This window comes from Niallia sp. MER 6, assembly GCF_023714395.1.
Lineage (GTDB): Bacteria > Bacillota > Bacilli > Bacillales > Cytobacillaceae > Niallia.
Genome location: NZ_JAMAUK010000018.1, coordinates 1 through 92,188, shown reverse-complemented (window position 1 = coordinate 92,188; position 92,188 = coordinate 1). Strand labels below are relative to the sequence as shown.

Annotated in this window: 106 protein-coding genes and 2 pseudogenes; 38 read left to right on the top strand and 70 right to left on the bottom strand. The window is 33.9% G+C overall.

Annotation, left to right across the window (positions count from 1 at the left end; all coding sequences use genetic code 11):
• Nucleotides 1-705: 705 nt before the first annotated feature.
• From M3600_RS19160 to M3600_RS19150, 3 genes are all read left to right on the top strand, one after another.
• A complete protein-coding gene (locus M3600_RS19160; RefSeq protein WP_251647097.1) occupies nucleotides 706-975 on the top strand; it encodes a hypothetical protein in 270 nt (89 codons plus the stop codon).
• Nucleotides 972-1,574: a hypothetical protein gene (locus M3600_RS19155; protein ID WP_251647095.1), complete on the top strand. Its 603-nt coding sequence runs from the start codon at nucleotides 972-974 to the stop codon at nucleotides 1,572-1,574. The genes M3600_RS19160 and M3600_RS19155 overlap by 4 nt, the downstream gene beginning before the upstream one ends.
• Before the next feature lie 181 nt (nucleotides 1,575-1,755).
• Nucleotides 1,756-2,112 (top strand): site-specific integrase, encoded by a 357-nt coding sequence (locus tag M3600_RS19150; protein WP_251647093.1) that lies wholly within the window; start codon nucleotides 1,756-1,758, stop codon nucleotides 2,110-2,112.
• A gap of 53 nt (nucleotides 2,113-2,165) precedes the next feature.
• Here M3600_RS19150 and M3600_RS19145 read toward each other — a convergent pair whose 3' ends face one another.
• The 7 genes from M3600_RS19145 to M3600_RS19115 all read right to left on the bottom strand — a co-directional run bounded on the left by M3600_RS19145 (nucleotide 2,166) and on the right by M3600_RS19115 (nucleotide 12,043).
• Nucleotides 2,166-5,114: a Tn3 family transposase gene (locus M3600_RS19145; RefSeq protein WP_066194381.1), complete on the bottom strand. Its 2,949-nt coding sequence runs from the start codon at nucleotides 5,112-5,114 to the stop codon at nucleotides 2,166-2,168.
• Between the two features lie 89 nt (nucleotides 5,115-5,203).
• Nucleotides 5,204-5,770: a recombinase family protein gene (locus M3600_RS19140; protein ID WP_066154495.1), complete on the bottom strand. Its 567-nt coding sequence runs from the start codon at nucleotides 5,768-5,770 to the stop codon at nucleotides 5,204-5,206.
• A gap of 204 nt (nucleotides 5,771-5,974) precedes the next feature.
• Nucleotides 5,975-7,312 (bottom strand): glucose-6-phosphate isomerase, encoded by a 1,338-nt coding sequence (locus M3600_RS19135; RefSeq protein WP_066154493.1) that lies wholly within the window; start codon nucleotides 7,310-7,312, stop codon nucleotides 5,975-5,977.
• Between the two features lie 240 nt (nucleotides 7,313-7,552).
• Nucleotides 7,553-8,044 (bottom strand): hypothetical protein, encoded by a 492-nt coding sequence (locus tag M3600_RS19130; protein WP_031538332.1) that lies wholly within the window; start codon nucleotides 8,042-8,044, stop codon nucleotides 7,553-7,555.
• Nucleotides 8,045-8,390: 346 nt separating this feature from the next.
• The gene (gnd, locus tag M3600_RS19125; protein ID WP_031538333.1) at nucleotides 8,391-9,284 is read right to left on the bottom strand and encodes a phosphogluconate dehydrogenase (NAD(+)-dependent, decarboxylating); all 894 of its coding nucleotides are present in this window, start codon (nucleotides 9,282-9,284) and stop codon (nucleotides 8,391-8,393) included.
• A 198-nt stretch (nucleotides 9,285-9,482) separates the two neighbouring features.
• Entirely contained in the window at nucleotides 9,483-10,955 is a 1,473-nt protein-coding gene (gene zwf, locus M3600_RS19120; RefSeq protein WP_066194379.1) for a glucose-6-phosphate dehydrogenase, read from the bottom strand.
• Nucleotides 10,956-11,677: 722 nt separating this feature from the next.
• Complete coding sequence (locus M3600_RS19115) at nucleotides 11,678-12,043, bottom strand: winged helix-turn-helix transcriptional regulator (protein WP_066194376.1); 366 nt, start codon at nucleotides 12,041-12,043, stop codon at nucleotides 11,678-11,680.
• Between the two features lie 204 nt (nucleotides 12,044-12,247).
• On the opposite strand from M3600_RS19115, the gene hxlA reads away from it, so the two are divergent.
• The 4 genes and pseudogenes from hxlA to M3600_RS19095 all read left to right on the top strand — a co-directional run bounded on the left by hxlA (nucleotide 12,248) and on the right by M3600_RS19095 (nucleotide 15,818).
• Nucleotides 12,248-12,880 (top strand): 3-hexulose-6-phosphate synthase, encoded by a 633-nt coding sequence (gene hxlA, locus M3600_RS19110; RefSeq protein ID WP_031538336.1) that lies wholly within the window; start codon nucleotides 12,248-12,250, stop codon nucleotides 12,878-12,880.
• Nucleotides 12,881-12,888: 8 nt separating this feature from the next.
• Nucleotides 12,889-13,446, top strand: coding sequence for a 6-phospho-3-hexuloisomerase (hxlB, locus tag M3600_RS19105; protein ID WP_031538337.1), 558 nt, complete (start codon nucleotides 12,889-12,891; stop codon nucleotides 13,444-13,446).
• Nucleotides 13,447-13,804: 358 nt separating this feature from the next.
• Nucleotides 13,805-14,792 (top strand): annotated as a pseudogene (locus tag M3600_RS19100) (Gfo/Idh/MocA family protein).
• Nucleotides 14,793-15,221: 429 nt separating this feature from the next.
• Nucleotides 15,222-15,818 carry a hypothetical protein gene (locus M3600_RS19095; protein WP_251647091.1) on the top strand — a complete coding sequence of 199 codons (597 nt, stop codon included), beginning with the start codon at nucleotides 15,222-15,224 and terminating at the stop codon, nucleotides 15,816-15,818.
• 624 nt (nucleotides 15,819-16,442) lie between these two features.
• On the opposite strand, the gene qacH is transcribed toward M3600_RS19095, so the two are convergent.
• The 4 genes from qacH to M3600_RS19075 all read right to left on the bottom strand — a co-directional run bounded on the left by qacH (nucleotide 16,443) and on the right by M3600_RS19075 (nucleotide 18,955).
• A complete protein-coding gene (qacH, locus tag M3600_RS19090) occupies nucleotides 16,443-16,820 on the bottom strand; it encodes a quaternary ammonium compound efflux SMR transporter QacH (protein WP_000121134.1) in 378 nt (125 codons plus the stop codon).
• Nucleotides 16,820-17,371: a TetR/AcrR family transcriptional regulator gene (locus tag M3600_RS19085; RefSeq protein ID WP_061691482.1), complete on the bottom strand. Its 552-nt coding sequence runs from the start codon at nucleotides 17,369-17,371 to the stop codon at nucleotides 16,820-16,822. The genes qacH and M3600_RS19085 overlap by 1 nt, the downstream gene beginning before the upstream one ends.
• 233 nt (nucleotides 17,372-17,604) lie before the next feature.
• On the bottom strand, nucleotides 17,605-17,799 hold the full coding sequence (locus M3600_RS19080) for a YolD-like family protein (RefSeq protein ID WP_251647089.1): 195 nt from the start codon (nucleotides 17,797-17,799) through the stop codon (nucleotides 17,605-17,607).
• A gap of 172 nt (nucleotides 17,800-17,971) precedes the next feature.
• The gene (locus M3600_RS19075) at nucleotides 17,972-18,955 is read right to left on the bottom strand and encodes a coiled-coil domain-containing protein (protein WP_251647087.1); all 984 of its coding nucleotides are present in this window, start codon (nucleotides 18,953-18,955) and stop codon (nucleotides 17,972-17,974) included.
• Between the two features lie 214 nt (nucleotides 18,956-19,169).
• Here M3600_RS19075 and M3600_RS19070 point away from each other — a divergent pair, with 214 nt between their 5' ends.
• Together M3600_RS19070 and M3600_RS19065 are read left to right on the top strand one after the other, a co-directional pair.
• Nucleotides 19,170-19,454 carry a hypothetical protein gene (locus tag M3600_RS19070; protein WP_251647086.1) on the top strand — a complete coding sequence of 95 codons (285 nt, stop codon included), beginning with the start codon at nucleotides 19,170-19,172 and terminating at the stop codon, nucleotides 19,452-19,454.
• Nucleotides 19,432-19,605, top strand: coding sequence for an aspartyl-phosphate phosphatase Spo0E family protein (locus M3600_RS19065; protein ID WP_251647085.1), 174 nt, complete (start codon nucleotides 19,432-19,434; stop codon nucleotides 19,603-19,605). The genes M3600_RS19070 and M3600_RS19065 overlap by 23 nt, the downstream gene beginning before the upstream one ends.
• On the opposite strand, the gene M3600_RS19060 is transcribed toward M3600_RS19065, so the two are convergent.
• Nucleotides 19,602-20,198 (bottom strand): recombinase family protein, encoded by a 597-nt coding sequence (locus tag M3600_RS19060; RefSeq protein WP_251647084.1) that lies wholly within the window; start codon nucleotides 20,196-20,198, stop codon nucleotides 19,602-19,604. The two genes, M3600_RS19065 and M3600_RS19060, sit on opposite strands and share 4 nt — an antisense overlap.
• A gap of 301 nt (nucleotides 20,199-20,499) precedes the next feature.
• On the opposite strand from M3600_RS19060, the gene M3600_RS19055 reads away from it, so the two are divergent.
• From M3600_RS19055 to M3600_RS18995, 13 genes are all read left to right on the top strand, one after another.
• Nucleotides 20,500-20,742 (top strand): hypothetical protein, encoded by a 243-nt coding sequence (locus M3600_RS19055; protein ID WP_251647083.1) that lies wholly within the window; start codon nucleotides 20,500-20,502, stop codon nucleotides 20,740-20,742.
• A 28-nt stretch (nucleotides 20,743-20,770) separates the two neighbouring features.
• Nucleotides 20,771-21,007 carry a hypothetical protein gene (locus M3600_RS19050; RefSeq protein WP_251647082.1) on the top strand — a complete coding sequence of 79 codons (237 nt, stop codon included), beginning with the start codon at nucleotides 20,771-20,773 and terminating at the stop codon, nucleotides 21,005-21,007.
• A 48-nt stretch (nucleotides 21,008-21,055) separates the two neighbouring features.
• Nucleotides 21,056-21,298, top strand: coding sequence for a hypothetical protein (locus M3600_RS19045; protein ID WP_251647081.1), 243 nt, complete (start codon nucleotides 21,056-21,058; stop codon nucleotides 21,296-21,298).
• Between the two features lie 280 nt (nucleotides 21,299-21,578).
• Entirely contained in the window at nucleotides 21,579-22,040 is a 462-nt protein-coding gene (locus M3600_RS19040; RefSeq protein WP_251647080.1) for a JAB domain-containing protein, read from the top strand.
• A gap of 117 nt (nucleotides 22,041-22,157) precedes the next feature.
• Complete coding sequence (locus M3600_RS19035; RefSeq protein WP_251647079.1) at nucleotides 22,158-22,520, top strand: Cas9 inhibitor AcrIIA9 family protein; 363 nt, start codon at nucleotides 22,158-22,160, stop codon at nucleotides 22,518-22,520.
• A 15-nt stretch (nucleotides 22,521-22,535) separates the two neighbouring features.
• On the top strand, nucleotides 22,536-24,107 hold the full coding sequence (locus M3600_RS19030; protein ID WP_251647077.1) for a PcfJ domain-containing protein: 1,572 nt from the start codon (nucleotides 22,536-22,538) through the stop codon (nucleotides 24,105-24,107).
• Nucleotides 24,104-25,036: a DUF3102 domain-containing protein gene (locus M3600_RS19025; RefSeq protein ID WP_251647075.1), complete on the top strand. Its 933-nt coding sequence runs from the start codon at nucleotides 24,104-24,106 to the stop codon at nucleotides 25,034-25,036. The genes M3600_RS19030 and M3600_RS19025 overlap by 4 nt, the downstream gene beginning before the upstream one ends.
• Before the next feature lie 179 nt (nucleotides 25,037-25,215).
• Entirely contained in the window at nucleotides 25,216-25,395 is a 180-nt protein-coding gene (locus M3600_RS19020; protein ID WP_251647073.1) for a hypothetical protein, read from the top strand.
• 262 nt (nucleotides 25,396-25,657) lie between these two features.
• The gene (locus M3600_RS19015; protein ID WP_251647071.1) at nucleotides 25,658-26,050 is read left to right on the top strand and encodes a hypothetical protein; all 393 of its coding nucleotides are present in this window, start codon (nucleotides 25,658-25,660) and stop codon (nucleotides 26,048-26,050) included.
• Between the two features lie 15 nt (nucleotides 26,051-26,065).
• Nucleotides 26,066-26,797, top strand: coding sequence for a hypothetical protein (locus M3600_RS19010; protein WP_251647069.1), 732 nt, complete (start codon nucleotides 26,066-26,068; stop codon nucleotides 26,795-26,797).
• 61 nt (nucleotides 26,798-26,858) lie between these two features.
• Nucleotides 26,859-27,065: a hypothetical protein gene (locus M3600_RS19005; protein ID WP_251647067.1), complete on the top strand. Its 207-nt coding sequence runs from the start codon at nucleotides 26,859-26,861 to the stop codon at nucleotides 27,063-27,065.
• A 103-nt stretch (nucleotides 27,066-27,168) separates the two neighbouring features.
• Complete coding sequence (locus M3600_RS19000) at nucleotides 27,169-27,357, top strand: hypothetical protein (protein ID WP_251647065.1); 189 nt, start codon at nucleotides 27,169-27,171, stop codon at nucleotides 27,355-27,357.
• On the top strand, nucleotides 27,350-27,754 hold the full coding sequence (locus M3600_RS18995; protein WP_251647064.1) for a hypothetical protein: 405 nt from the start codon (nucleotides 27,350-27,352) through the stop codon (nucleotides 27,752-27,754). The genes M3600_RS19000 and M3600_RS18995 overlap by 8 nt, the downstream gene beginning before the upstream one ends.
• A 12-nt stretch (nucleotides 27,755-27,766) precedes the next feature.
• On the opposite strand, the gene M3600_RS18990 is transcribed toward M3600_RS18995, so the two are convergent.
• Nucleotides 27,767-27,955 carry a hypothetical protein gene (locus M3600_RS18990; protein ID WP_251647063.1) on the bottom strand — a complete coding sequence of 63 codons (189 nt, stop codon included), beginning with the start codon at nucleotides 27,953-27,955 and terminating at the stop codon, nucleotides 27,767-27,769.
• A gap of 60 nt (nucleotides 27,956-28,015) precedes the next feature.
• Between M3600_RS18990 and M3600_RS29390 the strand changes: the two genes are divergently transcribed.
• Nucleotides 28,016-28,687, top strand: coding sequence for a TraX family protein (locus M3600_RS29390; protein WP_367275868.1), 672 nt, complete (start codon nucleotides 28,016-28,018; stop codon nucleotides 28,685-28,687).
• A gap of 54 nt (nucleotides 28,688-28,741) precedes the next feature.
• Here the strand turns inward: M3600_RS29390 and M3600_RS18985 are convergent, their stop codons facing one another.
• Nucleotides 28,742-29,011 carry a hypothetical protein gene (locus M3600_RS18985; RefSeq protein ID WP_251647062.1) on the bottom strand — a complete coding sequence of 90 codons (270 nt, stop codon included), beginning with the start codon at nucleotides 29,009-29,011 and terminating at the stop codon, nucleotides 28,742-28,744.
• A gap of 17 nt (nucleotides 29,012-29,028) precedes the next feature.
• The gene (locus M3600_RS18980; protein ID WP_251647061.1) at nucleotides 29,029-29,628 is read right to left on the bottom strand and encodes a DNA topoisomerase; all 600 of its coding nucleotides are present in this window, start codon (nucleotides 29,626-29,628) and stop codon (nucleotides 29,029-29,031) included.
• 311 nt (nucleotides 29,629-29,939) lie between these two features.
• Here M3600_RS18980 and M3600_RS18975 point away from each other — a divergent pair, with 311 nt between their 5' ends.
• Genes M3600_RS18975 through M3600_RS18965 form a run of 3 tightly spaced genes read left to right on the top strand, consistent with a single transcriptional unit; the run spans nucleotide 29,940 to nucleotide 34,813 of the window.
• Entirely contained in the window at nucleotides 29,940-31,289 is a 1,350-nt protein-coding gene (locus M3600_RS18975; RefSeq protein WP_191777320.1) for a site-specific integrase, read from the top strand.
• Complete coding sequence (locus M3600_RS18970; RefSeq protein WP_191777322.1) at nucleotides 31,270-34,020, top strand: hypothetical protein; 2,751 nt, start codon at nucleotides 31,270-31,272, stop codon at nucleotides 34,018-34,020. Before M3600_RS18975 ends, M3600_RS18970 begins: the two co-directional genes overlap by 20 nt.
• Before the next feature lie 4 nt (nucleotides 34,021-34,024).
• Entirely contained in the window at nucleotides 34,025-34,813 is a 789-nt protein-coding gene (locus M3600_RS18965) for a hypothetical protein (protein ID WP_251647060.1), read from the top strand.
• A 25-nt stretch (nucleotides 34,814-34,838) separates the two neighbouring features.
• Here M3600_RS18965 and M3600_RS18960 read toward each other — a convergent pair whose 3' ends face one another.
• The 4 genes and pseudogenes from M3600_RS18960 to M3600_RS18945 form a co-directional block, all read right to left on the bottom strand.
• Nucleotides 34,839-35,042 (bottom strand): thioredoxin domain-containing protein, encoded by a 204-nt coding sequence (locus M3600_RS18960; RefSeq protein ID WP_098797283.1) that lies wholly within the window; start codon nucleotides 35,040-35,042, stop codon nucleotides 34,839-34,841.
• A gap of 18 nt (nucleotides 35,043-35,060) precedes the next feature.
• Nucleotides 35,061-35,579, bottom strand: coding sequence for a YkgB family protein (locus M3600_RS18955; RefSeq protein ID WP_098797284.1), 519 nt, complete (start codon nucleotides 35,577-35,579; stop codon nucleotides 35,061-35,063).
• A 212-nt stretch (nucleotides 35,580-35,791) separates the two neighbouring features.
• Nucleotides 35,792-36,106, bottom strand: coding sequence for a thioredoxin (gene trxA / locus M3600_RS18950; RefSeq protein WP_098797285.1), 315 nt, complete (start codon nucleotides 36,104-36,106; stop codon nucleotides 35,792-35,794).
• A 186-nt stretch (nucleotides 36,107-36,292) separates the two neighbouring features.
• Nucleotides 36,293-36,824, bottom strand: a pseudogene (locus tag M3600_RS18945) (FAD-dependent oxidoreductase); the annotation flags it as partial.
• Between the two features lie 386 nt (nucleotides 36,825-37,210).
• On the opposite strand from M3600_RS18945, the gene M3600_RS18940 reads away from it, so the two are divergent.
• Nucleotides 37,211-37,633 carry an OsmC family protein gene (locus tag M3600_RS18940; protein WP_098797286.1) on the top strand — a complete coding sequence of 141 codons (423 nt, stop codon included), beginning with the start codon at nucleotides 37,211-37,213 and terminating at the stop codon, nucleotides 37,631-37,633.
• A 283-nt stretch (nucleotides 37,634-37,916) separates the two neighbouring features.
• On the opposite strand, the gene M3600_RS18935 is transcribed toward M3600_RS18940, so the two are convergent.
• From M3600_RS18935 to M3600_RS29385, 6 genes are all read right to left on the bottom strand, one after another.
• Complete coding sequence (locus M3600_RS18935) at nucleotides 37,917-38,174, bottom strand: hypothetical protein (protein WP_098797287.1); 258 nt, start codon at nucleotides 38,172-38,174, stop codon at nucleotides 37,917-37,919.
• A gap of 69 nt (nucleotides 38,175-38,243) precedes the next feature.
• Nucleotides 38,244-38,519 carry a hypothetical protein gene (locus M3600_RS18930; RefSeq protein WP_098797288.1) on the bottom strand — a complete coding sequence of 92 codons (276 nt, stop codon included), beginning with the start codon at nucleotides 38,517-38,519 and terminating at the stop codon, nucleotides 38,244-38,246.
• Between the two features lie 1,031 nt (nucleotides 38,520-39,550).
• Nucleotides 39,551-39,640 carry a putative holin-like toxin gene (locus M3600_RS29230; protein WP_220182010.1) on the bottom strand — a complete coding sequence of 30 codons (90 nt, stop codon included), beginning with the start codon at nucleotides 39,638-39,640 and terminating at the stop codon, nucleotides 39,551-39,553.
• A 40-nt stretch (nucleotides 39,641-39,680) separates the two neighbouring features.
• Entirely contained in the window at nucleotides 39,681-39,932 is a 252-nt protein-coding gene (locus M3600_RS18920; RefSeq protein WP_251647059.1) for a hypothetical protein, read from the bottom strand.
• The gene (locus M3600_RS18915) at nucleotides 39,933-40,616 is read right to left on the bottom strand and encodes a Crp/Fnr family transcriptional regulator (protein ID WP_098797290.1); all 684 of its coding nucleotides are present in this window, start codon (nucleotides 40,614-40,616) and stop codon (nucleotides 39,933-39,935) included. It lies immediately after the preceding gene.
• Nucleotides 40,617-40,618: 2 nt separating this feature from the next.
• On the bottom strand, nucleotides 40,619-40,831 hold the full coding sequence (locus tag M3600_RS29385) for a glutaredoxin domain-containing protein (protein WP_098797291.1): 213 nt from the start codon (nucleotides 40,829-40,831) through the stop codon (nucleotides 40,619-40,621).
• Nucleotides 40,832-41,420: 589 nt separating this feature from the next.
• Between M3600_RS29385 and M3600_RS18910 the strand changes: the two genes are divergently transcribed.
• A complete protein-coding gene (locus M3600_RS18910; RefSeq protein ID WP_098797292.1) occupies nucleotides 41,421-41,600 on the top strand; it encodes a hypothetical protein in 180 nt (59 codons plus the stop codon).
• Nucleotides 41,601-41,674: 74 nt separating this feature from the next.
• Here the strand turns inward: M3600_RS18910 and M3600_RS18905 are convergent, their stop codons facing one another.
• The 7 genes from M3600_RS18905 to M3600_RS18875 all read right to left on the bottom strand — a co-directional run bounded on the left by M3600_RS18905 (nucleotide 41,675) and on the right by M3600_RS18875 (nucleotide 47,507).
• Nucleotides 41,675-42,310, bottom strand: a complete 636-nt coding sequence (locus tag M3600_RS18905) for a peptide-methionine (S)-S-oxide reductase MsrA (protein ID WP_243856316.1) — start codon at nucleotides 42,308-42,310, stop codon at nucleotides 41,675-41,677.
• A gap of 77 nt (nucleotides 42,311-42,387) precedes the next feature.
• Nucleotides 42,388-42,705, bottom strand: a complete 318-nt coding sequence (locus tag M3600_RS18900; protein ID WP_098797294.1) for an iron-sulfur cluster biosynthesis family protein — start codon at nucleotides 42,703-42,705, stop codon at nucleotides 42,388-42,390.
• 24 nt (nucleotides 42,706-42,729) lie between these two features.
• Nucleotides 42,730-42,969 carry a DUF2553 family protein gene (locus tag M3600_RS18895; RefSeq protein ID WP_176551072.1) on the bottom strand — a complete coding sequence of 80 codons (240 nt, stop codon included), beginning with the start codon at nucleotides 42,967-42,969 and terminating at the stop codon, nucleotides 42,730-42,732.
• A gap of 137 nt (nucleotides 42,970-43,106) precedes the next feature.
• Nucleotides 43,107-43,403: a thioredoxin gene (gene trxA / locus M3600_RS18890; RefSeq protein WP_098797296.1), complete on the bottom strand. Its 297-nt coding sequence runs from the start codon at nucleotides 43,401-43,403 to the stop codon at nucleotides 43,107-43,109.
• Nucleotides 43,404-44,026: 623 nt separating this feature from the next.
• Nucleotides 44,027-45,484: a sodium/proline symporter gene (locus M3600_RS18885; RefSeq protein WP_098797297.1), complete on the bottom strand. Its 1,458-nt coding sequence runs from the start codon at nucleotides 45,482-45,484 to the stop codon at nucleotides 44,027-44,029.
• A gap of 110 nt (nucleotides 45,485-45,594) precedes the next feature.
• Nucleotides 45,595-46,842: a Zn-dependent hydrolase gene (locus M3600_RS18880; RefSeq protein WP_251647058.1), complete on the bottom strand. Its 1,248-nt coding sequence runs from the start codon at nucleotides 46,840-46,842 to the stop codon at nucleotides 45,595-45,597.
• Nucleotides 46,812-47,507, bottom strand: a complete 696-nt coding sequence (locus M3600_RS18875) for an L-2-amino-thiazoline-4-carboxylic acid hydrolase (RefSeq protein ID WP_098797298.1) — start codon at nucleotides 47,505-47,507, stop codon at nucleotides 46,812-46,814. The genes M3600_RS18880 and M3600_RS18875 overlap by 31 nt, the downstream gene beginning before the upstream one ends.
• A gap of 130 nt (nucleotides 47,508-47,637) precedes the next feature.
• Between M3600_RS18875 and M3600_RS18870 the strand changes: the two genes are divergently transcribed.
• Complete coding sequence (locus M3600_RS18870) at nucleotides 47,638-48,531, top strand: LysR family transcriptional regulator (protein ID WP_098797299.1); 894 nt, start codon at nucleotides 47,638-47,640, stop codon at nucleotides 48,529-48,531.
• Nucleotides 48,532-48,883: 352 nt separating this feature from the next.
• On the opposite strand, the gene msrA is transcribed toward M3600_RS18870, so the two are convergent.
• The 3 genes from msrA to M3600_RS18855 form a co-directional block, all read right to left on the bottom strand.
• Nucleotides 48,884-49,837, bottom strand: coding sequence for a peptide-methionine (S)-S-oxide reductase MsrA (gene msrA / locus M3600_RS18865; RefSeq protein WP_098797300.1), 954 nt, complete (start codon nucleotides 49,835-49,837; stop codon nucleotides 48,884-48,886).
• Between the two features lie 110 nt (nucleotides 49,838-49,947).
• Nucleotides 49,948-50,391 carry an OsmC family protein gene (locus tag M3600_RS18860; RefSeq protein ID WP_098797301.1) on the bottom strand — a complete coding sequence of 148 codons (444 nt, stop codon included), beginning with the start codon at nucleotides 50,389-50,391 and terminating at the stop codon, nucleotides 49,948-49,950.
• 414 nt (nucleotides 50,392-50,805) lie between these two features.
• On the bottom strand, nucleotides 50,806-51,318 hold the full coding sequence (locus M3600_RS18855) for a GNAT family N-acetyltransferase (RefSeq protein ID WP_098797303.1): 513 nt from the start codon (nucleotides 51,316-51,318) through the stop codon (nucleotides 50,806-50,808).
• 393 nt (nucleotides 51,319-51,711) lie between these two features.
• Between M3600_RS18855 and M3600_RS18850 the strand changes: the two genes are divergently transcribed.
• Nucleotides 51,712-52,095, top strand: coding sequence for a hypothetical protein (locus tag M3600_RS18850; protein ID WP_098799329.1), 384 nt, complete (start codon nucleotides 51,712-51,714; stop codon nucleotides 52,093-52,095).
• 68 nt (nucleotides 52,096-52,163) lie between these two features.
• Nucleotides 52,164-52,427, top strand: coding sequence for a hypothetical protein (locus M3600_RS18845; RefSeq protein WP_098799328.1), 264 nt, complete (start codon nucleotides 52,164-52,166; stop codon nucleotides 52,425-52,427).
• A gap of 220 nt (nucleotides 52,428-52,647) precedes the next feature.
• On the opposite strand, the gene M3600_RS18840 is transcribed toward M3600_RS18845, so the two are convergent.
• From M3600_RS18840 to M3600_RS18715, 27 genes are all read right to left on the bottom strand, one after another.
• Nucleotides 52,648-53,067 carry an NUDIX hydrolase gene (locus M3600_RS18840; RefSeq protein ID WP_098799151.1) on the bottom strand — a complete coding sequence of 140 codons (420 nt, stop codon included), beginning with the start codon at nucleotides 53,065-53,067 and terminating at the stop codon, nucleotides 52,648-52,650.
• Nucleotides 53,068-53,126: 59 nt separating this feature from the next.
• The gene (locus M3600_RS18835) at nucleotides 53,127-54,548 is read right to left on the bottom strand and encodes an IS110 family transposase (protein WP_098799150.1); all 1,422 of its coding nucleotides are present in this window, start codon (nucleotides 54,546-54,548) and stop codon (nucleotides 53,127-53,129) included.
• 684 nt (nucleotides 54,549-55,232) lie between these two features.
• Nucleotides 55,233-56,273 carry a DUF3991 domain-containing protein gene (locus M3600_RS18830; RefSeq protein WP_098798501.1) on the bottom strand — a complete coding sequence of 347 codons (1,041 nt, stop codon included), beginning with the start codon at nucleotides 56,271-56,273 and terminating at the stop codon, nucleotides 55,233-55,235.
• Between the two features lie 46 nt (nucleotides 56,274-56,319).
• Nucleotides 56,320-57,780: a hypothetical protein gene (locus tag M3600_RS18825; RefSeq protein WP_098798500.1), complete on the bottom strand. Its 1,461-nt coding sequence runs from the start codon at nucleotides 57,778-57,780 to the stop codon at nucleotides 56,320-56,322.
• Nucleotides 57,781-57,792: 12 nt separating this feature from the next.
• The gene (locus M3600_RS18820) at nucleotides 57,793-58,656 is read right to left on the bottom strand and encodes a conjugal transfer protein TrbL family protein (RefSeq protein ID WP_251647057.1); all 864 of its coding nucleotides are present in this window, start codon (nucleotides 58,654-58,656) and stop codon (nucleotides 57,793-57,795) included.
• 9 nt (nucleotides 58,657-58,665) lie between these two features.
• Nucleotides 58,666-60,267, bottom strand: a complete 1,602-nt coding sequence (locus tag M3600_RS18815) for a VirD4-like conjugal transfer protein, CD1115 family (protein WP_098798498.1) — start codon at nucleotides 60,265-60,267, stop codon at nucleotides 58,666-58,668.
• On the bottom strand, nucleotides 60,267-60,737 hold the full coding sequence (locus tag M3600_RS18810) for a hypothetical protein (RefSeq protein ID WP_098798497.1): 471 nt from the start codon (nucleotides 60,735-60,737) through the stop codon (nucleotides 60,267-60,269). Before M3600_RS18810 ends, M3600_RS18815 begins: the two co-directional genes overlap by 1 nt.
• 15 nt (nucleotides 60,738-60,752) lie before the next feature.
• Nucleotides 60,753-61,172 carry a hypothetical protein gene (locus M3600_RS18805; protein WP_098798496.1) on the bottom strand — a complete coding sequence of 140 codons (420 nt, stop codon included), beginning with the start codon at nucleotides 61,170-61,172 and terminating at the stop codon, nucleotides 60,753-60,755.
• The gene (locus M3600_RS29020) at nucleotides 61,169-61,294 is read right to left on the bottom strand and encodes a hypothetical protein (RefSeq protein WP_255301646.1); all 126 of its coding nucleotides are present in this window, start codon (nucleotides 61,292-61,294) and stop codon (nucleotides 61,169-61,171) included. The genes M3600_RS18805 and M3600_RS29020 overlap by 4 nt, the downstream gene beginning before the upstream one ends.
• A 28-nt stretch (nucleotides 61,295-61,322) precedes the next feature.
• Nucleotides 61,323-61,907: a hypothetical protein gene (locus tag M3600_RS18800; RefSeq protein WP_251647056.1), complete on the bottom strand. Its 585-nt coding sequence runs from the start codon at nucleotides 61,905-61,907 to the stop codon at nucleotides 61,323-61,325.
• 12 nt (nucleotides 61,908-61,919) lie between these two features.
• Entirely contained in the window at nucleotides 61,920-62,981 is a 1,062-nt protein-coding gene (locus M3600_RS18795; RefSeq protein WP_098798494.1) for a bifunctional lytic transglycosylase/C40 family peptidase, read from the bottom strand.
• Nucleotides 62,981-64,393, bottom strand: a complete 1,413-nt coding sequence (locus M3600_RS18790; RefSeq protein WP_098798493.1) for a hypothetical protein — start codon at nucleotides 64,391-64,393, stop codon at nucleotides 62,981-62,983. The genes M3600_RS18795 and M3600_RS18790 overlap by 1 nt, the downstream gene beginning before the upstream one ends.
• Entirely contained in the window at nucleotides 64,394-66,373 is a 1,980-nt protein-coding gene (locus tag M3600_RS18785; RefSeq protein ID WP_098798492.1) for a VirB4 family type IV secretion system protein, read from the bottom strand.
• Nucleotides 66,374-66,388: 15 nt separating this feature from the next.
• Nucleotides 66,389-66,982 carry a hypothetical protein gene (locus M3600_RS18780; RefSeq protein ID WP_098798491.1) on the bottom strand — a complete coding sequence of 198 codons (594 nt, stop codon included), beginning with the start codon at nucleotides 66,980-66,982 and terminating at the stop codon, nucleotides 66,389-66,391.
• Nucleotides 66,983-67,012: 30 nt separating this feature from the next.
• Nucleotides 67,013-67,402 (bottom strand): hypothetical protein, encoded by a 390-nt coding sequence (locus M3600_RS18775; protein ID WP_098798490.1) that lies wholly within the window; start codon nucleotides 67,400-67,402, stop codon nucleotides 67,013-67,015.
• A gap of 51 nt (nucleotides 67,403-67,453) precedes the next feature.
• Nucleotides 67,454-67,804: a CagC family type IV secretion system protein gene (locus M3600_RS18770; protein WP_098798489.1), complete on the bottom strand. Its 351-nt coding sequence runs from the start codon at nucleotides 67,802-67,804 to the stop codon at nucleotides 67,454-67,456.
• Nucleotides 67,805-67,860: 56 nt separating this feature from the next.
• Nucleotides 67,861-69,012 carry a hypothetical protein gene (locus M3600_RS18765; protein ID WP_098798488.1) on the bottom strand — a complete coding sequence of 384 codons (1,152 nt, stop codon included), beginning with the start codon at nucleotides 69,010-69,012 and terminating at the stop codon, nucleotides 67,861-67,863.
• A 79-nt stretch (nucleotides 69,013-69,091) separates the two neighbouring features.
• Nucleotides 69,092-69,652, bottom strand: coding sequence for a hypothetical protein (locus M3600_RS18760; protein ID WP_251647055.1), 561 nt, complete (start codon nucleotides 69,650-69,652; stop codon nucleotides 69,092-69,094).
• A gap of 240 nt (nucleotides 69,653-69,892) precedes the next feature.
• Complete coding sequence (locus tag M3600_RS18755) at nucleotides 69,893-70,081, bottom strand: hypothetical protein (RefSeq protein ID WP_098797394.1); 189 nt, start codon at nucleotides 70,079-70,081, stop codon at nucleotides 69,893-69,895.
• Between the two features lie 67 nt (nucleotides 70,082-70,148).
• Entirely contained in the window at nucleotides 70,149-70,511 is a 363-nt protein-coding gene (locus tag M3600_RS18750; RefSeq protein ID WP_098797393.1) for a hypothetical protein, read from the bottom strand.
• A 16-nt stretch (nucleotides 70,512-70,527) separates the two neighbouring features.
• Nucleotides 70,528-71,262, bottom strand: coding sequence for a hypothetical protein (locus M3600_RS18745; RefSeq protein WP_098797392.1), 735 nt, complete (start codon nucleotides 71,260-71,262; stop codon nucleotides 70,528-70,530).
• Complete coding sequence (locus M3600_RS18740) at nucleotides 71,259-72,065, bottom strand: hypothetical protein (RefSeq protein WP_098797391.1); 807 nt, start codon at nucleotides 72,063-72,065, stop codon at nucleotides 71,259-71,261. Before M3600_RS18740 ends, M3600_RS18745 begins: the two co-directional genes overlap by 4 nt.
• Complete coding sequence (locus M3600_RS18735) at nucleotides 72,037-73,278, bottom strand: CpaF/VirB11 family protein (protein WP_098797390.1); 1,242 nt, start codon at nucleotides 73,276-73,278, stop codon at nucleotides 72,037-72,039. The genes M3600_RS18740 and M3600_RS18735 overlap by 29 nt, the downstream gene beginning before the upstream one ends.
• 11 nt (nucleotides 73,279-73,289) lie before the next feature.
• On the bottom strand, nucleotides 73,290-73,673 hold the full coding sequence (locus M3600_RS18730; RefSeq protein WP_098797389.1) for a hypothetical protein: 384 nt from the start codon (nucleotides 73,671-73,673) through the stop codon (nucleotides 73,290-73,292).
• Nucleotides 73,674-73,727: 54 nt separating this feature from the next.
• Nucleotides 73,728-76,043: a thioester domain-containing protein gene (locus tag M3600_RS18725; protein WP_251647054.1), complete on the bottom strand. Its 2,316-nt coding sequence runs from the start codon at nucleotides 76,041-76,043 to the stop codon at nucleotides 73,728-73,730.
• Nucleotides 76,044-76,117: 74 nt separating this feature from the next.
• Complete coding sequence (locus tag M3600_RS18720; RefSeq protein ID WP_251647053.1) at nucleotides 76,118-77,203, bottom strand: V-type ATP synthase subunit I domain-containing protein; 1,086 nt, start codon at nucleotides 77,201-77,203, stop codon at nucleotides 76,118-76,120.
• Between the two features lie 767 nt (nucleotides 77,204-77,970).
• A complete protein-coding gene (locus M3600_RS18715) occupies nucleotides 77,971-78,237 on the bottom strand; it encodes a helix-turn-helix domain-containing protein (RefSeq protein ID WP_396953827.1) in 267 nt (88 codons plus the stop codon).
• 241 nt (nucleotides 78,238-78,478) lie between these two features.
• On the opposite strand from M3600_RS18715, the gene M3600_RS18710 reads away from it, so the two are divergent.
• Nucleotides 78,479-78,910: a helix-turn-helix domain-containing protein gene (locus M3600_RS18710; RefSeq protein ID WP_251647052.1), complete on the top strand. Its 432-nt coding sequence runs from the start codon at nucleotides 78,479-78,481 to the stop codon at nucleotides 78,908-78,910.
• A gap of 81 nt (nucleotides 78,911-78,991) precedes the next feature.
• Here M3600_RS18710 and M3600_RS18705 read toward each other — a convergent pair whose 3' ends face one another.
• From M3600_RS18705 to M3600_RS18685, 5 genes are all read right to left on the bottom strand, one after another.
• Complete coding sequence (locus M3600_RS18705) at nucleotides 78,992-79,567, bottom strand: response regulator transcription factor (protein ID WP_251647051.1); 576 nt, start codon at nucleotides 79,565-79,567, stop codon at nucleotides 78,992-78,994.
• Complete coding sequence (locus M3600_RS18700) at nucleotides 79,560-80,960, bottom strand: sensor histidine kinase (protein ID WP_251647050.1); 1,401 nt, start codon at nucleotides 80,958-80,960, stop codon at nucleotides 79,560-79,562. The genes M3600_RS18705 and M3600_RS18700 overlap by 8 nt, the downstream gene beginning before the upstream one ends.
• A gap of 29 nt (nucleotides 80,961-80,989) precedes the next feature.
• A complete protein-coding gene (locus M3600_RS18695) occupies nucleotides 80,990-81,904 on the bottom strand; it encodes an alpha/beta hydrolase (protein WP_251647048.1) in 915 nt (304 codons plus the stop codon).
• A gap of 921 nt (nucleotides 81,905-82,825) precedes the next feature.
• Nucleotides 82,826-84,010, bottom strand: coding sequence for a hypothetical protein (locus M3600_RS18690; RefSeq protein WP_251647047.1), 1,185 nt, complete (start codon nucleotides 84,008-84,010; stop codon nucleotides 82,826-82,828).
• A gap of 385 nt (nucleotides 84,011-84,395) precedes the next feature.
• Complete coding sequence (locus tag M3600_RS18685; RefSeq protein ID WP_251647045.1) at nucleotides 84,396-84,929, bottom strand: DNA-binding protein; 534 nt, start codon at nucleotides 84,927-84,929, stop codon at nucleotides 84,396-84,398.
• A 361-nt stretch (nucleotides 84,930-85,290) separates the two neighbouring features.
• Here M3600_RS18685 and M3600_RS18680 point away from each other — a divergent pair, with 361 nt between their 5' ends.
• From M3600_RS18680 to M3600_RS18670, 3 genes are all read left to right on the top strand, one after another.
• Nucleotides 85,291-86,448: a ParM/StbA family protein gene (locus tag M3600_RS18680; protein WP_251647043.1), complete on the top strand. Its 1,158-nt coding sequence runs from the start codon at nucleotides 85,291-85,293 to the stop codon at nucleotides 86,446-86,448.
• A gap of 53 nt (nucleotides 86,449-86,501) precedes the next feature.
• Nucleotides 86,502-86,942, top strand: coding sequence for a hypothetical protein (locus tag M3600_RS18675; protein WP_251647041.1), 441 nt, complete (start codon nucleotides 86,502-86,504; stop codon nucleotides 86,940-86,942).
• 237 nt (nucleotides 86,943-87,179) lie between these two features.
• Entirely contained in the window at nucleotides 87,180-87,443 is a 264-nt protein-coding gene (locus M3600_RS18670; protein ID WP_251647039.1) for a hypothetical protein, read from the top strand.
• 20 nt (nucleotides 87,444-87,463) lie between these two features.
• Here M3600_RS18670 and M3600_RS18665 read toward each other — a convergent pair whose 3' ends face one another.
• On the bottom strand, nucleotides 87,464-87,712 hold the full coding sequence (locus tag M3600_RS18665; RefSeq protein WP_251647037.1) for a DUF3847 domain-containing protein: 249 nt from the start codon (nucleotides 87,710-87,712) through the stop codon (nucleotides 87,464-87,466).
• Nucleotides 87,690-87,938: a hypothetical protein gene (locus tag M3600_RS18660; RefSeq protein ID WP_251647035.1), complete on the bottom strand. Its 249-nt coding sequence runs from the start codon at nucleotides 87,936-87,938 to the stop codon at nucleotides 87,690-87,692. The genes M3600_RS18665 and M3600_RS18660 overlap by 23 nt, the downstream gene beginning before the upstream one ends.
• 264 nt (nucleotides 87,939-88,202) lie before the next feature.
• On the opposite strand from M3600_RS18660, the gene mobQ reads away from it, so the two are divergent.
• The 3 genes from mobQ (at nucleotide 88,203) to M3600_RS18645 (ending at nucleotide 92,022) form a co-directional block, all read left to right on the top strand.
• The gene (mobQ, locus tag M3600_RS18655; RefSeq protein ID WP_251647033.1) at nucleotides 88,203-90,266 is read left to right on the top strand and encodes a MobQ family relaxase; all 2,064 of its coding nucleotides are present in this window, start codon (nucleotides 88,203-88,205) and stop codon (nucleotides 90,264-90,266) included.
• 148 nt (nucleotides 90,267-90,414) lie between these two features.
• Complete coding sequence (locus M3600_RS18650; RefSeq protein WP_285854816.1) at nucleotides 90,415-91,812, top strand: ArdC-like ssDNA-binding domain-containing protein; 1,398 nt, start codon at nucleotides 90,415-90,417, stop codon at nucleotides 91,810-91,812.
• A gap of 24 nt (nucleotides 91,813-91,836) precedes the next feature.
• Nucleotides 91,837-92,022 (top strand): hypothetical protein, encoded by a 186-nt coding sequence (locus tag M3600_RS18645; RefSeq protein ID WP_251647029.1) that lies wholly within the window; start codon nucleotides 91,837-91,839, stop codon nucleotides 92,020-92,022.
• 79 nt (nucleotides 92,023-92,101) lie between these two features.
• On the opposite strand, the gene M3600_RS18640 is transcribed toward M3600_RS18645, so the two are convergent.
• On the bottom strand, nucleotides 92,102-92,188 hold an 87-nt coding region (locus M3600_RS18640; RefSeq protein WP_164849711.1), incomplete at its 5' end, for an IS3 family transposase.

Below are 92,188 nucleotides of genomic sequence, written 5' to 3'. Positions count from 1 at the left end.
CTGTGAAAATCTTTTTACTCATTATTTTCTCCGTCTCCATGTTTCTCTAGTTGTGTTACATAATTATACAAAAAAATACCCTATAGGTAGACTTTTTTTAAGTGTCTACTCTATAGGGTACATTTTAAAATAGGACCGGTTTTTTATTTTCCTTCAATGATTTATATTAATTGGATGCTAAGCATTTTAAAATATATCGAAAAAGCAAAAGGCCGATTCCAAAAAAATGGATCGGTCTTTAACTATGGCTAATTGATTTTATCTTTACTTTACTATTCTTGACTGCCTTTTTGAGAAGCTTTTTAACTTCCTTTTTTTCTTTTTTTGCCATACATTTCACCTTTCCCGGATAAATATATTCGTATTTTCATTATTTCCGGTAAATGCGACTTTTATACATCATATCGCCTTGACCTCCCTCATATATATTAACCAAATAACCTTTTAACCTTTTATCCCTGACATAAAGTAGGGGGGGGAGGCTGAAAAGAGGGGGAGAAGAAGATGGAGTCACCAAGGATTTTATTTAATAACAAGAAAGTAAATAAAAAAAATGATTCAATAATTTCTACCAATGTTCGGAACGCACCTCAAAAAAATCAAACTCCAAAAAAACAGAGACAGACGAGATCAGATAAAAAACATGATATTAAAATAAATTTGACAATGACTCAACGGCAGCTGCTTAAAAGGATTACAAAAAAAGTGAAAGATAATGCTACTAAAAACCAAGAAGAGATAACACCGACTTTTGTTTGTACTCAATTATTAAAAAAAGCATTGCTGATGGAAAAAGCAGATTTTCCTGAAGTGCCATATCCTAAAAGTGATTCAAAAAAGGGAAGGGCTAAGCTCGAAGAAAAATATTATAACATGCTTTTTGAGTATACCGTAAAGTGGGATTGTTCTTATGCAAAAGCAGCACACAGAATATTTGTCTATGTTCTTGAAATGGAGGCGAGAGGGATAAGATGACCAGGGTAAAATTCAGCCGTCATGATTTAATCGGAATAGAATTAGAAAAAGGACAATTTCAAAATAAGGAATCACTTTTTATGCGAATCCTGGATCGAATCCTCCCTGAATCAACAACATGTGATTTTGAAGTGAGAATGCCTACGTACCTTTATCTTAAAGCTACAGCATTAGTCGATTTTATTTCTGAAGAGTATGAATTAGACTTTGATCTAGGGACGTTTATATGGATCTTATATCGAGATTTTATTGGCCGAGCCTATAAATATAATAATCAGGATGATTTATACAATTTTATATTTTCAATGGATAGTAGAGAAATAGAAATCAATGATTATCAGAGTAAAAAATCCATTATAAACAAGAGTAAAGAACCGGAAGGAGAAACTAAGATCATTTTTACTCTTACAAAGAAAGAAGCCTTAAAGGGTGAATTAGTGTTAGTTGACCTATACGAAGCTTTTTCTTTTCATATAACCTTGGAAAAGGTTATTGAAATGCACTTGATCCATTTTATTAGAGAGTATAAAAAGGGGAATTTACCCAATGCGGTTGCAGATATAGTAAAGTATTGCAGAAAGATTTTCCCAAATGATTAAGACAATAGTCTTTTTCATGCAGCTGAATATAATTTTACGCACTCAAAAACAACCAAAATATCATTCTATGGTAATTAGACTGGTTTTAATGGAAAATCCAAGGCAAAGCCTTCCCTTACTAACGAGCTATAGCTTATTATATAAATAGTTGGGTGCGTAAAATTATTTAAGGGGTGCGAAAATGCAACGGTTTCCTGATTATGTGGAGAATTACATTGAATTTTTAGTGGGGAAAGGGCGTAAAAGGTCAACCCTGAAGCAATACTCTTCTGATTTAGAAAAATTTTTTGACTGGATGAACGATTTTAAAGGAGCAATAGATTTAAATACTCTTCGCTCACTATCGAGTCAAGATTTAGAGGCTTATGTTGACCATTTATTAAATATGAAGTTATCGGATGCTACTTTTAGACGTCTTATTTCAGTCCTCAATCGCTTTTTAAAGTATTTGGACATAAATACAGGAGCAATTCTCGATAAACCAAAGGAACGCCCTTTAAGGGGGTACGACCGAGATACATGTAAAAAAGGGTCATAGTATGGTATTGTTTACCATTTATAACCCTTTCTTGCTCTTTACTTTCTTATATACTATACAGGAATATCTCCCTCGATTGGTTGTGGAATATTTTCTAAATCGATCATATAGTCTCCGAAACGTTTTATATGCCTAGTCAGATAAGGGCTAAGCATGACAATATCTTCTTTTGAAAATACATAGCCTTCTTTAGAAAGTTCCCACAAAATAAGTGTTATATCACATACATTTTGGAATATTACTGCGTTGGCAACTAAATCATTATATTTAATTCGCTTTTCTTGTTCTTCTGGATCATTTTCTGAAATGATCCCATCGCCACCAAAAAATAGCCATTTGGAAAAGCCGTTATATGCTTCGACTTTGTTTGTACTAGCACCAATTTGCTCTCTTAGTTTTATATCAGAAATATATTTAAGCAAAAATACAGTTCTTACAATCCTTCCTAATTCCCTAAAAGCTTGATATAATCGGTTTTTTCTACTATAGTTACTTAGTTTTCTAAGTAGTGTAGAGGGTAATATTTTACCAGCTTTTATAGAAAGAACCACTTGGAGCAGATCTTGCCAGTGTGTTTCAATTAGGTCCCAGTCAACGGTATCACTAAACAACTGATCAATGTGGTGATATTTTGTGTCCTTATCAGCCCTGTAAAATTTTAAATCCTTCCAATTTCGAATACGAGGCATTAAATTAATCCCCAATAAATGTGCAAGTGCAAAAACAGGCGTTGATTGACCTTGCGTATCAGCATGTAACGTATCGGGCTGAATGTCTGATTTATTTTTCAGCAAACCATCAATAATATAAACTGCTTCCCAAACTCCACATGGAATGAAGTGACTAAAGAGTGCAATATAAGTATCTGAAACATGATGATATGCAATCCCCCCATAACCTCCGTATCGAATGTGGTATTCAGAGATTAAGTTTTCTTCGTAGAGATCAAATTTTGTTCCATCTGCAGCAGCCGTTTTTCCATCACCCCATAGTCTAGGCAAACTAAATTGATTGTATTGATTTAAAATATTACGAATAGCTTCGTCTATTTTAGATGCATTAATATGTCGCCGATTTACAAATGAAATCATGTGTGGGGTTACTGCTTTTTTCATGTGCTTAGAAGTCTGTGTTGGTCCTAAATTACATCCGTATCCAAAAGAAGTAATGATATAACGTTCCATTGCATTTTCAAGCTTAGGATCTGAACCAGATAATGGTCCAAAATGCCGTGTCCAATTTGTCCAATGTTCTACATTACAAAGAATATCTAAGACATTTCGTTCAGGTAACCGTTGAGAAATAACTACCTCTAACGCCTTACTTGTCTGAGGTTGTTCTTTTCTCATTATTTTTCTCAACGTTGGTTCTCCATTTTCATTAATGATTACCTGGCCGTTATCAGGGTAGTTTAAATCTACTTTTTGTGCAGTATCTCCTAGCCAGAGCTTTAATTGTTGAACAAAATCCCCTGAATTTGAAGAAAAGCCAAGTTCCTTACAGTATTCATCTACCATAGGTTTACACTCATCCCAAGAAAGGAGCTGTTCACGGTAATCAGCAAAATTCTCTGATCCTTTTACACAAAGGTCTCCCGTTTTTAAATCGCTTGCAAGATAGGAAAAAATACAGATTTCAAGGTGTTTACGATGGATTAAGTTATTTTCTTTAGGTACATAAATCGTTTTTTTCCACTGTTCACTAGCAAATGAAAGATCCAAATCTATTTGTAGATTTTCAATTTTTCGGTTCTCATTATCACGTAAAAATTGTAAAGCTTCTAAAAGTGATTGATCCTGTGTGGTTGAATTAATTTCAATCATACTAATCAATCTAAAAAGAGTTTTCCTGTGGCTTTTATAGAACTTCCATAAAAGAGGAAGGTAGTTATTGCCATTATATGATGAAATTGATTCACAATCTTCTTTTAATGCGTCGATACCACCTCTTCTCCCTAATAACTCCCTTATTTTCTGACCAGTCAAGGTATCGTTCTCATTTATACTTGTGGCATTTAAGACTTCCGCCAAAACAGATATAAGATTTTCAGTTTTTGATCTATGTTTTTCTCGAAGAAGTTCTAGCTCCTCTTTGCCTTTGTTATGTATTGTTCTGACTCTTTTGAGAAACATCTCTACCAAACTATCTATAGCTGAAATTTTTGAGCGATAAATCATACAAAGTAGCAGCATATATCTTTTAGCTAAATTAAAGTCTTTTAATTCTGATGCATCAAGCGCTTTTGCTTCTAAAGCGAAGTGTTTAATTTTTAAATTTGGAATATCCTCTAGTAAGCTATCAATTTCTTCTATAAAATCAGTTAACAGAAGTAACCTATTTTGTATTTCTTTCATATGCGAAAGTGTTGCGCTTTTTGGAATTTCTTTTAATAAGTTATATTCAGAAGTCCGATTATCATTTTTAGTAACTAGTAATTGATCTAATTTTCGCTCAATTTCAGGAGTCAATTTTGAAAATACTGAATTAAATAACTGGTGATTCACTAATGTTCTTATACGACGAGCCAATCGATCTAATGTACTAAAAGCAGGTAATTCACACCTTTCTTTTATTAATATTTCAATGGATACGTTGATAAGATCGGCTGGATTGTCCATTACCTGTGTAGCCTTATAAATTGAAGTAGTTGCAATATGTAAGGCTTCTTTTCCATAAGGACGTACATTGAGGTAATCTCTAATTGCTTTTTGATGTCGGTAAATTGATTTACTATTGTAATTCGGTTCAACACTAGCAGAGAGATTCAAACAGGTCCGAATATGAATCATGATCTCTACAGGAATATCTTTCGGTCGAGGAAAGTAACCAAGTCGTTGGAAAGACTTTAACATAACTAATAGACTTAGAACTGAAACAGGTCCTCTAGCAACTTTATGCGCAAATTGGTTTTCTTCAGGTGTAGGGGAGTAAACATCACGAAGTTCTTTTGAAGTAGGACGTTTTTTAAATCTTGGATAAGCCGTACGTTCTATAGATGCCAAATTACCAACTCCATTCAAATTAAGTTGGGGGTGGTGACAGAGTAGCTGCCCTAGTCCGTCACATAATTCCCTAAAAATATAAGAGATTATTAATTTGCTTCTACTAGTTTTCTTTTATTAATCGCTCGATATAATGATCCCTGTGAAAGTCCTGTACCTTCTACAATTTCTTTTACCGAGTATTCTTTACTGTCATACATCCTCAAGGCTATTTCAATTTTCCCTTGATCCACTTTAGGCCTTCCTAGTTTTTTTCCTCTTCTTTTACTCGCTTCTAACCCTTCTTTAACTCTTTCTACAATTAAATTTCTTTCTAACTCTGCGATGACACACATCATTTGAAACATGGCTTTTCCCGTTGATGTTCTTGTATCCATGTTCTCCTTAATAGAAACGAACTTTACACCAGTATCCTCGAATTGCTGAATAATAGAAAGAATATCAAGTGTTTTTCTCCCTAAGCGTGAAATACTTTCTACTACAACGGTATCACCTTTCCTTATTACATCTAGCAATGAGTTAAGTCCATCTCTATCCTTTGTAGTCCCAGTAAATTTCTCTTGAACCATTTTTTCACAGCCGTACTCAGAAAGTAATATAATTTGTCGGTCTAAATTTTGGTCAACTGTCGAAACTCGAGCATAACCGATTATCATAAAGAAGCCTCCTGCACAATTTAATAATCTAATTGTACAAGAGACATCATTTTTGTAAAAGTATTTGGTAAAACTTTTGGTAATTATTTTTGGTAACCTATAAAATTAGTAAAATCAAGCATCAGTATTTCTCATAAATATTGTTACAAAAAATATGGTTTTTGGTAACAATCTTTTTATTAATACAAAACCAATCAGATATAATTATTTTGATAAACGCTCCATGAGAGTAGCTTTTTCTGCTTCAAAACCAGGTTTGTCAAGTAAAGCAAACATATTCTTCTTGTATGCTTCGACTCCAGGCTGGTCAAATGGGTTAACTCCTAATAGATGGCCACTAATCCCACATGCCTTCTCAAAAAAGTAAACCATCTCACCGTAAGTGTATTCATTCATTTCATCCAGTTCAATCACGAGATTAGGTACTTCTCCATCTATATGGGCCATAAGGGTACCCTGAAATGCACTTTTGTTGACTTCATCCATCGTCTTACCTGCCAGGAAGTTTAATCCATCAATATTTTCTGGATCCTCCTGAATAGTCACTTCAATTCGAGGTTTCTTAATCTGTAAAACCGTTTCTAAAAGGTTTCGTCGACCTTCTTGTACATATTGCCCCATGGAATGCAAATCCGTTGAAAAATCAACGGAAGCAGGGAATAGCCCCTTTTGATCTTTTCCTTCACTTTCCCCAAACAGCTGCTTCCACCATTCCGATACGTAGTGAAGGGAGGGCTCATAGTTAACAAGCACTTCAATTGCTTTTCCCTTATTGTAGAGTACATTTCGGACCGCAGCATACTGATAGCTCTCATTTGTCAATAAATCAGGATTGTTGTATTTACGGGCTGCTGCTGCTGCCCCTTCCATCATATGATCAATATCAAGTCCTGCTACGGCAATTGGTAAGAGACCAACTGCTGTTAGCACAGAATACCTTCCACCTACATCATCCGGAATAACAAACGTTTCATATCCTTCTTTGTCCGCGAGCTTTTTTAATACGCCTTTTTCCTGATCAGTAGTGGCAAAAATACGTTTTCTCGCCTCTTCTTTTCCGTATTTTTTCTCCATATAGTCACGAAAAATACGGAAAGCAAGGGCTGGCTCTGTCGTTGTTCCTGATTTGGAAATGACGTTAACAGAGATATCTTTCCCCTCTAATAGTTCAAATAAATGAGATATATAAGTAGAACTGATATTGTGACCGGCAAAATACACTTTTGTCTTATCGTTCATTTGGTTATGAAAGCTATGGGACAAAGCTTCTATAGCTGATCTTGCACCCAAATACGAACCACCAATACCAATTACAACCATTGCGTCTGAATGTTTCTTGATTCTTTCAGCAGCTTGTTTAATTCTTTCAAATTCACTCTTATCATAGTTTAGTGGCAAATCGACCCAACCAAGATAATCAGAGCCGGGGCCTGTTTTTTCATGTAGCATTTTATGAGCCACTTTTACAAATTCACTTAGATTATCTACTTCACTCTTTTTCATAAATGCTAATGCATTGGAGTAATCAAACGAAATAGTCATACATTACTTCCCCTTTCAATCAAATTTAGCTTAGCTGCTTCAATCGGAGATCCTTCTCCGTAAAAAAGATCTCTCGGCATAGTAAAACGTTTCATGTTAGTGCATTCTCCTTTTCTACAGTATATAAGGGAAGTTTTTAAAAACACATTTAAACTCCCCCTTTTCAATTTTGAAAAATCCTTAGTGGGACCGTGTAATTATCAATAGCGTACATTAAAAGACAGTTAGTATTAAGAAAACTCAATGGTCCCTCTCTACATCGGCACTTAGTATGTCTTCTGTTTTGATTTCAAGTAATATTTCCAAGAATCTTATCGTTCCTAATACTTTTCGAGTGTCTCCCTCATTTTGAACATTCTCCATTTTCTTTTGTTGGATCAGTTCACTTATTACTTGCTTGAAAGCATTGGTTTTTATAAGCCATTCTCCAACCAGTAGCTTAGTTGAGTCTCTCTCGTGTTCGGTTTTGACAGCAAATAAACTTTCGGTATCTGTCTCTCTTAACGTGATTGAATTAAAATCTTCGCTCATTTGAATCCGAAAATAATTCCTTTCACTATCATAATATTTTCCGTCCCTTAGAAGAAAATACTCTATCCCTAATACTATTTCATAAAAGGGCTCATTATCTGATGGAGAATGGAGTTCTTTTACTTCGATATTCTTCACCATGTCTAAATAGGTTTCTAAACCATATTGTGTGTTAATGATTTTTGCATCCAATACGTTCATGATGTCACACCTCAATATTGTTTTATTTTTTTGGCTCTGTTAAACTTGTCTGTTGGCTCCAGGTGCTCGCTTTCCGCGGGCGAGCCGGGAGCCTCCTCGGCGCTGTGCGGCTGCGGGGTCTCCCTTGTCATGTTTTTCCCGCAGGACGTTGAATCATCATCCGTGAATAGGCACCGCACGAGAAAATGTGAATGCATTTTCGAGGAGTCTCGCTCCTTCCGCTTCAATCAACATAGTTAGCACTATCAACGACTTAAGTAAATCTACCAATTTTTGGGATATACCAAACTAAAAATCCAATGAATTTCCGGCTCATTTTAACGAAAGACATATACAGCAGATGACTTTATGATTTTTCCACAGCATGTCCGCCAAATTCATTACGAAGGGAAGCTACCACTTTACCTGTAAATGTATCATTGTCTAATGAACGGTAACGCATTAGTAAAGACATAGCGATAACAGGGGTAGCTGTTTGAAGATCCAAAGCGGTTTCAACTGTCCATTTCCCTTCCCCAGAAGAATGCATAATGCCCTTAATTTCATCTAATTTTGCATCTTTAGAAAATGCGCGTTCTGTCAATTCCATGAGCCATGAGCGGATGACAGAACCGTTATTCCACACCCGTGCCACTTTTTCATAGTCAAAATCGAAATCGCTTTTTTCCAGGACTTCGAATCCTTCACCAATGGCGGCCATCATTCCGTATTCTATTCCATTGTGGACCATTTTTAAGAAGTGGCCACTACCAGATTTCCCAGCATATAAATACCCATTATCTACAGCTGTATCTCTAAAAATCGGCTCGACAATGCTCCATGCTTCAGGATCTCCACCAATCATATAACAAGCACCATAGCGAGCACCTTCCATCCCCCCAGAAGTACCGGCATCCATAAAGCTCACTCCAACTTTCTTCAACTGTTCGTAACGACGAATGGATTCCTTATAATGCGAATTACCAGCTTCAATGACGATATCTCCTTCACTTAGAAATGGTGTGATTTCACTAATAACTGAATCAACGACGGAGTGTGGGACCATTATCCAAACAACTCGTGGCTTTTCTAATGATTGAACAAGATCTTGTAAACTGGATGCTCCTTCAACTCCGTATTTTTTAATTTCTTCAATAGTATTTGTATTTAGATCAAACGCCATTACACGGTGTTTATTGTCAATTAAGTTTTTTCCTAAGTTCATACCCATTTTCCCTAATCCAATTAATCCTACTTTCACTTGAGTTTCCTCCTTTAAATTACAAAAAATAGCCTGTATTATTATGCTACCCATTTGTTGTTCTTCATGGTCTCCTTATGGAACCATAAGGATTCAACAAATACTTTAAGTTCCTTGGGTAAATCGCGTAACAATTATCTGTCAAATCCAACCTCGGTTTGCTCTCTTCATACCAATAGCCTTCCAGGGAGGTGCGGATTAAACTCCCCCCCTAGTTTCCCACCATTTAAAACCATCCTCCTCCAATAATTGCGAAGCAGCTTGTGGCCCCATCGAACCGGCTTGATATAGGTGGAGTGGAAGGGCATTTTCCTCAAACGCCTCTAAAACGGGCTGTACCCATTTCCAAGATAATTCAACTTCGTCCCAATGAGCAAAGAAGGTAGAGTCCCCACGCAGAGCATCAAATATTAAGAGTTCATATGCTTCGGGCACGTCTTTTTTACTCGCTGAAAAATCAACAACAATAGGTTCTAATTTTCCATTTATCGGGTTTTTACTATTTAACTGCAACGAAACACCTTCATTAGGACTTACATTAATAACTAATAGATTGGGTTCAGCATTTTGGATTTCATTGGTATACAAATTCTTTAATGGGTTTTTGAATTCAATCACAATCCGCGTTAATTTTTCCGTCATTCTTTTTCCTGTCCGGATATAGAATGGGACCCCGTCCCAGAAGGAATTATCAATCCATAGACGAGCAGCGACGAATGTATCGTTTTTAGAAGAAGCATCAACGCCAGGTTCTTCTAAGTATCTGACTACTGGTGTACCGTTTATTTCACCTGATCCATATTGGCCACGAACGACGTGGATACCTACAGTATTTTTCTGTAATGGTCGCAGAGATTCCATAACTTTTCTTTTCTCATTACGGATATCTTTTGCACTAATCTGTTTTGGGAGATGCATGGCTGTCATCATCAACAGCTGTAGCATATGATTTTGAACCATATCACGAATAGCGCCTGCTTGGTCATAATAACCAGCCCTCTCTTCTACACCAACCGTTTCACTAGCCGTAATTTGCACATTGGCAATAAACCGATTGTTCCAAAGTGATTGCAGCACAGGATTGGCAAATTCCAAGGCTTCAAGGTTTTGAACCATTGGTTTTCCGAGATAATGGTCAATCCGGAAAATTTCATCTTCTTCAAAAGCTTTGCTTAATTTTTCGTTTAAATCTTCAGCAGATTTTAAGTCATACCCAAATGGTTTTTCGATAATCAATCGTTTCCATCCCTTTGTCGAACCTAAGCCACTCTCCTTTATGTTTAAAGCAATTACATCAAAGAATTCAGGAGCAACAGAAAGATAAAACATTCGATTCTCTTCAATACTCTGGTCTTTTTCATTTTGTTGAACGACTTCAACTAACTTCTTATACCCTTCAGCATTCGTGAAATCTAACTGGCAATAACGAAATGCCTTTACAAACTCTTGTTTTTCGGATTTATCATTTATCAAGTGTCTAGAAAAAGTGTATAGCGAGTCTGTTACATGGTTTTGAAAATCAACATCAGACATTTCGTCTATTCCTACACCAATGATCAAAAAAGAATCTGGTAATTTTTGATTCAAATATAAATTAAACAAGGCAGGGTAGATTTTTCGCTTAGCTAAATCCCCAGTTGCCCCAAATAAGACAAACGTCATAGAATCCACTTTTCATTCCTCCACTTTTTCAAAGCATTTTCAAATAGAAAAATGTCTGATTTTCTTCGTTTCCCCTACAAAACAACAAGGATTTTCGCTATTGCGTTATCCTACTTTTGGATGTAAGTTTCGTTTATTTCTCCCAGCTTGTCCGGTAATAATGATATCTCTTAATTGAGAATGTCCACATTTTGGACAGGTTTCATTATTTATGGTGATGATTAGACATCTTTCACAAACTTTTCGCTGCTTAGTTTTGAACCTTTCCATGCGGATCTCTCCTTTCGTAAAAAGCAACAACATGTATAAATTATTAAATGAAGTTTCACTTCATCTCACCATGCTTGTAGCAGTATTCCCTTAAGGTTTGGTAGTATTCTTTAAGCTCGCTATTACTTGAGCAAAATCAGTATATTACGTATGTTATACTTTTGAAAGTACGCACTTTATTAACATATAGATACATTGGTATAACATAGTGTTAAAAATAATACTATAAACTTGAATCCAATACCAAGAGTGAAAAGCCAAGGACAGCGATTATACAAGATTCGCTGCCCTTGGCTTTTTAGTAACTGATTCTTTTATTAAATGTTGTGTTTTTTCAACCTTTTAAATACGTAGAGATATAAAAAAACACGGACAGCATCTTTATTAAGATAGCTAACCGTGGTTTGTTAGTATATGAACTTTTTTACACTTTTTCGAACCCCTAGGAGAAACTCTTTTTTCTACTGAATAGACGATTTGTTTTCTGTTTCTTTTTCCAATACATTCTCAATATAATCTTTACCCCAGTCATACATAGCTTCCAGAATAGGCATCAGACTTCTTCCATACTCAGTGAGTGAGTATTCAACTTTTGGTGGAACGACAGGATAGACTTCACGATGAACAATCAAATGGTCTTCAAGTTCGCGCAATTGATTAACAAGCATTCTTTGAGTGATACCCGGCATGAGGGCCTTTAGTTCACCAAAACGTTTGGTTCCTTCTTTTCCTAGATGCCACAATACCAACATTTTCCATTTTCCACCAATAATCGAAAGAGTCAATTCTTTTTCACAATTAAACACTTTTTCCCCAAGATTCGGCATTCATTTCACCTCCAACCCTTATTATGTCCCATAGTATACTTTTTGTTACTATATGATAAAAAAGTGCATACTTTTAATTTAGTAACATACCCAGTATACTGAGTATCATACCGTTAGTAAATAGCTATCAATTGGATACAATAACACTGTGCAAAAGAAAGCTATACGGCACAATTATACTATTATATAAGGAGCGAGTAATAAATGAAATTACAATTAGCATTAGATCTTGTAGATATTCCAGGAGCCATTGAATTGGTGAAAGAAGTAGAAAATCATATAGATGTTGTAGAAATCGGCACGCCGGTTGTGATTAATGAAGGCCTTAAAGCAGTAAAGGAAGTGAAAGCTGCCTTCCCTAACTTAACTGTATTAGCTGACCTTAAAATCATGGATGCAGCTGGATATGAAGTTAGCCAAGCATCTGCAGCAGGCGCTGACATCATCACCATTCTTGGTACAGCTGAAGACGAGTCCATTAAAGGTGCTGTAGAAGAAGCAAAAAAACAAGGTAAACAAATCCTTGCTGATATGATCGCAGTTAAAGACATTGAAGGTCGTGCGAAAGAACTGGATGAACTAGGAGTAGATTATATCTGCGTTCACACAGGTTATGACCTTCAAGCTGTAGGAAAAAATTCTTTCGAAGACCTTGCAACCATTAAGAGCGTTGTAAAAAATGCGAAAACTGCTATTGCAGGCGGAATCAAATTAGAAACACTTCCAGATGTGATTAAAGTACAACCAGATCTTGTCATCGTAGGTGGCGGTATCACAAGCAAAGACGATAAAAAAGCAGTTGCAGCTAAAATGCAAGAATTAATTAAACAAGGTTAATTATAACTATGAAAACTACTCAATATTTAGCTGAAGTCGTTCAAGAATTAAGTCGGACAGTCGACTTAATCTCTGACGAAGAAGCAGAGAAGTTGGTTAATAAGATTCTGGAATCCAAAAAAATCTTTGTTGCAGGTGCGGGCAGATCTGGATTTATGGGCAAATCTTTCGTGATGAGAATGATGCACATGGGGATCGATGCTTATGTAGTCGGTGAAACTGTAACAGCAAATTTAGAAAAAGGTGATTTGTTGATCATCGGTTCAGGTTCAGGTGAAACGAAAACCTTGGTTTCAATCGCTGAAAAAGCAAAAAGTTTAGGTGGGACGGTCGCAGCTGTAACGATTTCCCCTGACTCCACGATTGGAAAATTAGCTGATATTATCATTAAATTGCCTGGATCACCGAAAGATCAATCTGAAAGTGAATATAAGACCATACAACCAATGGGGTCACTTTTTGAGCAAACGATGTTATTATTTTATGATGCATTGATCTTGCGTTTTATGGAAAAAAAAGGCTTAGACTCTACTAAAATGTACGGCAAACATGCCAATCTCGAATAGAGTACACTTTAAAAAATATGGAAACATCGTAAAGACCGCATTTATTTCTTTTATGAATTGCGGTCTTTACTGCATATTACAAATAACACAGTCCATACAGGAAAGAAAAAATAGCCTCTGATTCAGTCCCTTCTATGGCCGGATCAGAGATCATTATTGGGTGGGGCACAGCCAAGAATTTAGCCATCACTCACAGTATGAGCCCTATTTGGGTTATCACCAATATTTCACTGGTAGGCCCCATGTCTATATAAGTTTTTTTATGGGAAAATAAAATCCTATTGGCGATGAAAAACGCTTCATAAGTGTAGTAAACAAAACTCTTCGTTTTATAAAACAAAGGAATGAGGTTGAATAAATGGTTCGATTCGGCGTAATCGGTACTAATTGGATTACAGAAAGATTACTTGAAGCAGCAAATGATGTAGAAGATTTTAAACTAACTGCTGTTTATTCTCGCACGATTAGTAGAGCAGAAGAATTTGCAAGTAAATATGGAGTAACAAAAATATTTACAAACCTAAAAGAAATGGCAGTTAGTCAAGAAATTGACGCGGTGTACATTGGCTACTCCCAATTCATATCACGCAGAACAAGCTATTTTATTTTTGCAAAATGGCAAACATGTGTTATGTGAAAAGCCACTGGCTGTTAATGCAACCGAAGTAGCGAGGATGATTCAAGCCGCAAAAGATCATAACGCCCTATTAATGGAAGCAATGAAATCAACCTTACTTCCAAACTTCAAGGTCATTCAAGATAATTTACATAAAATTGGTCCTATCCGTAGATACTTTGCAAGCTATTGTCAGTATTCATCTCGTTATGATAAATACAAAGAAGGAATTGTCCTTAATGCCTTCAATCCAGAGTTTGCGAACGGTTCATTAATGGACCTTGGTGTCTATTGTTTGTATCCACTTATTACATTATTTGGTGAACCAAAAGAAGTGAAGGCAACTGGCATTATGCTTGATTCGGGTGTGGATGGTGAAGGTAGCGTCATCTTAAAATATGATGATAAAGATGCGATTGTGATGTATTCCAAAATAACGAACTCTTATTTACCAAGCGAAATTCAAGGCGAAAAAGGAAGTATCATGATTGATAAGATTCATACGGCTGAAAAAGTAGAAATTCACTACACTGACGGCACGGTTGAACAATTAACAGTCGACCAATCTCATCCAGCTATGTATTACGAAGTGAAAGAATTTATTGAATTAATCAACCGAGGAAAAACAGAGTCTGATACTAACTCATATAAAAATTCATACACCACGATACAAGTGTTGGATAAAGTGAGAGATGAAATAGGTCTTGTATATCAAAGTAATCATAAGTGAAAAAACACAAAAACCCCTACAGCGACTTGTATTATTCTCTTGAGAAATTACGAATCTGGCCTGTTTGTCGAAGAATAAAAGAAATCGTTTTAGAACTTACCTAAACTATTTTGCATCCATTCTTTTTTATAAGAGCATTATAGCATTTTCTACCCGGCTAACAAATTTTAAAGGACTTTTGCTTATTATGCAAAGGTTCAATGCTCATTTTTTAAGATGTGTTTCTTCTTATTAATTTGTGATTTAGTTTAAGTATTCCTTAATAGGAGTAGCGACAATGACACTACCCCTATTAGGATCCTACCAACAACCGCACTTTTCTGACCCCACCCTACCCTACAGAGTAAAAAGGGTTGTAAATGTAAAAAAAATCCATGCTATGACCCTTTTTTACAAGTACCTCGGTCGTACCCCTTAAGAAGCCTGAATTTGGATGATTTTATTTCTGATGATGAAATGGAACAGTTGTTAACTTCCATGAAGAAGTCTAATGGTTCTGTAGCCAGAGATTACTTGATAGATCGAAATCTAGGCATTGTTTGCTTGGCGAGATACTACGGTCTTACTCCAAAGGATATTTCTCTTATCACAATGGAAAAAGTGAATTTGGCTCAAAGTACAATTGAAATTAAGACAAGTGGATCTCCCTTGATGATTGAAATCGAAGATGAACATCTTCAGTATATTCGAGATTACCGGAACTCTATTGAAGAGAGTCTTAGACCACGTTTAAGAACTAAGGACCCTTTATTTGTAGCATTCTTTAACCCTACCTGCAGATTCCATTTCGATTACGCTGCTGGGATGCCAAAGGCGCTTTCTATACGTGGTATTCAGGAAATGATAAAAGATGAGGTAAGGCTTGCTGGCTTACGCAAAATATCTGCAAAAAATTTAAGAAACAGCTGCATCATAGAACATTTATCAAATAATTTATCTAACGAGTCTGTAGTATCATATTTCCGTCTTTCTGATTCATTTTCCATTCGTCGTTATAGTGAATATTTAAAGACAAAAAATGATTAAGAGAAAAATTATCTTCGATATTATTCAAAATTAATTCCTACTGGCCATACTCGGAATTAATTAAAAATACGGCTCTTGATTGTGTCTTACAGCTGCTATATTTTGCATCAATAAGGTGTTTATCCGTAAAACAAAAGATAATTCGCTTGTAGACCTTCTCAAAAACATAAAGTTGGTCTACTTTTATAAAAATAATCTAAATTAGGCCATTCCTCTTCTTTCTTCTATGAAATGACCTTTACACCAACTATTCTAAAAAAGTCGATATTAATTATCTGATCAAGCTCATCTTTAATTTGGATTGTTTTTGATGTAGAGTTTACCCTTGTAACGATTCCGACTCTTGTAGTAAAAAAACCATTCTTCCAAGTTTTGATCTCCAATAGGGGTAGCGTCAGGGAAATGCGGATTTACAACGGTAAGCATTTGATACAAGTCTTATGAGACAGTCAGAAGTCATTTAAAACGCTAATTTCATTATGTCTCAATAAACTCTACTCTATTGGAATTGTGAAGTGATACACTTAAACTAACGTACGCAGGTTTGTTGAATAAGGACTTCAAAAAATACCCTTAATTAAGCTAAAAAGTCCTTCTCTTTATTAAGAAGGACTTTTTTATGTGTTATTCCATTGTCTCATTCATTGTAATAGTTTCGCTTGCTTCATGACCAGATTCTCCATGTCCTGGTCCAAACAAATTCAATATTACAACTCCTACAAGAATCAGTGTTATTCCTGCAATGCTAGCCATGTTAAGTTTTTCCTTCCAAACTAAAACTGAAATTACTGTAGTCAAAACAAGTCCTAAACCTGCCCATAATGCATATGCAGTGTTTAAGGGGATTGTTTTTAGCGACAAGGATAAAAAGAAAAAACAACCAACGAAAGCTATTATTACCCCTATTGTAGGATAGAGTTTTGAAAAGCCTTCAGATGCTTTTAATAGGGAAGAGCCAATAATCTCCCCCACTATTGCAAGTGCTAAATATAGATATGACATTATTCGTCCTCCTGAATCATGTTTATTAGTTCATCAAAAACTTGTGTTTTTAGTTCTTCATTTAATGGTGCCATTCCAAATATTTCTGAAAACCAAAGACCATCTATGGATAATCTTGTAATTGTTATTTTGACAGGATCAATTCCATCAGTTATTAACTTTGTATGCAAAATATCGTATCTCTGCCGGAATTCATCTAATAAATCTGGATTAATAAACATAGCAGCCATTAGTGCGGAATTTAGATTATTGTTTTCTAAATCGGAAAATGTAGATTTAAGATAAGCCCTATTCCATTTTCCTATTGCGTTATCATCGTCGTTATTAACTAACGTATTAATGCATTCGAAATAATTATTTATCCAATCTTCCACCATTCCTTTAATTAATGCTTCCTTGCTAGGAAAATGGTATAATAATCCACCTTTACTCACGCCAGCTCTTTGGGCGACTGCCTCTAATGTGAGTTTGACAACTCCTTCTTCTTTTACAATTTCAGATGCAGCAATCAATATATTTTTTTTCTTATTAGCATGCTTTGAAATAGACATAATAACCTCCATAACTTAGATACATATAATATACCGTCTGGACGGTTTTTTTGTCAATCGAATTAAAGCTCTTATTTAATATCACTCTTTCACATAAAAATAATCCAATAAATTAATCTAAAGATTGTGAAGAAATGTACTTAAAGTAAAGGGAGCTTTAGTTCAACAGTCGATTTCTTAAAATCGGCTTTATTTATGGGTGAAAATTACATTACCGTTGTAAATCCGCATTTTCAGGACTCTACCCCCAATAGATGATTACTCTGTAAGCTGCTTATAATGAATTGCTCAATTTCTTCTATTTGATCTTCAGTGAGTTCGGGCCTAGGTACTTTATAATAATCCTCTTCTGCTTTTTTTAACATAGCAATATGCTCCGGCATAAAAAAACCTCGCCACTTTTTTGATTTACCTCGATCGTTTAACATAAGCAAAACCTACCTTTACTAATAAAAAACGCCATCTATAAGATGGCTAAAAAGGGGGAAATTTTGAGAACATATGTTCTATTTATATTCTATTTGATAATGAAATGTAAGTCAAGTATTGTATAAAACTCCTGGTATATCATAAAATTAATCCCCCTTTTAACATAGAGGGTTATTTTTTCTTTGATGCAGCTTCCATTTCCTTAATTTTTTTCTCTAATTCTTCAATCCTTTTATCTTTTGAAACAATCACAGAGGCTTTCCTTTCATTTTCGCTGCTCTCACGATCCAATGTAGCTTTTAATTCATAATTAGCACTCCGTAATTTCTCTTTCTCTTCGAGAACCTTTTCATATTTATCTTGGTAGCGTTTTGTTTCTTTTGATAATTCACCCTGAATATGTTTAATTTCTTTTTCTTTTTCTTTATTCAATTCTTGTTCACGAGCAAAAAGACGTTTTTGACATTCAAATTCTAAGCTCTCTTTTTGTTTTTTTAATTCTTCTATTTTTGATGTAATATTTTGTTCTAATCCAGCGATTTCACTTTTTAATGAAGAAATTTGTTTGTTTAATTCATCATTAAGGGCTATATCCTCTTTCATTGCTGCAATAGCTTCCTCTTTTAAAGAAATTAACTCATTCTTATTAGCAATCTTCTCATCTTTTTCCTCAATGATTGTTTTTTGCTCTTCGATTCGCTCAACATAACCGTTTAAAACCTCTTCTAATTCCTTTTGTCTTTCTTGGTTAACCCTTGTTACATCGGTTAACTCATTAATTTTATTATTTTTTTCGGTTAATTCATCTTGAAGTGCCTTTTTCTTTTCCTTTAATTCAAGAATTTCCTCTTTCAGTCCCGAAGCTATCATTTCATGTTGAGAATTTAAATTGTTTAAATTCGTTTCATTTCGTTCAGCTAGATTCACAAATATATCATTTATTCTCCTGGTGATCTGATTCAGCTCTTTTAAGTCAGCTCCATATTCCATCTTCTTAGTTAATTCGTCATGTTGAAACCTTTCAACGAAGAGATCAAAAATATCGCCATTAAATTCAATCATTCCTGCTGCCTTCGCCTGTTCGGTTAACACAGCTATACGATCCTTTGTGTCCGACTTCACTTTAACGCCCAATAGCTCAGTGTTTTTACTCACTCCAAAAACCTCCCTTATGTAAAATGCAGTTATTCTTATTCACAGTATAACCAAGAATCCCTAATATAACAAAGGTTAACCGAATTTTTTTAGTTAACCATTATAAAATGAACGTTTTAAAGTTAACTAATTGAAAAAAGAAGAAAATAAAAGTTGACCCAATTATATAATTTTTATATAATATTTATATAAATATTATAAAGGGGTTGTTTAGTTGAGATTTAACTTGTTTCGATATGAAGTTGTGAAAAGAGGTCTGCAAGATCATGTCATTGAGTTTACGCTTAACCAAAAGCCTTACTTTATGACAATGAGGAAACTAACCGAAATTGTTGAACAGGAATCAAAAGAAGAAAAAGATTTTATTAACCAAACCATTAGCCACATAAAACTTTTTAATCTCGATATTTTAGAGTTTGCAGGATTTCTTGCAAAATCTCATGTTATGAAACTCACAAATACTAGGAGGCGAAACTATGAATCTATCAACAACCATTGAACAAAAAAGGGATGAAATGATAAGAGTTGGCATGTCTAAAGGTTTATGCGATGAGGAAACTATTAAGATAAGCCAGGAATTAGATGAGTTAGTATATCAATCGTTGCAAAAAAATAGAGAGTCCAAAAATGACTCCCTAATTAAAAACTAAGATTCTTTTAACTCCTTTACTTTTCTATAAAAAGTAGTTTTAGACATATTGGCTATTTTCATAGCTTCAACAGCCGAAATCTCTTTGTTAGTCCATTGTTTATAGGCCTGCTCAAACTCTTTGGTAATTACAGCTTTAGGCCGTCCTAAATGCTTTCCTTTAGCTTTCGCAGCTTGAATGCCTTCAGCTTGTCTAATTTTGCTGTCAATACGTTCTTTTTCAGCAAAGGCTGCTAACACTGTAAGAATGACTTTTTGGATCGCTTGCTTAATAATATCTTCTTGTTCAGTCGATGTATTAATCATAGGCTCTTTAATAAATTTTAACTGGATGCCATTATCGACAAACCATTCATATTCCTTTAATGTTTCGTTCATGGTCCGACCCATGCGTGTAATGGAATCAAAAACGATTTCATCACCTTCACGTACCAGCTGCTTTAATAATTGATACTTAGGTCTTTCAAAATTTTTACCACTCATTTTTTCGATAAATACATCTCGATCGTCAATACCTTCCTTCTTCATTGTTTCAACTTGTCGATCTTCATTCTGATCCTTATCAGAAACACGTATGTAAGCAAATCGTTTCAAATCACTTTCCCACCTTTACCTTAATTGCTGTTATTATATCTGAAAACGTCCCTAAAGGTAACTAAATGTTTAGAGACGTTCCTAAATAAGTTTTATAACCTTTTGAAACGATGGGAAACCTAGTATTTTAAAAGAATTATTAAAGGAAAAAAAGGTACACCTTTTGGAACGCTGTGAAACTTCCAAAATATAGGTTTTGTAAATGAATCTATGAGTTTGGTAATTAGTTGTGTTAATCAGTTGAATTTATGATGTATAAATGTTATAATTATATCATAAATAGAAACGGAGGTTGGTAATAATGGCTAAGTGTACTTTTTGCGGAGACTCTAAAGAAAATGTAAATACAAGAAAGGTTGGTGGTTATCAAATATTAGAAACGTGCGAGGAATGCTCTGAAGAGATTCTAAAAGAGTTCATCACAAGTTGCGACCATTGCCAGCAGGAACTTAATCAAATGAAAGGAGAGGATATTTACATAGAAAAATTAAAACTGGTGTTATGTGAGGATTGCTTCCGAACTAGTGGATATAAAATAGCATAATCAAAAATAAAAAAAGTGGGGTTTGAAAATGAAGCATACTGTATTCGTTGGATATGACATACCTTTAGCGTTAGATATTAAACATGATATGGTAATCCCTTTGCTAGATAAGGTGTTTAAACGGATAGAATTAGATGGTGACATTGTACATGTAATTGAAGGTGATTCGAGTATAAAATTCATCGAGAATATGATTAATTCTTTCAATGCCTATTATGATATAGGGTTGACGTTAGATATTGAGCCATATTGTATGGTGAGTTAGGGTAGAGCTTCATGCTCTATCCTTTAAAAAATGAGGGAGGAATTGATATTGGCTACTTTTTTTAGAAAGATGATAGAAGAAAAGGAATTATTAAATGAAGTTATTTCCGTTGAACATGATGGGATTCAGCATTTTGTTGAGGTTTCTATTTTGCTTGAAGTAATTGAAAATGCTAGTGAAAAAGAAAAGGAGCAAATTAAAAATACTTTTAGCATAATAGATTTCAAGAACGGGAATCTGATGCACTATTTAAAGTTTTTAGCTGAGGCTTACATATCAAATAATTATTAAAACATATTAAAGGAAAATTAGGTTTTGGGTTTTATATCTTGAATCGATCTACGCTCATTATGAATGGTTCGCATGAGTTTCGGAAGTGGTTCCGAAATGAATCTACTAAAAAAAAATGTAATTTTATTCGTATTTTCCTTATTTAATAGTTGTTTTTATGATGTATAGATGTTATAATAGTATCATAAGGAGGTGAGGGAGAGAGGTTAAAAAAATAGAAAAAAGCAAATCTCAAATGCTTACATTAAACAATCACTCAAAAGAAAAAGGAGAGTTTTGAATGGCGAAAAAAGAAAATTTAGAAATGGTGAAAGAAATCGTGAGAATTAAGCAAGTGGTAATGAAGGGTGAAATTGCAAGAGAAAAAATCACTTCTCCACAAGATGCGGTGGAAATCGCTACAAAATATATCGGAGACGAGGATAGAGAAGTTTTTCTTGTGATGGTGCTGAACACAAAAAATCAAGTGAACGCTGTTCACAGATGCCATGTAGGAAGCATTAACTCTTCGATAGTTCATCCGAGGGAGGTCATGAAAGCCGCAATATTGAATAATGGTGCTTCAATTATCGTGGCGCACAATCACCCATCTTACAATCCGGAGCCTTCGAGAGAGGATATTGCGGTAACAGAAAGACTCAAAGAAGTGGGTTCCTTGCTAGGGGTTGAACTTCTCGATAGTCTAATCGTCACAGATAACCCTAAAAAATATATCTCTTTGAAAGAGAAAGGTTATCTTTAAAAACTAGCTTGCAGGAGGAAGGAAAACCCTTCTTCCTCCCTCCTGCCTTTAATATTCGCCGACCATTCAAAACAAAATCTTCTATTAAATTAATCGGTATTAAAAGGTGGTTTGAAAATGGAACAAAACCCGAAACAAAAAGCAGCGATTGAAAAACTACAAAATGAAATGAATGAACATAAGGATGATGCCTATATCCAAGCGATCGGCCAGTTTTTGATTCAACAAATTGAAAAAATCGAAAGTGCAGCTGAAGCTATTCTCACTACTGATAAAACGGTAAAAAAAAGTTTGGAAGTAATGAAAAATGAAGCGAAAAAAAAAGCCGTAAACGGATTCGCTATGTTCACACCGGATGAAGGTTTTGCCCTGGTATTAAAATACTTTGATATTAAATCAGAAAAAATTGAAGTTCCTGAAGTGAATTTGTCAGTAAAAAAAGCTTCTCGTTTTGATGTTAAATTAGATGATTTCTTGTAAAGGAGTGCTTAATGAATGAATACTGAATTAGAGTTTGAAGCTCATTTTTCTTCAGAAGTCAGCGAAGATTTAAAGGCTTATATCATTGATGAAGCGTTACTTCATAGTAGATATTTCTACGTTAAAAGAATGACATCAAGCTTGCAGAGAGGTTGTTGCACCCATTGTAAATCTAATCATGTTGTAAGTTCAAATACACTTTTGAAGCATAATGAGGTTTGGAAATGTGAAAAATGCCAATCTCATGTTTTAGTAAAATCGATTGGCCGAGGAAGAGGGAAAATGATTGATAAAGTATATGTTGTTTGGTACGAAAAATCAATTGTTGATTCCCAAGTAATTACAGCAACCGGATACTATGTTTCGATGGATTACAGAGAAAATATGATGGGGGAAACTTCTATTATTCCAGTGGCTCGGTATCTATTTGAAAATGGCAAAGCCACAATGAAGCATAGAAGCCATTATATTTCCGGAACCATCATAGATGGAGTTATAAATTACGAAAACGGATGGAATTTGGCAAGCAAACCATTCTCCATGCTAGGTAAAAATTCCTTTACCCTCAATTCTGAACAATCAGTTGAAAGCTTAAAAAAAGCTATTGAGGGAACAATTTTCACCTATAGCCAATGGGAATACTATTACAGACAAAATATAGACCTTGTTAAATTCTTTGCTGTTTTCTCTAAATATCCATTTGTTGAGTATCTACTGAAAATGGGAATGACGAGAATTGTCACTTCTATGGTGGATAATTGGAATTTATATAGATGCATTAACTTCCGAGGAAAAACAATGGAAAAGATTCTTGGTTTAACCAAGAAAGAAATTAAGGACTGGAAAGCTTCTCAAATTGAAATGACCCCAGCTCTTCTAAGCACCTACAAATGGTTCAAAAGAAGGAACGTGAAAATTTCATGGCAAACAGCTGAATCTTGCGATTCTTTAGTTACAGGAAGCTATTACATGGATCGCTTCGCACGTTTACAAAAGCATTTATCGAATGAGCGTATTATACGATATGCGGAAAATCAGATGAAGAAAGAACCTAAGCGAAATCGATCTATTCTAAATGTCATTACATCATGGACAGATTATTTAAATGAATGTGAAGAGTTAGGGATTGATATAACCCAAGAAAAAGCATTGCTTCCAAATAGTCTATATAAAGCGCACCGGAAAACTTCACGTTCAATTAAATTAAAAAAAGATGAAATTGTTAATCAAAAAATTGAAAAGCTTCAACCGAGATTGAAACAGTATCATTTTGAAAATAAAGACCTTTTCATTAGCCCGGCTGTTTCTACTGAAGAGCTATTTGAGGAAGGGAAAAAATTAGCTCATTGTGTAGGTGGATATGCTAATAGGTATGCTGAAGGACAAATTGCTATCTTGTTCATTCGTAAGAAAAAAGAGCCTGATACACCCTTTTATACTGTTGAGATCGACTTACAAACAAATAGAATCACTCAATGCAGAGGATACGACAATAAGGCTGCTACTAAAGAAATAGGAGCGTTTGTTGAGGCGTTCAAGCTGGCTAAATTAGCGAAGAAACAAAGAGAAAGGAAAATGGCTATATGAATGAGTTAAGCACGAGAGATACTAATCTGATAGCTTTAGAAATTAATAATATCAAAGAGCAAACACAAAAGATATTCTTGTTGAGTTCAATTGAAATAGGAAAAAGGCTTGTTGAAGCTAAGCAACTGGTTCCCCATGGTGAATGGGGAAACTGGTTAGAGGATTCAGTTGATTACTCCCAACGAACAGCTAATAATTTGATGAAAATATATGAGGAATACGGACAAGATACACTAGCTTTAAAAGGAGGGTTCGACGAATCGCAAGCGATTGCGAAATTAAATTACACGCAAGCTGTTGCACTTCTTAGTATACCTTCAGATGAAAGGGAAGAGTTTATAAATCAACATGACCTTGAAAGTATGTCTACTAGAGAATTACAGCAAGCTATTAAGGAAAAGAAAGAGCTAGAAAAACAGCTGAAAATTAGTGAAGAAAATGCAAAACGTGAAAAAGAAGAAAAGGAAAGATTTCAAAAGAAGTTTGAAGAATTAGAAGAACAATCAGGCAAACATGAGGATGAAATTAACGAATTGAAGGAACAGCTTAGTGCTGCTGAAAATGCAGGAGACGAGGAAGAAATAGAGCGACTTACTTCTTCCCTCCAATCCGCAGAAACATCCTTGAAAGAGTCCAAAATGAAGATTGATAAGTTAGAACGTCAGCTGAAGGAAAAACCAATTGAAGTTCCGGCCGTAGTAGAAAAAATACCTGAAGAAGTTCAGAAAGAGTTGGAGACTTTACGTAAGCAAGCATCAACAAAAATGAATGAAGAAAATGTTGCTAAATTTAAGTATTGCTTTGATTCCTTGGTAAAGGGGTTTGATGAGATCCTAGCTACTTTAAGTGATATAAAAGACCAAGAATCTTCTGACAAGCTAAAAAGGGCTGTGAAGGGCCTTTTAGATAAAATGCAAGAAGCTTTATAAGGGGGTGCTAAACATGTATGAAGTTAACAATGAAGATTTAATATTAGTTGGTTATGAACGTGAGGAAGAATATAAAGTGAACAAATAAGCTCAGAAATTTTCCTTTAATAGTTTTTGTTAGATGAGATCCTCTTTCGAGGATCTTGTCTTAAATCTTTTGATAAAGGAGCATATTGGAATTGTTGAAGAATTTTTTATTGGTAACAAAAAATAATAGAAGGGTTGTGGTTCGTGCCAAGTCGGATGAAGCAGCAAAGTATATTCTTGAAAATCACTCCAATGAAAAGTTAAAAAGCATAAGAAAATTAAAGCTAACAGATTTAATTGATTCTGATGAAGTATTTTTTTTAGAGGACTGATGAACGGATTTTTAATAAGTGTTTTCGTGTGGATTTCTTTCTTCGGGTGGGTGCGGATGTTATTTAATTTAATCTGAAGGAGTAGTTCATGGTTAATATATAGGATTTTATGTTATAATAATTATAACTGAAAAGATTTTTCTTTTGATTGATTGTTTAACTGTAACTCCTGGGAATCCCGGGAGCTTTTTTTATGTTTCCACTTGTCTATATGATGTATCAATGTTATAATTAGATTAATAAATACATTAATGGAGGTAGGATGATGAAATTTTTAGATATGGAACAACACAAAAGTTTTTGGAAAATAAAAGAACAAATTCCTGAGAATCTTAAAGGGGACAGAGAGTTACTTTCGGTTGCTTATATTATGGCCAGTAACGATGAACTTAAAAAGAAAATGACCCCTTATATCAACTGGATTGATGGTTTTGATTATGAAAAAATGTTTGCGAATGAAACCTTTACGACAGCCGAAAAGGTTTTAGCGAAAGTTGCCGTTGCTCTTTATGATAACGGGGTTGATCTTCAGTTTAACGAAGTCTTCACTGAATTAAATCAAGAGCAAATGGAAGTAGCCTTAAATGTTGCAAATTATAGACATGATAAAAAGAATATTTATGATCCTGCCGATGGAAATTTCTATATTAACTAAGAAAAGGTGTTTTTGATGAAACAATATTCCTTTAGTTTTAATCCTGATGTATTGGAAGACTTTAAAAAAACTCTTCCGGTTAATAAGAGCAAAAAAATGCTTAAAAACTACTTACTCAAAGAGTATGAATTACCGGAATCATTAGATGAGCTGCTAAAAGTAGTAAGCAATCCTGCTATTCAACCTTACTGGATGACAGAAGAAGAAATAAATAAGATTGATCGTTTAATTAAACAAGCGCAAATAAAAGGTTATACCCTTAATCGATCTTCTATAATGCGTGACGTAATGAAGAAACTTCTTATAAAGTATCGAGATACACCTATGCAAAAAAGCGAGCAATACAGACAGAGATTTAAAGTTCCTGCCGGGTCGAAAAATCGATTATCGCAGCTAATTAAAGAAGGAGAATTAACATATGAGCTTTCCTCATTTATTATGGATGGCTATGTTCCTTCCAATGATTTCACATCGATGCGAAATCAAGAACAAGAAGATATAAATTTTAAATCAGATATTGAGGTATTTGAAAAGTTAGATGAAATTTCTTCTGAATATGGGTTTAAAAAAGGCGGAAGAGCTAAAATTTTCAGAGACGCTTTGGTCCAGTTTGAAGCTTTGCTGCAATCGAATCCACCTAAAAAAGCAGCGTTAAAACAGGAACTTAAATATATCCTTGATGAATATAAAAATGTAGAAGATGTGCCGGTTATTCAAGAAGAAATTCGCAAGTACTTAAAAGAATAAATTTGTAATACATTTTTCTTGAAAATTTGTACTACAAATTTTCCTGAATGGGTGGGGTATTATGAGTGAAAGAAATAGATCGTCCAAGGTGCAATGCAGATTGAACACTACAGAAAAAGCAAGATTTGAAGAAATTCGGCAAATTATAGTGTTCGAAAGTCAAACAGGGAACCGTCTAACACCATATCATGCTTTTGCTAAAGAAGATAAAGTCACCGATGCTGATGTTATTCGATACCTAATTAACAATTTTAGGTATGAAGATTAATCCCTGAGCCCAGGAGGATTCAAAATAATAAAAGGGAAATAATATGAAAAACTGAACATTTTATATAATTTTTATATAAATAATTTAAAGGGGTTGTCTTCGAATGGGGAATAAAGTGGATAGAGAAAAAATGTATGAGAAGCTGCGTAAATTGGATAAAAAGGTGAAAGCTCAACCTAAAACTTTAAAATCAGAAAACGGAACTTTCATTCTTGATCCAAAGGATAAGCATCAAAAAGAATGGTTTGAGAATGATGAGGATTTTGGTGGTTTCGGAGGCAAAGATGAGTGAGAAATCTCAATTTGAAACTGGCCAATGTTACATAATGCATGTGGAATTTAGGGATAACAACGGTGAGTTCATTGAACCACGAAAAGGAAAGCTTCGCCCGGTAGTGATATTTAAAGATCCGTCAGATGATACTATTTTCGCTTGCCAAACTACTACCAAAATAGATAAACCACGCTATAGAAGAAATGGTGTACTCATACAAGATATTCAGGAAGCTGGGATGAATAAAGAGACTATTATACGTCTTGAATATCACAGTCGTTATAACATTGAAAACCCTGAAGACTTAAAGGGTCCAATAGGTAAATTATCCGAACGTGATATTGATAGTTTCCTTGAAAAACTTGTTAAAGTCCGTCAAAGAGAATATAAAATCGAAAACTCATTAGAACTTTGATAAGGAGGCATATTAACGTTTGCTTGTTCTGAAAATCCTTCGTATGAATCTATAGATAATCAATACAATCAATACTACAAAAAGCCAAAACATCGGCATAAAATTGTCTTTCGCCATTTCGGTATTAACATGATTATAGGCAAACAAAAAGAAAACAGTCGCAAACATTGCTAAAATTGTTTTTTTAACAAATCGTTTCATAATTTTATTCATCCTTTCTATCTAATATTATACTACAGACCATTAGGAGGGGTATTTTGCTTGTTTTCTCCACAAAAAATCCCAGGGAAACAACATAATGAAATTCTAAAATTAATCGCGATAATCTCAATGCTCATCGATCATATAGGACTTATATTTTTTCCGGAATCAACTTTCATGAGAATATTGGGCCGTATAGCCTTCCCTATTTTTGCTTTTCATATAGCCAAAGGATATGTGCATACCTCTAGTAAAATGAATTACATATCTCGCTTATTAATATTCGCTGCAATATCTCAAATACCGTATATGTTTCTTTTAAAGACATATAATTTAAATATTCTATTCACGTTAACTTTATCAGTAATATTAATCAGTTGTATTCAGTACAAAAAATGGTACTGGATAATTTTGATCGGATTCATCGTTATAATACCTAAATATCTGCAACTACTTAGCTTTGAATACACATGGTATGGACTGATTATGCCTGTAATCTTTTATTTGTATGCAGATTCAAAAAATAAACTAGTTATCTATCAATCAATTTTAACTATTTTATTTATAATTTTGGAATCTGAAAAAATTATACAATTCTTTGCTATTTTTGGAGTTTTGTTATGCTTATACTTCCCGACAAACAAATTCAAGATTTACTTAAATAAATTTTTCTTTTATTGGTTTTATCCAGTGCATTTAACAATACTTTTTATAATATTTTTGTATTTCTAAGGAAGCCACTACCTAATATCATGTGGCTTCCTTATTTGCAAATTGAATTAAGGCTTAATTTTCACTTGTTATCTTCTCGATCTTTTTTAAATAATTTATAATAGGTGAAATTTTATTATCATAATCCCTTTTTGTACAACAATCCCCATTACTTCCGATCCCAAATTGGCCAAAAGTATTATCTCTAATTGCAACAAAAATATCTTCTATGGCCCACATCACTTTACTTATTCCATCATCCCTAAATTCAACGGTATTTCCATCTTCATTTTTGTGCTCTACTATTTGAATCTCGTCCAATATTTCCTTCAATGATTTTTTCATAACTAACTCCTTCCTCTTTATTTATTAGCAAATTCGATCCAATTTTTCTCTAAATTAAATACTACATCTGCTTTATAGGCCTTCCCTTGCTTCGATTTCAGATTAACCTTGATTGTTTTACCAGCTAATAGTTTGCTAGCTTCAGTTTTTGTTACATTTTTTTTGCCTAGTTTTTCTAAGGCATTTTTCCAAATAGTTGTTTTACAACCGTCTTTAAATCCGGAACAAGAATATGCTTTGCTATTTTCATGGATTTCTTTTTTACATTTTGGACAAAGCGCAATAGTTTCTTTTCCCGGGTTAGCTGCTACAGAAAGGGTTTTAACATTCCCTCTAATTTCTTCAGCTGTTCGCTTCACTAAGCCTTCAAGCTCTTCATAAAAGGTTTTTTCCTTTAATTCTCCATGTTCAACTTGGGACAACATCGTTTCAAAAAAGGCCGTCAATTTAACACTATATAAGGAAAAGTCTTCAGGCATCATTTCAATTAATTCTCGGCCAAGGGGGGTTGAGATAATTTGATTTTTCTTCTTTTCAATGAAACCACGTTCAACTAATTTTTCAATAATAGCTGCCCTTGTGGCTACAGTTCCAATTCCCTCTACAGATTTCATCATCTTTTTGTCTGCTGCTTCATTAAGAAACTTAGCTGCATTATAGGTACGATTTTGGGTTATTATCCATTTATATGATAAGAATACAGTAAAATAAAGGGGGTTCACACTTAATTTTGCCCATTTAAAATAATTATGGCTTAATATAGATAGACAATCAGATGTAGGGATTTTGGGTGTTTGTGTGTCTTGCCCCGGGGAGGGGCAAGACACACAAACACCCTGCGCCCGACTAGTCTCCCTTTGGGTTATGCTTTTAAAACCAGAAAAGAACATCTTATATATAATACCAAATCAAAAAGGATGTATATTACATGGAAAATCTGATTAAATTTAAATTTGTCGTCAAAGAAAATGAGATAGAAGAATTTATCGATAATAAAGTTGTGAAAAAAAGGGTTGTTAATATTGGGTTATATAACAAGATTAACAACGTAACTATTCCTCACCCCATTACAGACTTTATTCGTAGTAGATATGAGTATCAAGGCGTAAGTATAAACACAGTAAAAGCTCCTGCTCATGTTTTATGCCGTTTCTTAAATTATATAATAGACCGCATTAGTGCAGAGGATGAAGACTTTATTCAGTTAGTTCACGAAGGAATAGGTGGATTAAAATTAATACATGGTAGCCGATATATAACCTATTTAACTAATACAGGCTTAAAGAGAAGTACCGTTTTTTATTATGAAAACTACATAAAGGAATTTTATTTATTTTTAAAAGAACAATCATTGTTAAACGAAGATATTGATTTTAACTATTATCAAGACCAGAAAGGAAATTGGCTGAAATACTCCCCCTTTCAATCATCATCTTTAGGGACAAAATATCCATCTAGAACTCATAATAACAATAAATTTATGAAACTCAAAGACTTCGGGCCTAATAGAAATAAACTGGTTATCGAATTTTTAGAAGAAGCCAAAGATGTGGCTCCGGAAATAGCTTTTGCGCTGTGCTTACAATTCTTTGGAGGACTTAGACGTGGAGAAGTGGTAAATATCACACGTGCTGACTTAGATGTTAAATTCAGAAAATCACTTTCAGTACAAATTAGAGATAATCGTTCCATTCTCTTTTCTCATCTAAAAGATACCAGCGCTGAGAACCCTAAACGGTTGAATTACTTAGAAACACATTTAGCTAAACAAATGATATTAGATAGCGATTTACTATGGGATTACTATGAAGCCCACATGAAAGATTTAGATATAAAATTAAAAACTGGCTTTTTAAAGAATCCAATGGTCGTATTTTACGACAAAAATGGTATGGCTATGTCTGGAAGGGTCTATGAAAAAAGATTTAAGAAAGTAAAAAGGTCCTTTTTATCCAAATTAGCTAAATCTGCCGGCAGAGAGGATGACTATATGTTTTTAAAAGATTCTTACTGGTCCACGCATATTGGTAGAGGTATTTTTACGAGTTTCCTATTGGATATGGATTTAAGCATTTTACAGATTGCTATTGCAAGAGGTGATACTAACATTGAATCTGCTTTAGATTACGTTGATGGAAAAACAACAATACATTATATCGATGGGCTTCAAAATGAATTGCATAATGCTCCAATAGAGGATTTTGGATCCATCGATCAAACGATCTACAAAAATAAATGGTTAAATGGGGTGGCTACAGGTGTCCGAAAAACTCGTTAGTTTTACTCGAATATATAATAACCCTACGTATGCACACGTCAAAACCTCACCTAATAAGTTGAAGAGGTTAAAAAGAGAAGGTCTTATAGAAGTCATTACCGATTCAGACGGAAAGGACAAAGTTGTTTTGAGCTCACTTGAAAAATATGTACAAGAAGAAAAAAGGGTCTTTGAGCAAAGTTTCACCATTGGACAAGCAGCCCGAAAACTAATCAGTCATAAATATCGATTCAAAGGTGAATTTAAATTGGAAACGTATAAAAATAATATATTTAACTTAATGAATCTTGGGATTTTAAAATCCATAACATTTGCAAATGAATCATACATCACAAAAGAGTCGGTTAATCAATTCCTGATAGATTATATTAGTCGTGAAGAAGCACTTGAAAAGCTAAATTCCGGAAATGTGGTTCTTTGGAAAATACTTAAAAACAACAATGTAAAAAACATTTACATATCTCAACATCATATTTTCCACCCAAGACAAATAGTAGAATCTTTGATTGAAGAATATAATCTAAACGTTTTGCCTGATAGTACCATGGATACAGGAACACTCATTAGAGGAAAAGTTTACAACACTGAACGATATTATTCATGTGGTGAAGCAAGGAAACTTTTGAATTTAACTAAAGGACAGTGGAATATTCTAAGAAAGGAAGAAAACATAACCGACACTATTTTAGGAGGTATTCGTCATTGCCTAAAAGAACCCATAGATCAGTTAAGGGCTCAGCAGCAGAAACTTAAAGCTGAATACTATATTTCAGATGAGGTACAAGAACTATTGGGACTTCAATATCATAGTTCACATTCAAAAATAATCGATGCTAGGAAGAAGGTTCCGACTGTTTTTCGAGGTATTTATCCACAAAAAAGAATAGAATACATCTACCCAAAATCAATTGTTAATGAAATTGTTCAAGAAAATGAACTCAAAGAAGCTGTCACAACAATATCAGACAATATAGATGCGTACGAATACGTGCTTAGAAGTTTGGAGATTAATTTTCATAATAGTGATTTATTTACCTGTTTAGAATGGAAGAAATTTGTACATCGTGTTTTACGAAATAATAGTGAAAGCATCGAGACTAAACATTACACAATATTTAGATATGCCAAGTGTACAGGAATAATAATTGACTTTCTTGCGGAAAAAGAGATATACGAAATGACCTCAAATCATATAAATCTTACATTGTTTAATGAAAATATTCCGTTTTTGTATCAGAAAATATTTTATAGTTTCATTAATTCAATTTATAACAAACTTATTGAAAAAAATAAAAAGAAACTGTTTAAATTGGAACGTATCATAAATCCGTATGAAAAGGAAGTTATCCCCAAAGATAAATCCATTTATGATTACGAAGATTATAAATCATTATTTAGTTTTGCCACTAATTTACCTTTACACAAAAGGAAGGCTATTGAAGATGTTAAAAAACAAATGAACCAAACAGTTCTTACTAAAAATGGTTCTGGCAAAATAAAAAGACAAAGGACTTTCAACTATGACTCTTCTTGGCTCTATGTGCTTATACATCTTAACAACGCTTGGCGACATAAGGATGTTATAAGGTTTCCCAAAATTGACCTAAACGATCTTTCTGTTTCAAATATTAATTTGGATTGGTTAGAACAAAACGATTTAAGCTACGAAGATGCCCGCCGTATCATTCATCAAGTAATGCGAAAAGATTTAAGAACAACTAAAACGAATGCTACTAACCATTTTTTTTGTTCAAAAGATGTAACCCTATCTTTAGCAACTGCAGCAGTTATTTGTGAATTACGCAGGGCTGCCACTACACCGAATTATGAGTACCTGATAAATTTTTATACAATAAGAAACGAGTTTACATCAAGGTGTAAGTCTACTTTTTTCAAAGGCTTTAATGCCGAAATCGTATTTGAAAACAGGAAAATGAATCGTTCTTTATTATCCTTTACATATTACTTGCTTGTAAAAAAGGGACATTCACAGGCTGCATTAGAAGTAGCCCAGCGTCTACGTGCACACTTTGACTTTGAAACTACTAATATTTATATTTTTATCCCTGAAGAAGAGTTAAATAATTTAACACACCAATTGTTTATCAGAGAACACTTCGGATACATCCCTGATCTGTTTGCTGAGATACTATTTGGAAATAAAGATGATCGTGAAAAAAGAACCGAAGAGATCGTAACGGTTAAACAAATGTTTGGGGATATCTACAATATTGAAAGCACTGCTGGCTTTTTAAATACTTTACAGGCTGAAAAGAACAAGGTTTCAAATATGATTTTAAGTATGGGATTTGAGGAAGCAACTGATTATATGTTTAAGCTGGATGCACAATTGTTACCTAGTAAAGAAGACCATGTGCAGTGCCTTATAGGTATAGAAAATTGCATTAAACATAATATTGCATGCAGAAATTGCCCAATGTCGGTCTCTAACTTTTACTCTCTTTCTTCCCTTGCTGAAAGTTTGACTAATAGGGTCCAACAACTTACAAGTCTAGAAAAAGAAGAATGCAAAACCGAAAAGACAAAAATAGCTAATATCTTTTCCATCGAAATGGATCAGTGGATAAGAGCTACTGAAAAATTCGGTAAAGAGGTCATTTATCAATTTGTAGAAGGTGGGAGTCAAGCTCTCAAGGAAAAAATGAAGCAAATTTCCGTTGCAGAATTAAATAAATACAAGACATATAACATGAATAAAAGTGAGGTATAGACGGATGAATATAGAACAAACTAGCCTTCATTCAACAATAGTTGAGGAAATTGAATCACTTTCTGATACGTCATTTTTAACCACTGAGAGTATTAATGAGGCAGTAAATATACTAAAAAATGAACCCTTGCATTATAGTGGCGATTTTGATGATGATGAATGGATATTTCACATAAACAATTTAAATACTGGCTTAAAGAGAAAATTGAAATTTAAAGAACTAAAAGCATATGAATCAGTTAATCACATTCCAAATAACTTTCAAGTAATTGTAAAATGCTGGGTAGCTGACTTGATTCCGAAATACCATATTACTACAGTTGCCGGATATTATTTAAAATTGCTAAAATTTTTAGAGTATACCGATGGATTTGACCAAGAGAAAGATGATGAATTTGTATTGTGGTTTACATCAACACAAACTATTTCAAATAAGGATAAACAGTATACAATTTATGTCATCTTAAATTTCTTAGATTACGCTGATATTGAAGCCGGAGAAGTCTACATAAAACCACTCCTTAATTTAAAGAAAAAAGTCATAAGAAAAAAGGCTAATCGTACTTTACCTCCTTCTAAGGATATATTAGCCTTTTCACAAAGTATTGATTTTTATTATCAAGAAATTAAATCTAGTAACTGCAAGGACATGAAGTGGATAAATGAAAAATTATTGTACTATCCAATCATAATTTGGTGGAAACTCACAACCATAATTCCTTTACGACCTTCTGAATTTTGTTCTATAAAAAGGAATTGCCTTTCCGAAGGAGAAGGAAATTACTATTTGTGAAGTCTTCACCCTTGTGAATTCATTTTTAACACAGACATAATCCAGAAGCTTTTAACACATCAGTATTGATACCGCTTGTGCTCACTAATTTCCAATTGATTGCAACTGTTGGCACGGCTTCAACTCCATAGGCTTTCGCTTTTGCTAGCCCCCTCTTCCTTTTTCTAAATTGAGTAAAAAAATGCAGATCTTTATTAAATCGATACAAATCATATACATTCGGAACCATTAAATGACCTGATCCTGACTATTTTCCCGCATCCGGATAGCGCTTCTCCAGGTTTTCATGAAACGTTCCACTTCTAGTTGCCTTCAGTGACTCGCCCAAGGCAAACACAGAGGCGCCCAGTAAGACGAGATCTTTCAACAGAAATTGACCTGGGGCCGCAGAAAGGGCGGGGAAACCGAGGCTTGGCTCAATGACACCCGGCGTAGAGAGCATGAAACTCAGTGTCGTCAGAAATAGAATGCAGGAAAGAAACGCTCCAACAGCTGACAGCTTTGCAGACACAAAGCGGCTAAGAATGAGTAGGCCGACTAATAATTCTAATATTCCCAATAGAGAAGAAAACGTACGAACTGAAAAATAGTTGTAAAGCCATCCAAGTGCTGGGCTGTTGCTTACAAATGGGACTATCCCATTTGCTTCGTAGGCCGTGAATTTCATCGCGCCAATCCAAAAATAAACGATGGCCAGTGCAATAAACAAACTCTTTGTTCCGATGATCTCAATTTTTTGACCGAAAGCTTCAAATAACTTGAACATGAAGGTTTCCTCCTCTGCGATTACTGTCGCATTTTTTATTTAAGTTATAAATCACCTGCTCTAGGGAACCCTAGATCCTGAGCTCGTTTAATAAACTCATGTCTTGAATTAATTTATGGGGGATGTATTTTTATACAGCAGCACTTGATGGTGGTGTCAGTAACTCTGGTACTACCCCGAAATGATGGTTAGTTCTCAATGCTTTTTTAGGGTTAGATATGCTTATTTAATGATTCCTCAAGTGCTTCCTTAGACTTAAAACCAACCAAAGTCTCTACAACCTTGCCATCTTTCATGACTAGTAGAGTCGGAATACTCATGATACCAAATTTGTTTGCTGTTTCCTGGTTTTGATCAACATCAATTTTTATAATCTTAACTTGGTTCCCCAAGTCTTGATCAAGCTCTTCAAGAACGGGTGCAATCATTTTACAAGGTCCACACCAAGTGGCGAAAAAGTCAGCTAACACTATTCCATTGTTAGTTTCTTCCGTAAATGTTTGATCGGTCACGTTTAATACTGCCATCTCTTATCCATCTCCTTAAAATCTGTAATAGTCTTTTCTTATACTTACCAGTATAGTTTATTTCTGTATTTAAAAATGTTAGGTGGCTAACATTTAGTAATTATATTTATGAATATTGCTGGCAAAATTTTTTCAATACAAAAAAAATCTCCTCTGTTCGAAGAGATACTCACTTTCTCATTTAGCTTATAAATTTCCCAATAGCTCTTCTGCGTATTGCTGGCCACTTTGTGCGGCAATGTTACCATCACCAGTTGCGGTTACAATTTGAGGTAATGTTTTTTCAAGAACATCTCCTGAAGCAAAGATGCCTTCCACTTTTGTTTCCATTCGATCATTTATCTCAATGTAGCCCATTGAATTCATGATTCCAAGTTTCCTAAATGGTACTGTTAGTGGAACCATTCCGACATAGATAAATACACCATCTATAGTAAACTCTTTTTCAGCGCTATTTTCCGTCGATACTACTTTTCAATTTTGCTCATTAATGGTTTTAACGGCTGTATTAAACATAACTTCAATTTTTTCATTACCAAACGCACGTTGCTGTAGAATTTTCTGAGCTCTGAATTCATCACGGCGATGAACTATTGTCACCTTATTTGCGAAGCGATAAGTATACACCCTCTTCTACAGCGGAGTCTCCTCCCCCCACTACTACAAGGTCCTTGCCTCTAACAAAGGCCCCATCACAGACTGCACAATAAGATACACCAATCAAATTTCGACATGAAGAAAGCAAAGTTTCTTGTTAAGGAACCACCGGACTTAATTTATTGAGTATTGTACGCCAACGAAAAAACATTCCTATACGCATCTTTTACATAAGTAAGGGCATTTTCATTGCTAAAGAAAAGCGACAAATTGAGGAATAGCTAGAGAGCATATATTAGTATTTATATTTAAGCCTATTCAAAATTCAATATAAAACGGACGATCATCTTCGTAAAACACAAATAATTTTTCCAAATCATCATACTAAAGTTAGGAAGGTGTTTTTTTATGGACCAAACATTTTAAAATATATCTAACTGGAAATATTATTAAGAGCGGTTATACTAACTACGTATATGTTTAAGAAGAACGAGGAGGTTTAAAACAATGAAGATCAAACTAAATTGGAATAATAAAATGGCGTTTTCGAGTATAACACCATCCGGTCATGAAATAAAAATGGATGCTGGCGAAGAAATAGGGGGATCAAATAGTGGGTCAAGACCCACTGAATTACTACTTAATGCAGTAGCAGGCTGTACAGGTATTGATATTATCTCTATTTTAGCAAAAATGCGATTGGAGCCTACTAAATTTTACATGGATGTGGAAGGTCAGAGGGCAGACGATCACCCAAAAAAATTCACAGATATCCACATTCACTATTCATTAGAAGGTGACCTTCCTGAAGAGAAAGTTGTTCGTGCCATCCAGCTTTCAGTAGATAAATATTGTACAGTGGCCCATTCATTAAGCGCAACTATTCGTGTAAGTTACTCCATAAATGGCATGGAAACAAAAGGAGTTTAAATTGTTGGGAAGGAAATATATCCAATAATTCTTATTAACCAATGGCTTGCGTGAAGCCATAAGATCTCCACTTTTCTGTTAAAGCATTTACTTACACTGACTTTACGGACCAATAAAGGAGAAAGAGCTAAACTTTAAAGCTAGCTCTTTCTCCTTTATTAATTTCTTTTTATGTATCTTTAATATTCAATATTACACTTTCACCATAGGAATAGTGGTGGTTGACCATAGCTTGCAACATTGATAAAATGGTCAACACTTCGGTCTGAAATATGGATATATATCATCCATCATAAAATTCTCTTTTTTTCTCTTCTTCCTCGAAGATTTCGTCAGTTACTTTTTCTAATTGAATTTTGTTAGGGCGGAGAAAATTCATGGTTTCGTGCTCTTCATTAAATTGCTGAACAATACCTACCATGGATGGATATTTTTGAATATGCTCTTCATAGCATGATTGAAAGTCTTCGCCCACAACGAGGATGTCCTTTTTATGACCACCAATTTTATTTTCTATATATGAAATGATAAATTCTTTCATAATTCCCTCCTTTAATAAACAATTTTTATTAGGTGAAATTTAGAAATACAAAACACTTAGGTAAGCCTATTATTCATTTATATCTATTCCAGATAAATTTAAAGAAAGGTCATCTATTACTAAAAATACACAACCAAAAATGGTTCTGTAATCGATATATTCCCCTTTAACTTCAACATTTATCTCAATAATATTCCTTCTATTATGTATGTATTTTTCTTCAAATTGATTAAAATTAATACTTGTAACAGATACACTAATTTCCTCTAAGGATTTTTTTAGCTCTCTTTCAAATATTGAATTATTAAAGTTTTCCCTGAAGAAAATACGAATAGTAAATTTCATTTCAAATCCTCCTTCTACTTATGATTTGCCTAATACTTCTTATTTAAACTTTTTTCGAATAACTTGTGTATCTTTTATACCATTTAATTTATTCAACTCCCTCAGTTTAATATGAAAGAAAAAGCTGCCTGCAAGCCGCTGCATTTACCCGTTAGCATAGTTCCTTTGCATCTTCCATAATTATCTTCTTTCTGCAAAAAAGGTTTTTTAGTGATACTATAGGTAAGATTCCAAAACTGAATAGACAAATTCCTTTAAATAAGGATCAATCCTTCTTAAAGTTAAATATGATTTAATTAAAAAAAGTCCAAAACCCCATATATAACAAGGGTTTGGGCACTTTTTCAGCAAGGTTTATGAATGCGTTAATTTGTATTATACCGAACATAATTCTTTTTTATTTCATTAGAAGATTTAGCCTGTCAATTATGTCAGGTTTTCATACTGTTTGGCATGTGAACGCTGACAAAGTAAAATGCAACTTCTCGTTTGCCACAAGCAGACATTCTTTTCCTTGGCAAAACACTATTTTTTCGCAAAATTTTCAATCATTGAACAAAAGCACCCTTTCGTGTTACCTTCCGAAAGTAAGAATGAAAATTTTCTACAACACTTTTGGATGTGGGTTCGAAAAATTCCTAGCGAGATTCTTGCCCCTTTGAATAATTTGTAAAAACTCCCGGATACTAGTCTAAATAAGCAGTTTTAAAAAAAGGAAATGTACTTTGAGATTGGTCATCGGTCCCCATAAATCGAATTAAGGTAAGGGATGTTATGTATGAAAGAAAAATTCGGCGCATCTGCTTCGGAAATCTCAGATAATATTGTTCAAATCATTGTTTAATTTAAAAACTGTGGGTATAATAGAGATATAATATGACAAAATAAAAAAAGGCCACTGGCGGGAACCAGAGACCTTTCAGCACAGCAAACTGCATAAAGAGCAGCGACTTTTAGCGGTAAAAGTTGACTGTTAGCTCAAAAAAAAGAGTAACCACTTTCTTAACGCCTTGGTCGGGGGTAAGAGGGGGTTACTCTTTTCCTTTCGTAACCGCGATTACTGCAACGATGAGGGAAGCGAATGCTATCATTAACCCTAGTGCGTCTGCTATTGTAATCACCAGCGTCACCCCCTTTCTACAAGGGAATGGCCGCTGCCCTTTACCGACTTGCTGTATCTCCATTATACCCAAAATTTTTATCAGATACAGTAAATTCTTCGAAATTAGTTGAACTAAACCCTTTAATATTAATTGCAAGGCTTGTTTTAATATCAAATGTTATGTAACATGCCTCCACTACTACTGCCTTCATGGCTCGGGACTTGCAACCTATAGACTGCACCCATGCCGGGCGCACATAAGAAAACGCAGAGGTACTCCCTCTGCGTTTAGTGATATACAATGAAGACAATTAGCCCTCATCCACCTCATATAATTCCTTAGCCAAGGCTGTATTAATTTTTAAAGGCTTCTTCATAATCACTTCTTCCTTCTCTAATTCGCCTAAAAATAAATTGACCGTTTCTCTAGAAGAGCCGATCATACTGGCAATATCATGTTGAGTAATTTTCACCTCGATAGTTTGCCACTCCCCACTTCTCACACCAAAGCGGTTACTTAACTGCATGAGAAGAAGAACAATTCGATACTTTACATCTTTATAAGCAATACTTTCGGTAATTTGATACATTTCTTTAAGCTTTGAAGTCAAAATGGTAATGAGATTGATGGCAATGGCTGGGTTTTGACGTATAAAATCCTCAAATTGATCCTTTGTTAATGTGCACACAAACGAATCGACCATCGTTTCTGCATAAATTTCAGACTCTGTTAATGAAAAGCTTGATGTTTCTCCAAACACATTTCCCTCACTTAAAAGATCAACCGTGAATTCCTTTCCATTAGAAGATACTTTATATAGACGAACCTGCCCTTTTTTCAAGAAAAATAGCGACCTTAGCTGTTGAGTTGGACTTAGAATGATCGTCCCCTTTTTAATAGGAGCCGTTAATGTTACTTGATCTAATTTTTTTAATTCTTCTTTTGGAAGCTCATCAAATATATTAATTTGCGAAAGAAGCATTAATTTATCCATGTCTAACCCTCACTTTTATATCGTTTCATAATCATCTCATAATCTAACCATTCGTCATTCAGCTCTAGCAGTGGTAGACCTTTATCTAAAGTTAGTGACCTCCCTATATCTAGGTTATCAAAAATATTAATCACTGTCACATCTATTCCTAGCTTGTCAAATAGCTTTATCACTTCCTCACATTTACAACAGCTTGGCAAAATATATAAAGTCATATCCTACTCACTCTTCCTTTTCTTCATTAGTTGTCTTGTCAACTGGATACAAATTGACTTCATATTACTATTCATTATTTTACACCGTAAGCTTAAAAGTAAATGTAAGGGGGCTTATATTTTTTTCAAGAGTAGGAGACATAATAAAATTATCCAATATGAGAGGAGAATCATACATGAGTTTAAATTCTGAATTAGGTGTTACCTCTAGCAAATCAAAGCAGCTTAGCCCATTTGAGGCGATGCAGACATTTGAACGCGTACCATAAAAGAGGCAAAGGAATCAGGGTTAGTCACTTGGATCGCAGAAGGCGAGAAAGCAAAGGACTACCCATTAAAAAATCACCTTGGCAAGGACATTAATTTATATGAAGAGCTGGAAAAAGGTCCGGTAGTGCTAACGTTTTACCGCGGATCGGTACCTTTCTGTAATCGTCAATTAAAAGACTAACAAGGGATCCTACCCGAATACAGGAACTAGGCGCAAAGCTTTTCGCAATCGGTCCAAAACACCGGACTATACACTATCCATGCAAGAGAAAAACGAATTAGATTTTCAAGTGTTAAGGATCCGAGAGGAATCGTTTCAGTGAAGTATAATGTGCTTTTCGATGTTCCTGATTATTTAAAAGATGATTATGAAAAGATCGACTTAGATTTAGAATCCTTCAATGGGAAAGTAAACTGGATCTTACCAATACTGGCTACGTTTATGATAGATGAAACTGGAGAAACCGCTTTTAAATCCAAACTTCATGTATCGCCTTGAGCCAAATGATATTTTACGTGCTTTAAGAAGTCTATAAAACTATAGCAGCCCTAGTTCCTAGTTTAGGCCGCTTTTCATTTACTCTTACATACTTTATCACACGCTTCACGTGCCGGATTTTTCGTCTCCTTTAATACTTCTTCGATCACTGACCAAAGAGTATGGTAGCCTGAATCCGAAAATTCCAGCATTAGCTCTTGAAGTGACCCACAGTCTTTTGAAATGCCATTTAACCTGGCTGCTAGGGTTGAATCAACTAGGTATTCCTTTCCCTCAAGCTGCTGCCACGTTTCATAAACAGGCTTCCATCTTTGAAGATAATACTTTTGATGACGGATTTCAGCCTGATAAAAGGCGTCAAGAGGCTCAACAGAGGTATAGCAGCGACCATGAAACTGCTTGATGTGCTCTACTTTTTGAAGCATCTTTTCCTTTTGTTCCTCACTTTGATAAAACAGGACAGAACGATACTTAATCGAACGAGGAGCTCTCGTTGTATTATGCTGCTCAAAAAATTGAGTCAAGATCTGATCTAAACTCAGTAGATTTGAATCATATTGGATGTGTAAAGCTTCTGTATAATCTAACGTGTTTTTGGAGGTAGGCTGACCTTCTTTACCTCCCGCATACCCAACTCTTGTTCTGATGACTCCAGGGTGATAGCCAAAACGTGACTCAGGTCCCCAGAAACAGCCCATACCAAACGTCACTGTATCCAATTAAATCACTCCTAAAAAAATACAAATCAAGGTAATCTTACAGGGCAGTTACTTGATTTGTATCATTCTTAATTTCGATATTCTAATTTCATATACGCCGTATAGATTTGACTGTTACTTTTTAAGATAAACGTGGACTTACTTGGATTAAAATCCAATACTAAGTCTTCATCAAATAAATGATCTGATTTATGTCCCAATAAAACTGGCTTAAAGTTTGTAGAAAGGAGTTGTTGTTCCATCTCTGAACCTAGCTCCTTCATCCCGACAAATGTCACCCAATCAGCTCCAATGGAACAGCCCCCCAGACTAGGGTTCAATTGATAAGCAATGGCAGGCTCCTGGTTTAATCTCTCAACTGCTCTATCCGAAAATTTTACATTCATTGTATCTGCCCCCTTAAAGAAATTTTAACACCAACCAAGGTCACAGCCTTCGACATATGCTTTAGGGTGACCTCCTTGTAAATGCTCCATATATTTAAATATTTTCCCATTTTCCATCACATAATCTTGATGAAGCTCTAATTTTCTTTGCTCATCAGGAGAAATGGAGATCGTTCCTATCTTTTCATCTCTAAAGAATAATTCTATTTGAGCTTCTTTTACAACTGCTCGAATATTCTCTGTTACATTCATCATGTTCTTCATAATATTTCCTCTCCTTTTCTTCTTAATCATGAATCGAATCATCCTTGCAACTCGAGTATATAGGAAACCGAAAAAGAAAAATGTCATGTACCTTACACAAAAAGATCGAAATCTCTACTTTCGGATGATATTGCTGTTTAGATGTGTTTATTGAGAACTTCTTCCTGTGCTTCCTTTGGTCTATAACCAACAAGTGTATCTACTACTTCGCCATCTTTCATCACTAATAGAGCCGGGATGTTCAATACAGCAAAATTATTAGCCGTTTCTTGGTCTTGGTTGACATTAATTTTCACAACCTTATCTTCATTACCCATATCCTGATCAAGTTCTTCTAATACTTGTACGATCATCTTACAAGGCCCACACCATGTAGCAAAAAAATCAGCTACTACTCTGTTAGAGTTACTTTTTTTCTTATTTAATTTTTCAATGTAAAATTATGAGCCTTTAATCCTACAGCTAATCCACCCAACGTTTCCTTGTCGATTAAATCTGTTACTGACTTTGCTAGATTGTCTAATATCTTTTGTGGTACCTGTTTCTTAAATTGCTCTACACCCCTTTGTAATGTTCATTTAACGTAAGATGTTCATTCATAAGTATTCTCCTCATCCTAAAAAAATGTGATCCCGTTATCACACTTTGCTCTTACATAAATGAGTATAAAGTTTGTTAGATGGTTACATTTACAGATCTCATCTTAATATTTTTGGATTTTTATTTTGTCAAATATAAAAAACATTTCCTCCAGAGAAGAAATGTTCAGATTGTATACAAACTCAACAAAATTGAGTTTGTATACAGTGTTTTTGGATTTAACTTGTAGTAAGAAAATCTTAAGGTGATAAATATGCTTTCTATACTTTATCGAGAGTCTGTCCAAAATAAAGTGGAATTCCTACATAGACTGTTCAGGATAACCAACTAAGAGTTATTTGAAAATGGACCTACAACTTTTTTTGTCGTGGTATTTTCACCAGAACCGGTCTTGATAAACTTCAAATCCACACTTTCTAAACAAGCCCCTTTTTGTATAAGAAAATAATGGTCCATATTAAGATTTTACTAATTTAGACTGTGTCTCTTTTACTGTATCAGGATAAATTAAAGAGAATACAATCCCAGCGATTAAGCAAATAAAGAACGTGGCAGCTTTTGCTGATAAAATTGATTCCAGCGATGAAAGCGGCCAAACTATAGCACTGACAAAACCGACAATAATCGTTGCAATTACACCCATACCTGAAATACGCTTCCAGAAAAAAATTAATAAGATAATAACAGAAAATGTATTCCCTATACCTGCCCATGCAAAGGATACAAGACTATAAATAACAGAGCCAGATTTTAGTGAAATAATAATGCCCACAATACCACTAATAACCGCTATAAGACGTGATAGGTGAACCAATTTTCTGCTTGAGATATTCCAACGTAATGTTTTGTGAATAATATCTTCACTAATAGAAGTTGTAATTACTAGTAGTTGTGATGACGCAGTAGACATAATTGCTGCTAAAATTCCTGCAACGATAATTCCTGCAACCCATGGCGGTAAGATATCGAATACCATATGAGGTAAAATCACCTCTGGATCATCAATCGTGGCTTGTTTGTATAAAGTCGTAGCGAAAATCGCCGATAAAAAGGCCCCAATATAGACAATCAGCGTCCAAATAATTGCCATATTGCGGCCTGTAATACGCTCTTTTTCCGTTGCGATGGCCATAAAACGAGAGCTTAATTGAGGCTGACCACCTAACCAGCCAAAGAACCATGAAAGGTTTGTAAATAGCATGGCCCCTAAGGCAATCCCATTTAAGCCTCCAACCCAGCTATCTGCACCATTTCCCATATTCGCAAGCTCAGTTGAAATACTTAATCCTTGATTTTTTATTTCCATGAAAGCTGCAATAGGCACGATAATGAATGAAGCAAGCATTAAAAAGCTTTGAATCGTATCTGTCCAAACGACAGACATAAAGCCACCCATACAAGAATAAGCAATAATGATTACGGCGATTACAATCGTTCCCCATGTTATATTAAAACCAGAGAATGAATAAATAGTTTTCCCTATACCTGAAAATTGAGCAGCTAAATAACAAACGAAGAATAAAACCAAAACAGACGAAGCTAACCAGCGAATCATATCTGCATGTTTAGGGAATTTGACAGCAATATAGTCTGTTAAACTATTTACCTTATATTTTTGTTGTTCGGTCATAAAGCGTTTCGATAAGAATAACCAGGAAACCATAACTCCTAAAAACATTCCGGATAAAATCCAAATACCTGATAAACCCGCTGCGTAAATAAAACCGATTGCCCCTAAAAACATATACGCTGATTCCCCGGTAGCACGCTCAGAGAATGCAAGTGCCCAACCAGGAAGCTTATTTCCACCTAAAAAATAATCATTATGTGATAAGTCCTTCTTGCTAAAATAAATTCCAATTGCCATCATCGCAATTAAATATAAGGCAATTTCAACATATACAACCGTGTGCATAACTTTATTCCTCCGTCTTATTAAAGTAAACAATACTAAGTGGTTAAACTTTCCGTAAATCGGGGCACAGTTAATATATGAACAAAAGCTTTTTTTCTATATATATAAATTTACTTGGTAAGTCCTGCTACTGTGTCATAAAAAATATTCGTTGCAATCATAATATCCTCATCTGAACTAAACTCTAACGGATTATGACTAATACCATCTTTTGAACGAACAAATAACATTCCAATTGGTGCCACAGCTGCGATATTCATGGCATCATGCCCAGCACCACTTATTAATGAATAAGGTCTTACACCCTGCTTCTCAATACTATTTGCAAGCTGCTGTTGAAGCATAGGATCTGTTTTTGTTGGTTTTACGCGTTGCATCATCTTTGTTTTCAGCGTAACTTTTCTGCGCTCAGCAATCTTTTGCATTTGTCTTAAAATGGAACTCTCCAAAGTACTTATTATTTGTTCATCAATATCACGAATATCAATTGTAAAAGTAACTCTACCCGGAATGACATTTACGCCATTTGGTTCTACAATTAGTTTTCCGACAGTAGTTACAGAATCGGTTCTGTCATTGAGCATTTGTTCAATTGCTAAAATCATTTCACTAGCTGCAGCTAAAGCATCCTTACGAATTGGCATTGGCGTTGCACCAGCATGTTCACTAACGCCTGTCACAGTCACTTCCAGCCATAATGGTGCTGCAATACCTGTAACGATGCCTACCGGTAATTCTTCGTTTTCTAGTACTCTTCCCTGCTCAACATGCATTTCTAAATATGCTTGGATGTCATTACGTTTTATTTTTTCTAAAAGAACGGGTGAGATTTGGGATTGCTTCATTGCTTCTCCAATAGAAATACCTGATGCATCGGTTTTCTGTAGGTGCTCATATGTTAAAAGGCCAGCCATTGCACGACTGCCGATTAACCCAAAGCCAAAGCGTGTTCCTTCTTCATCTTTAAACGCTACAACTTCAATTTTCTTTGAAAGTGATAGTTGTTGTTCATGAATGGTTTGTACGACTTCAATCGCTGCAAGAACACCTAAAGCACCGTCATATTTTCCGCCCTCTGGCACAGTATCAATATGAGAGCCCAGCATAACGGTTTCGCTTCCTTCACCATATGTGCCAATAACGTTCCCAACAGCATCAACTGTGATCGTCATGCCGGCTTCTTCCATATATGATGTTACGAGCTCAATAGCCTGTTGTTCTTCAGGTGTAAAAGAAAAGCGATTAATGCCGCCTGTTAGTGCATTACGTCCAATTTGACTTAATTCTTGAAGATGCTTTAGTAGTCGGTTAGCATTAATCATTACACTCACTCTTTCAGCTGAAATTGGAAATGGCATTGACCCTCACGTAATACATATTGATCATGTATAACTTCAAAATTTTTATTATATCCTTTTGCAATGGATGGATCGATTACTTTGCAATAAAGAATACCGTATTTACCCATATTATCGTCTGCCCATTGTTGGCCAAATGGGCAATGTGTAAATGTTTGCTCTACTTCATTCTTTTTATAAACCGTGTCAATTTCAAATAAATCGCTGCGCCCCATATCGTAGTTAGTTAGGTAATTTTCTACAGTATTTTCTAAACCGTTTGTACGTGCTCGTTGTGCAATACCTTCACCACGTTTATTACCGAAGCGTTCTACTGCTCGCATTATTACCTGCTCGCCTTTCTCACCGTATTCATCAACAACTTGTTTTGCAATTTGTGCAAACATTTTTGAAAAACGTGCATATGTCGTTAAATCCGCAAATTTTTCTTCTCCTTCTACAACTTTTGGTAAATATTCAAAGAAAGCATGATTTTCACCTTCTGCTGTCGCCTTTTTCGCCATTGCTTCAGCGTCTTTTAAACCAAAAGATTCTAATCCTATTTGAACTAACTCACAACCATGTTCGCCGTATTCTTCCGTAATAGACAGATGTAATTCAGTAAACATTTTTGCTGTAATAATATCCATGGATAAAGCCTTCATCATCAACTTTTCCTCTGCCATGTATTTGGACCTCCAATAATTCATATTGATTTACTCGGGATTTATTTTTATTATAGGAGGGAACATTAAAATAAATCAAATGAATATTTTGCTGAATGAGTATGAAAAAAATTCATAAAAGGAGTTTACGATGGTTACTTTAGCGCAATATGTCGCATTTCATACGCTAGTTGATATAGGGAATTTTACCGAAACCGGCTTAAAGTTGAATCTCACACAGTCTTCTATTAGTCATGCGATCAGCAATTTAGAAACAGAACTAGAGCTGTCTCTTATTATCCGTAATCGCAACAATATCGTTTTGACGAGCGAAGGCAAAATTATTTATGAGCATATCTCAAAAATTTTACAACAGCAGCATCAGCTTGAAACAGTAGTGGCGAGTTTAAAAAATTTTATCGGAGGCTCATTATCTGTTGGTATTCTTCCAAGTGTTTCTTTCGTTTTACTACCAAAAATATTAGCGTACTTTGCAGAACATCATCCTAACTTACACATTCGTTTGATGGAGGGAGATTACGATCAAATCGAGGAATGGCTGCATAATGGGATTATCGATATTGGTTTTTTAGTAAAGCCGCATTCAAAAAATCTTGTTTTTGATTCCATTTTTGATGATGAACTCGTTTGCATAATGGCGAAAGATCATCGGTTGGCAGAGGAGGATAAACTTTATCTAGAACAATTAAAAGATGAACGATGGATAATGCCAAAGCGGACCATTGACCGAGATGTTTCACGCATGTTATCTGAAAATAAATTACACCCCAATATCGTTTATGAATTATCCGTTGACCAAGTCATTTTGACGATGGTAAATGAGAATTTAGGTATTTCAATCGTACCGAATTCAATTTTAATTCATGCACCTAATACCCTTATTCGAAAAAAAATTAATGAGTCGTATGTTAGACACGTCGGTATTGCACACAAACACAGTATTCAGCTTTCTCCAAGCGCTTTAAAGTTTGTGGAAATTTCTAAAAATTTCGCTTCAAGTTTGAATATGATTATTGACAAGTGAAAATTCTGATATACTATCTGATTTAATAAGCACCTGCGACCAGGCAAATGGACCCGGTATAGCTCCGGGGTCATTTTGTTTAGGTACCATTGATAACAATGCTGGTTATATCTCTATCACTCGATCCTCTTCTGTTCTATTTTATCTTATGATTTATACTCTGCTTAATCTTTAAAGAAAGTGTCCAAAGAAACTTTCCATCGGTGCGATATCTCAACATATTCCCTTCCTGGACATCGATTGTATTCCACTTCTCATTTAACAGTAATATGATTGTTCATACTGTTACCTAGCTTACAGATTGGCCTTATAATGAAAAAGTCCTTGGAGAAGCCCCAAGGACTTTAGATTTCTATTGAAACAAACCAAGATATTCCTCGTAGCCCTCTTCCTGTAGTTTATCTTTTGGAATAAATTTAAGGGCCGCAGAGTTGATACAATATCGAAGCCCGCCTTTATCACGTGGACCATCATCAAATACGTGTCCTAAATGAGAATCTGCTGAGTTGCTTCTTACTTCTATCCGTCTCATTCCATGGGAGGTGTCAAGTTTTTCAATTACTTCTTGGTGCTTAATCGGCTTCGTGAAGCTCGGCCACCCACAGCCAGAATCAAATTTATCAAGAGAGCTAAATAATGGTTTGCCAGAGACAATATCGACATAAATCCCTTCATCTTTATGATCCCAGAATTCATTTTGAAAGGGTGGTTCTGTTCCGTTTTCTTGTGTAACACGATACTGAATAGGATTAAGCTTCTTGATGTTTTCAGCCTGATGCTTTTTCCAGTTTTCGCGAATAAATCCTGCTCGTCCTGACCCTTCCTTATAATTATTATAATGAAAGGAATTCTTTTTATAATAGTGCTGATGATATTCTTCTGCCGCATAAAACACAGACGCCTCTTTAATTTCTGTCACGATTGGTTTTGAAAACCTTTTACTTTCTTGTAATTTCTGCTTAGATTCTTCGGCTAGTCGTTTTTGCTCCCCTGTATGATAAAAAATGGCCGTTTTGTAGGACTCTCCTCGATCACCAAACTGACCATGAGCATCGGTAGGATCAATTTGCTGCCAGAAAAGCTCTAACAGCTTCTCATACGGAAAAACGGTTGGGTCGAACGTAATTTGAACTGCCTCATAATGACCCGTTGTATTAGAGCACACTTCATGATAAGTTGGGTTCTCTTTATGCCCACCTGTATAGCCTGACACTACTTTTATAATACCAGGTAATTCATCAAATGGCTGAACCATACACCAAAAACACCCACCAGCAAACGTAGCTAATTCATATTGTGCTGACATAAACAGACCTCCAGTATAGTATATATCCCAAGATTACCCAAACCTTATTTATTCTTCATTTTAAGAAAAAACCTCTTAGTTCATAAAGGGCTCCTTGACAAACAGTAAGATTATTTTCTTCTCCAAGTAGATTGGATCTTAATAAAGTTTGTATCCTTTAAAATGTTAAATACTGGGCATCTTGAATCAGTTTTTTCTTTAAGCTCTTGAATTCTTTCGTCAGACTCGTCAGTATCCACAAGTGCTTCAATCGTAAGGGTTTGGAAGTATTGCTTTACGGATGGATCACCCCTTAAGCCTTTTGGATCTAAAGCTCCTTCAATTTTGAAGTCGATTCCATTTAAATTAAACTTCATTTCCTTTGCCACCATATTGGCAATGGCGTTTTCACAGCCTGCAAGAGAGCCTAACAGAGTATTTAATGGATTTGCACCCTTATCATTCCCACCTAAGTTTTTTGGTTCGTCTACAAAAAATGTATGAGCTCCTGCCGCCTTCACCTCAGTTGTTACCTTTTGAGATGTGGATTCGATATTGAATTTCACTAATGCCATGATTAATTCCTCCTCTTAAAATGTTTTTATAACTTATACTTAGGAGTATACTTGGAATACTCTAAAAAAAATGTTAGGTGCCTTACATATTTAACGAATAATAAAATGAAGCAAAGTAGAATTTCTCTGCAACTAGTAGTATGGTCTCCTGGATTCGGGAGAATGTATTCATATATTATTGTGAAAAAGTTATGGAATTTCTATTATCTTTTTATTCATCCAGGCTTACTTTATTTTTTGTATTTGGCTAGGAGGTATGCCAAAAACCTCCAGAGCAAGAAGGCTGAGGAGGTATAAATTTAACCCATTAATTTTAAATAACCGGAAACGTGAACTTTTACTTTGGCAGGAAGGATTCCATTCAGTCGCAACTTCCGCCTTTCTGTAATGATTCTTTATAAATACCAACGAAATTTATTCTTCTACAGGATTTTTAGGCCCTTTAAGTTCTAGTTGATAAAAAGCTAAATCGAGCCATCTATTGAATTTAAAACCCGCCTTTTTTATGGTACCTGAATGAACAAAGCCAAAGTTTTTATGCATGGTAATGCTTTTTTCATTTGCGGCATCAATCCCAGCAATTAAAGTCATGTACCCCCTCTCCTTCGTATTTGCGATTATATCTTTCAGTAAAGATGTCCCAATTCCTTTTTTTCTGTACTCCTTATGTACATATACAGAATGCTCAATTGAATATTTATAAGCTGGCCATGCTCTAAAAGGACCAAATGTCGCAAATCCAACCACTTTATGATCTTGTTCGCATACTAATATTGGATACCCCTCCTCCTTCTTTTGTTCATACCAAAATTGTCTACTTTCAAGCGTTTGGGGTTTATATGCGTATACAGCAGTCGTATTGAGAATGGCATCATTATAGATATTTAAAATGTCCATTAAATCATTTTGAGTTGCTTCTCTTATCATTTTTTCTTCCTTTCAACATCAATGTATTTACCTCCATTTATTGGGGTAGTACCAGCGAAGCTGTCACCACCCGCAATAAGGAAATGTCAAGGTTATAATAAGTTGTTTAAGTTAAATACTTTCAACACACATACCCCCGTCTTGTTTTGGATGGGGGTAAAATAAAGTTGTTAAATAAGGATACTTTAGCAATAAAGTCTTTATAAATCTAAGTGTTCTTCAACAATCGCGCCCGATTGTTGAAGAACAGAAGGGCTTCTATTAGCTGGTTTAGTTCAAAAGGGTATAGAACGGGAGAACATTACTCCCACTCATAATCATCAGTCACTAGCTCGACCTTTTCAGGTATTATTTTTTGAAGACTCATTAGAGTGACAAAAAGGAGAGGGATTTGTGAGTAAATATTTTACTACAGTCGGTTTACATGATGGCAATTTTGAAATGGAAATATTGGTTCATTCATCTGCTAAAACAAAAGAGGAAGCAGAGAAGATAGGGAATAGTGACAAGTTCCATATAGGATATCTATATGATGATAAACTTGTAATTAAAGGAGAAAACCTGACAATAAAAAGAGAACAAACAGACAAATATCAATTCAGAGTATGTAGAGAGTGGAAGCCACTTGTTAGTCATGAAGATTATGAGGATCTTACATGGGATGAAGCAATTAAATACTTAATTGATGAAGAAAATAGGTCATTACCTTTTACGTTAGAATCCTATTATTACGGAACTTTTGAAACCCACCCTTTTGTTAATAATGTTTTAAAGTAACTTGAAGAAATAATGTCACATTGCGATGATGGAATACAGACATATACTGTGCATTTGGGGGGCGAATAATGAAAAAACGATTAAAAAAGAAACTCATAGATAAAACTAATGAATTCGAACAAGGCAGTATTTACTCAAATGGGATAGATATAAGATGGGTTATATACTGTGAAAAAGGGAAAGTGCACTATATATCAAATCCGAAAATAGGAATGTACCCTCAACAAATAATACCTTACAAAAGATGTAATATTAATGCATTTCGGAAATGGGCGAAAAAGAATATAGGTTATAGTGGTTCAAGCAGACCAGGCTTTTTAGGTTTGGGTTGAGCGAGTAATATTAATAAATGTTATTACGCATTTCGAGTATTAAACGACTTTATTATTTTTTAAATGTAGTGTAGTGCTTTAGAAAACTAGTGAATATTACCGTATGAAAAAAGCCCTGTTTTTTTATTCGAAAACAGGGCTTTTTGGTTTTTTAAAAGACTTAGGGAAATGTATAAAATATACTCTCTTTTTTAAGAAAAGCACCGTTTATTTAATAAGGTTAATCAAAGATAAGGTTCAAATAATCTCCATGTCCTCTTATAAGTTCAACTTCATTTTCGGATGAAATCCAGAAGAAATGGAATGTTAATCCTTCTTCATCTCCTCCGCCTGTTGGTTGGTAATCCCATTCATCTGGAACACTTGATACAGATATTTTATAAAAAAACCTATTATGTATTGCACCGTCATCGTTCTCCCATAAATCTTCTGCAATTAAATTTTCAACATGAAAACTTCTCAACCCTGTTTCTTCTTCAATTTCTCTAATGACTGCATGATAAGTGTCTTCTTTGGGTTTTACTGTGCCTTTGGGTATCTGTATCCCTGCTTCAGTAATAGGATGTTGAAAGACTAATACCTGTGTTTTTCCTTCTTTAATTCTTGTTACATAACCATAGGCTTTTCTAATCGGTGTCAATAATATATTCCCCCATCACCTTCATATTTTCTCTACCTTTATTCAATAAATCTTCTTCGTTAATTCAATAACACTGGCTCTTGCTTTTCTTCTAACTTATACACTTCATCCCACTCTATTCCACAAGCAGCCGCATGTATTTTAGGGTCGTATTTCTGGCCACTTTTTAAAATTGTATAAATCAAATTTGCAATTTTACCACAAAGATGACCAATTGCCTTTTTCTTTATCATTCCTTCGTCAACTTTACGATCGTAATATGCTTTGAAGACGGTTGGTTTTCGTTTTCCATTCGCTAACATCATCATGGACATCTGATAAAGCACTCGACGTGCATCTCGAACACCACCATAGGTTTGTTTTGTTGAATGTACAGATGTTCCAGATTGAGAATTTTCAGCTGATACACCAAGGTATTTTTTGAATTCTTTATATGTATTAAAACGATCTATATCTCCAATAACACCGATTAAGGTACAGGCAATATTTTCACTGACAAAAGGAAAAGAAAGAAGTAACTCCGTATATGGATGTGGTTCAATTCCTTTTTCAGGGTCTCCTCTAAGAAGTGAATGGATTTCTACATCGATAAGTTGAATGCTTTCCTCAAGCCTCAAGGCTTCTTCAATTACCCATTTCTGCCTTCCTACTAGATGTTCTACTGGTACAGCCACTGTATGGGGCATAATTTCAGATAGTGTTTTAGCAGCCTTTTTCGCTACATTCTTAGCGCCTGCTTTAGAAATTGCCTTATACAATTCATCTTCCGATGATCCCTTCATGTGAAGACCCGAAGGGTATTCTAATACTAATTTCATTACTGAAGAAGTAGCCAATTTTTTAAATGCTTTATTTAAGTCTGGGTGTGTTACTTTTAATAATTGTTGAACTTGATTTTTTCTTCGAGTTAACTGAACGTTTAAATACCATCGATCTCGCATGACAGTCCGAAATAAGGATTGTAAGACAGTTTGAGGTCTTATTAAAGTAACTCCCTGCATGTGAGGATGGAGTTGTTTATGCCACCCCATATAGGACATTACTTTGGCATCCATTGAATCTGATTTTTCTGAGATACCTAAATTATTCTTACGAAATTCTCCAACTGCTTTATTCTCCACTTGAAAGAGTTGATATCCTTCGTTCAATAATACTTGCTGAACTAAATAGGAATAATGTCCACCAGTAGGTTCTAATAGGATTAAGAAATCATCTCTGTTGATAGTAAATTGATCTTCTATTTGTTTTAAAGCTTTTAAAAATTCTGCGATTCCTGCGCTATCAGAGTTAAATTTCATTGTTTTTGTTCGTTTCCAGGCAATTCCTTTGGGGTCTAAAAATGCATCAAATTTAATACAAGAAGCTACATGAAAACTAGCTCCAATATCTATACCAACATAAAATTGATAAAACTTACGAGTATCTTGACCTTTATTATCTGAATGATTCCCATAACTAAAAGGAGTAATCGTATTTTCCATGATTTCCTCTCCGAACAGTAAGCAGTATGATTATATCTGACCATCCAAGTTTCTGTTAGAGCTTAAGCCCAATGTAGCATGTTAGGATTATAACGCCAGATATTTAATCTCAGATTTAACAAAAGAGTCTAGATTCACTAGCTCCATACACTTTTAGAGTTTCAACTGCACACTATTCACTATATTGATTTTAAAATCTCTCTATATAGTCTATTGAGGAGGAGTATTCGACACTAACCATAATATTCCTTCTAAAAAAATAAAAAACCTGTCGAAATTGACAGGATAATCCGTTGTTTTATATTTAATTTAATGTGCAGTGCCGTCTTTCTAATTGAATGGAGTGCCTCACATCAATATTAGAGGTCTATGAATAATAGCCCCAGTCCAGTTAATGGTCGGAATCACCTAAAGGTCACTGCACAATTATATAATATCGTATCTAGTAAGATTAATAAACCAATGTCCCCAAACGACTTTCAAAGTTTCTATAAGAGAACTCACGTTTAAAATAAAGGTACATTGGTTCTTCTAAATTATATATTAATTATTCTTTTTATTCATTATTATTTAAATTGTAGCTATAGACTTAACTAAGTAGCATGTAGTCTATTAAAATAGTGTATTTTTTTCTTTAATCACTACAGAAACGACTTTATTATTACTGTTCATAATAGTGTCGTATTATAGGTCTAATGATTTCTCAGCGTTTTTTTTTAAGCTTTCATTCACTCGTAATTTAAGCTCATTGTTCCAATCCCATTTCATTTGTCCTTTCGGCATATCTGGAATATCACTGTTTATTGAAATACTCCGGCCATCTTTTAACTGAAGATTATAATTCTGCAATTTATCGATAAATTCTTTTCCTGCACTGTCATTATCCACGCATAAAGTAATCGATTCGAGATCCCGGCCATTTCCCTTTAATTCTTTCAGGGTGTTTTTTATAGTTTGAAAAACAGTTTGCTGCTTCAGTCCATCCATACTTATTAATCTGCAATTTGTAAGTTTTGACCTATTTAATGAAAGGTAGCTTAATAAATCAATCGGTGCTTCAAAAAAGTACAATTTATCAGGATAACCCCTTGTGAAATTAAAACCACTGTTCGTGGCTTCCTTAGTAGTTGGCAGGACTTTTTTAAAATAAGAACGGTCAGCATGGATTCTCTTTTCTTCCGGAATCTCTCTTGTACCTTGTAAATTGGCTCCTATCAGCTCGCCCTTTTCTTTCCATTTGAAAACAACGTTTTTATATGAATCTTCTTTAATCAAATCAGCCTTGATGAATGCTTGCACTAAATCCGGATCTATTTTCCGATCATGAACTAAATAATTATAGACATTTTCCGTAGAACTAACTTCTTTTACATCATAATTAAATTCGCTCGGATAGCTTGGCTCCGACTTTTTAAAACTAGAGAGTGCATTATCCCCTAAATCATCATTTATTTTTTTGACTGCATGTTGAAAAGAAAGGTTATAGACATTCATCAAATAAGTAACTGCATTACCGGAAACGTTTCTACTATTCCAGCTGAAATAATTCTTTCTTGCATTAACCACTAAGCTATCATGATCCTCATGTCTGTAAAAATTATTACCTTCACTTTTTAACGGCTCCCCAATAGATAATAAATAATCAAGGATATTTACATTATTGGCTCTTTCTTTTTCCTCTGCGGAAACAAATAATTTTTCTTGCTTCTCTTCAGCAGCCTTCACCAAAGCTCATCCCCTTTCATATCACTAAAAAAAGCCAGGTATTAACCTAGCTTTTTAAAATCATATTTAAAATCATATTTTTAACATTCTCAACATAATTCTGTACTTCACTTAAAATCGGAAATTTATCGCCTAGATTGAAATAATTAATACATCCGATTGAAATCACCACAAAAGCAACCGTACTGAAGAGAAATTTCAAAGATCCACTACCATAAATCGGAATGCGTCCTAAGCTTTTCTTTTTGGCAGCACGATAACGATCTTCTATTTTAGCTTGCTTTGATTCTTCTCTTTCTTTTTGTCTTGCTGCCCTTCTTAACTCTTTTTCCTGATTTAGCTTTTCTTTTTTTAACTCTTCCATGAATTTTATTTTTTCAAGAGCTAATTTCTCTTCAATTTCTACTTTTTTATTTAAATTCTTCAGTTTTTCTTGTTTTTCGGCTGCCCGTTTCAGGTGATAGTTTTTCATCAACACAAAAGCCTTCTTACTGCCGTTTACAGAGCTTTTCGCCCCCGACCTGACCAATCGTATTGATAGGGACTTAACTTCCTCAAAATCAAGCTCCTGAAGCTTTTCTTTAAACGTCATTTTAGGCACTACTACTGTTGTCTGATAATTTTCTTGTGGCAAAGTTTGAACCTTATCGATCTTCTTGTAATCGATGAGGTCTTGCTGATGTTGAACTTCCTCTATATCACTCTCAGCTTTCAAAATACTAACCTTACGGTCAGCTTCAACTTTTTTTGTTTCAAGTTCCTGAAGCTCTTTTTTTCGTTCAAGTTCATTTTTTTCTAATTCTGTCTCAATACTGGCCAATTCAAGCTCAGCCTTTTTCGCTTCATCTTCGACCTCTTTTAATCGCTGTTCATGCTCATCTTTCTTTTTCTTATCAAGATTTCGCTTTTCCTCCATGAGCTTCATAGCATTTATTTTTTCTTCTTCTAGCTTCCTTAAAGCTTCAATACGCTGAGATTCCTTTACGGCTTCCTCTTTTTCCTTTAATTGTAGTGCCTTTTCAAGAGCTTTTTTTTCGTCCTGTATTTCTTGCATTTTTCTCTGAAATTCAATATCTCGCTGTTGACGTTCTTTTTCATCCTTTTTTAATTGCTGAAGAATATCATTCTTTTCTGTTTTTAACTGTTCTAATCGAACTTTCTCTTCAACATGATTATTAAAGGAAAATGAATCTTCTGTTTCATTTATTTCTCGATTCTCCACTTTCTTAACATAATCAATTACAACCTTAGGAGTACTAGAGTTTTCTTTTATAAGCTGAAAAAGACTTGGAATATCTCGATCTATTATAATCTTGGAATTAAAAACACTTTCTCCGGATTCCATTTCAACAATTTTGTAACTTATTTTCATACTTTGGCCAGACTGTTTATATTTAGTGACAGCTTCTAATAACATTTCATTTGCATCAAAAAAAGTCAGTGGGCGGTCAAACTCAATTTTACTTTTTTCAGCATTTAAACCCTTTTTATATGTGATAAGAAACATACAAATTCCTCCTTACTTCAAGAATTTCATGAGCATCATTCTTGATCCCATTGAGCCTAAGTTTCCGGCTCCTCTTGAAGCAGCACGAGCGCCCCCGCCACCATACCACATATTTTTCAATACAGAAGGTGATTTTATTATCAACGCTCCGGCTCCAATGGCCAAGAATATATTCCCACCCGAAAACAGGATGTTAATTATTAATGTAATTAAGAATATTTTTATTAAAAGGGAAACAACAATCGATATTAGCTCTCTCCACCAAACCTGAAAATAGTTATTATCGTCTGCAATCATTGAAAGAGATACAGGAGCAATAAGAATTTGCATTATTATATAATCTGCATAAAATACACAGACAGAATATAAAAACATAAAGAAAACAATAGCGAAGAAAATCAAAAGAATCATCGCTACGACTCCACCATAGCCAGTTACAGCTAATGCACTGCCAGCTAGTGCAGCTGAAATAACTGCATAAGCACCATTTCCTTCAAAATCAGTTCCTGCCGATGCGAAATAATTTGCAATCGGCAGGGCAATATCTAACATAATTATCTTTATCGCCCAAGGTAGCACTAACATAGCCACTGCACTTTTAATTACTCTTAAAAGTATCTCATCCAAAGGATATTCTTGCGTTCCATTTTGAGTATTAATGATATACTCTATAATTTTATAAAGAGCAATAACAACGGCAAAAACCCCTGTGAACCACACGAAAAATGTCATTACATTATTAACAAAAGAAGATGTAGGTAAATTAAAAACTAGTTCATTAACCATGACTAGAATCCAGTTCATAAACTCTTCTATCCAGCCATTGATTGTTTCTTCAAGCATTTCTTTCAATTTACCACCGACCCAATCAAACATTTAATCACCTCATTTTGCTTGTTTTAGATCGTCTTCTTCAGACATAGCCTCTAAAACACTCAATGAATTTTGGTACATTTCGATTTCTTCTCTAGCTTGTGCTAATACCTCATCTTGCTCATTTTCAGCTGCGTATTGCTCTTCAATTTCTTGATCTTCATCAATATAATTTTCTTCTTCTAATTGATCCATAAGATCCTCATAAGCAGCGACATCTTTTTCATAAGCTTCTTTAGCTGCATCACTTGTTTTCCTTTTATAAGCCATTTGTGATACCTCGTATTCATCAACTAATCCTGGGAATAATTCAAACTGAATAGCTTTCTTTGCTTTGATCGGATACTTTCCAGCGATTAATACAAGACTATCTTTTTCGGGCATTGTCAAGATTTCATCGGCATTCATTAAGGATCTTTGAGAGTAAGAAAAATTCGAGCTGCTTGACGAACTGCCTGTTTTACCTCGTGAAAGGGATCTTCCACCAGTTTCAACTTTTACAGTTGCTTTCCCCATAAGATTAGAAAAATATGCTGCTGTAGTGTCGTTAACATTCCCTAAACAAATTTTAATAGCACAGTTCCCTAATATAGATTCAGCTTTATCTTTACCGTACTTATCCATCAATTGAGTGTTATTTTGAAGAATCGTACAGCAAGCTATTCTATAACCACGACAAGTGGCTAAAAACTCTTCATAATTATTAAACTTACCTAAGTTGGGGAACTCATCTAACAGGAATACAGTTGGTACAGGAAGCTTCGCACCGTTTTTATCTCCTAAAATATAAAGCTCTTGGAACATCTGCGTAAAAAATAAATTAATAAGCCCTTCCCATGTTGAATCCATTGTAGGAATCAGAACATAAAGCGCAACTTTTCTTGTACCTATATCTTCAAAGAAAAAGTCATTGTTGCTTGTAAAAGCAGCAACTTCATCATCTACATAGTCACCAATTGTTGTAAGTAGACTTATGATAATACTTGCTCTTGTTTTTTCCTGCGACTTTTTAAATCCTAGCTCATAACTCCTTCTTGCTGGGTGTCGCTTATCAAGAGCCATAAACTTCATGTCAAGCTCACTATCACCGTCTTCATTTGCTTCCGGATCAAACTCCTGAAGGAAATCCAAAATCCCTTCCATATTCCTTTTGTCCGGGTGAAATTCTGTCTTGGCATAAAGAATTAGCGCTTTTAATAATCCTAATTGAGCATTAAACCAAATATCTTTTCTTTTAGGATCATTTTTAGCACTTACAATCGTATTTGCAACGGTTGTAGCATCTAAATCTCTCCTAACGTAACCAAAAGGGTTATAGTGGTCTGACAAGGCCATATTTTTAAAGTTTACAACCCTAACTTCATAACCTTGTGCTTCTTTTATTTTTGCCGTTTTCTCGTATACTTCACCTTTTGGGTCCGTAACAACAATGCTGCAATCCGTTATATTTAACATATTTGTAAGTACAAAAGATTGAGTTTTAAAAGAACCCGGCCCACCAACAACGTAATAATTCCTATTAGCAATTTTACTTTTTTCATGCTGGATTAAAGCTTTTCCATCTTTTAACCCCATCACAATCCCACTTGCGTTATTTTCTTGTATTGCAGCCATTATTTCACCTCATTATTTTCAGTGTTATTAATTTTAAAGTATTCATTTAAAAGCTCTTTTTCATCTTTAAAAATAAACCTTTGTATAACTTCATAATTCCTTGTTTCTATTTCTGCAAATTCCATAGTATCTAAACAACTTTCGAGAATTAAGTTAGCCTTTTTAATTAGAAATTGTAGCTTTAAATAATCATTATCTGAAATTGTTAAATGTAATTGTTCAACTTCTTCAACAAGATACATAATCATATGCATATTAAGCGAATTCCCCTGGCGATTACGGGTTAAAAGTAACACTAAAGCTGTTATTGTTGATAAAAGATTCTTATAGTCTTCTTTATAGCTTGTATTTTTTTTAGAAAAGGAGTAAGTATCTTTAGAACGAATAGATGTGTCTAAGAAATTTATTAATTCATGTTCTACTGATTTAATTTCTTCTTTTTTACCCTTAGAGATTTTAAATAATTTCATATACAAAATGTCTCCTTACAGACCGTTTGATTTTAATGTCTTTTTAAGTTGGTTATACATATTCTTACTTGGAATAACGGTAATTTGTTCAGGCACTTTAAATACTTCATGATTTTTTGCCCATCTTGAAGAACCTTGAACACCATATTTCTCTCCAACATTCTCATAATTTTTACTACGAGACTTTAATAAAAGGTAAATGAACAAGAAAAATGCAGCTCCCAATGATATGTAAAGCATAGGGTTAGCTGCTACATGCATTTCCTTGATATTCATAATTGGATGGAAAATAATATCTTTTGTATAATCCATAATAACTCCCGGACTAAATTCCGTTTTATACTCTGCTATAAAAGGAATAAATCCGGCAATGAAAATTGAAAAGTAAAACAAGAAAACAAATAGAATTGAAAATATAGTAATCTTTAACTTCACTTAACTTCCTCCTTCTCTTTTTTACTAATAATACCGATACAATCATTTTTTAAATTGAAGTGATTATGAACAACAATTCCTATAACCACAATAACCCCAATTACTACATTTAAAATTGTCATTAATAATCCTCCCTCTAATTACAATTTTTTAACTCTCTGACATAGAAGCAAATGTTCCTAATGTCTTCAAAGAAATTATTTGCTGTTTTCCATCTGTTTCAGCAACAACCACTTCAAATATTTGTGTTGTTTCAGGACTTTCAACACCCTCAACTTTATAAACAGTATCTATCAAAACTAAGCCTGTTAGCTCTTTTTTTTCAGCTGTTAAATAAAGCCTCATATTATTAATTTTGTTTTCAAATTTAACGTTAGGAATATCCGGAATCCCTGCTGTTGTCAATTGACCGTAAACATCGTCATTGACAAATTCTTTAATTTTTTCAAAACGCTCTTTATACGTTTTAGATGTATATTCATATTGAGTTTTGAAGAAATTCTCAACCACTTTTTTTGCATCATCATTTTCTGCAAGTTTCTCATCAACAATAATTCCTTCAGCTTCATCTAATCCTCTTTCCAAGGACTTGATTTGCTCTTTCAATTCTTTATTAAGTACCTGGTATTCTTTATTATCTTGGCTCTTGCTGCTCACGTTAAATCCTAATGCTATATTTGCAAAAACAGAAATTAATAGAGCGATAGATACAGCGATAAAAACCTTAGTATTCAATTTTTCCCCCTCCTATTTCACCACTCGGCCAAAGCCTGCAAAATGTTGTTTCCAATATCCTTGATTCCAATTTGAGTACCCAATCCCACTATTGCTAGCATCGTACATTCTTTTTTCATCAACATAAATTCCTACGTGGGTGATTGAACTTGCCGGACGGCTGGGATTAGTACCTTTGAAAAATACTAGATCTCCCGGTTGTGGATCAGCTACAGGAATTGAATGAGCGTGCTGTTCAGCTGCCGTTCTCGGTAAATCATAACCAAGCTGACGAAAAGCATATTGCATCAATCCACTACAATCAAAACTAGTAGAAGGGCTACTTCCACCCCAAGCATACGGCCAACCATTATATTTCAACACTTCATTCATTAACATTTGATATGTTTCAGGACCTAAAGCTGAAGCATCTGCATTTCCTATATCTCCACTTGCCCCAGGTGTAAGGTATTGCTGCACTAACAAGACATAATACATATTTCCATATGCGTAACGGAAATTTCCGTTAAAATCGGCTATGGGATTGCTATACTTAACAGTTCTTCCGTTTGCCTGATTTTTAGAGAAATTACTCGCTAAATCAAAGGTATATTGTTTGCCGTTACTTTTTACGTAATTATTAAAACCTGAACCAAAGTTATAACTCTGAACAGGGGTCCAAAAGTCCAAATCATTTGAGCGTGCATTCTTGATGACAGATGCAAGATGTTTTACTCCTACCTCAATTGATAAAACGGGATCTGTTATGCTGTTTGGTGGAAGTCCTGAAGATTCTGAGCTTTGCATAATATCAAGCCCTGATCCTCCGGTTTCAACCATCATGATTGCTAATATAACACCGACATATTCAGGTATTCCGTATTCTTCAGCATATTGGCTTACTACAGGCTCCCATGCCAGTACAGCATCATTAACTTTCGCAGTACCTGAATTTCCGGAATCGCCTCCAACTAAAAGCATCACACCAATAACCATCATCATAAAAAAAGACAGTACTATGAGTACTATCTTTTTCCAATGCTTTGCTCCTTGTTGCGCTATGGTTAAAGCGACTTTTGCTGTTACAACATCCATTAAGCATCCATCCCTATTTTTTCATCTAGCTTGATAAGCTCTTTTTGTACTTCAACAAGCTCATCTTCTAATTTTTTAATTTCTGCCTCCCTCTTTATTTTCTCTTCTTCACTTTCCTCTAATGATTCTTCTTGGTTTAAAGATGTGATCTGATCGTTTATACTCTTCACTTGAATTTCTAATTGAGCTTTTTTTATATATTGATTAATCTCTTTAATTTCACCTTTACTTAACTTAAAAAGACCTGCACTATCTGATTTTAATCTTTCTAATATTTCTTTCGCAAATTCATAATTATCATGTTTTATGAATGCTAATGATAATCTTTTAAGTGTATCTTTATCCTCGATTAATGGCGCTTTTGCGACTAAATTATCTGAATCAAAATCTACAATCTCTTTTTCAAAAGCCAAGAATGGTGAATCGGATTTTAACTCTAATAATTCCTCTTCCTGACCAATTTTGTAAAGTCGAGATACAACTTCTTTTTCAATCGTTTTATCATATGAGATAGCTTCATCATATTTCCCGGCTTGAACTAGCATATCTGCAATAACTGCTGGATCTTCCCCTTTACCCTCCATTAATTTGACAGCCTTTTTTGTATCACCACTTGATACAGCAAGTACCAACTCATTTTCGGCCTTGGCTGCGGCCAATTCTTCTTGGAAATTAGCAGCAACATTTTTTTCAATTTGTTTTATTCCTCCGGCGAATAATAAAACTATCAATAAAACTCCAAGACTTCCGAGGTATATTTTTCTTTTAAAACCTTTTTTACGGCTTGTTTCTTGAAATTGCGCCTTTTCATAAAAGCTGGATTGCTCTTTTTCTAGTTCTCTATCAACTAGTGTCTTTAAATCAGCAAATGATGTAGCTGCATTAACAGCGAACATAAATTCATTGTTTTCTTTTCGTAAAAGGTTATCTTTGTTGACTATAAACCTTTTGTAAGAGTGCTTATCACTAAAGAAGCCTAATACAAATAATTTGTACTGATCTAATGTGCTTAAATCCTTATGGAAGGGCAGAAAACCATTAGAACGATAAAGAATTTTTATGTCGTTAAAATTTTTAAAGAAAACATTATTTAAATCTAAGTAAGTCATACCATCCGATTCAAGCAAAGGATCTGTTTCTAAAAGATTTTTAATCAACTGCAACTTAATAACCGGAACATATTTTTTAGCCTTTTCTAAAGGCTCATAACCTTCCGGAAGATTATAAACCAAGTAAATTTTATTGTTTTGTCGGGATATACTCTCTACATCAAAAAAACCCGGTAGCGCAAGCTCCAAGTCTTCGATTTGATCTAAGCTAGAAACCTTAGTGAATTTTTCATCGATTTCTATCTTATATTCTCTTTTATTTACGTACAGAGTAAGGTTATCCATCATTGTAATTTTTTTCATTTAAAACCCCTCAACTTTATTCAATTCATTAGTAATTTGACTAATTTCATTTTGTGAAAGGAGGACTTTATCTGACCAATCCGGCAATTCCTTTGCACTACGACCTGTTTTTTCTTCATATTTCTTAGGATTTAATAACCTTAATTCTTCTTCCGTCAAAACAACTTTTAATAAAGCACGCTGTGCCCCATAAAGAATTAACGCTTCCCCTTGCTTCTTAGCTTTTAAGAAGTGAATTTCTTTATCTGACAACGGAATTTTCAAACGATCGATTACCTGATTAATTTCACGAGGTTCAAAACCGAACATAATTTTAGTGTAACTATTACCAACAATAGCCTCACCGATACCACCCGGAGCATCAAGTAAATCCTGAATTTGTTGTGTTGTTACAGTAGCCCCAGCGTTATACTTTCTAAAACGTTTGTAGGCTTGAAAAAAGAAGTCCGCACTTTCAGGGTTTTTCAACAAAAAGTGAAACTCATCGCAAAATAACTCGTCCGATTGGGATAAATTACTTGTGAATAGCTCCCATAAATAACTGAATGTATTTAGATATGCAGCAGCCTGCATTTCTTTTTCTGTTTGCAAAAGCTTTAAATTAAAGGAAATGATTTTTGCGCTCATATCAACGTTTGTATGGCCATTAAAAAGAGTACTGGACCCTTCAACCATGTCTTCGAGGATAAAGCAATATCGCTCGATTAATTCGAATTTCTTTGTGTCCGTATCTTTCAATTCCTTTAAAGCCTGAAGTAAATCGCTTAAAATTGGCCAATCTTCATGTTTCATTTTATCTAAATCTTTAATTTCTCTAAATTTGTCAAACAATTGCATAGAGATGTTTGAAATGATTGATAATTGAACCTGATCCATGTCAGGCATATTCACTTTATGGAACCCCTTTAAACGGTTAACCTTTTGACGAATTAAATTATCGACGTCTGTTTCTGTTAACTTTCTATCTCTTAGTACACCGTCTTCATCGGAATCCAATGCTTGGGACAGAATTTCAAATGGATTCATTCTAGTAGGACTTGCACTAGAAAGATCAATCACAGTACCGCCAAATTTAATTACATCTTTTGAATATTCGTCTTCCGGATCAATAATATAAATATTATCTTCACCTTCAGCAATCTTCCGGAAAATATTACTTTTTTGATATGTTGACTTACCACCGCCTGAAGTACCTAGAACAATTTTATTCCTATTTAACGTCCGGCCCCTATCTTTATAATCAATGGCAATCCAGGAGTTTGTTTCTTTATTAATTCCTTCAATTGTTGATGTTGGAGTCAAATCACAGATTTCATTATCATCAAAAGGAAAAAACGAGCTTGCGCTAACGGTATTAGTCATAGCATAGGTATACTCTTTCAAATCGTTCAGACCTATTGGGAAGGACGAGAAATAAGCATCTTCTATTCTTCTATAAGGGGTAATTCCCTTTAAATTAATTTTGATTAAAACACGATTCAAACTTTCTTCTAAAGACCTTAATTCAGACTCTGAATGAGCCTGTAACAAGATATACGTGTAAAGATATATAAAAGCACTCTTTTCATCTAAAGACTGTTCTAGCTGCTTCTTAGCCGTTACTAGCTCCCTTTTTATTTGCTCTCGTCTGTAGTGGTCTAACGTTTTTAATAATTCAGCTTCCTTATTCTTTACTGTTTCATTGTAGTGTCTATTTAATATTTCACCGTTTGCCGGCTCTAAATGTTGTGTGATGGTAATATTCCCTTTTAACCTTTTTAACGGAGATAACCAATTCCCTGTTGGCTCGGAAGGATAACTAAGAATCACATAAGGCTTTATATAATTTCCACTTGAAGCTATATATTCTCTGTTCAATTCAAAGACAAAGGGATAACGACTTTCTATCACATCTTTATCTATCAATCCGTCAATCTGATTTTCTATTTTTACTTTCAAATCTTTTTTGGGTTTAGATCCAAACAAAGATAATAAATTCATTTACTCCACCTACTTTTAATGTTGATAAATTGAAGTTTTATAATCTAAAAACTGATGTAAAACCGATAGGGCTTCATTAGCACTTAATACTTCTTGCTGGCTGTCATATGCATTTAACACCTGATGGATAGCCCTCATAATTTCTTCCCTTTTTTCTGTTAACTTGATTTCTGCTTCATGCAGATATTCAAGTGTTGGCTTCTTCAACTTCTCTTTTAATACAATAAAGTGAGCTTTAACAGCCATGCTTAAATCCGTTTCTGTTTTTTGATACTCATATAAGTAACTGGCTCTTAACTGCCGAAGATTTTCATTCACATCCGGATCTTGCGAAGATTTTATATGTTGAAGTTTCCATTTCCTTAAATAATCTCCCATCTTAATAGGAATTGTCATAGAAACTGTTTGGGGGCGATAATGAATATTTTGAGCCAAAAATGCTCCATATTCATCAAAGATAGAGTTTTGTTCGTAAAGTGACAACAAATCAAAATTCACACCTTTTACTTTTATCATGGTGACTAGAGCATGTTCCTTTAGATAAATAAAATCAGAATAAACACCCTCAATCGGACTTATATCATTGAAGGAAATTTCTTTTTCGCTCAAATTATCCAACTCCTAAACTTTTTCTTATTTTTAATCTAAAAATGTATTTTTGGGTTTTACGAAATATATTTTCTTTTTCTTACGATAATCAAGAAACTCTTTTATAAAGTCCTTTGAACGAATATTATCTCTGAATTTAACAGGTCTATAGTTTACATAAACAACTGGAATGACAATTATAAGTACAATAAAAATGGCTTTGATTAACCAAAAAACCATCGAATTATAAGGTGGAATAAACCCTATCCCTATAGAGATCAACAATGCAGGTAAAATATAAATAAGTATTTCTTTCAAAGTCATGTTAGCTAGTATTTTATATTGATTATCTACATTTTTAGGGAAGAACCATTTGCGTCCTCTTCTTCCACTTGAATCTATCATTTCTAACAACGCTTGCTTAACTTGATCTTGATCCATAAAACCACTCCTTAAAAAAATAGAGAAAGCCGGAAGCTTTCTCTATACATCTTATTTGAACAATGAGTAAACCCAAGGGAGAAGCCAAATTAAAGCAGCAGCTGCACCAATAGCAGCTAGAACTCCACCTATACTTTTCCACATTTCATTTTTCACATGAGGATCATCGATGCTAGGTAGATGCTTAACAATAATTTTTAATGAAGCTGCAATACCAACTACTACAACAATCCCTGTTAATACTGTTTGGAATGCAGTAACACCACTTTTTATCTTGGTCTGAACCGTACCTGTAGATGCAGCAAGACCGATTTCAGGAGCCACGAAAAACATAAGAATTGCAAATGCTAGTACACCAACAAATTTAAAAAATCCATTATCAAATCTTTTTACCGATAACATAATCTTTAACTCCTTTAAAAGAGCAAGTGCTTTAAAAGCACTTGCCTTCTTTTTATTTATATTGATAATTCCAATTCTTTTACTTTTGTTTTAATCTCGTTTTGTTCTTGTTTTGGTTCGATCTGAACACCCTTCATCGTGTTATAGATTGATTGATACACTTCAGGATGTTTCGATTTCACAACATTAACAAACGTCTTTAATCCTTCATTTTCTTTCTTTAATTGCTTATTTTGATTTTCCAGATTACCTACAATAGGAGACATATCCGCAAGCGATTGCGAAACTTCCCCAGCTTTTATTTTTGCTGCTTCTGTTTTCGCAGCTTCCTTAACCTCGTCAAAAGCCTTTTGAACTTGCGATAAGGCAGAAGCTTCAGGCTCTTTTTCGATGATCTGATACTTTTTATCAAGGGATGCACTTAAATTTTTAATTTTATCATTCACATTCTGTACTTTTTCAGCCACAGCATTATGAATATTAATTTTCACATCATTAACCTTATTTTCAATTCCGGATCTAACGTTATCTTTTATATCAACAAAAAGTTGTTTTAGACCGTCTTTTAGATCTGTAAAAATCTTGTTTAATTTCCCTTTCATATTTTCCTCTAATTGCGGAATATCTTCATGGGAAGCTTTTTCGATTTTCTCGGAAAAATCGGATAGAAGCTTTTCAAGCTTCGAAAAATGGTGATCCAATAGAGCAGATACTTCAGGATTTTTTGAAGGATCTAAGCCTTGCTCTTCCAGCATGTTTTTAACTTCCTTCATTTCTTGATTAACTGTAAGCGCAATTGGATGGTCCGGCTTAAATTCCTTTGATGAAAGAATATTTTCATTTTCTTTAATAGCAAGCTCTTTATTTAAATTGTAGTATTTAACAGCTTCAGCATAGTCAATTTTAAAATCGTTCTTCGATTCTAATAATAACTCTGCTGCACTAAAAGGAGGGAATGCCTCTTTATCTTCATATGCTAGATACTTTGTTCCAGTAAAACTTAAATCGCCTTCACCATCGATTAAATAGTGCTTTCCTTTTGGTGTGACAATGCCAGTAGCGTAATGACTGAATTGATTATCTGTACCTTCAAATGGATAAACACCTAGCTTGCTGCTTTCTCTTGCTTCGAGTTGTTGTGATCTGATTTTTTCTAGACCTTTTAAGAATTCTTCCATTGTAGGAATTTCATGAAATTTTTTGGCCATTTGTCAATCCCCCTTCTTTAAAGAAATTGATGAATTTAAAAGGACTGCCCCCTGAAAATACACAGGGGGATTTTACATGTTATTTTTTAGGTTTTAAGGGTTCAAAGATTTTATAAACTCTGCTAATAAGTTCTGTTTTTTCACTTTCGTTACTTCGGTAAAAATTGATCTTTTCTTTTACTTTTTCTCTTTCGATTTCTACCGGTTTTTGATTGGTTATTTTATTTAACAGGATGTCTTTTCTCTTTGTTTCATACTTTGAATTTGTTAATTCAATCTCGAAAGTGTACTTTTGAACAGATGTATGATCTTTAGCAGCTTGTGCATTTTTCAATCTATTCGTGAGTTTGGTAACTTCTGACGAACGAGCCTTCTCTAACTCTTTAATCTGATTGTTAGCCCTTTCCTCAATCAATTGATAATCCTTATTTAAATCTTTGGCTTTATTGTTTAGACCAGTGATTTGACGCTCTGTACTGTTCCTTAAATCCAGGGTGAAATTATATCTAAAACTATCAAACTCTTTGAAAACTTGGCTTGGTGTAGCTCCAGCTGCGCTTGCTACAGTTGGAACCAAGATAGCTGTTGTTAATCCTGCAGTAAGAATAAGTTTTGAAATTTTTTTTGAACCTTTCACCATTTAAAATACCCCTTCTCTTTTCTCTATTACAGATTGGCCATTTTCTCTTTAGTACATATATAAAAATCCAAGCACCACCTCCTATTAGTTTTAAAATTTCGGTACCATCCCTTTAAATCTAGTAATTACCAAATCGTTGATTTCCGGAAATGCTATAGAACACAAGCCAATTAAGCCAGCCACAACCAAGACCATCCCGATTAGCCAATAAGTCCGGTCTGTGTTTTGTTCAAGCATGATTTATTGAAAGAAACTCATAATAGAATCGATAGGAAATTGAGCAAAACCTGCTGTTAATGTTGAAGTAAATTTAGTAATTACTTTATTAAAAAGGTCCGGAAAAGCTACTTTAGAAGCACCTATTAAAATAGCAACGACAACAACTGCTCCAATCATCCAATACGTACGATCTGTGTTTTGATCTAACATTAATTACCACTCCTGTTTTTTAAATTTTTTCACTTTTTTTTAGAAGGGAAAGTATAAACCCAGGAAACTATCTTATTTGAGATATTGCTGATCCTTTAACTGAAATATTTTTACTTAATAAAGGTAAAAAGAAAAATTTATGTGTTGAATTAATGGTGTAATCTACTTCTTTTCCAAATGAAAACTGCTGATTCATTTGTGGACTTTGGATTTTAAATTTACCTTTAAAATGGTCCTGATTGTAGGCTTCTACTTTTTCAATCGCTTCCCCGGTAAGACCACCATTCCTTTCTATTTGATAATTTACATACTGCTTAAAATCATTAGCGTGATTGATTTCAGAGAAAAATAACGCTAGAGATACCATAGAAAAGATAATAAACAAAGAAATGTAAAGCTTCCCCATTTCCATGGTTGAACTTTCTAACATAGAACCTACCTCCTTATCATAGTAATCCAGTAGAGAAAGCTTCTGAAATCATGCATATTGCATAACCTAACGTAATAACAAAGCTGGCCATTGTTAATTTTGTTGGATACATTGAAAATTTTCGAAGCTTATAAGTAATAATTTCGTCAACACCTTCAAACAGCTGTTCACTTGATAGCTGGCCAAGTTCCATAATGATTGAATGGTCAAAAGTATTTTGATGAAAGTCATACAAAGTTGTCATAAATAAAATTGAACTATCTGTACCGGAGGCATCTTTTGCAAAACGTACAAACGGCTCTTCTGAATTTGGAAATTCATTCATTTCAATTAACAAACGCTCCAAAGAGTTTTTAACATGGCCTGGCTCTAAACGGTCTAATAATCTAGTAAATACACTGTAAAGGGTAGCATCCGTTTGTAATAAAAAAGGGATTAGCATCCTTGTGAATTTTGAAAATTGAAGTTGTTTCTCAAAATTAAAATTCCCATAAAATTTTTTGGCACGATTATATTCATTCCACCACAGAAAACCACTTATCGCTAAGCCAGCTAAAGACCACCACCACTGAAAGAAGAAAGCTGCTATTATTAATGGGAAGCCAAACAGGACGGCTCTAAAGAATCTTTTCTTTTGATACTTAATAAACCGTTCCTCGGTAAATCCCATTTCCTTACACATATCGTAAAGATTGTGTTCAGCAACACGAAGCCATATACTAGGTTTTGCCTCGATAGTAGTTTCGCTCATATGTTCACCTCCATAATATTGTCGTCAACCAGTTTCTTTCTGAATGCAAGAAAATAGCCTCCGACTATAATTAAATAAGCTGCGCTAGTCACCCATCCAATCGGATTTCTAGCATAGACATTTACAAATTGATCCCAACCAAAACTAAATGTTATTGCCATAATTAATACAAGGCCGATTGTTACAATGAATTTGAAGTTATAAGCTTCTTTATGTTTTTTGGCCATAAAATCATCTTGTTTTTTCTTTACTTGATTGTGATAGGATTTTATATCTTTTAATGTTTCCATAGAAAAACGGCCTTCTATGGAGGCCGTTGCTAATTGTTCTACAAATAAATCAAAGATTACATCGTTTTTGTATTTGTCGGATAAAACTTGAAAGGCATCTTGCTGCTCCTTTGCGTTCGCATCAACTAATGAAGCTTGCAATACAAGAAGGTCCTCTTTAAACTCTCCATTGGCCCTTTCTGTAACTGTTTTTAGAGCATCCAAAACTGTTCTTTCCTGATTGGTTAGCATTTGCGTAATGTTATTTACAAAGTTATTTCTTTCTCGGAATGCATTTACTTCATAAGCTCTTTTTGCGTTTTGAGGCATCATAATTTTGTATGCGTAAATCATAGCAACTACCCCAACGATAAGGGCTAACCACCAATAATAGAAAAGCGCAAATGTAAAAAGAGCGCTAATTGAGAAAGGGATTAGAAGAGTAGAGACAAGTTCTCTTTTTTGCAAAGGATTTCCGTAAGCTATACGAAGAGCATTTACTTCATCAAGCGTATACTTTTTCTTCTTGGCCATCTAAAACTTCCTCCTTTCCGAGAGTTGGTATTTCACAACCGAACTTCAATAAATTTTGGATAAATTCATCACTCATTTCTCCAATAACTGGGATTAACTCATCTCCTCTTTTGATCTGCTTGAATACTGTAACGGCTGTTTTATCCGGTCTAAGTTCTACAACTTCACTCAAATATCGAACAACCTTTCCTTCAATTTGAGCCTTTTCAATATGGCATCCTAATTGGAAGTAGTTATAAATATCTTCTAAAACAGATTCTTCATCGATGGTATATCCAATCTTCATCATATTGATAAATCGTTTTGGAATTGCCCTGGCATCAACAGAGTGTAAAGTTGTAATAATTCTATGCCCTGATAAAACCGCCTGAAGCATTTCGTAGGCCTCTTTTCCACGTGTTTCAGATACAAGCATCCATACAGGGTTATTACGTAAACCAGCTCTAATTAAGTCAGTAAAACTAATAGATTGGGAAGTAAGCCAACTATGAATATCTTTATCAGGATACAATTCTTTAAGATAACTATCTAAAGTGTCTTCCATATTAACTATCTTCTCTTCGAAATCTATATATCTAACAAGGAATTTTTGTAACTCTGTTTTTCCTGTTCCTGTCTCTCCTGCTATGATGATATTACAGCGAGATTTAATTGCTGCTTCAAAAAAATCTAGCATGTATTCAGGAGCAAAGTTTTTAAAATTCCCTTCATTCAGTATAGCTTCAGCTTTTGAAGAACGAAGAGCCATTGTAGTACCAAAAGGCGATAAGCTTTTGTGAACAGCATTGATACGCAAATTATTTAATGAAGCATCCAATATTGGATTTTTAGGAGTAAACTCTTTCCCTACTGCATTTGCAAACTTTTGAATCAATTTAATAATGTAGTTTTCGCTAATTTGCTCGTCATACACATACTTTTCATTGTTTGTATTAACGATTAATTCGGTTCCGTTATAACTTATATCCGTCACTGAAGGATCTTTAATTATTTCTTCAATTACTCCTAGGCCAACAATCTCAGATAGAGCATAATCGATATGTTCTTCAGTTCTCAAAATGACATTATGGCGTTTTGGAAGATCATTTTGCATAACCTTTTTTAAAGCTTCCCGGGCGATAGGATCAGTAAAAGCCTCTAGCATCAATTCCGGATTAATTATTTTCAAATCATTGATTATGTCTTTTAAAATATCCTCAGAAATTTTCTTCATTACGTCCTCCTTTAACGATTTCCTATGTCTGATATATAAGTAGCTTGATATTGATTGTCTCTCTCGTCTTTAACAACAACTCTTATAGCCATAATAGTACCGTCTTCGGCTTTCAGGTAATCGTAAGAATATCTAGGATTTTCAAGTTTCACATTTACAGTATCTCGAAATTTTTTCTCGAAACTCATTTCAAAATTCTCACTTGTAATTTCAACAGTACCAGTCTCGGCCCTGACACTATTATCTAAACTTTGAAAACCTGCTATTTTAGCAGTCTCAGTTATTGATAGAATTAGAGAATTATACCGAAATTCTTCAATTTTATAATGGCAGGTAAACAAGACAAGATACAGGCCGAAGAACATGATTAAGATCATAAAAGGGAAATCTTTCATCTTATTCCTCCAATAAAAAAAGCCTAGAATTTGAATTTTCTAGGCCTTTTACTTTTAATTTCGATTCCACTCTTCAAAACGTCTTTTATCTTCAGCTGTCCAGTTATCCGGATATTTAGGATCATCCGCATTAATTGGTCTTAAATAAATGGCATCTTGCTTTCCAGTATTAGAATCCATATGTCCATACATATAAGCATAGATTTCAAGGTTTTGTTTCATTGACACGCTAATTTTATGAACACCTAAAGGATCAACGTTTTTCGCTTCTAACTGATAGGTTCCAAGATCCCCCCAAATCGGAGTGTAAAACTTTCGTCCCCCATCGATAATGTCATATTTTATTCGGCTATCTCTGCCAGCAACCTGTGAATTAGAGAAAAGATAACCAGTTCTTTTTTCAATGTTTATTTTTGGTAGTTCAAATCGCTTAGTTGTTGTTAGCACCGATTGATTTTTACTCTCATTGTGGCTAGTTTCATCAAAACTGATTTTGTAATGATTGTTACTTACTGGATATGTCAAATAAGAATCAACTAAAGATTTTGGTACGTGAAATTCAAACTTACTGGTGAATTTTTGTCCAAGATCATTTTTGTATATAACATCAATTGGGTATTCAAATCCATATCCTGTTAATTTTTTATCTAACTTCTTCAAGTTAACTTGTAAATTCTCGTTAAAAACAACCATATTCTTTCCGACTTCTCTCTCTGTCATAATTACCCCTGTAAAAGAGAGTGAAGTGTTGTTTGTATTGAGAGTCTTTTGTGATGATGTATAGCCATCTGTTGTTATTGCAGAAGCATTTGAAATTACATCAATTTCATTTTTCGAATAGCTTTCAAGCTTCACTGTATAAGCCTTTTTCTGATCTACTGATAAATAACTTGATGGAACCTTAAAATCAATACTTTTAGGAAGAGATTTTGCTGTATAAGTATTTGAAGCAATTTTAGTACTTCCATCATATAAAGCTACATTTAATTTCGCACTGGCCATGTCGCTATTATTTTCAGGGTAGATATTTTCCTTTGATAAATTGACTTTAACAGGCAGCCCTTCATTAGCTGGCGCAGTAAAAACTTGAATTTTTTCTAATCCTGTTTTAATTAAAGGAACATCATAATAAAAATCAATCGTAATATTACTTGCCCCTATTGTTCCGGTCTTCTTAGCTGTAGATAATGGCCTATATGTGTAACTCCCCTTTTTAAGATCTGTTCTTGGACCGTAACTATAAGTTTGACCTCTTAGCTTTTTATAACTCTCAGAAGCAATTAATCGATCATCCCGAGCATCGATATGCCTTACAGTTACCGTTCGTTCTAAATTGTAATAAAACTTCAAAGTAATATCACTATTACCTAGTGTTCCTGATTGACTTTTGTTATCGACAGGTAAGTATTTATTTGAGCCACTTGTAATACTACTTTTTGGAGAAAAACTGTAACTAGAACCAATATTTCGGGTGTACGATTCGCTAGTTAGTAGCTTATTCGTGTGTTTATCGATGTGTTGAACTGTAATTTTCTTTTGTCTTACTTGAAAATCAACAGTTAATGTTTTCAAAGGTTGGGGATCTGTTATTAACCCTTGGCCCAACCTCTGATAAGAACCATTGGATGGTAGAAATAAAATAGCCTGATATGGTCCTAGAGAAGGTTTTATATTGCTAAATGTTACATCACTACCATAGCTTAAAGGGGCAGTTAAATAGAAAGATTGACCTCCTTTGATTGTCACATTACGGTTTGTGTAAGTGCTGCTTCCTAAGTGAAGTGTTACTCCTGAAGGAACTCTTAATGTAATTGAATTTCTTGAATCTGCATTGAACTTTATTGTTTCAGACTTTTGTACACTTCCTGATATAGTAGTACTTGCTTTTGTTATGCTGAAAGATGCTGAAGTACTTGGGGCATCTTTCTTTGATGCATGACTCATTAAAGTATCATAGCCTGGGACAGTGGATCTTCCTGAAGAGGTATTCCCGTTCATAACGGTATCAAGTGCTAATGATGTAGCGACTAATGCTGCATCACTCGTACCCACAACGTTCCCCTGACCACCATAACCATAATAAAGAATTGCTCTAATACTTTCGTTATTGTAAACATTACCCCCTGTATAAGAACTTCCAGTTGGCGGAGTTGATTTATCATGATCTACACAGAATGCATATTGGCCGTTCACCTTGAACTTACCAACAGTGTAATATGAATAACTTACTTTCCCTAAATATTCAACTTTAGGCGCTGCTGCGTGCGCTATGTTTGATTGATTATTAAAGGGAAATAATATATTGGGTAAGGAAAGAACAAAAACGAGAGCAACTACCAAAGAAAATCTTAATTTCTTTTTCATATCCATTGCATTTTCCTTTCTCTTTTTCTATATAAAAAAAGAGCTATTCAAAAAATTGAATAACTCTTTTAATATCGTGTTTATTCCCATGAATCCCAGGTGTTACCTCCCTTATCGATTTCACCTGACCCGGTATTGTTCCAATCATGATTTTCTAGCTGTTCACCGATGTTATCCCAGTCTTTACCTCCTGAAGATGAACTTCCGGTAGATCCACTCGGCTTAGATGCAGGCTTTTGCTCACTCGAACTTGGTTTATTAGTAGAGCTAGAACTTTTACTTCCTGAATTTGATTGATTAGATTTAGAAGTAGATTTACCTGAACTTGTTGAAGATTGAGCGTTTGACTTACTTGAACTTGTTGAAGATTGAGCGTTTGACTTACTCGAATTTGTCGAATTGGATGAAGGTGTTTGTTTAGAACTTGAAGATTGTTGTTTTGACTGTTCCAAAGCTGCCACCTTCTCAGCTTCTGCTTTTTCAGCTGCAATTCTTTCTTCTTCTTTTTTACGTTTAGCTTCTTCTTCCATTGCAATTATTTTTTTATTTACAGTTTCAAGTTGTTTTTTTAATTCATTCTTCTTTATTTCATTTTTCACTTCATCAACTAGCGCTAATGCTGAATTATAAGTTTCTCTACTTAAAGAATTTTCTGCTTCTTTTATCTTTTTTAGGGCGGCATCAATTGAAGCTAATTGAGCATCGGCTTCAGATAGATAATCAGCTAAGTGAGTATAAATCGCATCATTAATGCTTTTAATGATAATCAGCTTCTGATTAATTTCTGTTAGCTTTTTATCAGTAATACTTTCAACTAAAACTTCATTTTCTAAGGTGCTGTAGACTTCCTGTTGAATTTCGGCAATTTCTTTCACTTCGCTTATTTCCTTTGATAATTGGTATTGTGCCTTTTCTTCTTCAACTTTCCCTACAGCAGCTTCAGCACTTTTGATTTTATTATCAATGTCGTCAGCTAATCTAGTTCGAGTGCTATTATACAGTGAATCAACTGCGTTTTCTGCGTTTTTAAGTGTCTCTACTCTTAACTGTTCTAATTGTGCTGCTTCATTTGCTAAAACCTTTTGATTATAAGCATAAACACCTGTTCCTGTGCCAGCAAGTAAAGTAAAAGCCGTAACTCCAACTATAATTTTCTTTTTCATCATTTGTCTACACACCCCTTCATTTCTAATATCGTTTCATTTAAAGAAATTGTTAAGGATTTTTCATTAAAGGATAAAAGTACGGTTTTTTATACGTTATCATGTACACAATTAATTTATAGGAGGTTGCAATCAATACAACCTCCTATGTATTTTTATAAACAATTCGCAATCGCTTGCGATTTACATTCAAAATTGAACTACAGACGAGGAAAAGGGTTTATTAACGTTATATCGTCTCACCGATAGCCAATAAACAGTCTCTTCTTCTTTTTGTTGGTTTTTGGCTCTTACCAACAACCTTTCGACTAATGAATCCATTAACCGACGTCGCACTGGGATCACAAGTGGATTTTTAGCTTATCCCCACTAACTAGATAAAATCGTATAGTTAACTCGATTAGTGACCTTTCATCGAGAACCACGCAATATATAATTTTCAAAGAGCAGCAGTGCAAATTTCAAAAATCAATTGCACACATCATAACGTATGTTTACTTATCCTTAATTTCTTTGCTAACTAGCTTTATCAACCAAATATAAATCACTATTTCTATTCTTTCGTTTTGCTACTATAGTTCCTTTAATAGATCTTACTGTTCTTATGTCGTAATATATTTCTTCAATTCTACGCAGTTGATTAGTTTCAACATTTTGGACGATTAATCCGGATTTTAATATGTAGATTTCTTTGTTGAATGTTCGGATTGTAACCTGATTGTTGAAATCTAAAAACTGAAATCTGAACATTTTAGGTAATGTTACTTTTCTCAATTTTTATCACCACCATCATACGAATGTGTTTTCAACACCTTGGTTATGCTACAATTAGGACAAATTGGCATTTCATTTAGTTCTTCTAAATTGATCTCCAATGCTTTAGCTATTTTCATAATATTTTTATGAGTAGGGTGTTTTCTATTCCCTCTTTCGATTTGAGAAATTGTCGGTTGTGGTACACCTGATCTTTCAGCGAGTTCAAATTGTGTCCAACCTTTCTCCAATCTCTTATCCCTTATTCTTTTGATGGTGTTCACCTCCTTATCGTTATTTTATTCGTATTCGAATATTTTGTCAACGATTTTTTATTCGTTAACGAATATTTTTTAAGGGAAAAATTTTATTCATTTTTTTTGATATGATTTTAATAATAATAAAAGAAGAAAAGTTATAAGAGACTTCCTGTAAGTTTTTTTCCCAACTCGGATTTGGGAAACCATCTAAGAGTGCTGTCAACACTACTTAGGTGTAATTATTTAGCATTGGTGTGTGAAATATATGAATGAGTTTAACAAAGCACTTGGAAAAAACATTAATAATTATCGAAAAGCAATAAATATGTCGACAACCACACTCTCAGAACTTTCAGGAGTATCACAAGGTACAATTAGTAAAATTGAAAACGGTAATTCAACAACAAATATAGAAACCCTGTTAAAAATTTGCCAAGCATTAGGAGTTACACTTTATGATGTAATACCTGAAAATTTTTTACCTGAGACTAAAATAGATAACCCTAATAAAATGCAAGTATTAAATATTCTAAATAAAATGTCTGATAGTGAATTAAAGTTAGTACAAGCTTTTCTTACAACAAATATCCTTCCAACCTTAAAGAGTATTACGCCTCTTGTTAAAGCATTAGATCAATTAAACGATGAAGAACGTAAATACCTAAGCACTTTTTTTGATTCGATAACGAATAATTAGGATCATTATCACAATACAAGATTTCCCACACAAAAGGGAGGGGTAAAAATATACCCCTCCCTTTTCCCTATATTTTTTATGTCATTGTATTTTTCTTCTAATCATTTTTAACTGTTTTTTTACCGTCTCAACAGATTTATACAACTTTTCGGCTATTTCAGTTTTATTGAGTCCTTTTTCCTTCAACCTATAAACTTCACGTTCAGCAGGAGTTAATACCCTTGCTTTTCTCTCTACCTTAAGTTCGTTGATAATTAAAGACGAAATATCAGCATGAATACTAACTTTATCATAATAAGCTTCTCTAATAGCTTTTGGAATATCTCTATAAGAAGTCTTCGTTATATAATTTATTACTCCATTATCGAACGATTCTAGTATGATTTCCGGCTCATCCCAAGACGTCAACATTATAATTTTTTTCAACCCTTGTTTATGTAAAAAACTTGCCACTTTCATCCCACTAAAATCTTCATCATCTGATAAATTCAAATCCATTAATGCAACATCAATATCTGAGCAATTAACTTGTAAAGCCTCTGCTTCTGTAAAAGCTTTCTTGACAACTGTAATATCGTTCTCTTTTTCAAGATAATCAGATATGCATTTCATCCAAACTGGATCGTCCTCTACAATAAGTAATCGAATATTATCCATAACTAATATCCCCTGCCAATTCCCTTTTAGATTCTTGGATAAATTGTTTATCAAAAACTCTTGTATTTGGTATTGATAATGAAATTGTTGTTCCTTGACCTAATTCACTTTTTACCGTAATGGCTCCTTCGTGTTTTGTTAAAACGTTATAACAGTATGTTAAGCCAAGGCCAAAATTTCCTACTCTTTTTTTAGTTGAGAAAAACGGGTCAAATATTTGTGAAACTTTATCCTTTTCTATCCCTTTTCCATTATCTATAAAATCAATATGAGTTTTTTTACGAGTTTGGTAGATTTTAACTTGCAGCACTCCACTCTGATCCATAGCTTCAATTGCATTCTTCATAATATTTAAAGCTGTTTCTTGAAGGTGAACAAAATCCCCATAAACTTTTGCATCGATTTCATAATTTTTAATAATGGTTATTCCAGAGATATTAGGTTGAATTAAATCGATACTAGATTTGATTAAATCACTTAACCAAAATTCAGATTCTTTGATCTCCATAATATCTAATTTACTTTGAATACGAGACGAGAGTTCCAATACATGATTTGTAGACTTTAAAATTAAATTAATATTTTCGGGTTCATTACCAGGAAAGGTTTCTTTTAGTTGGTTTGTTAATAAATCAATCTTTGCCAGCTCATTTTTTATCGTATGATTTAACAACGCTGTACCTGATGTGACAGCTTTTACAGTACTATCAAAGGTCTGTTTTTCGAGTTTGAGCCTAATGCCTAATATCCCCATTTTAGTACTCATTATCACTAATGCAATGGCTGCTAATGAAACAGGAATAGCATTTAATCTCCACATACTAGTTAGCCCTACTATATGACCTATATAATTCGTAAAAACATTTGCAAGAAAAGGAGGGATCAAAAGATAATTTAATAATTTTTTATCTTTTCTCGTATAAACATTTTTATCTTTTATTGTGCTATAGAGCATATAAATTGTACCGATTATAAAACAAGGAATAGCCCAAATGCCTACTAAGATATAATTATGAGAAACTTTTGGATAGAACGTAGTATTTAGAACCATAAAGAATAAAGGAATTAACAATAATAAACTTAATATCCTTATTGTCTTTTTCGAAAAAAGACCTGAATAGGTTAAAGCAAACATAATAAAACAATAAGGAGATACATTTTGGTTCAAAAAACTTCCTATGCTGTAACTAAACTGGAATAAATACTCATAAGAAGGATCAATAAATTCATGCTCAACTAAGAATGGAAAAAAATTCTCAACCAAAGATTTACCAAAAGCTCCACTACCAAATGAAAATAATAATAAGCTAATCCAAATACCCCAACTTTTCTCCCGGTTGTTAAAATATACCGTTGCTGCAACCATATACAGAATAAAGAATGTTAGTACCATTTCGGCCACTCCCCCCGAAGTATAGGAATTTACTGTACGTTGCTCTTTTCATTCTCATTAATCACAGCAACAGAATTTAAAAATGAAAGTACTTTTTCTTGATATTCAGCTGGATATGCTTGGTGACTTCGCAAATGTAAAACATCCTGAGTTTTCCAATAAGTAAATTTATCAGGGTAGCGTTTTGATAATATTTCACTATGTCTACAAAAAATTGTTTTATCTGTATTACTGTGAATAAATAGCACTTTTCTAGGGTGAATTTTGTCGATAGCATCAATTGGTTTAACTTGATTGATATTTACCCCGGATAACAAAGGGATTGTTTTTAATATAATTTGATTAAATGGAAATTTAGGTAACTTGGTAAAATAAGATAAATTTTCATTCAGATAAGCGTTAAGATCACTAAATGGACTGTCAGCAACGACTATTTCTACACAGTCCTCCTCAGCTGCGACCAATAAACTTGTTGCTGCCCCCATAGAGAATCCAATTAATCCAATTCGAGTATTTGGATTTTTTCCTTTTACCCAATCAATTGCACCTTGCATGTCTAGCTTTTCATAAAGGCCTAATGTAGTCATGTTTCCTTCTGATTCGCCCCAGCCTCGGAAATCAAACATCACTATATTGTATCCATCCGATACTAGCGCTTTAGCTAATTTTAAAGCTTCTGCTCGATGTTCTTCTCGATTCGCGAGATACCCATGTCCGAAAACTAATGTCATCTTTTCATTTTTTGTCGTTGGAATGTACCACCCCTTTAATGTAAGATCATTTCCACGACTCTTAAAACTAATATTTTCATAGATTAAACCATAGTTACTTGGATTATCAGTAATCGGTTTTGGACCAGGATGTAATAACTTCCACCCTATAAACATCGATAACAATATTACTAAAAGAACAATGGACACAATTGTAAAAATTAAATACAACACAAATGAGATCTCCTTTCATTTCGCAAAAAAAATAACCTCCTATCTTTAAAGCTCAGTAAAATGTTACTGAGAAAAAAACGGAGGTTACTTCTTCACATACATTATTAATTTATGCTATACTAAATTTGAAAAAAGGTAAAAATTGCATAAAGAAACAACCGAAGAAGTCCTCTAAGAGTTGTTTTATTTGGACAGTCGCCAAACTAGGATCAAATAAAACATTTTGCTGGGGGACTTTTTCTTATTGAGTTAGCATTAATTGGTTTAATTTTATCACTGTAAGAAAAAATTGACAAACTCTTTCAAACTTAAACATAAATTTACAAATTTTATAGTTTATTAAGGCTGCAGTGTAACAAATTCCGGATATATCGAAGGGTTTCATTGTAAGAAAAAAAGTTAGAATTTTATTATGAATATTTAATTTTAAGTAGGTCATTTCTTTTATAAAAAACAATAAACTATAAGAACTCAATAATAATAATAAATTTCAAAAACTAATAAAAAGAACAAATACATATAAGGATCGAATAGAAAGGCGCTGTATTCCATATATATCAAGGGATACAGCGTTTTTCTATTTTTAATTAAATACAGTATTCACATTCCCACATGAATAGAAATACAATATTCACTCTCCACATATTTGAAAATACAGTATTCACTTATTCACATAACGTTAAATACAGTTTTCTAATTTTAGATAACTTGAAATACAGTTGGATAAATAGAAAAAATGCTAGATTTTAAGGTTAACAGACTGAAATTTTGCTTTGGACTGAGGAAAAAAAATATATGTTACAAGGGAGATCGGAGATTAAACTTTTGAGGGAACGACAAATAGCCTTTTCATCCTAATTTTTTTGAAAAGGCTGAGTGATCTACAAGAATTTTTAAAAAAAATGTAGATTATTATGAAATTTATTTACCCAAAAATGTTGGGTAAACACCGTATGTGTTATAGTATTCAGTTCGAATTTCAATACGATCTTCTACTGTTAAATAAGACTTTTGGAAGTCTTCAAACGCATTTGAGAAGCATTTATTGACATATGCACCCAAACTATTGATAGAGCGTAATTCGCCTTGGTTATGTAAGTCTTCAAGTGTGTCTGCTACCTTCGATACTGTGTAATTAAGCATTTTTTGGGATTTGTCCACTACTTGTAAATGGGTAGAGATCTTTACCATACGACTGATCGATTTTTCAATATCCATCATGTCACGCCACTTTACAGAGATTCTAGCATTCTTAATACGAGCAGCCATTTCTTTTTTTAATTTTGCATAAGACCTTCTTTCGTTTACATCGTCATTACGCTTGAAACATGCTCCATTAAGGCTGAATTTAAATTTTTCAATGCAAACTTGAACAAAAGTTCTTTTTCTTTCCTTGCGAACCATAGACGGATTCTTAACCTTTTCTTCAATCGGCTTAAACATAAAGATATTTTGAATGATAGATAAGAAGTTTCTAACCCTTTTAGCAGTAGTGTTTAAAGTATTTTTTAAATATGTCATTGTTCTTTCGCCTTGAACCATTTGAACGTCTTCAACGCTTCGACGGTTAGTTCCCAGCTGCACACTGAAGTATTGGCTTAATTCCAAAAGTAAAATCGGTGCTTTGTGATAACGCTGTTGAATCAGTGAACCGAAAATCTTTTCCTGGAATAAAGCTAAAGGAATACGAAAATAGGTTGATGTCTCTTCATGTAATGAATTGTTTATTTGCTGATTGTACTTAGCATAATCAACAATTTCATAGTGCATTCCTTTTTCTGTATAAACTTCAGCGATATATTTTCTTTTTAGTAAACTATCAAATGCTTTTTTAACAGTTTCGTATTTTAAATCATGTTCTGTAGAAAGGTTTGAAATGCAAAGTTGCTTACGATCACTGACTGAAGGATCTTTCGTTAATGAACGGATCTGTCCCATTTCATCAGTATATAAGTGAAGAATCATAAAAACAGAAATTTCGGAGGTTGTGATTGGATAGTCTGTCACCATTGAGTCATAACGAAGTTTATCTAGGTGTTTTTTGAAGAATCTGACTCCATCGACTGTATAATTTTGAGGCTCTTTTGGTTTTAATAAAATTGACATATTAAGTGCTCCTTTTCCAGACACAGAAAAGACGATGATCCCTTTTGATATAAAGGAAAACACCGTCATTTGTGTGTGGAAAAAAAGCGCACAAAATAGACATTTTGGCAGGAATTTCTTTTGACTTCCTTCATATATTAATGTAAAATGAATATACAAATGAAGAAAGTTAAAAGAGACTTCCTGTCAGTGTTTTCCCTACTCGGAATAGGGAGAACCGTCTAAGAGTGCTGTCAACACTACTTAGATGGCTGGATGTCTTTTCATATTGTCGTTCAGTTTTGTTGTGACTAAGTATATCAATAAAATTGAATGAGCGCAATATAATTCATAGACTCCTAAACTAAGGAGTCTATTTTTTTCCTTCGAGATCTTCCACTTTAATTTATCTTCCGAAAAGTTTTTGCCACCAAGATTTTGGTGATTCTTCTTCTGCTGCTGCTGCAATCTCTAAACGCTTTTCTTCCAGTGAACGGTTTAATTCATGAGTGATTACCCGATCTCTTTTTTCGACTATATCATTCATTTTGGCTTCAAACGCTCGAAACATCATTTCTCGTTCTTCCTCTATTGCTTCTTTGACTATTTTTTGTAATTCACACTTAGATATACGCATGGTATCATCATTAACGGGTATCGTTAACGCACCGTTATTATCTTGTGGAAACATTGATATAACAGCTTTTATAGCGTCATTCTTGCTCATATTGTTTGCTAAAAACTCTTTGAGCTTTCTTAACGGCATAATATCTTTTTCAAAGTAGGCACGCCGATTATGCTCGTCTCTATAAAAGCGATAACCTGCATTTTCTAAATCGATTGACCATCTTCTTAAATTAGACGTAGTAATCTCTAGTAAATCAGCAATATCTTTCGCCCAATAGGCCCTCTGTGATTCCTCATTATTGGTGTTATCCATAGCGTTTATCACCTCACTCTATTAAATTCTAGGAGAATTCATAAATCCCTGCCGGTTATATTTTCCTTTAATATCGAATCTATCTTATTTTTAAAAAAATATATAAATTTTATATAATTTTTATATAGAATAAGAAAAATCAAATAGTTGATCTTGAAAACTATATATTTTTGATACATATTTTATATATAATTTATATAGATATTATATAAATAAATACCGAAATACATTTATTTATATTGTTTATATGAAATTTATAAAATAATTATATAATTTTTATATAAAATGTATTTACTTTTTCTTAAAGGTGAGTTATGATTAATGCAAGGTTAGAAAATAACAAATTATGAGGTGAACGGACATGAATTTATGTGTAGGTATTGATATTGGAAATGCAAAAACGGAAATGGCTTTTGGATCTGAAAAACAACTTCAATTAGTGAGACAACCTTCGGTTATTTCATATCTTCCAAGGACACCTGAATCAAACGATCTACCGCTGGAACACATAATGGAAAATCTTATGGATAATTTAATTGTGAACATTTCTTCGCCATCGATTAAAAGAAATGGAGATTACTACATAGGGAAAAAAGCAATGCAGCATGACGGAATCAAAACAAATATGATGATTAGTCTTGGGGGCAAATCTACTCATGATTTACCAATCATTACATCACTATCTTTGGTTGCAGCAACTTCAGTGAAAAAACATTATGACACCGAAGGTGAGTTGCCTGAAAGTTTATCTATAAATTTAAAAATGGCCACAGCTATTCCATCATCGGAGTATAGTCGTCAAAATGCTAAAACGCTCGAAGATCGTTTTAAAAACAAACATATTTTGACTTTATATATTGGGGAATACCAGGTGCTTACTTCAATTAAAGTTGTTGAATGTAAAGTAACTGAAGAAGGAAGAACTTCAATGTTAGCTTTTCTAAATAGTGATACCGAAATCCTTCAAGAGTTTAACGAAATTTATGGTGAAAATAAAAAGCCTGCTGACTTCTTGAAAGCAAGAACTCTTCACTCAGACATCGGAGACGGAACTTCAGAATTTGTTGTAATAGAAGGAGCAAGTCCGGTACAAGGTTTAAGTAAGGGAAAACGTCTTGGTGTAGGTCATGCTTCTGATCTTGCTATTAGTCTCCTGCGTGAACAAATAAATATAAGCGATAAATTCACTCGTCAACAATTGCAAGAGTGGTTAGGTAGAGAAAATGAAAAAGGTCAGCTGGCAAGATCGTTAATGAAAGAAGCGACATATGGACAAGCTTTATCTATCTTAGAAGAGATCCAATTAGCATATCAAGAACTTGCTTCCTCAGATGTTGATTATGCTTTTGTTCATGGTGGTGGCAGCATAACATTTAAAGAAGATTTACAACAAGAACTAATGAGTTTTGCTGAACATAATCATTTTAAAGTTGTATGGATTCCTGAAAAATTTGCAACTACAATGAACTCTAGGGGAACATTCTATTTAGCTAAAATGTTGTTTTGTAAGAATAAATAATATAAAGAGGTCTTTATGACCTCTTCTTATTAATTATAGGAGTGTGAATTATTATGTCTAATAAAAGCAATAATGAAGAATTGAAAATAAAAGAACAGTTTTTGATTAATATAAAATCAAGAAATGATGAAAAAAAATACAAATTTACTAAATGGTTGAATGCTCAGAGTAATCCTCAAAACAGTTTTCTCTCTTTGATAGAACATTGTATTGATCGATTCGGATATGAAGATGTGACGGATCATGAAATTGCCAAAAAGCTTCATACAGAGATTCTTTATTTTAATAGCAACGAGGGTGTTCAATTTAGTGAAAAAACTACAGGAACGGACCTTATACATGCAAGTGAACCTTCAAAACTAGAACCTCCTATAAAACAGCAGAAACCCATAATAAAAGATAAGGTTGAAGAAAAGAAAATTATTGAAACAGAAAATGAAGATGAAACTGAAAATGAGGAAAATAAAATTGATGCCGATTTAGATGCTTTTTAATACAGGATGTTGATGTTTTATGATCTTTAATATAATAATGGTTTTCACTCTTATATCTTTCATGGCAGCAATTGTTTTATATTTTATACTCACCAATGCAGCTCTTCCTTTAGAGAAAAAGAAGAAGATTGTAGTTAATACTTCTGTGATAATTACAACTGGATTCGTTTTGTCAGTATTATTTGTATTGGTTTATAAAAACTTCGGAATTATATAGACAGGGAAGATGGAATGCTTATGAGTAAGAATAATAAAGAGTATTATATTATGGAGAAAGAATTAAAAGAAATAAATAAAGGTATTTTACTTTTCCTGCTACTTATTTTTATAACAATCTTAGGAATGACTCTTTTCTCTGGTGAGGGCTATCATGCTACAAAAATTATGCTTCCTTTCATTGGTTGGGTCCTCATTATTCTATCAACGTATGCTCTTGTTATTATGTTAATAAAGCGATATAAAATCAAAGTAGAAATGAATAAAATGTTGAATGGAGATTAAAAAGGAGTAGATGAAATCATCTACTCCTTTTTATGTTTTGATAATTTATTTGCTTTAACATAATTTGCAAATTGAGAAAATATCTCTTCGATTTCTTGTAGATCATTTTGATGCAATTCGAAATATTTTTCAGAAAGTGCCCCGATCTGAATTAATCGATGAGTTCTTTTTTTTCTATTTGTTTTACTAAGTGAATGTTCGTATATTTTCTTTTCTCGTTCCAGTAATTTAATCTTCTCATCAATTTTAGATATTTGACTGTTCATCATTTAAACCACTCTGAGGAATCTCTTCTTTATTTTTTTGAAACTGAACAGCAAGAGAATCTATAAGTGAATAAATCTCTTCTAAAGAACTGTTATGAAGATCGAATTTTTCAAGCAATTTCTTTCCTGCATTTCTTTCCAGTTTTGCTACTTCTCTTTTCTTCTTTTCTTGCAGCTTCTTAATTTGTTCTTCGATACTAAGAATTTTAGATTGAACACCTGTAGTCATAACTTAAACCTCCTTCACTATTTTTTTATTATTCTACCAAATTTCCTTTTATGCTTCAATTTAAATATGGCAACATAGGAAAAATATTGTAAGACAACCGAAAAAATGGTATGATATATCCATCACGAAGTGAGTAATGGCGCACTTATACACTCTATCGAGTGTGTGCTAAAACCAATGAGAACTCCGTTCTCCTGTGGTTTCCGTCAGGCGTGTTTGGAAAAATTCGCTTCGCTCATGTTATTTAGAAAGGAGAATTGCGAAATGGCTATTTATCATTTTAGTGGACAGATAATGAGCAGAATATCAAAGCAAACAGGCAATCCTAAAAGTCCTTTAGCTTGTGCTGCATATCGTTCTGGTGAAAAATTAGTTGATGAAGTAGACAATAAAGCATTCTTCTACAAACGTGAGGTTGCACCAGTTACACACATTCTAGCTCCTTCTCATGCTCCTGATTGGGTTTATGACAGACAAAAGTTATGGAATGAAGTTAATAAAATTGAGAAGAATTATAACGCTCAATTTGCAAGGGAATTTAATGTTGCACTTCCAGTTGAATTGAATGAGAAACAGCAAGAAAAACTTACTTTAGAGTTTTGTAAAGAAGCTTTTGTTGATCGTGGCATGGTTGCCGATATTGCTATACATAGAGACGATAAAAATAACCCTCACTTTCATGTAATGCTTACAGTTAGACCGTTTAATGAAGATGGATCATGGGGAGTTAAAGCAAAAAGAGAATACAAGTTTGACGAACAAGGGAATCACATTTTAGATAAGAATGGGAAAAAAGCATTTTACAAAGTCGATACTACAGATTGGAATAGTAAAGATGTTTTCAATTCTTGGAGAAAGTTGTGGGCCGATAAAGCAAATCAATACTTAAATGAAATTGGAATAGAGGAAACAATATCTCATCTATCTAATGAGGATCGTGGGATTGAGCAAATGCCGACAATTCATGAAGGATATGTTGCTCGAAAGATGGAAAAGAACGGACAGAAGTCTGATAGAGTTTCTTTCAATAATGAGGTTAAAAAATACAATAAAACAATTTCTGATTTACAAAAATATATAGCTAAGAGAGAACAACTAAATTATCAAAATAAATTTGCAAGAAAGTTTTCTCCTATGGAGAAAAAAGAACTTAGTGAGATTGCTAAACAGTTAAAAATGTTTGTAAGTATTCATTCATTAAGTGAAAGAAAACAACAACTTAATGACTGGAAAAAATCTATTCAATTTACTAAGGATAGTGAAACAAAATTAAAACAACTTTCCCGAATTGAAAAAGAAGAAAAATTAATATCTACAGCAGAAGATATACTCAATTCTGAAAGCACTAGGTTTATTGAAAAAAATTATTCTACATGGGATGTAAATAGTTTGTCTTTAGATGAAAAAGTTTTAATTGTTGAAAAGACAATTGAAAACAATAGATTGTTATCGGAAGATGAATTGGATCTTATTGAAGAAGAAGTTTATTCTAATAATTTATTGAAAGAAATCAATGGTCTTTTACACAATAGATATGCTTTTGTTTTAACAATAAATAATCGATTAGAATCTTTGGTTTCTACACGAAATGATCTTGAAAAGAAATTAGGAATTACATCTTCAGCATTTGAAAGTTCTCTTAAACGTGCTGCTCTGAAAAATCCAAAAGAATTTGAAATGCTTAAATCTGTTATCAAGCATACAGGGGAATTGTTTAAAGCTAGGGATCTAATTAATGAATTTTATAATTTGGAAATTCAAAAACTTTATCCTTCAATGGATGTTAATAAATTATCACTTGAAGAAAAAGAAATTTTAATTGTAGGTACTGAGTATTATGAAAAACCAATTACTTTAGAATCTATTTCTTCATTGCAGCGATATGCAGTAGAAGATCAAGTGAAGATTATTAACCTTTTAACGAGTGATGATCCGTTAAGAAATGAAAAGCTGGAAGAATTATATCCGACATTCCAGGTCAACAACCCTCGATATTTAATGTTATTTAAAGATGAATGTTTGAGAAATATTCATAAGTTGCCGGACTATGCTTCCGTTAAATTGAAGGAAATAGACCCTGAGAAGTTAGCTGAAAATGAAATTAGTAAGAGTGGATTAATCAAAGAAATGAACACGAAGATGAATGAAGAGATTGATAATTTCAATACAAATAATTCATTAACTGCTATACCTTCAGGAGTTACAAATGGTCTTTTACAAGGGATATTGGAACAAAGAAACTTTACATCTAAAAAGCAATTTGAAGATGATTTGAAAAACAAATCATCTAAGAAGAAAAATATCCATCGTTCGGGACCATCTTTATAAATATATAATTTAAAGAAATGGAGTGAGTTTCTTGGCCAAGAAAAGCTATAAACCGAAGAGCTATGAGGAAAGACAAGAAGAGCTTCAGGGGCATTACGAGAAGTTATTAAAAGGAGTAAAAGAAGCTGCTTCAGACCCAAAAGATTATATGAGATATTTAAACTTTATGAGTAAATTTCCGAAAAGGTCTATCCGGAACCAAATGTTAATTTATATGCAAAAGCCGGATGCTCACTTAGTTGCTGGGTTGAAGACATGGAATAAGTTTGGCAGACAAGTTAATAAGGGTTCGGAAGCAATAAAAATCTTTGCTCCCATCATTAAGAAAGAAAAAGAAATAGATGAAAAAACAAAGAAAGAAGTTGAAAAAAATGTAGTAAAAGGCTTCAGGATGGTTAATGTATTTGATGTGAATGATACAAATGGTGTTCCTTTACCTACTAATCCTTTAGTGCCTAAGAATGTAACAGAGAGTGAATTTGCAGAGAAAACTTTTATGCCGATGGTTGAGGAATTAAGAAAAGAATTACCAATTGAACTTGATAAAAATTATGAGGGAGATAGCAATGGTTATTATTCTTCCTTTGAACATAAAATTGTAGTCAATGCTAATACTCATCGAGACATTACAAATCAATATAAGACCCTGATTCATGAATACGCTCATTCAGTCTTTCATAATGAGACAGGTAAATATAAAGATTATGATCGAGAATCTAAAGAAGTACAGGCTGAAAGTGTTGCTTACTTAACCACAAAAAGCTTTGGCATGGATACAAGTGATTATAGTTTTGCTTATATAAAAGGATGGGCAGCTGGCAAAGATGAAAAATTGCTTCTTGCTTATCAAGAAGATATTCAAAAGGAAAGTGCGAATCTCATTAAGAAAATCGAGGATGTAATAGTTGAAAGAAATATCTCTTTTAATGCTCCGGCTGTATTAGATACTAATAGTACATCTGTTGAAGAGGGAGAGCAGCCTTTATCATTAATTAAATATGGAGATACTTATACAATAGCTAAAGGCGAATATAAAGAAAGCTCCCTTAATAGTCTTGAAGGGGTAAAAAAATTAGGAGACACCTTTACTGATAAAGAAACAGCTGAAAGAACATTTGAAATTATGAAAGGTCATATACCCTTACAAAATGCAGAAAAGATTGATAATGAAAAAGGTAAAATTCATGTTTATCAACGAACATTAATGGACCCTACAGATAAAGTCGAAAAAAATATGTATTTTGTAGGAGTGGCCAGCTTTACAAATATCAAAGCGCTATCCAGTCTAACCCCTGAAAAGGAATTAGCCTTATCTACACTTGAAAGGATGATTTCTAAGGATATTGGAATCGGAGAAAACAAGAAAATGGAAAAAGATTTATCTATGAGAGATCGAGACGGAGACGGCCTGACGGATCTTCAAGAGAAGAGAACAGGTACAAACCCAATTAACCGAGATACAGACGGTGACGGAATTTCGGATAACCGAGACATTAACCCTCGCAGCGTGAAAAAGAACCAACAGGAGTTGGATTTATCCCTTTAATAAAATAATAAGGAGTGAAGGAAAATGAAAACATTATACCTGTTTGAAATTGAAGCTGATGAAAAACCAATCTTTACTATTGGAGAGTGGGAAAAACAGCATAATATTACGCATGATTCAAAAATGGCTGAAGATCCAAGTGTCGTTGCTTATGGTGAAGTGGAAGACGGAAAATACATTGAACTTTATGAGAAGTCTATACAAGCCTAATAATCGCAAGCGATTTCTAATTTAAAAAACCGATCCTCAAAATAAAGTGTACCCTTTGTAAAGGACATTTAAAAAAAGCCTAGGCAGTTTTAAGAAGATGATCTCTGTATTGAACAGGGGTCATCTTTTTTAAGTTCCACTGATATCTATAGTAATTGTAATAAAT

Bases quoted from the DNA above. Each gene is read 5' to 3' on its own strand.
- M3600_RS19155 (WP_251647095.1), top strand. From the start codon at position 972: ATGACCAGGGTAAAATTCAGCCGTCATGATTTAATCGGAATAGAATTA.
- M3600_RS19150 (WP_251647093.1), top strand. From the start codon at position 1,756: ATGCAACGGTTTCCTGATTATGTGGAGAATTACATTGAATTTTTAGTG.
- M3600_RS19140 (WP_066154495.1), bottom strand. From the start codon at position 5,770: ATGATAATCGGTTATGCTCGAGTTTCGACAGTTGACCAAAATTTAGAC.
- M3600_RS19135 (WP_066154493.1), bottom strand. From the start codon at position 7,312: ATGACTATTTCGTTTGATTACTCCAATGCATTAGCATTTATGAAAAAG.
- M3600_RS19130 (WP_031538332.1), bottom strand. From the start codon at position 8,044: ATGAACGTATTGGATGCAAAAATCATTAACACACAATATGGTTTAGAA.
- M3600_RS19115 (WP_066194376.1), bottom strand. From the start codon at position 12,043: ATGCCGAATCTTGGGGAAAAAGTGTTTAATTGTGAAAAAGAATTGACT.
- hxlA (WP_031538336.1), top strand. From the start codon at position 12,248: ATGAAATTACAATTAGCATTAGATCTTGTAGATATTCCAGGAGCCATT.
- hxlB (WP_031538337.1), top strand. From the start codon at position 12,889: ATGAAAACTACTCAATATTTAGCTGAAGTCGTTCAAGAATTAAGTCGG.
- qacH (WP_000121134.1), bottom strand. From the start codon at position 16,820: ATGTCATATCTATATTTAGCACTTGCAATAGTGGGGGAGATTATTGGC.
- M3600_RS19085 (WP_061691482.1), bottom strand. From the start codon at position 17,371: ATGTCTATTTCAAAGCATGCTAATAAGAAAAAAAATATATTGATTGCT.
- M3600_RS19080 (WP_251647089.1), bottom strand. From the start codon at position 17,799: ATGTTAAACGATCGAGGTAAATCAAAAAAGTGGCGAGGTTTTTTTATG.
- M3600_RS19065 (WP_251647085.1), top strand. From the start codon at position 19,432: ATGAATCTATCAACAACCATTGAACAAAAAAGGGATGAAATGATAAGA.
- M3600_RS19055 (WP_251647083.1), top strand. From the start codon at position 20,500: ATGGCTAAGTGTACTTTTTGCGGAGACTCTAAAGAAAATGTAAATACA.
- M3600_RS19050 (WP_251647082.1), top strand. From the start codon at position 20,771: ATGAAGCATACTGTATTCGTTGGATATGACATACCTTTAGCGTTAGAT.
- M3600_RS19040 (WP_251647080.1), top strand. From the start codon at position 21,579: ATGGCGAAAAAAGAAAATTTAGAAATGGTGAAAGAAATCGTGAGAATT.
- M3600_RS19035 (WP_251647079.1), top strand. From the start codon at position 22,158: ATGGAACAAAACCCGAAACAAAAAGCAGCGATTGAAAAACTACAAAAT.
- M3600_RS19030 (WP_251647077.1), top strand. From the start codon at position 22,536: ATGAATACTGAATTAGAGTTTGAAGCTCATTTTTCTTCAGAAGTCAGC.
- M3600_RS19025 (WP_251647075.1), top strand. From the start codon at position 24,104: ATGAATGAGTTAAGCACGAGAGATACTAATCTGATAGCTTTAGAAATT.
- M3600_RS19015 (WP_251647071.1), top strand. From the start codon at position 25,658: ATGATGAAATTTTTAGATATGGAACAACACAAAAGTTTTTGGAAAATA.
- M3600_RS19010 (WP_251647069.1), top strand. From the start codon at position 26,066: ATGAAACAATATTCCTTTAGTTTTAATCCTGATGTATTGGAAGACTTT.
- M3600_RS19005 (WP_251647067.1), top strand. From the start codon at position 26,859: ATGAGTGAAAGAAATAGATCGTCCAAGGTGCAATGCAGATTGAACACT.
- M3600_RS19000 (WP_251647065.1), top strand. From the start codon at position 27,169: ATGGGGAATAAAGTGGATAGAGAAAAAATGTATGAGAAGCTGCGTAAA.
- M3600_RS18995 (WP_251647064.1), top strand. From the start codon at position 27,350: ATGAGTGAGAAATCTCAATTTGAAACTGGCCAATGTTACATAATGCAT.
- M3600_RS18990 (WP_251647063.1), bottom strand. From the start codon at position 27,955: ATGAAACGATTTGTTAAAAAAACAATTTTAGCAATGTTTGCGACTGTT.
- M3600_RS18985 (WP_251647062.1), bottom strand. From the start codon at position 29,011: ATGAAAAAATCATTGAAGGAAATATTGGACGAGATTCAAATAGTAGAG.
- M3600_RS18980 (WP_251647061.1), bottom strand. From the start codon at position 29,628: ATGATGAAATCTGTAGAGGGAATTGGAACTGTAGCCACAAGGGCAGCT.
- M3600_RS18975 (WP_191777320.1), top strand. From the start codon at position 29,940: ATGGAAAATCTGATTAAATTTAAATTTGTCGTCAAAGAAAATGAGATA.
- M3600_RS18965 (WP_251647060.1), top strand. From the start codon at position 34,025: ATGAATATAGAACAAACTAGCCTTCATTCAACAATAGTTGAGGAAATT.
- M3600_RS18960 (WP_098797283.1), bottom strand. From the start codon at position 35,042: ATGGTTCCGAATGTATATGATTTGTATCGATTTAATAAAGATCTGCAT.
- M3600_RS18955 (WP_098797284.1), bottom strand. From the start codon at position 35,579: ATGTTCAAGTTATTTGAAGCTTTCGGTCAAAAAATTGAGATCATCGGA.
- trxA (WP_098797285.1), bottom strand. From the start codon at position 36,106: ATGGCAGTATTAAACGTGACCGATCAAACATTTACGGAAGAAACTAAC.
- M3600_RS18940 (WP_098797286.1), top strand. From the start codon at position 37,211: ATGAAGATCAAACTAAATTGGAATAATAAAATGGCGTTTTCGAGTATA.
- M3600_RS18935 (WP_098797287.1), bottom strand. From the start codon at position 38,174: ATGAAAGAATTTATCATTTCATATATAGAAAATAAAATTGGTGGTCAT.
- M3600_RS18930 (WP_098797288.1), bottom strand. From the start codon at position 38,519: ATGAAATTTACTATTCGTATTTTCTTCAGGGAAAACTTTAATAATTCA.
- M3600_RS18915 (WP_098797290.1), bottom strand. From the start codon at position 40,616: ATGGATAAATTAATGCTTCTTTCGCAAATTAATATATTTGATGAGCTT.
- M3600_RS29385 (WP_098797291.1), bottom strand. From the start codon at position 40,831: ATGACTTTATATATTTTGCCAAGCTGTTGTAAATGTGAGGAAGTGATA.
- M3600_RS18900 (WP_098797294.1), bottom strand. From the start codon at position 42,705: ATGAATGTAAAATTTTCGGATAGAGCAGTTGAGAGATTAAACCAGGAG.
- M3600_RS18895 (WP_176551072.1), bottom strand. From the start codon at position 42,969: ATGAAGAACATGATGAATGTAACAGAGAATATTCGAGCAGTTGTAAAA.
- M3600_RS18885 (WP_098797297.1), bottom strand. From the start codon at position 45,484: ATGCACACGGTTGTATATGTTGAAATTGCCTTATATTTAATTGCGATG.
- M3600_RS18880 (WP_251647058.1), bottom strand. From the start codon at position 46,842: ATGCCATTTCCAATTTCAGCTGAAAGAGTGAGTGTAATGATTAATGCT.
- M3600_RS18875 (WP_098797298.1), bottom strand. From the start codon at position 47,507: ATGGCAGAGGAAAAGTTGATGATGAAGGCTTTATCCATGGATATTATT.
- M3600_RS18870 (WP_098797299.1), top strand. From the start codon at position 47,638: ATGGTTACTTTAGCGCAATATGTCGCATTTCATACGCTAGTTGATATA.
- msrA (WP_098797300.1), bottom strand. From the start codon at position 49,837: ATGTCAGCACAATATGAATTAGCTACGTTTGCTGGTGGGTGTTTTTGG.
- M3600_RS18860 (WP_098797301.1), bottom strand. From the start codon at position 50,391: ATGGCATTAGTGAAATTCAATATCGAATCCACATCTCAAAAGGTAACA.
- M3600_RS18855 (WP_098797303.1), bottom strand. From the start codon at position 51,318: ATGATAAGAGAAGCAACTCAAAATGATTTAATGGACATTTTAAATATC.
- M3600_RS18845 (WP_098799328.1), top strand. From the start codon at position 52,164: ATGAAAAAACGATTAAAAAAGAAACTCATAGATAAAACTAATGAATTC.
- M3600_RS18835 (WP_098799150.1), bottom strand. From the start codon at position 54,548: ATGGAAAATACGATTACTCCTTTTAGTTATGGGAATCATTCAGATAAT.
- M3600_RS18825 (WP_098798500.1), bottom strand. From the start codon at position 57,780: ATGTTTCTTATCACATATAAAAAGGGTTTAAATGCTGAAAAAAGTAAA.
- M3600_RS18820 (WP_251647057.1), bottom strand. From the start codon at position 58,656: ATGTTTGATTGGGTCGGTGGTAAATTGAAAGAAATGCTTGAAGAAACA.
- M3600_RS18815 (WP_098798498.1), bottom strand. From the start codon at position 60,267: ATGGCTGCAATACAAGAAAATAACGCAAGTGGGATTGTGATGGGGTTA.
- M3600_RS18810 (WP_098798497.1), bottom strand. From the start codon at position 60,737: ATGAAATTATTTAAAATCTCTAAGGGTAAAAAAGAAGAAATTAAATCA.
- M3600_RS29020 (WP_255301646.1), bottom strand. From the start codon at position 61,294: ATGACAATTTTAAATGTAGTAATTGGGGTTATTGTGGTTATAGGAATT.
- M3600_RS18795 (WP_098798494.1), bottom strand. From the start codon at position 62,981: ATGGATGTTGTAACAGCAAAAGTCGCTTTAACCATAGCGCAACAAGGA.
- M3600_RS18790 (WP_098798493.1), bottom strand. From the start codon at position 64,393: ATGAAAAAAATTACAATGATGGATAACCTTACTCTGTACGTAAATAAA.
- M3600_RS18785 (WP_098798492.1), bottom strand. From the start codon at position 66,373: ATGAATTTATTATCTTTGTTTGGATCTAAACCCAAAAAAGATTTGAAA.
- M3600_RS18775 (WP_098798490.1), bottom strand. From the start codon at position 67,402: ATGGATCAAGATCAAGTTAAGCAAGCGTTGTTAGAAATGATAGATTCA.
- M3600_RS18770 (WP_098798489.1), bottom strand. From the start codon at position 67,804: ATGTTATCGGTAAAAAGATTTGATAATGGATTTTTTAAATTTGTTGGT.
- M3600_RS18765 (WP_098798488.1), bottom strand. From the start codon at position 69,012: ATGGCCAAAAAATTTCATGAAATTCCTACAATGGAAGAATTCTTAAAA.
- M3600_RS18760 (WP_251647055.1), bottom strand. From the start codon at position 69,652: ATGGTGAAAGGTTCAAAAAAAATTTCAAAACTTATTCTTACTGCAGGA.
- M3600_RS18755 (WP_098797394.1), bottom strand. From the start codon at position 70,081: ATGTTAGATCAAAACACAGATCGTACGTATTGGATGATTGGAGCAGTT.
- M3600_RS18750 (WP_098797393.1), bottom strand. From the start codon at position 70,511: ATGTTAGAAAGTTCAACCATGGAAATGGGGAAGCTTTACATTTCTTTG.
- M3600_RS18745 (WP_098797392.1), bottom strand. From the start codon at position 71,262: ATGAGCGAAACTACTATCGAGGCAAAACCTAGTATATGGCTTCGTGTT.
- M3600_RS18740 (WP_098797391.1), bottom strand. From the start codon at position 72,065: ATGGCCAAGAAGAAAAAGTATACGCTTGATGAAGTAAATGCTCTTCGT.
- M3600_RS18735 (WP_098797390.1), bottom strand. From the start codon at position 73,278: ATGAAGAAAATTTCTGAGGATATTTTAAAAGACATAATCAATGATTTG.
- M3600_RS18730 (WP_098797389.1), bottom strand. From the start codon at position 73,673: ATGAAAGATTTCCCTTTTATGATCTTAATCATGTTCTTCGGCCTGTAT.
- M3600_RS18725 (WP_251647054.1), bottom strand. From the start codon at position 76,043: ATGGATATGAAAAAGAAATTAAGATTTTCTTTGGTAGTTGCTCTCGTT.
- M3600_RS18720 (WP_251647053.1), bottom strand. From the start codon at position 77,203: ATGATGAAAAAGAAAATTATAGTTGGAGTTACGGCTTTTACTTTACTT.
- M3600_RS18710 (WP_251647052.1), top strand. From the start codon at position 78,479: ATGAATGAGTTTAACAAAGCACTTGGAAAAAACATTAATAATTATCGA.
- M3600_RS18705 (WP_251647051.1), bottom strand. From the start codon at position 79,567: ATGGATAATATTCGATTACTTATTGTAGAGGACGATCCAGTTTGGATG.
- M3600_RS18700 (WP_251647050.1), bottom strand. From the start codon at position 80,960: ATGGTACTAACATTCTTTATTCTGTATATGGTTGCAGCAACGGTATAT.
- M3600_RS18690 (WP_251647047.1), bottom strand. From the start codon at position 84,010: ATGTCAATTTTATTAAAACCAAAAGAGCCTCAAAATTATACAGTCGAT.
- M3600_RS18685 (WP_251647045.1), bottom strand. From the start codon at position 84,929: ATGGATAACACCAATAATGAGGAATCACAGAGGGCCTATTGGGCGAAA.
- M3600_RS18680 (WP_251647043.1), top strand. From the start codon at position 85,291: ATGAATTTATGTGTAGGTATTGATATTGGAAATGCAAAAACGGAAATG.
- M3600_RS18675 (WP_251647041.1), top strand. From the start codon at position 86,502: ATGTCTAATAAAAGCAATAATGAAGAATTGAAAATAAAAGAACAGTTT.
- M3600_RS18670 (WP_251647039.1), top strand. From the start codon at position 87,180: ATGAGTAAGAATAATAAAGAGTATTATATTATGGAGAAAGAATTAAAA.
- M3600_RS18665 (WP_251647037.1), bottom strand. From the start codon at position 87,712: ATGATGAACAGTCAAATATCTAAAATTGATGAGAAGATTAAATTACTG.
- M3600_RS18660 (WP_251647035.1), bottom strand. From the start codon at position 87,938: ATGACTACAGGTGTTCAATCTAAAATTCTTAGTATCGAAGAACAAATT.
- mobQ (WP_251647033.1), top strand. From the start codon at position 88,203: ATGGCTATTTATCATTTTAGTGGACAGATAATGAGCAGAATATCAAAG.
- M3600_RS18650 (WP_285854816.1), top strand. From the start codon at position 90,415: ATGAGATATTTAAACTTTATGAGTAAATTTCCGAAAAGGTCTATCCGG.
- M3600_RS18645 (WP_251647029.1), top strand. From the start codon at position 91,837: ATGAAAACATTATACCTGTTTGAAATTGAAGCTGATGAAAAACCAATC.